This window comes from Streptomyces albireticuli (genome assembly GCF_002192455.1).
GTDB lineage: Bacteria > Actinomycetota > Actinomycetes > Streptomycetales > Streptomycetaceae > Streptomyces > Streptomyces albireticuli_B.
In genome coordinates this window covers 1,484,739-1,598,676 of sequence record NZ_CP021744.1, presented here as the reverse complement: position 1 = coordinate 1,598,676, position 113,938 = coordinate 1,484,739, and the positions used below count along the sequence as shown (strand labels likewise).

The window sequence follows — 113,938 nt, the reverse complement described above, 5'->3', positions numbered from 1 at the left end:
GCCGGTGCCCTTCTACCACTGCTTCGGCATGGTCATGGGCAACCTCGCCATCACCTCGCACGGCGCCTGCGCCGTCATCCCGGCCCCGTCCTTCGACCCCGCCGCCACGCTGCGCGCCGTGCAGAGCGAGCGCTGTACGTCGCTCTACGGCGTCCCCACCATGTTCATCGCCATGCTGGGCCTCCCCGGCTTCGCCGCCCACGACCTCTCCTCGCTGCGCACCGGGATCATGGCCGGCTCGCCGTGCCCGGAGGAGGTGATGAAGCGGGTGGTCACCGAGATGCACATGGCCGAGGTGGCCATCTGCTACGGGATGACGGAGACCTCGCCGGTGTCCACGCAGACCCGCCGCGACGACGACCTGGCACGCCGCACCGGCACCGTCGGCCGGGTCCTGCCGCACATCGAGGTGAAGGTCGTGGACCCGGGCACCGGGGACACCGTCGCCCGCGGCGAGCCGGGTGAGCTGTGCACCCGCGGCTACTCGGTGATGCTCGGCTACTGGGAGGAGCCCGAACGCACCGCCGAGGCCGTCGACGAGGACCGCTGGATGCACACCGGCGACCTCGCGGTGATGGACGAGGACGGCTACGTCCGGATCGTCGGCCGCATCAAGGACATGATCATCAGGGGCGGGGAGAACGTCTACCCCCGGGAGATCGAGGAGTTCCTGCACACCCACCCCAAGATCGCCGACGTGCAGGTGATCGGCGTCCCCGACGAGAAGTACGGCGAGGAGATCATGGCCTGTGTGATACTCCGCGACCCCGCCGGCACCCTGACCCGCGACGAGCTCGCCCGGTACTGCCGCGGCCGGCTCGCCCACTACAAGGTCCCGCGCCATCTGCGGGTGCTCCAGGAGTTCCCGATGACGGTCAGCGGCAAGGTCCGCAAGGTGGAGCTGCGCGAGCAGGCCACCGAGGTCCTGGAATCGGCCGCCACGGCCGCGACGCCCTAGGACCTGCCCGGCGGGACTTCCCCTTGACCCGCCGGACAGACCTGGCGTGGAGGGCCCGCGATCCCCCGTACGTTTCGCGGGCCCACAGAGAGTTTCCGCCCGCCGGCCCCCAACTCGCCATCGAACGGCGCCGGTTCAGAGGAAGAATTGAGGTTCGCGGTTCCGGCGATCAGTTCGGGCCCTGTTCGAGCAGCTCGTCGGCGGGGCCGTTGAGCGGCTGCGGTGTGCCGGTCAGGTCCATCACGAAGAGGGGCATGCCCAGCTCGTCCGCGCGGGCGCGCCCCTCGCGCTCGTAGCCCGCCAGGGAGAAGAAGACGCCGGACGCGGAATCGATCAGACCGTGCAGCCAGAGGCACTCCACGGCGCGCAGGGACGTGGGCAGGGTCGTCGGGTCGACCCGGGCGACCAGGCCCACCCCGCGCAGGTCAACACCGGAGTCGGGGGCCGCACCCGGACGGGTGACGCCCGTGAAGCCGAGCCAGGTGAGGTAGCGCTCGGCGGCCAGCACCGCGTCCTCCGCGGTGCGGATGGCGACCGGCCGGAATTCGGGCCGCAGCGCCGCGGGCGCCGGCGGGCCCGCGTCCGCCGACGGCTCGCGCACGGGCTGCACCGGCAGCCGCACCACGGTGCCGCACGAGCAGCCGAACTCCGGCCGCGGCCACTGGTCCTGACGGTCGCAGGAGGGACAGCGGACGGCCACCCAGGAGTCCCGCCACGTGCGGTGGGCCAGTAACTCCGGTGTGGCGTCGGGGAGGACGGGCAGGGTGAGGGGCGCGCCGCACGCGCAAGGGAAGGTGGGCGGGGTGAAGGAGTGCTCCCGACGACACGTCGGGCAGTGGACCGGCACGCTCTTGGCCATTCTCGGCTCCAGCAACGTTGTCCGCAGGGGATGAGTACGGGCCCATCGTCCACGATGCGGGCGCGCTGGGGGAGCGAATCAGGAAGCGGACGGGCGCGCCCCCGGCGCCCGCCGGGGGAGTGCCGGACGGCGGTGGCGCACGGGCGCGGAGGGGCGCGGGCCCCACCGCCGGGCCGGTGCCGGAGGCCGCCCGCCCGGCGCCGGGTTCAGCCGGAGGGCGGGGGCTCGAACTCGCGCACGGCGTCGATGTCCGGGCCGTGCGGGGTGTTCGCCTCCCGCTCGATGAGGATCTCGACGAGCGCCGGCCGCGAGGTGGCCGCCGCCCGCTCCCGGGCCCACTCGACGGCCGGCCGGATGTCCGCCGGGTCCACCACCCGCCGTCCTGAACAGCCGTACGCCTCCATCAGTTTGACGTGATCGGTGCCGGTCTCGTCGTAGTGCACGTCGACCTGGTAGTTCATGCCGTAGCCGATCGAGGCCTGGCGGATGAGGCCGAGGTAGGCGTTGTTCAGCATGATCAGGACGCACGGGACGTCGTACTGCGCGGCGACCGCCAGCTCCTCGACCGTGTACTGGAAGCCGTAGTCGCCCACGATGCCCACGACCTCGGTGTCGCCCCGGCCCATCCCCTGGAGGGCTTTCTTCACCCCGATCGCGGCCGGGACCTCCCAGCCGAGCGGCCCGGCCTGGCCGCAGACCTGGTAGTGGCGGGGGCGGTGGGCCTTCTGATGCTGGCCGCCCCAGATCTGGTAGAGGCCGATGGCGGTGACGAAGTAGGTGTCCTCACCGAAGATCTCGTTGATCTCCTTGTAGACGCGGGGCGCCTTGACCGGGACGGTGTCGAAGTCCTCGCGGCGGGTGAGGGTGCGCTTGAGCGTCCGGCAGCGCGCGGCCCACGGCTCCCAGGAGGTGAGGGGCGCCCGGCGGGCCCGGGCCCGCGCGGCGGCGAGCAGGGCGGCGAGGAACAGCCGGGCGTCGGAGACGACGCCGAGGTCCGGTTCGATGACCTTGCCCAGCTGGGAGGGCTCGATGTCGACGTGGACGAACGTGCGCGCGCCCCGGTAGACGGAGAGGTCGCCGCCCGTGTGCCGGTCGCCGAAGCGGGCGCCGACCGCGAGCACGAAGTCCGACTCCAGGAACGAGGCGTTGGCGTACCGCTGGGAGGTCTGGATGCCGGTGGTGCCCATGTTGAGCTCGTGGTCGTCCTCGATGACGCCCTTGCCCATGAGGGTGACCTGGAACGGCACCCTCAGGAACTCGACCAGCGCGCGCAGTTCGGCCGCCGCCTCGGCGAGGATCACCCCGCCGCCGGCCAGCACCAGGGGCCGCTCGGCGGCCAGCAGCAGATCGAGGGCGGCCTCGACGCGCGGCGGGTGCGGCGCGACGGTCGCGACCGGCAGCCGGGCGTCGAGGGCGGGGTCGTAGCGGATCTCGCGCCGGGCGAGGTCGACCGGGATGTCGATCAGCACCGGGCCCGGGCGCCCCTCGCGGGCGACGCGGAACGCCTCCCGGAAGGCCCAGGGGATCTGCGCGGCCTCCTTGATCTGCGTGGCCCATTTGGTGACCGGGCGGACGATCTCCACGATGTCGACCGCCTGGAAGGCCTCCTGGTGCAGCTTGGTGGAGACGGCCTGCCCGGTGACGCACACCATCGGCACGGAGTCGGCGAACGCGGTGTAGAGCCCGGTGACCAGATTGGTGCCGCCCGGCCCGGAGGTGGCGAGGGCGACGCCGACGCGGCCGTTGGTGCGGGCCCACCCGTCGGCCATGTGCGTCGCGCCCTCCTCGTGCCGGACGATGAGGTGCTCGATGCCGCCCACGGTCTCCATCGCCTTGTACAGCGGCAGGATCGCGGCCCCGGGGCAGCCGAAGGCGATGTCGACGCCCTCGTCCTTCATGATCCGCACGGCTGCCTCCATGGCGGGCATCCGGGCGGCGGGCGCGCGCCCGGTGGCCGTACGGGGCGCGGCGGTACGGGCGGTGGTCATGACGCCGTCCCCGACAGGAGCTCGACGCCGCGCAGCAGCGCGGAGTGGTCCAGGCCGCCGTCGCCGCGCGCGCGGGCCGAGGCCACCAGGGTCGCGGCGGCGCTCCCGAGCGGGAGGGCGGCGCCGACGGCGCGGGCGGCGTCGAGGACGATGCCCATGTCCTTGTGGTGCAGGTCGAGGCGGAAGCCGGGGGCGTACTCGCGGGTGAGGAAGTTGTGCCGCTTGCGGCTGAGGACGGCCGAGCCGGCCAGGCCGCCGCCCAGCACGTCCAGCGCGGTGGCGAGGTCGGCGCCGGACTTCTCCAGGAGGACGACGGCCTCCGCGCATGCCTGGAGGGTGACGGCGACGATCAGCTGGTTGGCGGCCTTCACGGTCTGGCCGGCGCCGTGGCCGCCGCACCGCGCGACCGTCGTGCCGAAGGTGCCGAGGAGCGGCTCCGCGGCGGCGAAGTCCGCCTCCGCGCCGCCCACCATGACGGACAGCACTCCCTCCACGGCCCCGGCCTCGCCGCCGGAGACGGGGGCGTCGAGGACGCGTACGCCCTTGCCGCCGGCCTGGGCGGCCTCGGCGAGGGCGATGGAGGTGCGAGGGGCCACGGTCGACATGTCGATCAGCAGGGCGCCCGGCCGGGCGTGCGCGAGGACGCCGTCGTCCCCGTAGGAGACCGCCTCGACGTGCGGGTCGGCCGGGAGCATGGTGACGATCACGTCGGCGCCGCGGACCGCCTCGGCGACCGTGGCCGCGGGTGTGCCGCCGGCCGCGGCGAGCCGGTCGAGCTTGTGCGCCTCCAGGGTGTGCCCGGTGACGGGGTACCCGGCCTTGATCAGATGCTCGGACATGGGCGAGCCCATGACGCCGAGGCCTATCCAGGCGACGCGGGGGAGTGCGGTGGGCATGCGGGAGGGCCTTTCTCGTGGGTTCCGGTGGAGGGCCGGCGGAGACCGGCCGGGGGCGCGCGGCCCGGGCGGGTCCGGGGTCAGCCCGCGCGGCGGCCGAGGGCGTCCAGCCAGCCGAAGCTGTCGGCGCTCGCCCCGGAGGGCCGGTACTCCAGGCCCACCCAGCCGTCGTAACCGGCCTTGTCCAGGTGGCCGAGGAGCGCGCCGAAGTCCAGCGCCCCGGAGCCCGGCGCCCCGCGCCCGGGGTCGTCGGCGATCTGGACATGGCCGGTCACACCGGCGTGGCGCTCGATGACGGCGGGCAGGTCCTCGCCGCCCACGGAGAGGTGGTAAAGGTCCATCAGGAAGCGGGCGTTGCCGAGTCCGCTCGCCGCGTTCACCTCCTCGACCAGCTCGACCGCCCGCGCCGAGGTGACGACGGGGTAGTCGGGCGACTCGGCGGCGTTGAGCGCCTCGATCAGCAGGACGGCGCCCACCCGGTCCGCGGCGCGGGCGGCGCGCACCAGGTTCTCCAGGGCCAGGGCGTCCTGTGCCGCGTGGTCGAGCCCGGGGAGGCGGTTGCCGTACAGGGCGTTGATCGCGGTGCATCCGGTGCGCGCCGCGAAGTCGGCGGCCACGTCGAGGTTGGCGCGGAAGTCGTCCGAGCCGGCACCGGGCAGCGAGAGCACGCCCCGGTCCGGGCCCGGGAGCCGTCCCGCGTAGAAGTTCAGCCCGACGAGGCGGGTGCCCGCGTCGTCCAGCGCGCGCCGCAGGGCGTCGAGTTCGGCGGGAGCGGGTACCGGCACACCGGGCCAGGGCCACCACAGCTCCACGGCCGTGAAGCCCGCCGCCGCAGCGGCAGCCGGACGTTCCAGAAGAGGAAGTTCGGTGAAGAGGATGGAGAGGTTCACGTTGAAGCGCGGCTCATGAGGGCTCACGGGAACACATTTCCTTCCGTATTGCGGAAGTTGGATTCTGCTCAGTGGAAGGTTGCCTGCCGAGCTGAAGGGGTGTCAAGGGTGAGAGGGGTGTCGGCGCCTTCTTCTGATGTGGGGTCAGGTGAGCTCTTGCGATATTCGGTGAACATCGAATATTGTCGAGGAGTGGGAGCGCGCAGGGGCGGCCGACAGGCCGCGGCGCGCTGTACGGGACGGCGGACGGCATCCGAACCCCCGCGGATGCCGTCCGCGCCGTCCGTCCACGCTCCTTCTCCGCCCCGGCGCCTCGGCCGCCGTGTGGGTGATGCCTCGTGAGTGACCGCTTCCGCTACGATGCCTCAAGTTCGCAAGATGTCGAACTTGAGTAGCGGGGGCAGGGCGCCGCGGTCCGGATGTGGTGGCGGCGGCCGGTTGCGGACACCGAAACGAGCAACATCGACGAGGAGGCCGGCCGTGCGTGCTGAACTGTTCCACCCTGACCGGGGGGAGATCTCCCTGAACAAGGTCCTGCATGCCCTGAGCGACCCCATCCGCCGCGACATCGCCCGCACCCTGTACGAGGGCGGCCCGATGGTCTGCGGGCGGCTCAGCTACCCGATCGCCAAGTCCACGCTCTCGCACCACCTGAAGGTACTGAGGGAGTCGGGGCTGATGGCGACCGAGATCCGGGGCACCTCCCGGGTGATCTCGCTCCGCCGCACGGACATCGACCTCCGCTTCCCCGGCCTGCTCGACGCCGTCCAGGTCACCGCGCCCGCGCCCGAGGCCGCGCCCATGGCGGGACCCCGGCGCGAAATGGCCTCGGCCAGAGGCTGAACGCGCAGGTCAACCACCCCGCTACGGTGGGGGCATGGTGCGATTGAGAGTGGAGTTCACTACCGAGCCGTTCGACCTCGACGAGCCGCCACCGCACGCGGTGGCGGCTCGCGACGCGGTGCGGGCCGCCGAGCTGGACGCCGTGGACGTCGGCCCGTTCGGCACCAGCGCCGAGGGCGGGCAGGACGCGGTGCTGGCCGCCGTCGGCGACCTGCTGCGCGAGTCCCTCCGGGCGGGTGCCACCCGGGTCTCCCTCCAGCTCAACGTCGTGCCGGGGGAGGAGGCGTGACGGGGGCTGCCGAACACCCCTTCCGGGCGGCGGTCAGACCGCTCGTCGACGCCATGGGCGGCGAGCTGGTCGAGCCCGGCGAGGCCCGCCCCGACGATGTGGTGCTGTCCTGGGAGGGGCGCGAGGTCGTGGCCGTGAGGCTGCCGCACCTGTCCGACTCGCTCGACCACATCCTGGCCGAGCTGGAGCGCCGGCACGGGGTGCCGCTCGCCGAACTGGACCGCCGGGACAAGCAGTCGGTCGTACGGACCCTGGAGGCGCGCGGCGCGTTCTCCGTGCGGCACGGCGTGGAGACCGTCGCCGCGGCGCTGGGCGTCAGCCGCTTCACCGTCTACAACTACCTCAACCGGGACGCCGGGCGGGAGAACACCACCCGGAGCGGTGAGTAATTTCAACAAAGTGTTGACGCGGTGTTTCCGAGGGCGTTAGCTATGCGCAGCCCGTTCACGCCCGGCGGCTGTGCGCGGTCCGTACTCGCCCACGCTCATCGGCAGCGGCCACGGAGGCTCCCGTGACTTCGAGTTCGACGCCGGGGCTCACCCGGTTCAACACCGCGGAGGACGACGAGGCCCGTACCGCGCTGCGCGCGGTCTGCGCCTCGGGCGCCTGGGCCGAGGCGGTCCTCGCCCGGCGCCCCTACCCCGACCCGGCCGCCCTGCTCGCGGCCAACGACGCGGCCGTGGCCGCCCTCACCCCGGCCGACCTCGCCGAGGCGGCGGCCGCGCACCCGCCGATCGGCCGCCCCACCCCCGGCGACCCGGCATCGGCCCGCGAACAGCGCGGCATGGCGGACGCCCCCGCCCGGCTCAAGGCCGAGACGCTCGAACTCGGCCTGGCCTACCAGGAGAGGTTCGGGCACGTCTTCCTCGTCTGCGCCACCGGCCTCACCGCCGTACAGCTGCGGGACGCCGTCCGTAACCGGATCGACAACACGCCGGAACGCGAGCGCGAGATCGTCAGGGCGGAACTCGGGAAGATCAATCGCATCAGGTTGGCCGGGCTCGTGGAAGCGCCCGGCGACACCGCCGACAGACCCCCGACCGACGGGAGCCCGCCATGAGCGCCGAGAAGCCGGCCACCTCGGTGTCCACCCACGTCCTGGACACCGCCCTCGGCCGGCCCGCCGGGGGAGTCGCCGTCGCGCTCGCCGTGCGCGGCGCCGGCGGCCCGCGCGGGGAGAGCCGGGCCTGGACCCGGCTCGGCGGCTCCACCACCGACGCGGACGGACGCTGCGAGGACCTCCCGGCACTGCCGGCGGACGCCACCCGCGTACTGCTCCGCTTCGAGGTCGGGCCCTACCTCTCCGGCCGGCCCGGCGGAGGCCCGGCCTTCTTCCCGGAGGTGACGGTCGACTTCGCCGTCGCACCCGGCGAGCACCACCACGTACCGCTCCTGCTCAGCCCGTACGGCTACTCCGTATACCGAGGGAGCTAGCATGCCCGTCCTTGGCCAGAACCAGTACGGCAAAGCCGAGAACCGCGTCCTGAAGGTCACCCGGGACGGACCCGTCCATCACCTCAAGGACCTCAGCGTCTCCGTCTCGCTCTCCGGCGACATGGACGCCGTCCACCTCACCGGCTCCAACGCCCACGTCCTGACCACCGACGCCACCAAGAACACCGTGTTCGCCTTCGCCAAGGAACACGGCATCGACTCCGCCGAGCAGTTCGGCATCCAGCTCGCCCGCCACTTCGTCGGCAGCCAGGGCGCGGTCACCTCCGCCCGGATCCGCGTCGAGGAGTACGCCTGGGAGCGGATCGCCTGCGACGGCCCGGGCGAGCACTCCTTCGTCCGCACCGGCCAGGAGACCCGCACCGCGCAGATCACCTTCGACGGCACCGCCCTGGAGGTCGTCTCCGGGCTCAAGGACCTCGTGCTGCTCAACACCACCGACTCCGAGTTCCGCGGCTACGTCAAGGACCGCTACACCACGCTCCCGGAGACCGACGACCGCATCCTCGCCACCCAGGTGCACGCCCGCTGGCGGTACTCCTGGACCGGCGGCGGTGAGGCCGCGCCCGACTGGGACGCCGGCTACGCCGCCACGCGCGGGCACCTGCTGCGCGCCTTCGCCGACACCTACTCCCGCTCGCTCCAGCAGACCCTCTACGCCATGGGCGCGCGCGTCGTCGACCACCGCCCGGAGATCGACGAGATCCGGCTCTCGCTCCCCAACCGGCACCACTTCCTGGTGGACCTCTCGCCGTTCGGCCTCAAGAACGCCAACGAGGTGTACTACGCCGCCGACCGGCCGTACGGGCTCATCGAGGCCACCGTCCTGCGCGAGGGCGCCGAGGCCGCCATCCCGGTGGACCTGACGAACCTTCCGTGAACCACGAACCCTCCGTGAACCGAGATCGAGGAATCGCCGTGGCAGCACCCCCGTCAGCCCCCGCAGGCCCCCCGTCCGCCCCCGTGGAGCGGATCGTCATCGAGAACTGCGCCGTCGCCACCGTCGACGGCCAGGACACCGAGTACGCCTCGGGCCACGTCGTCGTCGCCGGCAACCGCATCGAATCGGTGGGCCCGGGAGCGGCCCCCGAGGGCCTGGAGGGGGTCGTCCGCCGCGTCGACGGCACCGGCCACCTGGTCACCCCCGGCCTGGTCAACACCCACCACCACTTCTACCAGTGGCTCACCCGCGGCCTCGCCCAGGAGTCCGCCCTCTTCGACTGGCTGGTGGCCCTCTACCCCACCTGGTCGCGCATCGACGAACAGATGGTCCACGCCGCCGCCCGGGGCTCCCTCGCGATGATGGTCCGGGGCGGCGTCACCACCGCCATGGACCACCACTACGTCTTCCCGAAGGGCGCCGGCGACCTCCTCGGCGCCGAGATCAGGGCCGCCCGGGAGATGGGCGTCCGCTTCAGCCCCACCCGGGGCTCGATGGACCGCGGCGAGTCGGCCGGCGGGCTGCCGCCCGACTTCGCGGTCGAGACCACCGAGGCGGCGCTGATCGCCACCGAGGAGGCGATCGACGCCTACCACGACCCGGGCTTCGACTCGATGCTGCGGGTCGGGGTGGCCCCCTGCTCGCCCTTCTCCGTCTCCACCGAGCTGCTCCGCGAGGCCGCGGAGCTCGCCCGCCGCAAGGGCGTGCGCCTGCACACCCACGGCTCGGAGACCGTCGAGGAGGAGCGATTCTGCGAGGAGCTCTTCGGGATGGGCCCCACGGACTACCTCGCGTCCACGGGCTGGCTGGGCGACGACGTGTGGATGGCCCACTGCATCCACATGGGCGACGCCGACATCGCGGCCTTCGCCCGCACCGGCACCGGGGTGGCCCACTGCCCCTCCTCCAACGCCCGCATAGCGGCCGGCACCGCGCCCGTGCCCGCCCTGCTCGCGGCCGGCGTGCCCGTCGGCCTCGGCGTGGACGGCACGGCCTCCAACGAGACCGGCGAGCTCCACACCGAGCTGCGCAACGCCCTGCTCGTCCACCGGCTCGCCGGCGGCGCCGACGCCCTGAGCGTCCGTCAGGCCCTGCGGCTGGGCACGTACGGCGGCGCCCAGGTCCTCGGGCGGGCCGCCGAGACCGGCTCACTGGAGGCGGGCAAGCTCGCCGACCTCGTGCTGTGGAGGATCGACGGCCTCGGCCACTCCTCCATCGCGGACCCGGTCGCCGCCCTCGTCCTCGGCGCCGCCGCGCCCGTCACCCTGTCCCTCGTCGACGGCCGGGCCGTCGTGGAGGACGGGCGGCTGGTGACGGTGGACGAGGAGGCGGTGGCGCGGGAGGCGCGGGACGAGGCGCGGCGGCTGGCGCGGATCGCGGCGGGGGACTGAGGGTTCGTCCGTCCGCCTTTCCGCTCACGCATCCGTCCGTCCGGACTCGGTCGAGGGGGACGGCCCTCGGCCGGGCCCGTGGGTCTTCGGGCCCACGGGCGGCGGGCCGGGGTGCGGCCGGCTGCGGCCGGTCGGCGCTCCGGCCCGCACCTTGCGCGCCTCCGGCGGTTCTTTCCCCAGCCCCGCCCCTTCCCGATACCGGGGCTTCGCCCCCGGGCCCCCTTTTCCGCGCTGACGCGCGGTGTCCTCAAGCGCCGGACGGGCTGATTTCAGCCCGTCCGGGGGCACCTCCCAGCGGTAGCTGGGGGAGTTCGAGGACCGGGGTCCGGGGCGGAGCCCCGGTATCGGGAAGGGGCGGGCAGGGGAAAGTCCCCCGCCCGGGGGCGGGCACCCATCGGTCACCGACAAGAGGACCCCGCCATGGCCACCGTGCCCGGTTCCACCGAGCGAACCCCCGACCCGGCCCCGGAACGTCCCGTCCCGCACCCCGTCGACCACCTCCCACCCCTCACCAAGCTGCTCGCCGGCGGCTTCCAGCACGTCGCCGCCAGCTACGCCGGAGTCGTCGCCCCGCCCCTCGTCGTCGGCGCCGCCGTCGGCCTGCCGCCGAAGGAGATCACCTTCCTGGTGGGCGCGGCGCTCTTCACCGCGGGGATCGCCACCCTGCTCCAGACGCTCGGCTTCTGGAAGGTCGGCGCGCGGCTGCCGTTCGTCAACGGCGTGTCCTTCGCCGGCGTCGCCCCGATGCTCGCCGTCGCCGACGCCCAGACCGACCGGCGGGACGCCCTGCCGGTCATCTACGGCGCGGTCATGGTGGCGGGCGCGCTCGGCTTCCTCCTCGCCCCCTACTTCTGCCGCCTCGTCCGCTTCTTCCCGCCCGTCGTCAGCGGCACCGTCATCACCCTGATCGGCATCACGCTGCTGCCCGTCTCCTTCGGCTGGATCCAGGGCGGCCGCCCGGACCGGCCCGCGTCCCTGACCGACCTCGGCCTGGCCGGTGCCACGCTGGTGATCGTGCTGCTGCTGCGGCGGCTGCTCCGCGGCTTCCTCCAGCAGATCGCCATCCTGCTCGGCCTGGTCGCCGGCACCCTGATCGCCGTCCCGGCCGGAGCCGTCGACCTCTCGCCCGCCGCCCACGCCCCTCTCGTCGGGTTCCCCGCACCCTTCCACTTCGGCGCGCCCCAGTTCGCGGTCCCGGCGATCGTGTCCATGTGCGTGCTGATGCTCGTCTGTATGACGGAGAGCACCGCCGACATGCTCGCGCTCGGCGAGATCGTGGGCCGGGAGGCGGACGAGGAGGTCATCGCGCGCGGGCTGCGCGCGGACACCCTCGGCACCGCCGTCGGCCCCTTCTTCAACGGCTTCGCGAACAGCGCCTTCGCCCAGAACATCGGCCTGGTCGCGCTCACCCGGGTGCGCAGCCGCTTCGTCGTCGCCGGCTGCGGGCTGATGTTCCTCCTGCTGGGCCTGAGCCCGGCCTTCGCCTCGCTCATCGCCGTCGTGCCCCGCCCGGTGCTGGGCGGCGCGGGCATCGTGCTCTTCGGCACGGTCGCCGCCAGCGGCGTCGGCGTCCTGCTCAAGGCGGGTCTCGACAAGGGCGACAACATCCTGATCGCCGCCACCTCGCTCGGCATCGGCCTGATCCCCGTGGTCTCCCGCACCTTCTACGACAACGCGGCCATCCCCGAGACCCTGAAGATCATCCTGGACTCGGGCGTCAGCGCCGGCTGTCTGACGGCCGTCGTCCTCAACCTCGCGTTCAACCACCTCGGAGCGGGCCGGTCCGTGCGTGGCGGCTAGGGAGATACCCCTTTATTGCGCCACAATCGGCGCAAAACGACCGCCAGTGGTGCGGAGGGGTGTTCCGTCGTGGACCAGCAAGCCGGGGACGGCCCGTCCGACCGGGAGAACGACGCGGGCGGGCAGGGGGAGGGAGTCGCCGGCAACAGGCGCTTCACCTTCCCCAGCGCGCTGACCGTCCTCGCGGTCGTCACCCTCGCCGTCTGGATCCTCACCTTCGTCATTCCCTCCGGCACCTACCGGCGCGACGACGACGGCAACCCCGTCCAGGGCACGTACCACCGCGAGGCCGCGCCCGGCGGGTTCGTCCACCGCCTGGGCGACCTCTTCCTCTCGCCCGTCAACGGCCTCTACGGCATCCGTGACGCCCGTACCGGCGAGGTCGCCCCGGACGCGGTGGGCGCGCTCTACGGCAGCGCCGGCGTCTTCCTCTTCGTGCTCGCCATCGGCGCGTTCATCACCGTCGTCTTCGCCACCGGCGCCCTCGACCGCGGCATCGAGCGGCTGGCCCACCGGCTGCGCACCCGCGGCGCCCTGCTGATCGCCGCCGTCATGGCCGTCTTCTCGCTGCTGGGCACGGTCGAGGGCTTCGCGGAGGAGACGCTCGGCTTCTACGGGCTGATCGTGCCGCTGATGCTGGCCCTCGGCTACGACCGGATGGTCGCCACCGGCACGATCATCCTCGGCGCGGGCGTCGGGGTGCTCGCCTCGACCGTCAACCCCTTCGCCACGGGGGTGGCCTCCTCGGCCGCCGGGGTCTCCCTGGGCGACGGCATCGCGCTGCGCTTCGCGATGTGGGTCGTCCTGACGGGCGTCGCCATCGGCTACGTCCAGCGGTACGCGCGGAGGGTGCGGGCCGACCCCGGCCGTTCGCTGGTGGGCTTCCTGCCCGGCGACCGGGAGCTGGCGGCGGAGGCCGCGGAGCCCCCGGAGCTGACCGGGCTCCAGAAGGCCGTGCTCGTGATCGTCACCGTGGTCTTCGCCTTCATGATCTTCTCGGTGATCCCCTGGGCGAGCGCGCTCACGGGCAAGGCGGACGCGACGCCCTACGGCTGGGAGCTGGGCTGGTCCTTCGCCCAGCTGGCGGCGCTCTTCCTGGTCGCGTCGGTGCTCGTCGGCGTCGTCGCGCGCATGGGCGAGCAGCGGCTGAGCGCGGTCATCGTCAAGGGCGCGGGCGACTTCATGTCGCCCGCGCTGACGATCGTCCTGGCGCGGGGCGTCACGGTCCTCATGAACAACGCCCGCATCACCGACACGGTGCTGCACTCCATCGAGGGCGCCGTCTCCGGCACGCCCGGCGCGTTCTTCGGCGTGATGGTCTTCCTCGTCAACCTCCCGCTCGCCTTCCTGATCCCCTCGACCTCGGGCCACGCGACGCTCGCGATGCCGATCCTGGCGCCGCTGGCGGACTTCGCGGACGTGGGGCGGACGGTGGTGGTGACGGCCTGGCAGTCGGCGAGCGGCCTGATGAACCTGTGGGTGCCGACCACCGCGGTGATCATGGGCGGGGTGGCGCTGGCGAAGGTGGGGTACGACAAGTATTTGCGGTTCGTGTGGCCGTTGCTGGTGATTCTGGCGGTGCTGATCTGCGGGTTCGTGGCGCTGGGGGTGGTGGCGTGATCCCCGGCCCCACCCCTTCGCGGAACCGGGGGCAAGCCCCCGGGCCCCCGGCCGCGCCGGCGCGCGGTGTCCTCAAACGCCGGACGGGCTGAAATCAGCCCGCCCGGGGGCACCTCGCAGCGGTAGCCGGGGGAGTTCGAGGACCGGGGTCCGTGGCGGAGCCCCGCACGCGGCGGAGCCGCACATCGGATGCGGCGGGAAGGGACGGGGCCGGGGAAAAGGCCTCAGCCCCGCAGCAGGCCGTACGCCGGCAGCGTCAGGAACTCCGCGTAGTCCTCGTCCAGAGCCACCCGCAGAAGCAGGTCGTGCGCCTCCTCCCAGCGTCCCGACGCGTACGCCTCCTCCCCCGTCTCCGCCCGCACCGCGGCCAGTTCCTCCGCGGCCACCCGGCGGGCGAGCTCCGCGGTGACCTTCTCGCCGGTGTCGAGGACGACCCCCGCGTCGATCCACTGCCAGATCTGCGAGCGGGAGATCTCCGCGGTGGCGGCGTCCTCCATCAGGTTGAAGATGGCGACGGCGCCCAGGCCGCGCAGCCACGCCTCGATGTAGCGGATGCCGACCGCGACGGCGTTGCGCAGCCCCTCGTGGGTGGGCCTCGCCTCCAGGGAGTCGACGGCGAGGAGCTGATCCGCCGTCACCCGGACGTCCTCGCGCAGCCGGTCCTTCTGGTGCGGGCGGTCGCCGAGCACCGCGTCGAAGGAGGCGCGGGCCACGGGCACCAGGTCCGGGTGGGCGACCCAGGAGCCGTCGAAGCCGTCGCGCGCCTCGCGGTCCTTGTCCGCCTTGACCTTCTCGAAGGCCACCCGGTTGACCTCGGGGTCCTTGCGGGAGGGGATGAAGGCCGCCATCCCGCCGATCGCGTGCGCCCCGCGCTTGTGGCACGTGCGCACCAGGAGTTCGGTGTACGCGCGCATGAACGGCGCCGTCATCGTCACGGAGTTGCGGTCGGGCAGCACGAACCGCTCCCCGGCGTCACGGAAGTTCTTGATGATCGAGAAGATGTAGTCCCAGCGGCCCGCGTTCAGCCCGGAGGCGTGCTCGCGCAGCTCGTAGAGGATCTCCTCCATCTCATAGGCGGCGGTGATCGTCTCGATCAGGACGGTCGCCCGGACGCTGCCGCGCGGGATGCCGAGGTACTCCTGGGCGAAGACGAAGACGTCGTTCCACAGCCGGGCCTCCAGGTGGGACTCGGTCTTGGGGAGGTAGAAGTACGGGCCCTTGCCGAGGCCGATCAGCCGCCGGGCGTTGTGGAAGAAGTAGAGACCGAAGTCGACGAGCGCGCCGGGCACGGCCCGTTCGCCGTCGGTGAGGTGGCGCTCGTCGAGGTGCCAGCCGCGCGGCCGGACGACGACGGTGGCCAGCTGCTCGGCCGGCCGCAGGGCGTAGGACCTGCCGCGCTCGTCGGTGAAGTCGATGCGCCGTTCGAAGGCGTCCGTCAGGCTGAGCTGACCCCGCACCACGTTCTCCCAGGTGGGGGAGGAGGCGTCCTCGAAGTCGGCGAGCCAGACGCGGGCGCCGGAGTTGAGGGCGTTGACGGTCATCTTCCGGTCGGTCGGGCCGGTGATCTCCACCCGCCGGTCCGCCAGCGCGGCGGGGGCGGGGGCGACGCGCCAGTCGGGGTCCTCGCGGATGTGGGCGGTCTCCGGGAGGAAGTCCAGCGTGCCGGTGCGGGCGAGGGCGTCCCGGCGCCCGGCCCGGAGGGCGAGCAGCTCGTCGCGGCGGGGGGTGAACCGGCGGTGCAGCTCACCGACGAAGGCGAGCGCCCCGTCCGTCAGGACCTCCGACTGCCGTGCGACGGGCGGGGCGTCGACGAGGGCCAGCGGGGACGGCGCTGGTGCGGACATGGGCTGTCACTCCTTCAGCGGTGATCGGGGACGACGGCACGGAGTGCCGCCCGGCTGATCGTCAGTGGAGAATAGTTTTCTCATGGTGGAACATCAATGGGGTGTTGACGTCGGGGAACGGTTTCCGGCGCCCCGTGCCACCCGTGGACGCCCGCCGGGCCCCGGCGGCCCGGCCGAAGCCCCGTCAGCCGAGCAGCCGCAGATCGTCCGGTGTGTCGATGTCGCCGGGGTCCGCGACGTCCCCGCACTCCACGAGCGTCAGTTCCGCGGCGTGCTCCCGCAGATAGTCACGGGCGCCGCGGTCGCCGGTGGCCGCGCGGGCGACGCCCGCCCAGTGCCGCCGCGCGAGGAGCACCGGGTGGCCGCGCTCCCCGTCGTACGAGGCCGCCGCCAGGTCCGCGCCGGCCCGGTGCGCGGCCAGGAGGCGGGCCACCGCCGCCGCGCCGACCCGCGGCTGGTCGACGAGCGTCACCAGCACCGCCGGCGCGTCCCCCGGGGTGAGCGCGGCGAGCCCCGCGCGCAGCGAGGAGCCCATCCCCTCGCCCCAGGCGGGGTTGTCCAGCAGCACGCAGCCGGGGAGCCGGGCGCGGGCCCGGACCTCCTCGGAGGCCGCGCCGAGCACGACGTACCTCGGTGCGCAGCCCCCCTCGGCCAGGATCCGGGCCGCGTGCTCCACCAGCGGCCGCCCCCGGTGCCCCAGCAGCGCCTTCGGCCGCCCGCCGAGCCGCCTGCCCCCGCCCGCCGCGAGCAGCAGTCCGGCGACGGACGCCGCCCCGGCGGGGCCTTCGTGTGTCGTGGCCGTGGTGCGCGTCATGGCCCCTGCATACCGCATCGGTCGGCGGGGCGGGGCCGGGGCCGCCACATCACCCGTGCGTGCGGAGTACGGACTTGATTTCGCTGTGCGTGTAGCGCGAGGTACGGAAAGTGCGTTAACTGATCCGCGCTAGCGCGTGGGAGGGGGAGTGTCGTGGCGGAGGGCGCCGGAGTGGCGGAAGAGGAGCGTGTGGAAGGCGTCGGCGATGACCCGAGGGTGAACGACCTGTGCGACGCGGTGTCCCGGCTGCGCCGGGCGCTCGCGGGACACCCCGCCCTGTTACCCGACCGCGACGCCGCCGAGGACGAACTGGCCGCCCTCGACGCGATGGCGCGCGCCGGGGAGCCCGAGGTGCCGCGGCTGCGCCGGGCGCTGCTCCTGGTCGCGGGCGCGGTGGGCTCGGTGAGCGCCCTGGCCCCCGCCCTCGGCGAGGTCAGGGCCGCGGTCGACCGCTTCGGCGGGACGCCGGGGGAGGAGCTGTACCGGGTGCCGGGCCCCCGCGAAGGGGGCTGAGCCGGAACCGGGCGGGAGGCCCGGCGTCAGGCGGACGCGCTGGCCAGCGTCACCGACAGCTCGGCCGCCACCTGCTGGAGCAGCGGCACGATCCGCTCGGTGGCCGCGTCCGTGACCCGGCCCGCCGGGCCCGAGATGGAGATGGCCGCGGCCGTCGGGGCGTTCGGCACCGGGACCGCGAGGCAGCGGACGCCGATCTCCTGCTCGTTGTCGTCCACGGCGTAGCCGCTCTCGCGCACCCGGGTCAGGGCGTCCAGGAAGCCCTCCGGCGTGGTGATCGTCTTCTCGGTCGCGGCGGGCATGCCCGTACGGGCGAGCAGCGCGCGGACCTCGTCGTCGGGGCTCTGCGCCAGCAGCGCCTTGCCCACGCCGGTGGTGTGCGGCAGCACCCGCAGACCGACCTCGGTGAACATCCGCACCGAGTGGCGCGAGGGCACCTGCGCCACATAGACGACCTCGTCGCCGTCGAGCAGCGCCATGTTCGCGGTCTCACCGGTCTCCTCGACCAGCCGCGCGAGGTGCGGGCGGGCCCAGGTGCCGAGCAGCCGGGAGGCGCTCTCGCCGAGCCGGATCAGACGGGGGCCCAGCGCGTACCGGCGGTTGGGGTGCTGGCGGACGTAGCCGCAGGCCACCAGCGTGCGCATCAGCCGGTGGATGGTCGGCAGCGGCAGGCCGCTGGTCGCGGAGAGCTCGCTCAGCCCCACTTCGCCGCCCGCGTCCGCCATCCGCTCCAGGAGGTCGAAAGCGCGCTCCAGGGACTGGACACCGCCCGTGGGTGAGGCGGTTCGGGGCTCGGTGGGCGAGGGCACGTTCGGGGTCCTTCCGGGACGGGTGGCAGAAGCCTACCGGCCCGTCGCCCCTCCCGTTCGCCACCTTCCGTCAGAAGAAATCCCTTTTCTGTCTCCCGGAAAGCCGCAGGAGGGAGCGGGGGCGGTGCGGAGGTCTTGACGGGTGCGGGGCCCCGCTGAAGACTGCCTCCACCGCCGTTCAACAGAACGTTGAAAGACATCTCGCTCGTCATCACCGGCACCCCCGGAAGGCACGGGGGCCGCCGGAGCCGCTGGGAGAGGAGAAGGCGTGTCCCCAGAACCGGTGGAGCTGATGCTGCGCTCCACACGCGTCGTCACCCCGGAGGGGACCCGCCCCGCCGCCGTCACCGTGGCCGCCGGCCGGATAGCGGCCGTGCTGCCCCACGGCACCGCCCCGCCGCCCGGCGCCGCGACCGAGGACCTCGGGGACGACGCCCTGCTCCCCGGCCTCGTCGACACCCACGTCCACATCAACGACCCGGGCCGCACCGAGTGGGAGGGATTCCGCACCGCGACCCGCGCGGCCGCCGCGGGGGGCGTCACCACCCTCGTCGACATGCCGCTCAACAGCCTCCCGCCGACCACCACCGTCGAGCACCTCAGGGTCAAGCGGGACGTGGCACGCGGCGCGGTCCACGTGGACGTCGGCTTCTGGGGCGGCGCCCTGCCCACCAACCTCGCGGACCTGCGCCCCCTGCACGACGCCGGCGTCCTCGGCTTCAAGTCCTTCCTCTCGCCCTCCGGCGTCGAGGAGTTCCCGGCCCTCGGCCCCGACGACCTGGAGGCCGTCGCGGCGGAGACCGCGTCCTTCGGCGGCCTGCTGATCGTGCACGCCGAGGACCCCGCCCACCTCGACCGCGCCCCACGGCCCCACGGCCGGCGCTACGCCGGCTTCCTCGCCTCCCGGCCGCGCGCCGCCGAGAACGACGCCGTCGCCGGACTGATATCCGTCTCCCGGCGGCGCGGCACCCGCGTGCACGTCCTGCACCTGTCGTCGTCCGACGCCCTGCCGCTGATCGCCGCCGCCCGGGCGGAGGGCGTGCGTGTCACCGCCGAGACCTGCCCCCACTTCCTGACCCTGACCGCCGAGGAGGTCCCGGACGGGGCCACCGAGTTCAAGTGCTGCCCGCCCATCCGCGAGGCCGCCAACCAGGACGCCCTCTGGGAGGGGCTCGCCGCAGGCACCCTCGACTGCGTCGTCTCCGACCACTCGCCCTGCACCACCGACCTCAAGGTCCCCGACTTCGGCACCGCCTGGGGCGGCATCTCCTCCCTCCAGCTCGGCCTCCCCGCCGTCTGGACCGCGGCCCGGCGCCGCGGCCACACCCTCCGGGACGTGGCCCACTGGATGGCCACCGCACCCGCCGCCCTCGCCGGGCTCCACCACAAGGGCGCCATCGCCCCGGGCCGCGACGCCGACTTCGCGGTCCTCGCCCCCGACGAGCCCTTCACCGTCGACCCGGCCGAGCTCCACCACCGCAACCCCGGCACCGCCTACGCCGGCAAGGAACTCCTCGGCGTCGTCAGGTCCACCTGGCTGCGCGGCCGCCGCGTCGCGGGCCCCGGCGCCACCGCCGAACCCACCGGCCTCCTCCTCGAAAGGCAGCGCGGCTCATGACCGGCATACGCCCCTCCGGCAGCCCCTCCGACCCGCCCTTCACCGGCAACGCGGACCCGTACACGGGCGGCGACCCGTACGCCGACTACCGCTCCGCCCCCGTCCCCTTCGGGCACCTGCCCGACCTCGCCGACCGGGACCTCGGCGCCGCCGTCGTCGTCGCCAGCGACGAGTTCTTCGCCGAGCGCGAGAACCTGATCGTGCCCGCCGCCCCCCGCTTCGACCCGCACGCCTTCGGCCACAAGGGCAAGGTCATGGACGGCTGGGAGACCCGCCGCCGGCGCGGCACCGCGGCCGCCGCCCCGCACCCCGGCCCCGACGACCACGACTGGGCGCTGATCCGGCTCGGCGTCCCCGGCCGCGTCCACGGCCTCGTCGTCGACACCGCCCACTTCCGCGGCAACCACCCCGAGGCCGTCTCCGTCGAGGCCACCACGCTGCCCGGCACCCCCGCCCCCGGCGACCTGCTCGCCGAGGACGTGAAGTGGACCGTCCTCGTGCCGCGCACCCCCGTCGGCGGGCACGCCGCCAACGCCTTCGCCGTCCACGCCCGGGAGCGCTTCACCCACCTGCGGCTGCGCCAGTACCCCGACGGCGGCGTCGCCCGGCTGCGGGTCCACGGCGAGGCGGTCCCCGACCCCGCCTGGCTCGCCGCCCTCGGCGTCTTCGACCTCGCCGCGCTGGAGAACGGCGGCCATGTCGAGGACGCCTCCGACCGCTTCTACAGCTCGCCCTTCAACAGCATCCGGCCCGGCCGCTCCCGCGAGATGGGCGACGGCTGGGAGACCCGCCGCCGCCGCGACACCGGCCACGACTGGGTCCGCTACCGCCTCACCGGCCGGGCCCTGCTGCGGGCCGCCGAGATCGACACCGGCTGCTACAAGGGCAATTCCCCCGGCTGGGCGGCCCTCTCCGTCCTCGACGCCGGCACCGGCGCGGACCCGGCCGACCCCGGCGCCGCCTGGACCGAGGTCCTGCCGCGCACCCGCCTCCAGCCCGACACCGTCCACCGCTTCCCGCTGGCCGGCCGGCCCGTCGCCACGCACGTACGGCTCGACGTCCTCCCCGACGGCGGCGTCGCCCGGCTGCGCGTGCACGGCTCGCTGACGGACCCGCCGGCCGGCGAGGACGCGCGGCTCCTCACAGAGGGCGGCTCATGAACAGGGCGATCTCACCCTCCGACGCCGTCCCCGTGTAGAGCGTGGTGTCCAGACCGCACAGCGCGAAGCCCATCCGCCGGTACGCGCGCACGGCCGGGGCGTTGACGTTGGTGACCTCCAACCAGGCGGTGCGCGCCCCCAGTTCCCGGCCCTGGCCGAGGGCGCGCTCCATCAGGGCGGATCCGACGCCCTGGCCACGCCGGTGCGGCGCCACCCGGACGTCGGAGATCAGCAGCCGGCGGTTCCAGGCGGAGTGGGCGAACGTGACGGCGCCGCACAGGCCCCCGGCGTCGTACGCGACGACCGCCCGGGCCTCGTCGTCCCCGCCGAGCCCCTCCACCCCCTCGTCCTCGGCCGGGTAGACCTTCCGCAGCGGAGGGTCGACCGGCACGGCGCGGAGGCGGAAGCCCTCCTCCGTGGCCGTCACTTCGAGGACGGAGTCGGTCGTGAAGGAGTTGTCGAGGGCCTCGATGTCCTCGAAGTCCCGGGGAAGCGCGGGTCGGTAGGCCATTTCGGGCCGGTCGCTGTACGACATGCCTTCACCGTACAGCGAGCGAATCCCAGAACATCGACTCGTAGTCCTGGAGCAGCCGCCCGTAGCGCCGCGCCGACGGCTCGGACAGCCGGCCCGCCGCCAGCCCCGCCGACACCGCGGCCAGGACCGCGTCCGACGCGCCCGGCTTCTGCTCGGCGAAGAGGTCGAAGAACGCGCACGCCGCGTCGTCGAAGCCGTACTTCTCGCGCAGCGCCCGGCCGACCGTGGCGCAATAGGACGACCACGCCGCGAAGTTGGCCGACAGGGCGACCACCACGTCCACGGGCTCGGCGCCGAGCGCGAGCCAGGCCACGTACGACGGATAGGCCTGGCAGCCGGCCCGCGGCTCGTACTCCCGCACGGCCGCCTCGTCCAGCCCGCAGGCGCGGGCCAGCGCGCCGAGGTGGCCCAGGGCCGAGTCCTCGCCCCGCGCGAGGGTCTCGAAGAACGCGGCGACGGCCGGGACGGGCGCGGCCCGCCCGGCGAGGTGGGCGAAGCTGCGGCGGTCGCCGACGATGACGTGGTGCTGTTCCAGCGCGAGGGCCGCGAGGACCTCCACGGGCGCCTCTCCCGCCGCGATCCGCTCGACGGTCATGTTCTTCGCGGGCGCGAGCTCCCGTGCCGCTTCCGTCAGTACGTCCTGGGCCGTGCGCGTCATCGATCCGCCTTCCGGTGTCCGGGCCGGGGGCCGTTCCCCCCCGGCTCAGCCTTTCAGAACCGCGCGCCGGGCGCTCACCCCCCGGCGAGAAAGAAGCTCACCCTCCGGCGAGAAAGAAGAGGAGGAAGAGGAAGGCCGCGAAGAAGTGCACGGCCACGAGGTAGATGATCACGCGGACCGTCATGCCCATCGGGGCCCGGTCCTCCTCGTTCATGTGCCGGACGGCCGGCTCCGCGGTGTGTCCGTCCAGGTGTCCGTCGGCCGGTGTCATGGCATTCCCCTCCGGGTCGGCGTCGCGCCCCCGAGACACAGCTCGGTCGCGGCGCTCTGCATCAGCGTGTGCATGAACAGCAGGTCCGCCCCGCCGGGCGAGGCGGCCGCGATGCGGTGCGGGGTCAGCGAGTCGAAGTGCGCGGCGTCGCCCTCGTCCAGCAGGTGCGTGGACTCGCCGAGCGTCAGCCGCAGCCGGCCGGAGGTGACGTAGAGCCACTCCTCGCCGGGGTGCACGCGCACCAGCTCCGCCTGGCCGCCCCCGCCCGGCGGCACATGCAGCCGCAGGGCCTGCATGGCGCGCCCGGAGCCGCCCGCCCGCCAGTAGGTCCAGCCGCCCGCCTGCTGCGGCTCCATCCGGTCGCGCCGCACGATCGGGTCCCGCTCCGGGATCGCCTCGCCCAGGAGGTCGGATACCGTCGTTCCGTACGTACGCGCCAGCGCCAGCAGCATCGGCAGCGACGGGGTGCGGCGGCCGGTCTCCAGCCGCGACAGGTGGGCGGGCGACAGGCCCACCCGCCCGGCCGCGGCCTCCAGGGTCAGGCCGCTGCGTCGGCGCAGGTCGCGCAGGCGGGGCGCGACGGTCGGCAGGTCCTCTCCGGGGCCGTCGTCCGGTGGGGCCGGGGTGCTCTGGCTCATGGTTCCGGTATAGACCCGCCGTACCTCAGAGGCAAAAGTTTTGCCTCTGAGGCAAAACCGCCCCGGCCGGTCCCCGTCACGTCCCGGGCGAATGGTCGATTCCGGGTGAACGGCTGCCCGGCCCCGGTGAATCTCCCGGAAACATCGCCTGTTCGATCTTGACTCACCGGTAGCTACGCGCGTCATGCTGTTGTGCATGAACATGACACCCCCCTCCCGCCGTTTCGCCCGGACCGGCGCGCTGGCCGCCGCCCTCGTCTCCGCCCTGCTCCTCGGCGGACCCGCGCTGGCCGCCACCCCGCAGGCCCCGGCCGCCGTCACGGCCGCACCGGTCACCATGAAGATCGTCGGCGACATCTGTTACTCGGACCTGCCCTCGCAGGCCCACGACACCATCCGGCTGATCGACGCCGGCGGCCCCTTCCCGTACCCGAAGGACGGCACCGTCTTCTCCAACCGCGAGGGCGTCCTGCCGAAGCAGACCTCCGGCTACTACCACGAGTACACGGTCAAGACCCCGGGCTCGCCGGACCGCGGCGCCCGGCGGATCGTCACCGGGAAGCAGACCCACGAGGACTACTACACCGGCGACCACTACGAGACCTTCGACCTGGTCGACTTCACCTGCTGAACCGCCCGTTCCCGCCCGGCTGAACCATCCGCCGGGCGATCCGCACACCGACGGGTGAAGGTCCCGCCGCCGTCCACCACGGCGGCGGGACCTTCCGCTTCCATGGCCGGGTGAGACTCACCGCCGCCCTGCTGGCCGCAGCCGCCTGCCTCGCCCTGGCCCAGACGCCCGCCGCGCCGCGCGCGGGCGCCCCCGGCGGCGCCCGCGACCTCGGCCCGAACGTGCACGTCTTCGACCCGTCGATGCCGAAGGCGGCGGTGCAGCGCGAGGTGGACGCGGTCTTCCGGCGGCAGGAGCGCGCCCAGTTCGGCCCCGGCCGCCACGCGCTGCTGTTCAAGCCCGGCACCTACGACGTCGACGTCAACACCGGCTTCGCCACCCAGGTCGCCGGGCTGGGGCGGTCGCCCGACGACGTGACCGTCCGGGGCGCGGTGCGCGCCGAGGCCGACTGGTTCCAGGGCAACGCCACCCAGAACTTCTGGCGTTCGGCCGAGAACCTCTCCGTCCTCCCGGACTCCGGTGCGAACCGCTGGGCCGTCTCGCAGGCCGCTCCGCTCCGCCGCGTGCACATCCGCGGCGACCTGCTCCTGGACGACGGCGGCTGGTCCAGCGGCGGCTTCCTCGCCGACTCGCTGATCGACGGCCGGGTCCGGTCGGGCACCCAGCAGCAATGGCTCTCCCGCGACAGCGAGTTCGCCGGCTGGACCGGCGCCACCTGGAACATGGTCTTCGTCGGCGTCCGGAACGCCCCCTCGGACCGCGGCTACCCCACGCCGCCCACACCCGCGTCGACCGCACCCCGGCCGTGCGCGAGAAGCCCTTCCTGTACGTCGACGGGGCCGGCGCGTACCGCGTCCGGGTGCCCGCCCTGCGCACCGGGGGACTGGGCACCACCTGGGCCCACGGCGCCCGCCCGGCGGGGGAGTCGCGCCCGCTGGGCCGGTTCCACATCGTGCGGCCCGGGGCCGGCGCCGCCGGGATCCAGGCGGCCCTCGACCGCGGCCGGGACCTGCTGCTCACCCCCGGCGTCCATCACCTCGACCGCACCCTGCGGGTCACCCGCCCCGGCACCGTCGTCCTGGGCCTCGGCCTCGCCACGCTCGTGCCCGACCACGGTGGCACCGCGCTGTCCGTCGCCGACGTCGACGGGGTGCGGCTCGCGGGACTGCTGGTCGACGCGGGGCCCGTCGCCTCGCCCACCCTGATGGAGATCGGGCCGCCGGGCGCGCGGCGGCGGCACGCGGCCGACCCTGTATCGCTGCACGACGTCTTCTTCCGGATCGGCGGCGCCGGCCCCGGCCGGGCCGTCCGCAGCCTGGTCGTCAACAGCTCGGACGTGATCGGCGACAACCTCTGGCTGTGGCGCGCCGACCACGGCGACGGCGTCGGCTGGACCGTCAACACCGCCGGCCACGGGCTGATCGTCAACGGCGACGACGTCACGATGTACGGGCTGTTCGTCGAGCACTACCAGCGCCACCAGACGCTCTGGCGCGGCGAGCGCGGCCGGACGTACTTCTTCCAGAACGAGCTGCCCTACGACCCGCCGCGGCAGGCCGCCTGGCGCGAGGGGCGCCACCGGGGCTACCCCGCCTACGAGGTCGCGGCCGGTGTCACCCGACACGAGGCCTGGGGGCTCGGCAGCTACTGCTACTTCACGGCGGACCCGCGCGTCGTCGCCGACCGCGCGTTCGCGGTACCCCGCCGGCCCGGGGTGCGCCTCCATCACCTCGTCACCGTCTCCCTCGGTGGCAAGGGCGTGATCCGGCACGTCGTCAACGGCACCGGCGGCCCGTCGGACGCGCGGCGCAACGTGGCCCACGTCGCGGAGTACCCGTAGGGGAGCGGCGACCGCACCGGGCGGCAATCGGACAGGTGTCCTGAAATCGCTCTTGAGGGCGCCCGCCCCGCCGGGGACGATCTTCCGGAGCGAGGGGGAGCCATGGGGGCGCACACGAGCGGAACCGTCGATCTGGCCGCGTTGGGGGACGCGTTCGCCAGGGATCCGCACCCGGTCTACGCCGGGCTGCGGGAGCGCGGGCCGGTGCACCACGTACGGATGCCGGAGGGCTCCGTCGCCTGGCTCGTCGTCGGCTACGAGGAGGCGCGGGCCGCGCTGAGCGACCCCCGCCTGTCGAAGGACTGGCGGAGCGTGTCACCGTCGCTCGGGCTGAGGACCGTGGCCTCGGGCCCGCACATGCTCACCCTCGACCCGCCGGACCACACCCGGCTGCGCAAGCTCGTCGCCAAGGAGTTCACCCCGAAGCGGGTCGACGCCCTGGCGCCCCGGGTCCAGGAGCTGACCGACGGCCTGCTGGACGCCATGCTGGCCGCGCCGGACCGCCGCGCCGACCTCGTCGACGCGCTGTCCTTCCCGCTGCCCATGGGCGTCATCTGCGAGCTGCTCGGCGTGCCGTCCCTGGACCGCGAGTCCTTCCGCGACTGGTCGAACACCGCCGTCGGATCCGCGCCGGCCGCCGAGAAGGCCGTGGCCGCCGGCGCGATGCACGCCTATCTGGAGGAACTGGTCGCGGCCAAGCGGGCGCACCCCGGCGACGACCTGCTGAGCGACCTGGTCCGGGCCACGGACGAGGACGGCGACCGGCTCTCGCCCGAGGAGCTCCTCGGCACGGCCTGGATCCTGCTCGTCGCGGGCCATGAGACGACGGGCAACCTCATCACCAACGCCGTCCTCACCCTGCTCACGCACCCCGAGCAGCTGGCGGCCCTGCGCGCCGACCCGGGGCTGCTGGACGGCGCCGTGGAGGAGACGCTGCGCTACGAGGGCCCGCTGGAGACCCCGACGTACCGCTTCACCACGGAGCCCGTCGAGATCGGCGGCACGGTGATACCAGGCGGCGGCGAGCTCGTCCTGCCCGTCATCTCCGACGCCAACCGCGACCCCGCCCGCTTCGGCGACCCCGGTCGCTTCGACATCCGCCGCGACGCGCGCGGGCACGTCACCTTCGGCCACGGCATCCACTACTGCCTGGGCGCGCCGCTGGCCCGCCTGGAGGCCAGGACCGCGCTCCGGACCGTCCTGGAGCGCTGCCCGGACCTCGCCCTGGACGCCCACCCGGACGCCCTGCCCTGGCGCGACGGCCTGTTCATCCGCGGCCCGCACCGGCTGCCGATCCGCTTCTGACCCCGTGGGCCGGGCCGCCCGCTCAGTCCGGCGGCGGGGGCTCGGGCCGCCCCAGCTCCGTGCGGGCCCGGGCGAGCTCCTCCCGGGCGCGGGCCCTGGTGTCCGGGTTCGCCGACCGCTGGTGCTCCAGGAAGGACTCCACGAAGCCGGCGCGCCGGGCCGGCGGATAGCGGCGCTCGGTGAGGAACGGCAGGTCGTTGGTGACCATGCTGCGCGCGACGAGCAGCGGGGTGTCGCAGTGCAGCGGCCGGAAATCGGGGTTGTGCAGGCCCGGCCCGGGGTGCCCGGGGAAGAACTCGCCGAGCATCATCCCGTCGGCCACGAACTCGGGCTTCGCCCGGTCGTGCACCCGGACGACGGTCTCCGCCGCCGCCCCCGGCAGGACGAGGACGATCGTCTTGTCGATGGTGTGCTGGCCGCCGCGCGGCTCCATGGCCAGCCAGTGCGCCTTGAGCGCGGCGACCGCCGCGTCCATCCCGGCCTCGTCGGTCACGGCGGGCTCGGCCAGGGCGTAGCGGATCAGGCCCAGGCGCTGGGAGAGCGGCACGAAGGGGCAGACGGCGCCCTTGCGGCCGAGGTCCGGGTGGGGCCGGGCGACGTGGTCGCGGACCCAGTCGCGCACGGGGCGGAGACGGTCGTGGGAGGTGGCGTCCGGCTCGTCGTACAGCCGGATGCGGGAGAGGTCGGCCGCGGGGCGGCCGCTCGCGGGGTCGTGGTGTCCGTATCCGTGGCTCATGGCTCGGGTCCCCCAGTCACTGTGTCTGGTAAACACAAAAACGAGCCAGACCGGGACCGAGGTTGAGCTTTACGGTCAAAGTCGCTCGATCGTGTCGGTACCGGACAGGCATCGGGACCAGGAGAACTACGCCGTCAGCGCGGAGCCGAATTCCACCAGCAGTACCCCGGAGGCCGCCAGCAGCAGTACCCCCGAGCCGCCGAGCAGCAGGCGGTAGCCCCGGGTGCCGATCCGGTGGCGGGCGCGGGCCACCATCACGGCGAGCGCGGCCTTGCTGCCGACCAGCAGGGCGTAGAAGCCGAAGAGGAAGCCGCCGGCCCCGGGCGGGCCGTGCCGCCAGGCCGCCACCAGCAGCGGTGCCCCGGTCGTGAGCCAGAACATCCACGGGTGCGGGCTGAGCAGATTCACCAGGGCGCCCTGCCACAGCGTCCGCCGCCCCGCCGCCCGCACCTCCCCGGCGTCCCGCGCCGCCGGCACCTCGGCCGTCCGCGCCTCGCGCAGCGTCGCCACGGCCAGCCAGGCCAGGAAGAGGCCGCCCAGCACCCCGCCGACGGCGATCGCCCACTCCGGCAGCACGGCCAGCACGGTCACCGCGAGGACGATCACCGGCAGGTCGGTGAGCAGCGGCACCGCGGCCACCCGCAGCCCGACGCCGAGCCCGCCGCGCAGCGTCCCGGACAGCACCAGCGCGAGCAGGGGACCCGGGCTGATCCCCGCGCTGAAGCCCAGTGCCACTCCCAGAGCCAGCTCCTCCACGGCCTCGCCCTTCCCCCCGGCCCTTCCCGCACGGCACCCGTGGTGCCCGGAACTCATCTGACATGGGCGGGTACGTAAACGATCGAGAAGATTCCGTAGGAATGATCGGGATTCTGTAGGACTTCGCCACTGTCATCTGTATTGCACAAGACGCGGCCACAAGGCGCGGAGTTGACGGCTTCGTCACCCGTATCGGTCAGCCCGTCGCCGGGAAGTACGCATGTCCGGACAACCTGACCTCCGAACTTCCCGTCATCCGGTCCCGCGGTTACGCTCCCACCGTGTCGACGCACCGATCCCTCCAGTTCAGCCTGGACCGCAGCAGCCCCGTACCGCTCTATTACCAGCTGTCGCAGCAGCTCGAGGCGGCGATCGAGCAGGGCGGGCTCGCCCCCGGCAGCCTGCTCGGCAACGAGATCGACCTCGCCGCGCGGCTCGGGCTGTCCCGGCCCACCGTCCGGCAGGCCATCCAGTCGCTGGTGGACAAAGGGCTGCTCGTGCGCCGCCGTGGCGTCGGTACCCAGGTACTGCACAGCCAGGTGAGGCGCCCGCTGGAGCTGAGCAGCCTCTACGACGACCTGGAGGCGGCCGGCCAGCAGCCCGCCACCCGGGTCCTGCTGCACACCACCGAGCCCGCCACCGCGCGCGTCGCCGCGGCCCTCGGCGTGCCCGAGGGCACCGAGGTGGTGCTCGTCGAGCGGCTGCGGCTCGCCCATGGCGAACCCATGGCCCACCTGCGCAACCACCTCCCCGCCGGCCTCCTCGGCCTCGACGACGACGGACTGGCCGCGACCGGTCTCTACCGGCTGATCCGCGCGGCCGGCATCACGCTGCACAGCGCCCGGCAGACGGTCGGGGCGCGGGCCGCGACCGCCGCGGAGAGCGGGCTGCTGGCCGAGCCGGAAGGCGCGCCGCTGCTCACCATGGAACGGACGACGTACGACGACACCGGGCGCGCCGTGGAGTTCGGCTCCCACGTCTACCGTGCCTCGCGCTACTCCTTCGACTTCCAGCTGCTGGTCCGCCCGTAGCCGCCCCGGGCGGGCCCCGCCCGGCCTCCACGGGCCCGGCGGGCCTCCGTGGCGGGGCATGGATCGTCAGAATGTTCGGACAAAGCCTTGACCCGGTGTGGTGTACGCCGCTAAAAATCCACCCACATACAGCAGCCCTGAGAGGTACCCCCGGAAGCCCCCGCGGTCAGCGGTGACGGATGGTGACGGATACTTGGGCGGCTGGGCCCGCAGGACCGGGGTCCGGCCGCACCGTGACAGACAGTGAGAAGGGCAACTCCTCGTGGCAAGGCTTCGGACAGGCGTACGTGCGGTGAGCGCCGTGCTGGCAGCGGTGCTCGGCGCCTCCTTGGCGGGGTGCAGCGCGACGGGCGGCAAGCGCGCGGAGGAGCGGGCCGCCAAGGCGGCCCAGGGGCGCGCCGCGGTGGACACGCCCCGCTGGACCTTCGCGATGGTCACCCACTCGGGCGATGGCGACACCTTCTGGGACATCGTCCAGAGCGGTGCCAAGCAGGCGGCCGCCAAGGACAACATCAAGTTCCTCTACGCCCATGACGTGGAGGGCAACAAGCAGGCCCAGAACGTCCAGGCCATGATCGACCAGAAGGTCGACGGCCTGATCGTCACCCTCGCCAAGCCCGACGCCATGAAGGACGTCATCGCGAAGGCGAAGAAGGCCGGCATCCCGGTGATCACCGTGAACTCGGGCTCCGAGAAGTCCAAGGAGTTCGGCGCGCTCACCCACATCGGCCAGGACGAGGTGATCGCGGGCGAGGCCGTCGGCGAGCAGCTCAACGAACGCGGGCGGAAGAAGGCCGTCTGCGTCCTGCACGAGCAGGGCAACGTCGGTCACGAGCAGCGCTGCGAGGGCGTGAAGAAGTCCTTCAAGGGCGAGCTCCAGAACCTGTACGTCGAGGGCACCAACATGCCCAACGTGCAGTCGTCCATCGAGGCGAAGCTCCAGTCCGACAAGGACATCGACGCCGTCGTCACCCTCGGCGCCCCCTTCGCGCCGACCGCCGTGAAGGCCGCCGAGCAGGCCGGCAGCAAGGCCGAGGTCGACACCTTCGACCTCAACGCCAAGGTCGCCGAAGCCCTCCAGTCCGGCAAGCTCGGCTTCGCCGTCGACCAGGACCCGTACCTCCAGGGCTACGAGGCCGTCGACCTGCTGTGGCTCTACCGCTACAACCGCGACATGCTCGGCGGCGGCCGCCCGGTGCTCACCGGCCCGCAGATCGTCACCAAGGACGACGCCAAGATCCTGGCCGACTTCACCAAGCGGGGTACGCGATGAGCGCGCCCGCCACCGCACCCGCCCGGGACACGGCCGACGAACGGCTGGCGCACCGCTCGCACCTGCGCCGGCTGCTCGGCCGCCCCGAGCTCGGCGCGGTCGTCGGCGCCGTGGCCGTCTTCGTCTTCTTCTCGACCGTCGCCGACAGCTTCCTCCAGGCATCCAGCCTGTCGACGGTGCTCTACGCCTCCTCGACCATCGGCATCATGGCCGTCCCCGTGGCGCTGCTGATGATCGGCGGCGAGTTCGACCTGTCGGCCGGTGTGATGGTGACCAGCGCCGCGCTGGTCTCCTCGATGTTCAGCTACCAGATGACGGCCAACGTCTGGGTCGGTGCCGGGGTCTCGCTGCTCACCATGCTGGCTATCGGCTTCTTCAACGGCTTCGTGCTCACCCGCACCAAGCTGCCCAGCTTCATCATCACGCTGGCCACGTTCCTGATGCTGACCGGCCTCAACCTGGGCTTCACCAAGCTCATCAGCGGCACGGTCTCCACCAAGACCATCGGTGACATGGAGGGCTTCGAGTCCGCCCGCGCGGTCTTCGCCTCGCACCTGACGATCGGCGGCGTCGACCTCCAGGTCACCATCCTGTGGTGGCTCGGCCTGGTGGCCCTCGCCACCTGGGTCCTGCTGCGCACCCGCGCCGGCAACTGGATCTTCGCGGTCGGCGGCAACTCCGACGCGGCCCGCGCCGTGGGCGTCCCCGTCAAGGGCACCAAGATCGGCCTGTACATGGCGGTCGCCTTCTGCGCCTGGGTCTCCGGACAGCACCTGCTGATGTCCTACGACGTGGTCCAGTCCGGCGAGGGCGTCGGCAACGAGCTCCTCTACATCATCGCGGCCGTCATCGGCGGCTGCCTGATGACCGGCGGCTACGGCTCGGCCATCGGCTCCGCGGTCGGCGCGTTCATCTTCGGCATGACCAGCAAGGGCATCGTCTACGCCCAGTGGGACCCGGACTGGTTCAAGTTCTTCCTGGGCGCGATGCTGCTGCTGGCCACGCTGCTGAACGCGTGGGTCCGTAAGCGGGCGGAGGCGACGAAGTGAGCGACACACGGAACGCGCTGGTCGAGCTGACGGACGTCAGCAAGTTCTACGGGAACATCCGGGCCCTCGAAGGGGTCTCCCTGGAGGTGCACGCGGGCGAGATCACCTGCGTGCTCGGCGACAACGGCGCCGGCAAGTCCACCCTCATCAAGATCATCGCGGGGCTGCACCAGCACGACGCGGGCACCTTCGAGATCGAGGGCGAGGAGACCCGCCTCGGCTCGCCCCGCGAGGCCCTCGACCGCGGCATCGCCACGGTCTACCAGGACCTCGCGGTCGTCCCGCTGATGCCCGTCTGGCGGAACTTCTTCCTCGGCTCCGAGCCGACGAAGGGCGTCGGCCCCTTCAAGCGCCTCGACGCCGCGCGGATGCGCGAGATCACCCGCGCGGAGCTGCTCCGCATGGGCATCGACCTGCGCGACGTCGACCAGCCCATCGGGACGCTGTCCGGCGGTGAGCGGCAGTGCGTGGCGATCGCCCGCGCCGTCTACTTCGGCGCCAAGGTCCTCGTCCTCGACGAGCCGACCGCGGCGCTCGGCGTCAAGCAGTCGGGCGTGGTCCTGAAGTACGTGGCCGCGGCCCGGGACGCCGGCCTCGGCGTGGTGCTGATCACCCACAACCCGCACCACGCGTACCTGGTCGGCGACCGCTTCGTGCTCCTCAAGCGCGGCGGGATGGCCGGCAGCCACGCCAAGTCGGAGATCGCCCTCGACGAGCTCACCCGCCAGATGGCGGGCGGCAGCGAGCTCGACCAGCTCAGCCATGAGCTGGCGCGGGCGACGGGCCCGGACGTGATCGGCGGCAAACCGGTCACGACCGACGAGGGCTGACCACCCTTGTCCCCTTTTTTCTTGATCGCCGGACGGGCTGGATTTTCCAGCCCGTCCGGCGTTTGCGCGACCGGGGGCCCTGGGGAGAGGGCCACCGCGATGCGGTACCAACCGCGTCCGTGAGGCACAATCGCACCGACCGTAACCATCGAGGGACCCCCTCCAGAGACCACCGCAGGGACGACGACAACGTGCGAGCACGCACCCGTACCGCCAGGCCCCACGCAGTGGAGGCGTCATGAGCATGTACCGCGAGCTCCACCGAGGCGCGGCCAGAGCCACCGTGCTCCGCACCGTCGGAACCCGCGAGCGCCGCTCGCACCTGACCGCCCCCCGGGTCCCCACCGTCGGCATCGACATCGGCGGCACCAAGGTCATGGCGGGCGTCGTCGACGCCGACGGCAACATCCTGGAGAAGCTCCGCACGGAGACCCCGGACAAGTCCAAGAGCCCCAAGGTCGTCGAGGACACCATCACCGAGCTGGTCCTCGACCTCTCCGACCGGCACGACGTGCACGCCGTCGGCATCGGCGCGGCCGGCTGGGTCGACGCCGACCGTAACCGCGTCCTGTTCGCCCCGCACCTGTCCTGGCGCAACGAGCCCCTGCGCGACCGCCTCGCCGGCCGGCTCGCCGTCCCCGTCATGGTCGACAACGACGCCAACACCGCCGCCTGGGCCGAGTGGCGCTTCGGCGCCGGCCGGGGCGAGGACCACCTGGTGATGATCACCCTCGGTACCGGCATCGGCGGGGCGATCCTGGAGGACGGCCAGGTCAAGCGCGGCAAGTACGGGGTCGCGGGCGAGTTCGGCCATATGCAGGTCGTCCCCGGCGGACACCGCTGCCCGTGCGGCAACCGCGGCTGCTGGGAGCAGTACAGCTCCGGCAACGCCCTCGTCCGCGAGGCCCGCGAGCTGGCCGCCGCCGAGTCCCCCGTCGCGTACGGCATCATCGACCGCGTCGGCGGCAACATCCCCGAGATCACCGGCCCGCTCATCACCGAGCTGGCCCGCTCCGGCGACGCCATGTGCGTGGAACTGCTCCAGGACATCGGCCAGTGGCTCGGCGTCGGCATCGCCAACCTCGCCGCTGCCCTGGACCCCTCCTGCTTCGTCATCGGCGGTGGCGTCAGCGCCGCCGACGACCTGCTGATCGGCCCCGCCCGGGACGCCTTCCGCCGCCACCTCACCGGCCGCGGCTACCGCCCGGAGGCCCGCATCGTCAAGGCGCAGCTCGGCCCCGAGGCCGGCATGGTCGGCGCCGCGGACCTGGCCCGGCTGGTCGCCCGCCGCTTCCGCCGCGCCAACCGCCGGCGGGTGGAGCGCTACGAGCGCTACGCGCGCGCGGGCCGCGGGTGACGGTCACCATGGACCACCCCGACCGCACCGACGTGCCCGGCCAGGCCGACGGGGGAGAGGGCCGGAAGCCTCCGGCCGCCCCCCGCCGGCACCGCTGGGTCAAGCCGCTCGTCGTCTTCCTGCTCATCGCCATCCCCGCCGGCTACCTCTACATCTCCGCGATGCAGAGCCGGGGCGGCAGCGAGTCCAAGAAGGAGCAGGCCAAGGCCGTCGGCCTGGAGGAGGGCTGGCCCTCCCGGCTCCAGCGCCGCATCTACGAGGTGTGGATCCCGCCGTACTCCGCGGACGTCGCCACCTACGAGACCAACTCGTGGAAGGCCAGCTCGCTGTACGTGCAGTTCACCACCACCCGCGACGGCCTGGAGAACTTCCTCGCCAAGTCCGGGCGGAACCTCGGCGACCTGGAGGAGGGCGAGGTCACCGTCGACTCCGAGGAGGCGGCGGAGGTCGGCTGGGACTTCGGCGCCGGACACCACTGGTCGGGCACCGTGCTGGAGCAGGACAAGCCCAAGCCGTCCCTGGAGATCACGGTCAATCTGGACAACCCGCAGTACCCGAAGGTCTATCTGGTCTCCACGACCACTCCTTGAGGGTTCCGGGGGCTCTGAGGGCCCTGGGGGCTCTGGGGCGTACGGAGGCCCTCCCGTGGGACGGGCCGCCGCCACGGGAGTCGCCCCGGCGGCGGCGCGGCGGTAAAGGATGGATTGTCCGCCTGTAGGATCCAGCTCAGCGCACGCCGGGGGAACGACGTGCCGAGCTCCCGGGGGGAAGTCGGGGCCGGCCCGCCGTACGGCCTGCGCGCCTGAAGGCGTCAACGGGGTGGGGCGGAAGATGGTCACCGGGGATACCGGGCTGCGGTTCGCGCTGCTCGGGCGGCTGCGCGCGTGGCGCGGCGACAGGGAGCTGGAGCTCGGCTCCCCGCAGCAACAGGCGTTCCTCGCGGTGCTGCTGCTGCGCCAGGAGCGGGCCGCCTCGGTGGCCGACGTCGTGGAGGCCCTGTGGGGCGGCAACCCGCCGCCCCGCGCCGTGGGCGCCCTGCGGACGTACGCCTCGCGGCTGCGCAAGCTGCTGGAGCCGGAGCGGGCCGCGGGCGAGTCCCCCCGGGTCCTGGTGTCCGTCCCCGACGGCTACGCGCTGCACGTGCCCCGCGAGGCCGTGGACCTCGCCCTGTTCGAGGACCACGTCGCCTCGGCCGGCCGGGCCCGGGCGGCCGGACAGCTCGCGGAGGCCCGCGCCCGGCTGCGCCTCGCGCTGGAGCCCTGGCAGGACGACCCCCTCCCGGGCATCCCCGGCGCGGCCATGGGCGCCCACCGCGCCCGGCTCGCCGACCAGCGCCTGACGGCCCTGGAAGCCCGGCTGGAGCTCGACCTGGAACTGGACGGCCCGCGGCCGGTCCTCGCCGAACTCGCCGGCCTGGCCGCCCACCACCCCCTGCGCGAACGGCTGCGCGCCCTCCAGATGCGGGCGCTGCACCGTGACGGCCGGTCCGCCGAGGCGCTCGCCGTCTACGACGAGGCCCGCCTGCTGCTGGGCGAGCAGCTCGGGCTCGAACCCGGCCGGGACCTCGCCGAGGCACGGGACCTGATCACGGCGCCGGACGCCACCGGCGGCACCGGGCTCCCGGAACCGGCCGCGCCGCCGCTGCCCGCCCAGCTCCCGGGCGACCTCGCCGACTTCACCGGCCGCGCCACGCTCGTGGCGGACCTGTGCGCGCTGCTGACGTCCGAGCGCCCCGGGGCCGCCGCCACGGTGGCGGTCTCCGGCGCCGGCGGGGTGGGCAAGAGCGCCCTCGCCGTGCACGTCGCGCACCGGGTGCGGGAGTCCTTCCCGCACGGACAGCTGTACATGGACCTCCAGGGCGTCGGCGGTCACCCGGCCGACCCGGCCACCGTGCTGGGCTCGTTCCTGCGGGCGCTGGGCGTGGCCGACGCCGCGATACCCGAGGGCCTGGCGGAACGCTCCGCGCTCTTCCGCGCCCGGCTGGACGGGCGCCGCGTGCTCATCCTCCTCGACAACGCCCACGGCCCCGAGCAGGTGCGGCCCTTCCTGCCCGGGCCGCCCTCGTGCGCCGTCCTGGTCACCAGCCGTGCCAAGCTCGCGGGACCGGCGGCCGCGCGCCTGGTCGACCTCGACGTCATGACCCCGGCCGAGGCACTCGAACTCCTGGGCAGGGTCATGGGCCGGGCCCGCGTCGCCGCCGAGACGGACGACGCCGCCCGGCTGGTGTCGGCCTGCGGCCACCTGCCGCTGGCCGTACGGATCGTGGCGGCCCGGCTGGCCACGCGCCCCGCCTGGCCGCTCCGCGCGCTGTACGGCCGGCTCGCCGACGAGCGGCACCGCCTGGCGGAACTGCGCGTCGCCGATCTGACCGTCGAGGCCGCCTTCGCGCTCGGCCACGCCCAGCTCCGGCCGGCCCAGCAGCGCGCCTTCCGGCTGCTCGCCCTGCCCGACGGCCCGCACATCTCCGCCGCCGCCGCGGCCGCCGTCCTCGGCCTGCCGGAGCCGGAGGCCGAGGCGCTGTGCGAGTCCCTGGTCGACGTCAGCCTGCTGGAGTCGCCCACCCCCGGCCGCTACCGCTACCACGACCTGCTGCGCCTCTACGCGCGTGGCCGCGCGGGCGCGGAGGAGCCCCCGGAGGGGCGGGCCGCCTCCCTGCGCCGCCTGCTGGAGTTCCTGGTGTCCACGGTGCGGGCCTCGTACCCCGGCGCCCTCGACAGGGCCGAGCGCCTGGGGATGACCGCGACGGTGCCCGGACTGTCGTTCGCCACGGCCGAGGACGCCGGCGCCTGGCTGGCCGAGGAGGCGCCGTGCCTGTTCGCGGCGGTGCGCCAGGCGGCCAAGTCCCCCGACGGCGCCCTCGCCCCGGCGGCCGACCTGCTGCTCATGACGGAGGAGCTGCTGGAACGCGGGCGCCCCGGGCCGGAGTTCGAGCAGGCGGCCGAGGAAGTGGTCGCCGCGGCGCTCCGCCTGGGCGACCGGCGCAGCGCGGGCCGTGCCTACCTGGCCCTCGGCCACGGCCACTACTACGCGGCCCGCCTCCGCGAACTGGTCGTGGTCTACCGCCAGGCGGTGGCGGCGAGCCGCGCGGCCGGCGACGCGCTCGTCATGGCCGACGCCCTGGTGCTGCTGGCCCGCTGCCTGTACCACCTGCGCCGGCACGACGAGACCCACGCCCTCCTCACCGAGGCCCTGGCGGTCTTCCGGGAGCACGCCGACCGGCTCGGCGAGGCGAACGCCCTCGGCGCGCGCTGCCGGGTGCGCCAGGCCGCGGGCGAGACGGCCCCGGCGGTCGCGGACGCGGAGGAGGCCCTGGTGCTCCATCAAGGTCTGGGCAACGGCCGCCGGACGGGGTTCGCCCTGTACGAACTGGGCGTCGTCCTCGGCGCCGCCGGACGGACCGCCGAGTCCGCCGCACGCCTCACCGACGCGCTGGCCTTCTTCGGCGCTCGCCGTAACCGGCTGTGGGAAGGGCTCACCCTCTCCCGGCTCGCGGAGAACCGGCTCGCCACCGGCCGCCCCGACGAGGCCGCCCAGCTGGCCCGGGCCGCGGTGACGGCGCTGGAGGAGGTCAGGAACGACCGCGGCCGCGCCCACGCCCTGGCCGCGCTCGGCTCCGCCCTCGGCCGGCTCGGGGACCACGACGGCGCCCGGACGCACCGGCGCACCGCGCACGGGATCTGCGCCCGCCTGGGCATGCCGGAGGCCGACGACCTCCTCGCCCTGCTCGGCGACGGGCCCGTACGCCCGGACGGGCCCGGACCGGCACCGGTCCCCTGACGGGAGCGCTCCGCTCCGGTCGCGCGCCGGATCCGTGACGCCGGACCCGTGACGCCGGACCCGTGACGCCGGACCCGTGACGCCTGGCCCGTCACGGCGGACCCGTCACGCCTGGCCCGTCACGGCGGAACCGCTGTCACGGGCGATCCGTCTTCCTGTGGCCTCCCGTCAAAAGGCCCTCACGCACCGCAGGCCCTCACGTCATCCGGAGACCCCCCATGCCCCCCACTGCCCCTCCCGGCCGCTCCTCCGGTGACGGCTCCGGGCGGACCGCCGCCCACCGGTTCACCGTTCTCGGCCCCCTCCGCGTGCACGACGGGCCGGCCGAGGTGCCCGTCGGCGCGCCCCGGCTCCAGGCGGTGCTCGCGGTCCTGCTGCTGCGGGCGCGGACCTCCGTGTCCGCCCGGGAACTGGTCGCCGCGGTCTGGGGCGACGAGGCCCCGGCCGGTGTGCGGGCGTCGCTGCGCACCCACGTCTTCACCCTGCGGCGGCTGCTGGAGCCCGGCCGGGCACCCCGCGCCGCCGCGCGCACACTGGTGACGACGGGCGACGGCTACACCCTGCGCGTCGCCCCGGAGGACATCGACGCGACGGTCTTCGAGCTCCGTACGGCCGAGGCGCTGCGGGCCCGGGCCGCCGGCCGGCCCGAACGGGCACGGTTACTGCTCGTCTCCGCGCTGGACCTGTGGCGCGGCAGGCCGCTCGCCGGCGTGCCCGGCCCGTACGCCGAGACCCAGCGCACCCGGCTGGAGGAGCTGCGCCTGTCAGCCGTCGAGGCCCGCTGGGAGGCCGAGATCGCGCTGGGCGGGCACGACAACGCGCTCGGCCCGCTGCGCGCGCTGGCCGCCGAGCACCCGTGGCGCGAGCGGGTCCACGAACTGCTGATGACCGCGCTGCACCAGGCCGGGCGGCAGGCGGACGCGCTCGACGTCCACGCGCGCGTCCGCCGCGCGCTCGCCGAGGAGCTGGGCACCCGCCCGGGTCCCGGCCTGGACCGGCTCCAGCGGAAGATCCTCACCGCCGGACCCGGGCGGCGGGCGGACGACGCCGCCGGGCCCCGGGCGCCTGACCGGTCCTACGGCCCGGCCCGGCTGCCCCAGGACACCGCCGACTTCACGGGCCGGCATGACGAGGCCGACCGGCTGTGCGCCGCGCTGGAGAACGACCGGACCGTCGCCCTCAGCGCCATCAGCGGCATGGGCGGCATCGGCAAGACCGCCCTGGCCGTCCGCGTGGCCCACCGGACGCGCCACCGCTTCCCGGACGGGCAGCTCTACGCGGACCTGAGGGGAACCGACCCCCGGCCGGCGGAGCCCATGGAGGTGCTGGGCCGCTTCCTGCGCGTCCTCGGCGTCCGCACCGGTCACCTCCCGGCGCTGCCCGGGGAGCGGGCCGCCCTCTACCGCTCCCTGCTCGCCACCCGGCGGGTGCTCGTCCTGCTGGACAACGTCCGCGACCTGGCCCAGGTGCGCGACCTGCTGCCCGGCGCGCCCGGCAGCGCGGTGCTGCTCACCGGCCGCTCCCGGCTCGCCGGCCTGACCGGGGCCACCCTGGTGGACCTGCGGCCCATGGCGCGGGCGGAGGCCCTGGAGCTGCTGACCCGGATCGTCGGCGGACGGAGCGTGTCCGCCGAGCCGGAGGCCGCCGCCGAGGTGCTCGACGCCTGCGGCCATCTGCCGCTCGCCATCCGCATCGTGGCCGCCCGGCCGGACCGCACGCTCGCGGAGACCGCCGCGCTGCTGGCGGACGAGCGGCGCCGCCTCGGCGCGTTCAGGGCGGAGGACACCGCCGTGGAGACGACCTTCCGGCTCGGCATGGACCTGCTGGACGCCGAGCAGGTCCGCGCCTTCCGGCTGCTGGCCCTGCCGGAGGTGCCCGAACTCAGTGTGCCCACCGCCGCGGCGCTGCTCGCCCGGCCGGAGCGGGAGGCGGAGGAGCTGTGCGAGTCGCTGGTCGACCTGAGCCTGCTGGAGTCGGTCGCCCCCGGCCGCTACCGCTACCACGACCTGCTCCGGCTCTTCGCCCGTCAGACCGCGGTCGCCGAGGTGCCCGACCACGAGCGGACCGCCGCGCTCACCCGCCTGCTGGAGTTCTGCCTCGCCACCGCCCTCGACGCCCACCGGGCCGCGCAGCCCGACGACGTGTTCCCCGGGACCGCGGCCCCGCCGCGCTCCGCGGACCTGGTCTTCACCGGCCCGCAGGAGGCCACCGCCTGGCTGCTCGACGAGCAGACGTCGCTCCTGGGACTCGTCGAGCAGGCGGCCGGCGACACCTCCCTGTCGCTGACCGTCTGCGCGGACCTGCTGCTGGCCGCGGACCCGCTCGGCCGCCTCGGCGCGCGGCCCTACGGCATCGAGCGCGCCGCCCGGACCCTGGCCGAGGCCGCGCGCGCCGCCGGCCACCGCACCGCGGAGGCACGCGCCCTGTACATGCTGGGCAGCTCCGTGCAGCACCGCTTCGCCATGCGGCTCGGCGCCCCCGACCTGGACCGGGCCGTCGAGCTGTGCCGGGCGACCGGGGACCGGACGCTGCTCGCCCACGTCCTGATCACACGGGGCGGAGGCGCGCTGGCCCTGCGCGACTTCACCGCCGCGCACACCATGCTGACCGAGGCGCTGGCCCACGGCAGGGACCTGGGCAGCCGCGGCATCGAGGCGTACGCGCTCGGCTTCCTCGGCCTGGCCCTGCTGGCCACCGGCCGGGCCGAGGAGGGGCTGGCGCGCTGCCGCGAGGCCGTCGCCGTCACCCGGGCGACCGGGGACGTCGCGGGCCAGGCCAACGCGCTGCACAACCTCGGTCAGGTCTGCCTGCGGACCGGGCGGACGCCCGAGGCCTTCGACAGCCTGCACGAGAGCCTGCGCCTGTGGCGTGCGACGGGCTCCCGCTTCCGCGAGGGCCTCCTGCTCGGCGCGATCGCCGAGGCCCACAACCTCTCGGGACGGCCCGTGGAGGCCGCCGAACACGCCGCGCGGGCACGGGACATCGCCGAGGCGCGCGGCGACGCGGGCATCCTCGCCCGCGCCCTCGCCCAGCTCGGCCACGCCCACCGGGCCCAGGGCGACGCCGACCGGGCCCGGGAGCACTACCGCCGTGCGGAGAGCGTCTTCCGCGAGCTCGGCCTGCCCGACGCGGACGACATCGCGGCACACCTCCGGGAACTCTGACGACGGCGGCCGACGACGAAGGCCGCGCCCCCGGCCGGGGGAGCCGGGGGACGCGGCGGCCCGGCGGGACGGGGAAGTCGTCCCGCCGGGGAGGCTCAGCGCTTGGGGATCTCGTCCCACAGCTGCTGAGCGGTCCTGCCCGTGCGGGCGCGCCACCACTGGTCGTCGCCGTCGTACGAGCCGTCGTGCCCGGCCACGTTCAGCTTGCGCACGATGTCGCCGTCGTAGTGCTTGGCCACGTGGTCGAGGAAGTACGCCGTCGTCTTGTACGCGTCGGTGTACTTGTCGGAGGACCGGACGAAGGGGAGCCCGCCGTTCTCGAAGTGGTAGTTGCGCACCCAGTCGGCCACGCCCTCCACGAAGTGCCCGGGCGCGCTGCGGTTCTGCTGGATGATGTGGACCTGCTCGTGGATGAGGAAGCCCGCGTCACCGGGGTTGCGGCGCACGTAGTCGGGGTTGACGCTCACCATGCCGCCGGAGGCGTAGGCGACACCGGTGTTGGACCGGTCGAGCACGATCCGGTACTCGGCGGGCGCCGCGTAGGCGTCGCCTATGATCAGCGCGACCGTCTTGGGGAACCAGGTCTCCAGCACCGGCTTCTGCGCCTCGAGCCAGCCGGCCAGGTCGGGGGCCTGCCCGGCGTCCAGCGTGATCCGCACGCTCCCGCCGCCCGGCTGCTCCGGCCGGGAACCGACGGGCAGCAGCTCCCACCGCTGGCCGGGGTCGCCCCGGTCCGGGCTCCGCAGCGCCAGCGCGACGCTCTCGCCGACGGCCGTCAGGTAGCGGTCGCCCTCGTCCCCGCGCACCGTCTTGATCCGGTACCAGCCGGGACCCGCGTCCTCGAACAGCCAGCGCTGGTTGGCGTCACCGTGCTCGGGGAACAGGTGGGTGACCCCGGCGTTGAAGTCGTAGTCGGCGACCATGGCCCCGCCGGGGCCGTGGGTGCCGTGGGTCAGCGCCGTCTCCAGCAGCCATGAACCGTTGTCCTTGGCCCAGAAGACCCACTGCTGCGCCTGCGACCCGTTGGGCTTCCAGCCCTGGATCCGGTTGCCCGTCGTCGTCCGGCTGGAACTGACGTCGGCGGTCAGGCCGTTGGCGGACCGGAGGGTGAACAACTGGCCGTTCTGCGGTGCGACAGACATGCCGCGACACCTTTCGTAGAGGTGGGGAGGGGTCAGGGGGTCAGCCGGCGACGCGGAAGCCGTGCTCCGCGCCCAGCTTCTCGAGGCTGGTGCGGCCCGGGACGCCGTCGGCGTCGTCGCCCTCGTAGCCGCAGCGGCTCTGCCACTCGGCGTAGGCGTCCTGGGTGCTGGTGCCGAAGGAGCCGTCGACCCACTCGGCGGACAGCAGGCCCTCGGCCTGGAGGGCCCGCTCCACGACGAGCACGTCGTCGCGGTGGGAGGTCGCGCCCTGCGGGGCGTCCGGGTCGCTCCCGGCCGCGGCCACGACGTTCGCGAGGCTGACCTCGGCGGCCCCGGACGAGGCGCCGGGCTCGTCGTCCGCGGCGGCCGGGGCGTCGCCCGGGCCCGCGGCGAGGATCGCCGAGCGGTCGACGGCACCCGGGTCCCAGTGGTCGTTTCCGGGGACGTTGGCGTGCCCGTAGTGGCCGCCCTCGGAGTGCCAGGTGTCGCTGTCCCGGCTGGTGTAGCCGGCGCCGTCGGCGGCGAGGTCGCCCGCCGGCCAGGCGTCCGGGACGCCCCAGGAGCGGGCGGCGTCCAGCAGCGCGGCGAAGTTCGGCCCCGGCCGCCAGTAGTCGGTGAAGGGCTCGCTCGCCCGGGCGAGCACCTCGACCTGGATGCAGACCCTGCCGGTGCGGTTGGTGCGGTCGTCGCCGTCGTTGCGCAGGGCGCGGGCGCTCTCGTCCAGCGGACCGAACTGGCCGATGCGGTCGGTCGTGGGGTCGTAGAGCACGTGCGGCTCGGCGCCGATCTCGATCAGGTAGTCGGCGGTGGAGTCGAACTCCGCGTCACCGGCGCCGCCCTCGGTGGTGTGCCAGACGATGCGGGGCGGCTCCTCGGGGGTGTCCATGCCGCCGCCGATGTCTCCGTCGCCCAGGCGCTCGGCACCGGGGATCCATGTGATGCCCATGGGGGGTGTGCTCCTCGTGTTCGCGGGCGTGTCAGTTGGCGAAGGCCTGGGTCCAGCGCCCGCCGTTGCCGGGAGCGAAGCCGGCGCCGAAGCGGCCGTACTGCGGCGACAGGATGTTGACGCGGTGGCCGGCGCTCTTCATCAGCATGTCCATGGCCTGGCGTACGTCCGTCACGGGCGCCGCGTTCTCGGCTCCGGCGGAGAGGTTCTGGACGCCCGCCTCGCGGAAGCGGTCGAAGAACTCACTGCCGTTGGAGCCCTTGTGCCCGAGGAAGTTGTTGCGGGCCTGGTCCTCCGAGTGCCGCTGAGCGGCCAAGGACAGCCGGTCGTCGAGGCGCAGCGGCGGCACCCCCGCCTTCGCCCGCTCCTGGTTGACCAGGCTGAGCATCAGGTCGACCGCGGAGCCGCCACCGCCCGGCTGGGGCTGGGGCTGCGGCTGCTGACCGGGCTGTCCGCCCTGGCCGGGGGAGGAGACGCCCTCCAGCCGCCACCGCTGGGCGTCGCTGCCCGGGTCGGACTTCCACACGCCCAGGGAGCGGCCGCCGCCGTCGGCGGTCAGGTAGGCGTCGCCGCCTTCCGTGCGCAGGCTCTTGAGGCGCACGTGGCCGTCGCCGGCGTCCTCCAGCCGCCACAGCTGGTTGGCCTGCCCGTGCTCCTTGAACAGGTGGGCCCGCCAGTTGGTGAAGTCGTAGTCGAGGACCATGGCCTGGCCGGGGCCGTGGGTGCCGCGGGTCAGCCCCGTCTCCAGCAGCCACGCGCCGTCGTCCTTGGCCCAGAAGACCCACTGCTGCGCCTGCGACCCGTTGGGCGACCAGCCCTGGATCTTCGTGCCCGGTGCCGTGCTGCTGTGGTCGACGTCGGCGACCACACCGGTCGCCGAGCGAAGGACGTATACCTGGCCGTTCTGCGGGGACATTTCTCTCTGCCAACCGTTCTGGAGCGCTGCGCATTTCTTCCGCACAGCGACGCGAATTGCTCTGGGAGCAGTCGAACCTTTTCGACATCCACCATGTTGCCGGGCCTTTGTCTGTGGTGGATCAACGCGAAATCAATGGCGGTCAACGCGGGCCGGCGGGCCGGTCAACGGCTCCCGGAGAAAGCGCTCAACAGGAGCCCGGCAGGGCAATTCCGGCCTCGATGTGGCATGGTGATCGGCAGCTCGCATCCCACGTCGGAGGCGGTGCACGCCATCGCCGTGCCCGCTGCGCGCCATCGCGCGAGCGCTCATTCCACTGCGATCACCGTCGCCACGGAATTGTTCATTCTCAGAATCCAGGAGGGGTAAACCATGTCCGGAGCCAAAGAATTCATCGACGTCGCCCGCGAGGAGATCGGGTACCAGGAGGGCTTTTCCGACGGGCACTGGGACAACGACAACAAGTTCGGCCGCTGGTACGGCATGAACGAAGAGGCGTGGTGCGGCATGTTCGTGAGCTGGGCCGCGGACCGCAGCGGGAACGGCGACATCGTGCCGCGCTACGCGTGGTGCCCGGCGGGTGTGGAGTGGTTCCAGGAGCGCGACCGCTGGAGCGCCTACCCGGCCATCGGCGGCGTGGTCTTCTTCGGCCCCGGCGGCGGGTCGCACACGGGCATCTGCATCGCGTACACGGACGACGAGATCACCACCATCGAGGGCAACACCAACGACGGGGGCTCGGCCGAGGGCGACGGCGTCTACCTCAAGACCCGGCCGCGCAAGTCCTCCTACGTCTACGGGTACGGCGTCCCGGACTTCCCGGAGGGCGCCGTGGTGGCCGACCCCGACTGGAAGGGGCGCCCCGGAGTCGTCCACTTCGGCGAGCAGGCCGACGAGTCCGACATCCCGGCCGGCGGCGACACCTCCTCCCGGCCCGTCGTCCGGGAGGAGGAGGACCGGAAGGAAGAGGCCGGTGACTCCTCCCGACAGGTCGTGATCGACGGTCTGGCCTACGGGCCCGGGAGCAGCGGCGAGCACATCACCCGCCTGGGAGAGATGCTGGTACGGGCCGGCTGCGGCGCCTACAAGGAGGGCCCCGGCCCCGAATGGACGGAGGCCGACACCGAGTCGGTGCGCCGGTACCAGGAGAAGCTGGGCGACACGGGTGCCGACGCGGACGGCATACCGGGCCCCAAGCAGCTGGCGCGGCTGACGGCGGAGTACGGACAGACCCGCACCGTCACGGTGCGGGAGGGTGACACGCTCTCGTCCATCGCGGCGGCGAACGGTGTCCCGCTGTCCGAGCTGACGGCGGCGAACCCGCGGATCGCGGACCCCGACGCGATCGCCCCGGGAGACGTGGTCACGCTCCCGTAGCCACCGGCCGCCCGGGAACTGCCCGGGCGGCCCCGCGGGGCCGGGCAGCGGATCTGCCCGACGTCGGGGACTCGAATGTACTGATTCGCACCAACGGGGCCTCGGTTCAGGCGTGTTGACGGAAGCAGACAGTCCACATGCCGGAACCAGGCCCCGTCGCCATGCCGTGGTCTTCCCTCTCCTCGACGTCAGGCCCCCTGTCCCTCCAGATTGGACGCTCACTCTCCGGATTCGTGAGGGGCTCCAGCGGCGGACAACTCTTGATCGTGTGTCAGTAATGTGTCTAGAGTGTGTCTGCGTTTGGATCAATGCCAGTGACATATGCCGCGTTGACCTTCTTGGGGGCCGTCAAGCATGAAGCTGACCAGGGGCGGCTTCCCGTGCCCACCAGTCACCGCCGGCTGAAGCTCCTCCAGTTGGCCGCGCAGGCCCTCCATCCGGGCCGGCGCCAACCGCCCGCGCTTCTCCGGCATCCCCAGCGCCGACGGCAGCCGCCGCCTCCACGCATCCCGTAGCCGAACCGACGGAGACCCGACCACATGGATACGAATCGCTCATACGTTCTTCTCTTAGGTCTCGGGACGAGCTACTTCTTACGTGAGCGCTCCTTCTCGGGTGCCAAGGACGCAAGTTCCATGCCTGTGTGGATGACAGCGCTCGATCCGCTGCGTAGCCCGCAGCGCTTCTTCGACCGAGTGATAGCGGCGGATGACGGCTACGCCGATTCCGTGCTCGCGGCGGTGGACGAGTGGAAGGAACGCGGCTGGGACCTTGCGGCGGTTGTGCCGGTCAACGACTGGGGTGTGCCGTCGGCGAGTGCCGTCGCGAAGAAGTACGGGTTGCCCGGACTCTCGGCCGATTCGGCACATGTCACACGCGACAAGTACGCGATGAAGGCGCGTTTCGAGGCGGCGGGTCTGCCGACTCCGCGCTCCATTTCCGTCACCTCCGAGGCGGAGATGCTCGCGGCGGCCGAGGAGATCGGGTTCCCGGTCGTGCTGAAGCCCGCCGACTTCAGCGGCAGCGGCGGGGTCAGCCTCGCCCATACACGTGCTGAGGCGATTGCCGCGTTCGCGGCCTCGGTGGAGCACATCGAGCGCTACCGCGACGCTTTCCCCATCGACGGTTCCCGCTACATGGTCGAGCAGTACGTGGACTCCCAGGAGGAGATCTCCGTCGAGGTGCTGTGCCACGGCGATCGGCGCATGACGCTCGCGGTCACCGAAAAATATCTTTCGGCACCTCCTTTCTTCGCCGAGGTCGGGCACCTCGTGCCCAGTCACCGTACGGGCGATACGACGTTGACGACCTTGGCGGAGAAGGCGTGCGAGGCCCTCGGCATCGATCACGGGATCGCGCACGTCGAGATCAAATTCGACAGCAAGGGTGCTCCGTGGCTCATCGAGGCGGCGGCTCGTCCCGGCGGTGACGGCATCATGGACCAGGTGGAGCGTGCCTACGGGTACAACCCGTACACCCTGCATGTGTCCTCCTACTTGGGGATCGACCCTTTTCCGCTGGTGCAGAGCGAACCCGTCCGCAGCAGTGCCGTGGCATTCCTCAAGGCACAGCCAGGGGAGATCACCTCGGTAAGGATTCCGGAGGAACTTCCCGAGAGCGTGGTCTCTGTCTTCGTGTCCAAGAAGCCTGGTGACGTCGTGCAGCCTGTCGCGGACTGGAGCACCCGGGACGGCGTGGTCGAAATGGTGTGGAGCGAAATCTTCACCGAGTACACCACGATGCCTGTCGAGATCGCGGATGCACTCTCCGACGAAATCTTCGGGTGACCGGGAACTGAGGGCGTGAGGAAGGTCTCGTCGAGGCACCTATGATCCGCTATACCATTGTTTCAACCCTGTACCGCTTCTTTGCCGGCACTTTCCTCGTGGTGGTCAACTGGCAGATCGCGACATCGGAAAGCGGCGGCTACTGGCGGCTGGTCATTTCGACGCTGCTGTCGTATGTGCCGGCGCTGGCGGTGCCGCTCGTGATCCGCCGCATAACGATGTCGGGGCAGCGCCTCACTGTGCTGTCGCTGCTTTATGTGGCCGTGGTCTCGCTCGTGGTCAGTTTTCTCGTGGAGAACGCCACCGCGCTGGTCGTCGCGAACTTCTTCATGTGGGTCGGCTTCTTCTCCCTGGAGGCGAGTTGGGAAAGCTGGTTCAATGAGGAGAAGCGGCGGCAGGATGTGTCGTGGGCCAGCTCCGTCACCATGTCGGGTAATCAGGCGGCCCTGATGATCGGGCCGCTGTTCGCCCCCGCGATCATCGACGTGGTGGGTACCCGCGGCATCGTGCTGGCGTTGACGGCAGGTTTTGTGCTGGTTGCCGCGCTCAGCTGGGCGGGTGTGCAGGCCGCTGTGGTCGCCGGCACGGATGACGAGACCGAGGCCGCTCCCTCGGCGAAGCCTGCGGCTCCGCTGCGTCTGATCGCCACGTTCGCGCTCGTCTGGCCGGTGCTCGGCACGTTCAATCTGATGCTGCCGCTCCAGGTCAGTGACCGCGGTGCGGGCCTTGTCACGGTCGGCATCGTCGACGCCTGCCTGGGAATCGGCGTCATCGTCGCGGGTGTGGTGTTGGCCCGCGCGAAGCTGCCTTCCGCGATGCTCTCGACGCTGGTGGTCGCCTGCACCCTGGTGGGTGGGGTGTTGTGGGCGCTGCCGGCGGGTGGCGCCGCCGTGGTCACGATGGCGCTCTCCACCTTCGCGCTGGGGGCCGGCTTCGGCGCGCTGCGCATCGCGCTGCGGGAGTACACCGCTACCCACTACGACTCTGCCGTCACCAGCCAGGCGGTCGCCCTCGGCAATGCCGCGGCGATTCCCACCTTGGCTGTCGTCTTTCTCGTATCCGGCGCGACGCAACCGCTGGTGTGGGTTGCGCCGTTCCTCCTTGTCATCGTTATGTCCTACTCGTTCCGAGGAATCCGGACATGGAAAACATCGTTGAAGACTTAGTAGCCCTCCGCCTCGACCTCGGCACCATTCGGAACACCGATCCGTTCCACGGCCTCGTCGTCGCCGCCGAAGGCGTCACCAATATGGAGGCAGCGCGATCACGCGAAGCCACCGAAATTCTTGAAGCCATTGCGCCCAGCGCCCTCGACCCTGAGTTCCGTACCACTCGCGAGGCGGTGCTGAGCTGGGCGCGGGGGGACTTGCTGAGCGCTCGCGAGATGCTGGCGAGCAGCCTGCAAAAATCCAGTGGCGAGCATGCGTTGCTCACCGGGTTCCTCGCCCATATGGCCGACTTCTCCCTGGGCGACAACGAGGGGCTTCTCGAGACGGGCCGCGCCCTCATCGAGCTGCGCCCCACGATGACCCGCCGCGCCGCCGGCCTCACCGATGGACTTTTCGCCTTCGCCCTGGAGGAATGCGGGCACTATTCCGCCGCGATCTCCTCCGCGGAGCGTGCGATGAGCATCAATCACGATGATGTCTACGCACTGCATGCCAAGGTCCACGTGTTGCAGAGGCTGCGCGAATACGAGGCGGCGAAAGAATCCATCTCCCGCTACTCCAACGGGTGGGGAGAGGCCGAGCCCATGCGCATCCACATGTGGTGGCACTTCGCCATGGGGCTGCTCGGTGAGGGCGAATTGGACGAGGCCCTGCGCTGCTACCAGCTGGAGGTGCGCCGCAAGACGAGGGCGGGAGCCCGGGAAGACCTCGATGCGGTCGCACTGCTGTGGCGGCTGGAGATGCTGGGAGGGCAGGAGCTCTCCGAGATGCTGGTGCCCCATTGGTCGACGCTCGCGGAGGCCTGGGCTGCCTATGCGGCGGACCCCAATTACATCTTCAACGATCTGCACGCCGCGATGGCGTTCGCGAAGGCTGAGGACTACCGCCTTTTCGACAGGATCGTGACTTCCTGCCGCGCCCGGGAGTCGCCGGAGTTCTTCCACTCGGTGTGCCGGCCGCTCTTCGACGGCATCGCGGCCTTCGCCCGGCGCGACTACGCGACCTCCGCGCGGGTGATGAGCTTCGCCCTGGAACGGCAGCAGTTGCGTATCGGCGGCAGCAAGGTACAGCAAAAAATCTTCCACTGGACCCGGGATGCGGCCGATGCCCATCTCCGCGGCAGCAACCCCCGCGACCTCCTCAGTTCTCACACCCATGCACGAACGAACGGAGTAATGAACAATGACTCAGAAGGTCACCGTCCTCATGGACGCGAGGGAAGTGGTACAGCTCGACTATCCGGAGTCGGCATCGCTGACAGTTAAGCGGGGCAGGCTCGGTTTCTACCGTCTGCCCGATGACGGTTATTCCGAGGAGGAGCTGCGCGAAGGCGTAGAGGTCATCGGCGTCGGCGAAAAGATCAGTATCGCGGCGGGGGAGAAGCTCTTGCTGACGGCTGCGCAGCCGCAGACGGAGTACATCAGCGACGGTGCGGTGGAGCCGCAGCAGCGCACGATCCCGGCGGACTACCCGATTGTCTCCGCGATGCAGAAGTACGTTGCCGAGAAGGGCTACTACTTCGGCTATGAAGACCGCTATGCAAAGGTCTACGAGCGCGGCGCGATATCTTGGGAGGCACTCTCCGAGAACGCGAGCCTGCGCGAGATCCTTGCGCAGCACCCGGAGATATTCGAAGGTGACATCCTGGACCTGGGCACAGGCGAAGGGCGCGACAGCCTCTTTCTTCTGCGCAGCCGAATCGGTCGCAGCGTGACCTCCTTCGACGTTTCGCACAGCGCCCTGGAAAACGCGCGCGGGCGGGCACGGGAAGAGGGGCTTCCCACCGATGGGTTCATCGAGAAGGACATCATCTTCCTGCGTGACGTGGCGGCGGAGTCCTTCGATCTGGCCCTCAACATGGGTGCACTGCACATGCTCGACCGGGCGGAGGACCGGGCGCGTCACATCGCCCGTGTCTTCGACGTGCTGCGCCCTGGTGGCCACTTCGTCGTCGACCACTGTGCCTCGGAATGGGGCCGTGGCTTCCACACCATCAAGAACTACGACGACATCGCTGCCGACCTGGTGCCGGGGCGCACCATCACGCGCTACGTCGAGATCGACGGCGAGCGTAAGTCCATCGACCTCGAGGTGTTGCACTACTCCGAGCGTTCCCCGGAATCGCTGCTCTCCGAGTTGACCGCTGCGGGCTTTGAGGAGTTCGCACGCCTCGACACCGACACGGAAGCCTTCGGCAACTCGACATTGCAGGTAGTGCGGAAACCCCGGAAGGACGCCAGGTAGATGACACCCGAGAACCCGGGCACCGCATCGGCCAAGGCGAGTGTGCTGGCGGTGGTGAAGAACCTGGCCGACGGCGCGATTGCGCGTGATCTTACCCGGGAGCTGCCGCGGGAGCAGGTGCGTGCTGTAGTCGAAGCAGGCTTCAGCCGGCTGCGTATACCGAAGGAACTGGGCGGTGACGGACTCACGATTCCCGAGTGGGGAGACGTCCTCATCGAGCTGGCCGCGGCCGATTCCAACATTCCGCAGATCTTTCGGGGCCACATCGCGTTCGTCGAGGACATCGTGCACCGGCCCGACGACGACTATCGCAAGCTGTGGCTGGGCCGGCTCCTTGACGGGGAGATGGTGGGCAACGCCTGGGCAGAGGCGGGTCCGACCGCGATGGGGCAGAAGAACACGCTCTTCACCTGGAAGGACGATGAGCTGACGGTCTCCGGTCAGAAGCATTACACGACCGGCTCCATCTTCGCGGACTGGGCGGATGTGTCAGGAATCCACCAGGAGCAGAGTGTGGCTGGATTCGTCTCGATACATCAGACGGGCGTCACGGTTCAGGACAACTGGGACGGGTTCGGCCAGCGCACCACGGGCACGGGCACGTTGTTCCTTGACGAGGCGCGTGTCGACCCCCGCGATGTCGCGCCCCTCGGGGATCGCATCCGCTATCAAGCGGCGCTCTACCAGTGGATATTGCTCGTCGTGCAGGCGGGCATCGCGGTTGCCGTTGAGCGGGACATCACAGAAGCGGTGCGGACTCGCAGTCGTAACTATTCGCACAGCTCCGCTGATCTCGCCAAGGACGACCCGAACATCCAGTCGATCGTGGGGGAGATCTCCTCCATAGCCTATACGGCGCGAGCTCTGACCCGAGGCGTGGCGGAGGCCTTGCAGCGGGCCTCGGAGACGGGCGTTGCCGGGCGCGATTCGGAGGAGGACCGCGAGGCGAATCTCGTGGCCGAGATCCGCTCCGAGCAGGCGCAGGTGATGCTTTCCGAGTTGGTACCGCGCTCGGCGACCTTGCTGTTCAACGCGCTCGGTGCCTCGGCGGCGAGTGTCGGTCGCGGTCTCGACCGGCACTGGCGCAACTCAAGGACGGTCGCCAGCCACAACCCTGTGATATTCAAGCAGCGGGCCATCGGGGACTGGCTTCTCAACGGTACTCCGCCGCCCGTCGACTGGAATGTGGGAACCCCGCCCACGACGAAGACGGCGACCACTGATCCGGAACGCCCGTGATTCCGGGTTGTTGAGCCGGGTGTGAGCGATCTGGTGGGGGACGCGCGGCATCTGCCGCCGGCGGCACGTCGGTGTTCGGGGTGTCGCTGAAAGCCGTGGACAACTGGTGGGCGAAGTGGCAGGCCGCGATCCGGGCCAAGGCGAAAGCTCAGGGCAGCGAGATCCGCTTCGCCGATCAGGTCGGCATCCGCTCCGACCAGATCGCCGGCCGGACCCGGGGCGCCGAGGTCACGGCGTTCCAAGGTGTCGCGGGACGCCGCAGGGATGCTCCCGGTCGTCGACAAGCCGGCCATTCAGCACGTGGTCGAGGAGGCCGTCGCGGTGGGCCCGACCCACGCCCTGATAGAGCCCGGGGCCGCCCGCCGGCCTTCCCCTCCCCGGACACCCCCGGAAAGCGAGAGAACCGATGCCCTTCGCACCCGCAGAGTTCACCCGGGCCATGGCGCGTGTCCCCGGTCCGGTCACGGTGGCCACCACGGTCGACGCCGCCGGACAGCGCTGGGGCTTCACGGCGAGCTCGTTCAGCTCACTGTCCCTGAGCCCGCCTCTGGTGCTGATCTGCCTGGACAAGGCGGCCAGTACCCATGAGGCCTTCGCCACCACCGACCGCTTCATGATCAACATTCTGCGCGGGGAACAGTCGGAAATCGCCCTGCGCTTCGCCAAGTCAGGAGTGGACCGGTTCGCCGACGGCGACGCCGTTCCGCTGGAACTCGGACTGCCCGGCATACCCGAGGCCCTGGTCCGGGTGGCCTGTTCACTGCAACAGGTCGTCGACGGCGGCGACCACTCCATCCTCATCGGACGCGTCGAGGCGACGTACACCGGCGACGGCGCACCGCTCATCTACTGCGACCGCGGCTTCCAACGCCTGGCCGAGTGACGCGGTGCGCCACCCGCGCATACCCGGTCATGGACCGAAGCGGTCTCCGCCGCGTAGGCCCGTACGATGCCCGCGCCGCGGGCCTCACGTACTCGGCGGACAACGCCGCTACCCCCGTCGGTGAGATTTTGTGAGATGTGGGAGCGTAAGCGGGTGAGTGAGCCTACGCCGAACACCCTCCAATACCGCTTCGACGGGCCGGAAGACGCCCCGGTCCTGATCCTGGGCCCGGCCCTCGGTACCACCTGGCACATGTGGGACCGGCAGATACCGGAGCTCACCCGCCACTGGCGCGTGCTCCGCTTCGACCTCCCCGGTCACGGCGGCGCGCCCGCCGAGCCCGCCCCGGCGGTCGGGGAGCTGACCGACCGGCTCCTCGCCACCCTCGACGGACTCGGCGTCGAGCGCTTCGGCTACGCGGGCTGCTCACTCGGCGGCGCGGTCGGCGCCGACCTCGCCCTGCGCCACCCGCACCGGCTCGCCTCGCTGGCGCTCGTCGCCACCTCCGCACGGTTCGGCACCCCGGAGTCCTGGCGGCAGCGCGGCGCCGGGGTCCGTGCCGACGGCCTCGACCCCGTCGCCCGGGCCACGCCCGAGCAGTGGTTCACCCAGAACTTCGCGGGCGCCCAGCCGGCCATCGTCGACTGGGCCGTGCAGATGGTCAGCACCACCGACCCGGGCTGCTACGTCGCCGCGTGCGACGCCCTCGCCGCCTTCGACGCCCGGGAAGGGCTGGCCCGGATCGGCGTGCCCACGCTCGTGCTCGTCGGCGCCGAGGACCAGGTGACACCGCCCGCCGACGCCCGTGTCCTGGTCGCCTCGATCCACGACGCGCGGCTCGCCGTCGTCCCCGGGGCCTCGCACCTCGCGCCGGTCGAGCAGCCCGGCGCCGTCACCGACCTGCTCGTACGCCACTTCACCTCGGCCTGGCAGCTCGCCACCCCGCAGGCGGCGCCGGCGGGCGGCGCGGCCGATGCCCGCCCGGCGCCCGCGGCCCCGCCCGCCGCCTCGGGCCCGGCGGCCCCCTTCGTCCCCGGCGGTCCCGGCGTTCCCGGGGGGATGTTCACCCAGCCCTCGCCGCCCGCCGGCCCCAGCCCGTACGCGACGGGCCCGGCCGGCCCGCAGGCGCAGGCACCCGCCCCGGCCCCCGCCGCCACTCCCGCCACCCCCCTGTCGTTCCCCGGCTTCGGCCCGCCTCCCACCGTCGACCTCGAACCCGCGCCCACCACCGACGCCTACGACGAGGGCGCGCGCGTCCGCCGCGAGGTGCTCGGCGACGGCCCCGCGGCGACCGCCGACGCCGCCACCGGCGACTTCCACGACGTCGTCACCCGCTACGCCTGGGGTGGTGTCTGGGCGCGCCCCGGCCTCGACCGCCGCAGCCGCTCGCTCGTCACCCTGACCGCCCTCACCGCCGGCGGCCACCTCGACGACCTGGCCGCGCACACCCGTGCCGCGCTGCGCAACGGCCTCACCCCCGAGGAGATCGAGGAAACGTTGCTGCACACCGCCGTCTACTGCGGTGTCCCGGCCGCCAGCGCCGCCTTCTCGGTCGCGCGGCGCGTCATCTCCGAGGAGAGCGGACCGGGCGCGGCCGGCGCGTAGCAGTATGGGGATCATGAAGCTGACCAAGCAGAGCCACGCGTGCGTCCGCCTGGAGAAGGACGGCCGTACGCTCGTCATCGACCCCGGCGCCTTCAGCGAGGAGGACGCCGCCCTCGGCGCGGACGCCGTGCTGGTCACCCATGAACACCCCGACCACTTCGACATCGGCCGGCTGCGGGCGGCCCTGGACGCGAATCCGGCCGCCGAGCTGTGGACCCTGCGCAGCGTCGCGGAACAGGTGTCCGCGGCCTTCCCCGGCCGGGTGCACACCGTGGGCGAGGGCGACACCTTCACCGCCGCCGGCTTCGACGTCCAGGTGCACGGCCAGCTGCACGCCGTGATCCACCCGGACATCCCGCGGATCACCAACGTCGGCTATCTCGTGGACGGCACCGTCTTCCACCCCGGCGACGCGCTGACCCTCCCCGGGCAGCCCGTGGACACGCTGATGGTGCCGGTCATGGCCCCGTGGAACAAGGTCGGCGAGATCATCGACTATCTGCGGGAGGTCCGCCCCCGGCGGGCGATCGACATCCACGACGCGCTGCTCACCGACCTCGCCCGGCCGGTCTACGACCGGATGCTGGGCCCGGCCGGACCGGGCGTCGGCACCGACCACGCCCGGCTGGCGCCGGGGGAGACCGTCGAGCTCTGAATGTCGGACCCGGCCGTTAGGGTTGCCCCATGCGCATCGCCACCTGGAACGTGAACTCGATCACCGCACGCCTCCCGAGGCTGCTGGCCTGGCTGGAGAGCAGCGGCACCGACGTGCTGTGCATACAGGAGACGAAGTGCGCCGAGGACGCCTTCCCGTTCGAGGCCCTGCGTGAGCTCGGCTACGAGTCGGCGGTCAACGCCACCGGCCGGTGGAACGGCGTCGCGCTGGTCTCCCGCGTCGGCCTGGACGACGTGGTCAAGGGCCTGCCCGGCGGGCCCGACTACGAGGACGGCCAGGAGCCCCGCGCGATCTCGGCCACGTGCGGCGGCGTCCGCCTCTGGTCGGTCTACGTGCCCAACGGCCGGGAGGTCGGCCACGACCACTACACCTACAAGCTCCGCTGGCTGGAGGCGCTGCGCGACGCCGTCGGCGCCGACGCCGAGGGGGAGCGGCCCTTCGCCGTCCTGGGTGACTACAACATCGCCCCGACCGACGAGGACGTCTTCGACCCGGCCGTCTTCGAGGGCGCCACGCACGTCACCCCGGCCGAGCGCGCCGCCCTCGCGGCCCTGCGCGACATCGGCCTGTCCGACGTCGTGCCCCGCCCCCTGAAGTACGACCGCCCGTACACCTACTGGGACTACCGCCAGCTGTGCTTCCCGAAGAACAAGGGCATGCGCATCGACCTGGTCTACGGCAACACCCCCTTCGCCAAGGCGAAGCGGGACGCCTTCGTGGACCGTGAGGAGCGCAAGGGCAAGGGCGCCTCGGACCACGCCCCGGTCGTCGTCGACCTGGACGTCTGAGCCCGGGGTGCCCTTACCCCCGCCGTTCACGTCCGGGCGGGACCGGACAGGGCGGGACCGGCCCGGTCCCGCCCTTCGGGCCGGGCCCGGTCAGACGAGGTCGCGCAGGACGACCGAGTCGCTGAAGGCGCGCATGCCCGCGTCGTTCGGGTGCAGGTGGTCGCCGCCGTCGTAGGCCGGGAGCATCCGCTCGGGGTGCTCCGGGTCGCGGATGGCGGCGTCGAAGTCGAACACCGCGTCGTACGTCCCCGCGTTCTGCCGGATGTGCGTGTTGATGGCGGTGCGGTGGGCCTCCGCCGTCTCCGTGCAGTCGTAGAACCCGCCGCACGGCGCGATGGTCGCGGCGACCACCCGCATGCCGCGCTCGTGCGCCCGCGCCGCGATCGACCGCAGCTCGGCGATCACCTGCGCGGCCGTGGTCCCGGACCGGATGTCGTTGACCCCCTCGAAGACGATGACCGTGCGGGCCGACGTCTGCGCCAGCACGTCCCGCTCCAGCCGGTGGCCCGCGCTGACGCCGCTCATGATGGTGCTGGTCCCGTTGCCCGGGTAGCGGTCGGTCACCACCCGGTTCCCGGAGATCCCGTGGTTGAGCACCCCGAACCGGGGCACCTCGTGCTGCCCGCGCAGCCGCCGCGCCAGCAGGTCCGGCCAGCGCCCGTTGGCCCCCGGCGTGGACCGTTCGCCGTCCGTGATCGAGTCGCCGAGCGTCACCACGGAGCCCGGCCCGCCGGTGACGTCCACGCCGGTCAGCAGCGGCCAGCGGTCGAGCGTCGCGGTGTACGCGCCGCCGCCCCGCTCGGCCGTGCGGTCACCGCCGCCGTCGGCCGTCAGATAGGACACCTGGGCGGTGTAGCTGTGCACGGGCACCGCCTTCACGGTCCCCGGCAGATGGATGCTCACCAGCAGATTGGCGTCCTCCGGCACCCGGAACCCCAGCGGGTCGCTGAACATCTGCGCCCCCGCCGGGATGTCCGTACCCGCCCCGCCGCCGAAGGTCAGCGCCCTGGGCCGGCCGGCCGCCGCGGCGCCCTTGCCCTGGACGGCCACCGTGGCGTGCCCGATCCTGACCGGACGCTGCGCGAAGGTGTTCTCGAACCGGAGCCTGGTCACCGGGCCGCCCACGCTGCTGTGCACCACGAGCCGCAGCGTCCGGTCGGTCCAGGCCACCGCCGCGTAACCCGAAGGGGACGCCGCCCAGCTCCCGGTCCACCCGTACGTGGGACCCCGCAGCGCCATGGAGAACACGTGCAGGTCGGTGTCCGGCCCCGGGTCCTCCGGCAGCGTCACCGACGCCACCTCCCGGCCCGGCGCGACAGGCACGGTCACCGCGTAGAGCCGGGTGGTCTCCGCGCGCGGCCCGCCGGGGGTGCGCAGCCGGGGCAGGCCGACCGCCTTCGTCGTCAGCGGCCCGCGCCGCCAGTCCGGGGCGCTCAGCCGGTACGTGGCGCGGGAGCCGTCGCGGTAATGGATCACGCCGGTGCCGGTGACGTCCGGGCCCGGCGCGCCCTTGGTGCTCCCCGCGACGAGGAAGGAGAGGGCCTCGCCGCGGCCGGTGAGCCGCACCGCCTGGCCGGCCGCCCGGACGTTGTCGGGGCGGCCGGGCGCCGGGCGCGGCCAGGTCAGCCGGGTCCGGTCGACGGTCAGCACCCGGCCGGGGGTCCAGCCCGCGGCCGCGAGGTCCTGGGCGGACAGGGAGTTGCCCGCCCCGTCGAAGTCCCCCTCGCCGGGGCGGGCGTCGTCGCCGGCCGCCGCATTGTCGAAGAGCCGCTCCAGGGGGAGCGGCTCTCTGCCGGGTCGTGGTGGCGCGGCGAGCGCCGGGGTGGTCGCGGCGACCACGGCACACGCCGCGCCCGCCGCGACGGCGCCCGCCACCGTCCACCGTCTGTGCCGTCCGTGAGGTCTGCCGCCGAGCTGCGTTCTCAGGAGCATGTGTCTCATGCCTCCCAGCCTTCCCCGCTGCGAATGTGGCGGGATGAAGCTAGGGAGACGTCAGGGCAACGTCAAGGAGGCCATCCGGTCACGCCGGGCGCCGCGCGCCTGTGGTGGGGCCATCCGTGTCGGTGCGATCCTGGCCGGTATGAACATTCCCTTCTTGGACAGTTGGCGCAAGCGGCACGGCCCTGCGCACGGGGTGGCGCTGGCGGACGGGGCCGACCGGGATCCGGAGGGGCTGGCCGAGCTGCTCTCGGAGTGCGAACTGCTGCGCGACCAGGCGCAGTCGGCGGGCGTAGCGCTCGACGACACGCCGGCGTCCCTGGAGGCCCTCGACCAGCTCCAGCCCCGCTGGCGGGAGGACCCCGAGCTGCTGCCCTGGCTCGGCAACGACGCGGGCCTGTACCTGGGCACGGTCGTGGTCCGTACGGTCGCGGGCGCGGGCTGGTGGATCTGGCCCAACGGCCAGCCGGTGGTGCGGCTCGCCAACGGGCGGGAGATCGACGTGGTCGAATCGGGGCAGGCCTGGGCGGCCGACGGCGCGCCGGAGCTCTCCCAGCTGTACGCGGAGCTCGCGGAGAGCTGAGACCCGGGACGGGGGACCCGGAGGCACGGGACCCAGGGGCCCGGGGAAGAGCCGGGGGACGGGGCAGGAAAGGAACGAGGAAGGACCGGGGGAAGGAACGGGAAGGACGGACGCGGGGCAGGGGAGGCCCGGCGGGTCAGCTGGTGAAGGGGATGTCGTACTCCAGCCGCCAGCGGTCGGCCCGTACGACGATGTCGGAGGTCTCCACCGCCCGGCCGTCGCCGTCGAAGTGGGTGCGCTCGACGACCGTGACGCACTGCCCGGCCGCGCAGCCGAGCGCCTCGGCCTCCGGGGTGGTCGCCGGCCGTGAGCCGACCAGCTCCTGCGCCCGGACGACCCGGATGCCGATGGCCGCCAGCCGCCCGCGCACCCCGCGCCTGGCGTAGGGCCCGCGCTCGGGCAGGACCACGTCCGTGCCCTCGGTGATGGCCAGCGGCTCCCAGCTGGTGGCGAGCTGGACGGGGTGGCGGTTGGCCAGGTACTCGTACTGGGTGCAGAGCACCCGCTCGCCCGGGCCGATCCGCAGCCGGTCGGCGATCCGCTCCGGGACGCAGACCTCGCTGGAGGACGCCTCCCACGTCAGCACCGTGTCCCGGGCCGTCATCCGGGCGGCGAAGGGGGAGTCGACCGCGCCGGTGGAGCGCAGCAGGCTGCCGAGGGGCACCCGGTCGGTGACGAACACGCCCCGCCCGAACTGGCCTTCCGCGTATCCGGCGGCCTTCAGGACGCGCACCGCCCGGTCCACGGTCTGGTCGCTGGCCGCGTAGGCGCGCTTGAGCTCCGACCGGGACGGGATGCGGTCCCCCACGGCGAGTCCGCCCTCGTCGATGCGGCGGCGCAGATCGTCCGCGATGCGCTGGTAGACGGGCCTGCTGTCGCCCACCCCGGCTCCTTCCCCCGAGCTCCCCGGTTCGACCCCCACAGGCTAGGTACCCAGGCCGGGTCTGTGTACCTAGGGCAAATGGAGGGGAATATACAACGAATGCCCCTATGTGAGCGTGTCACCGGCGAAGTCCCCCATTGGGCCGATAGTTTGCGCCGACAGCAGGCGTCGACCGCGAGAGCGCTGAGAGTGGGTTGGGCTGGGTATGGCCGTCGATCCTCTGATCGAACTGCGTGATGTCAATAAGCACTACGGAAAGCTGCATGTCCTCCAGGACATCGACCTGACCGTCGGCCGCGGGGAAGTCGTGGTGGTCATCGGCCCTTCGGGCTCCGGGAAGTCCACCCTGTGCCGGGCCATCAACCGGCTCGAACCCGTGGAGTCGGGCACCATCACCCTCGACGGCCAGCCGCTGCCCGAGGAGGGCAAGGCGCTGGCCAGGCTGCGGGCCGAGGTGGGCATGGTCTTCCAGTCCTTCAACCTCTTCGCCCACAAGACCGTGCTGGCCAATGTCTCGCTGGCGCAGGTCAAGGTCCGCAAGCGCGGCCGGGAGGAGGCCGACAAGCGCTCGCGGGAACTCCTCGAACGGGTGGGTCTGCTGGCCCAGGCGGAGAAGTACCCGGCGCAGTTGTCGGGTGGTCAGCAGCAGCGGGTGGCGATCGCGCGGGCGCTGGCCATGGATCCGAAGGTGATGCTGTTCGACGAGCCGACGTCGGCGCTGGACCCGGAGATGATCAATGAGGTGCTGGAGGTCATGCAGCAGCTCGCCCGGGACGGGATGACGATGGTCGTCGTCACCCATGAGATGGGCTTCGCGCGCTCCGCCGCGAACCGGGTGGTCTTCATGGCCGACGGTCGCATCGTCGAGGACCGCCCTCCGGAGGAGTTCTTCACCGCTCCCGAGAGCGACCGCGCCAAGGACTTCCTCTCCAAGATCCTCAAGCACTGAGCGGGGTGACTGCGCAGATGAGGCGGACCGATCCCTTCCGCACCCTCCGGCCGCGCCGTGCCCCCGGGGCCCCGGTGCTCCCGCGCGCCGCCCGGCCGCGCCGCGTCCACCGCCGTGCCGCCGCCCTGGCCCTGACCGGCCTCACCGTGCTCGCCGCCGCCTGCGGCAGGGCGGGCAGCCCGCCCGTCAAGGGTCCCCAGCCCGACCAACTGCCCGTCTACCGGGTCGCCACCGACTTCCGGCTGACCGACTCGCCCACCTGGCGGGCGGCCAAGAGCCGCGGCCACCTCGTCGTGGGCGCCAAGGAGGACCAGCCCTACCTCGGCGAGAAGGACCCCGCCAGCGGCGTCTACTCCGGCTTCGACATCGAGATCGCCCGGATGATGTCCGCCTCCCTCGGCTTCGCCCCCAAGACGATCGCCTTCCGCACCATCGCCTCGGCCAACCGCGAGACCGCCCTCCAGAACGGCCAGATCGACTACTACGTCGGCACCTACACCATCAACGACCTCCGCAAGCGGCAGGTCGGCTTCGCCGGCCCCTACTACATCGCCGGCCAGTCCCTGCTCGTCCGCACCGACGAGACGGACATCCACGGCCCCCAGGACCTGGCCGGCAAGAAGGTCTGCTCCGCGGCCGGCTCCACCCCGCTCCAGCGCATCCAGCGCGACTACCCCAAGGCGATCGCCGTCGCCTACGACACGTACTCCATCTGCGTGGACAACCTCCTCAGCTTCCAGGTGGACGCCGTCACCACCGACGACACCATCCTCATGGGCTTCGCCGCCAAGGCGCCCGACGAGCTGAGGATCGCCGGAAAGCCCTTCTCCAAGGAGCCCTACGGCATCGGCGTCCCCCGCGGCGACAACGCCCTGCGCTTCGCCCTCGACGACGCCGTCGAGGCGCACGAGAAGAACGGCGACTGGAAGAAGGCCTACGACGCCACCCTCGGCCTGTCCGGGGTGCCCGCGCCCCAGCCGCCGCCCGTCGACCGCTACCCGGCCAGCTGAGGTTCCCCGTGAACGTACTCACCGACAACTTCTCCCTGTACGGCGAAGGGCTGCTCGGCACCGTCGAACTCACCGTCTACGCCTCGCTGCTGGCGCTCGTCGTCGGCTTCCTCATGGCCTCCTTCCGGGTCGCCCCGGTCGGCTCGCTGCGCGTCTTCGGCACGGTGTGGGTGACGGTGCTCCGCAACACCCCGCTCACCCTGCTGTTCTTCGCCGTCCTGCTGGGCCTGCCGCGCTTCGGCGTGGTGCTGCCCTTCCAGCTCTTCGCGGTCCTCGCCCTCGGCTGCTACACCTCGGCCTTCATCTGCGAGGCCGTCCGCTCCGGCATCAACACCGTGCCCACCGGCCAGGGCGAGGCGGCCCGCAGCCTCGGCATGACCTTCGGGCAGACGCTGGGCGACATCATCCTGCCGCAGGCCTTCCGCTCCGTGATCCCGCCGGTCGGCTCCACGCTGATCGCGCTCGCCAAGAACTCGGCGATCGCCGGGTCGTTCAGCGTCACCGAGCTCCTCGGCACCTACAAGACCCTCAACGAGCTGGGCTACAGCATCATCTGGACCTTCATCTGGATCGCCGTCGGCTATCTGATCGTGACCCTGACCATCAGCGCGGTCTTCAACGTGCTGGAGAAGCGCTGGGGAGTGCCCCGGTGAGCGAACGCGGCGAGGAGGCGGCATGAGTGACACCGCGCTGTACGACATCCCCGGCCCGCTGGCCCGGCGCCGGCACCGCCTCTACGGAGTCGTCTCGACGGTCGTGATCCTCGGCCTCGTCGCCTGGGTGGTCTATCTGCTCTTCGACACCCACCAGTTCACGGCCGAGAAGTGGCGGCCCTTCACCTACGTGGGCATCCAGGAGCTGCTGCTGCGCGGCCTCGGCAACACCCTCAAGGCCTTCGCGTACGCCGCCGTGCTCTCGCTCGCCCTCGGCGGCGTGCTCGCCACGGGCCGGCTCTCCGCGCACCGGCCGGTGCGCTGGCTGGCCACGCTGCTGGTGGAGTTCTTCCGCGCCATGCCGGTGCTGGTCATGATCTTCTTCGTGTTCGTGGCGCTCAAGGTGCAGCCGATGCCCGCCCTGATCACCGGTCTGACCCTCTACAACGGCTCGGTGCTCGCGGAGGTCTTCCGTACCGGCGTGAACTCCGTCGAGCGCGGTCAGCGCGAGGCGGCGTACTCCCTGGGCATGCGCAAGACACAGGTGATGACCTATGTCCTGGTGCCCCAGGCGCTGCGCGCGATGCTGCCGACGATCATCAGCCAGCTGGTGGTGGCCCTGAAGGACACCTCGCTCGGCTTCCTGATCACCTACGAGGAGTTCCTGCACGCGGGCAAGCTGATCGCCAGCAACCTCGACTACGGGCTGCCGTTCATCCCCGTCGTCATGATCATCTCGCCGATCTACATCGGGATGTGCATGATCCTGTCGTGGCTGGCCAACTTCGCCGCCCGGCGCCAGCGCCGCAGCCCCAAGACGGAGGCCGTGGAGGTCGCCGCCGCCGAGCCGGGAACGCTGCTGCCCGGCGCCGGAACGCACTGAGAAAGGGCCCCCGGCGAATTCCGCATTCATCGGATCATGGGCGAAGTCCATTGCTAGCGTGGGCACATGGATTTCCGTCACCTTGGCCGCAGCGGATTGATCGTCAGCCGGATCGCCTACGGGAACTGGCTGACCCGGAGTTCATCGAGAAGTGAGGAGACGGAGACCGCCCTGGTGCGTGCCGCGCTCGACGCGGGAATCACCACCTTCGACACCGCGGACGTCTACGCGGACACCCAGGCGGAGGAATCCCTCGGCCGGGCGCTGAAGGGCGAGCGCCGGGAGGGCCTGGAGATCTTCACCAAGGTCTTCGCCCCGACCGGGCCCGGCCGCAACGACATGGGGCTCTCGCGGAAGCACATACGCGAGTCGATCGAGGGCTCCCTGCGACGGCTGGGCACCGACCACGTGGATCTCTACCAGGCCCACCGCTTCGACCCCTCCACCCCGCTGGAGGAGACCATGGAGGCCTTCGCCGACCTCGTCCACGCGGGCAAGGCGCACTACATCGGCGTCTCCGAGTGGACCGCGGACCAGATCCGCCGCGGCCACGCCCTCGCCCGCGAGCTGCGGATCCCGCTGGTCTCCAACCAGCCGCAGTACAGCGCCCTGTGGCGGGTGCCCGAGGCCGAGGTGATGCCGGTCTGCGAGGAGCTCGGGATGTCCCAGATCGTCTGGTCGCCGCTGGCCCAGGGCGTTCTGACCGGCAAGTACCTGCCCGGCGGCGAGTGGCCGGCGGACTCCCGGGCCACGGCCTCCAACGACGGCTCGCCCGTGCTGGCCGACTGGCTGAACGACGACGTGCTGGGCCGGGTGCAGCGCCTGCGGCCGGTCGCCGACGGCCTCGGCCTGACGCTCGCCCAGCTCTCCCTGGCCTGGGTGCTCCAGCACCCCAACGTGGCGACGGCCGTGATCGGCGCCTCCCGCCCCGAGCAGATCGCCGGCAACGCCGAGGCGGCCGGCGTCCGGCTGGACGAGGAGACCATGGCCGCGATCGACGCCGCCCTCGCGCCGGTGGCGAACCGCGATCCCTCCGTCACGGCCGACAGCAGCCCGGCGGACCCCGGCTGGCGCCTCGCCTGAACCCGCCCGGCACCCGGACGGCACGAAGGAGAGGGCCTCCCCGCACCCGCGGGGAGGCCCCTTTCGCTCTACCGGCGCCTACGGCTCACCGGCCGCTCACCACTCGACCGGCAGATTCAGCAGACTGCGCACCTGCATTCCGTCCTTCCATTCCAGCGATTCCACCGGAACCGCGCACCGGACGTCCGGCAGCCGGGTCAGCAGGGAATCCAGCGCCACCTGCATTTCCAGCCGGGCGAGCGGAGCGCCCAGGCAGCGGTGGATGCCGTAACCGAATCCCAGGTGCGGATTGTGCTCCCGCGTCAGATCGAAACGGTCCGCGTTCTCGAAGACCGATTCATCGCGGTTGGCCGACGGAATGGCGGGCAGTACGGACTCGCCCGCCCGGACCAGGGTGCCGCTCAGCTCGACGTCCTCCGTGGCGTAGCGCGCGAAGGTGACGTGCGAGATGAGCGGCACGTAGCGCATCAGCTCCTCGACGGTGCGCGGCATCAGCTCCGGCCGGCGCTTGAGCTCCGCCAGCTGTTCGGGATGGGTGAACAGCACGTGCAGCGAGTCGATGAGCTGCGAGGACACCGTCTCGTGGCCGGCGATCAGCAGCACGCTCGCCAGCTCGACGAGCTCCTTCTCGGAGAGCTTGTCCTCCTCGTCGCTGGCCTTGACCATGGCGCTGATCAGGTCGTCCTGCGGCTCGGCCCGCCGGCTGACCATCAGCTTCGCGATGTAGCCGTGCAGCCGCTCGGTGTCCGCCTCGATCTCCTCCTCCGACATCACCGTCGTGGCGGAGAAGGCGTCCAGCCAGCCGCGGAACTGCTCACGGTCCTCGAAGGGCACCCCGAGCAGATCGCAGACCACGGTGCCGGCGAACGGCACGGCGAAGCCCTCCATCAGGTCGCCGGGCGCGCCCGCGGCGACCAGGCCGTCGATCAGCCGGTGGGCCTCCTGCTCGATGCGGGGGCGCAGCAGCTCGACGCGGCGCATGGTGAAGACCCGGGACAGCAGTCGGCGCAGCCGGGTGTGGTCGGGGGAGTCCATCCCCAGGATGCTGGTGTGGATGGGCAGCGGCGTCAGCCGGGACTCGTCGTGCTCGGCCGCCAGTGCCCGGCTGAACCGGGGGTCCCCGAGGATGGTCTTCATGTCCGCGTGCTTGGTGACCAGCCAGGCGTCTTCGCCGAAAGGGCAGCTGACCCGTACGACGGGCTCCTCCACGCGCAGCTTCGCGTAGAGCGGGTCGACGTCGAGCGCGACCGCCTCGTTGAAGGGGTAGGCGGGGGGCGCCGGCCGCTCGTCCACGGTCGCGTCCGGGGTGCTGCGGGTGTTCTCGCTCATGCCGACCGTGCCTCCGAGAAACGGTTGTGGTGTTCGACGAGACTCTTGGGCCGCATGTCGGTCCAGTTCTCCTCGACGTAGCCGAGGCACTCCTCACGGGTGGCGGGGCCCCGGACGGCCGTCCAGCCGGCGGGGACCGCGGTGAAGGACGGCCATAAGGAGTGCTGCCCCTCGTCGTTGACGAGCACCAGGAAGGTGCCCTCGGTGTCGTCCCACGGATTGCTCATGCTGTGTGCCCTTTCGTGGAGGGTGACGCGCGTGCCGGGGCCCCTCGCCCCGGCACGGTGGAAACGGCCCGCGCGGTGCCCGCTCAGCGCGGGCCGGCGGGCGGGAAGAAGCCCGAGGCGACGAAGTGGTCGGCGTAGGCGCGGATCAGTCCGCCGTCCAGCTGCGGGAACTCCACGCCCGAACCGGCCAGCCCGGCCACCGTGTTGGTCCGGTCGAGCCGGAGCCGGCCCAGCCGGGCGAGCGCGGGCAGCGTGTCGGTGAGCAGCACGGCCGCGTCCAGCAGTCCGGCGCCGGCCGACGGGTCCGCCTCCGCCTCCGCGTCCGCGCGCTGCCGCAGGGCGCGGGTCCAGTCGTCGAGCTCCATGGTGTCCAGGTGGTAGCCGTACTCCCGCAGATGGCCGAGGACCGCGTCGAAGGCCACCGGGGCCGGGCAGGTGAGGTGGTGCGCCAGACCGCGGCTGCCGGGGCGGCGGGAGAGGTGGACGACCGCGGCGGCCACGTAGTCCACGGGGACCAGGTCGACCACGGGCGCCAGGTCCTCGGCGGCCGGCGGGCGCGGTGCCGCGCCGATCACGAGCATGGCGCGGACGAGCTGCCAGAACACGTCCCGGCTGGAGCCCGCCCCGCTGACGGTGTGTCCGCTGACCCGCCCGCACCGGTGCACGGTGACCGGGATCCCGCGGTCCGCGGCCGCCCAGACGAGCTGCTCGGCGACCCACTTGCTGGTCGTGTAGCCGCCCGGCATGACCGCCTCCGGGCGCACCCGGTGCGACTCGGGCACGGTGGTGAGCGCCTCGTCGGTGCCGACCGACACGGCGGCCGTGGAGATGTAGTGCACCGGGGCGCCGCCGGACCGGGCCGCCAGCCGCAGCACCTCCTGGGTGCCCGCCACGTTCGCCGCCCGCAGCCGGGCGTAGCCGTCGACCGCGGACACCCGGGCCCCGTTGTGGTAGACCGCGTCGACCAGGCCCGCCAGCTCCTCGAACCGCTCGGGGGCCAGGCCCAGCAGCGGCTTCTCCAGGTCGCCGGGTACGGGCACGATGCGGCCGCGCGAGAACTCGTTCCACAGCCCGTACTGCGTCAGGCTCCGGCGGATCCGCAGCTCGGCCTGCGCGACGTCGGAGGCCCGTACCAGGCAGTGGACGTCCGCGCTGGTCCGGTCCAGCAGCTCCCGCAGCAGGAAGGAGCCGAGGAAGCCCGTCGCGCCCGTCAGCAGGATGTGCTCCCGGCCCGGGGCGCCGGGGCGGCGCGGGCGGCGGGGCGCGAGGGCGATCCGCGGGTCCAGGACCGCCTCCGCCGCGAGCGCGGCCGGCGTCGGCCCGTACGCGGTGTCCGCGTCCGCGTTTTGCTCGTCCTCCGGCGCGGTCCGGCCGTCGACGGCGTCCAGCAGCGCGGCCACCGACTGCCGCTCGAAGAGCGTCCGTACGGGCACCTCCACGCCGAGCCGCCGGCGCACCCCGCTGATCACCCGGGTCACCAGCAGGGAGTGCCCGCCCAGGTCGAAGAAGCTGTCGTCGATGGTCACCTGCGGCACGCCCAGCACCTCGGCGAACAGCTCGCACAGGATGCGCTCGCGCGGATTGCGCGGTGCCCGGCCCGTCGACATCGCCCCGAAGTCCGGCTCCGGCAGTGCGGCCCGGTCGACCTTGCCCGTCGCGGCGACCGGCAGAGCGTCCAGCACCAGCACCGCGGACGGCACCATGTACTCCGGCAGCAGCCCGGCCAGATGGGCGCGCAACTCCGGCCCGTCCGGCACCGGGGCGCCGGCGGCCGGCACGGCGTACGCGGCCAGGTAGGTGCCGCCGCGCGGGTCCTCGCGGGGCACCACCACCGCCTGGGCCACGCCCGGGTGGGTGCTCAGGGCGGCCTCGACCTCGCCCGGCTCGATCCGGAAGCCCCGGATCTTGACCTGGCCGTCGGCCCGGCCGATGAACTCCAGCTGGCCGTCAGGGGTCCAGCGCACGGTGTCCCCGGTGCGGTACATCCGGGTGCCGGGCTCACCGAACGGGTCGGCGACGAACCGCTCGGCGGTCAGCTCCGGCCGGCGCAGATAGCCGCGCGCCAGCCCGGCGCCGGAGACGTGCAGCTCCCCGGGGACGCCCGGCGGCACCAGGCACAGGTCGCGGTCGAGGACGTAGGCGCGGGCGCCCACGGTGGGCCGGCCGATCGGCGGGGTGCCGGCACCGGTCAGCGGGGCGCTGAGGGTCGCGCACACGGTCGTCTCCGTCGGCCCGTAGCCGTTGACGAACCGGCGCCCGGCCGACCAGCGGCGCACGGTCTCCCCGGACGAGGCCTCACCCGAGACGATCATCGAGGTCAGGGAGGGCAGCTGCTCCGGCTCCAGCACCGTCAGCGCGGCCGGCGGCAGCGTCGCGTGGCTGATCCGCTGCCGGCGGATCAGCGCCGCCAGGTCCGGGCCCGGGGCCGTGACGTCCGGCGGGGCCAGCACCAGCGTGGCCCCGGTCAGCAGCCCGCCGCACAGCTCCCACACCGCTCCGTCGAAGCTGTGCGAGGCGAACTGGAGGATGCGGCTCGACGCGCTCACCCCGAACCGCCGCACATTGGCCTCGGCCACCCCGGCGATACCGGAGTGGGTCACGACCACGCCCTTGGGGCGGCCGGTGGACCCGGAGGTGTAGATGGCGTACGCGGGGTGCCCGGTCAGCAGCGGCCGTTCCCGCTCGTTGTCGGTGACGTCCACGTCCCAGCACAGGGCGACGGCGCGCCGGGTCTCGTCCCGGTCCAGGACGATCCGGCGCGGGCTGAAGCCCCCCGGGCCCTCCGCCTGCGGCAGCGCCGTGGTGGTGTCCGTCAGCAGCAGGGCCGGGCGGGCGTCGTCCAGCATCAGCCGCAGGCGCGCGGCCGGGTAGTGGGCGTCCAGCGGCAGATAGGCGCCGCCCGCCTTCAGCACCGCGAGGGTCGCGACGACCGATTCGACGGTGCGGGGCAGCGCGATCGCCACGAACCGCTCCGGACCCACGCCGCAGGCGATCAGGTACCGGGCAAGCCGGTTCGCCTCGGCGTTCACCTCCCGGAAGGTCAGCGTCCGGGTGGGCCCGGTGCCGTCGTCGTGGAGCAGCGCGACCGCGTCCGGCGTCCGCCTCACCTGGGCCTCGAACAGGGCGGGCAGCGGCAGCCGGGGGACCTCGTGGGCCCCGTCGCCGCTCCGCTCCAGCAGCGTCTCGCGCTCCCCGGGCAGCAGCACGTCGAGCCCGCCGAGCCGGCGCCCGGGGTCGGCCGTGACCGCGTCGAGCAGCCGCAGGAACCGGTGGACGAGCCGCTCGGCGCCGTCGCGGTCGAACAGGTCGGTGCCGTACTCCACGACGCCGTCCATGCCCTCCGGCCGCCGGTCGGCGCCGCGCCGCTCCCGCAGGCTCAGCGAGAGGTCGAACCGGCAGGCCCCCGTGCTCACCGCGCGCTCCGCGACGGTCAGACCGGGCAGCTCCGCCGCGCCCTCGGGGGCGTTCTGGAGGGCCAGCATCACCTGGAACAGCGGGTGGTGGGCGAGACCGCGGGCCGGGGCGAGCGCGTCGACCAGCCGCTCGAACGGCACGTCCTGATGGGCGTACGCCGCCAGGTCGGTCTCCCGCACCCGTGCCAGCAGATCGCGGAACGCCGGGTTCCCGGAGGTGTCGGTGCGCAGCACCAGCGTGTTGACGAAGAAGCCGACGAGGCCGTCGAGCGCGTGGTCGGTGCGGCCCGCGACCGGGGTGCCGATCGCGAGGTCGGTGCCCGCGCCCAGCTTCGTCAGCAGGGTGGCGAGCGCGGCGTGCAGCACCATGAACGGGCTCGCGCCGCAGCGCTCGGCCAGCTCCGCGATCCGCCGGTGCAGATCGGCGTCGACGGTGAAGTGGAGGGTGTCGCCGCGGTGCGAGGCGACCTGCGGCCGGGGCCGGTCGCCGGGCAGCTCGGTGCACTCCGGCAGCCCGGCCAGGGCCTCGGTCCAGTAGGCGATCTGACGGGCGCCCAGGCTGTCGGGGTCGTCCGCGTCGCCCAGCAGGGCGCGCTGCCACAGGGTGTAGTCGGCGTACTGCACCGGGAGCGGTTCGGCCGCGGGCGCGTGGCCGGCCCGGCGGGCGGCGTAGGCGTCGGCGAGGTCCCGCCACAGCGGGGCCAGCGACCAGCCGTCGCACGCGATGTGGTGGACGACCAGGGCCAGGACGTGGACGCCGGGCCCGGTCGTGAACAGCCGGGCCCGCACCGGTATCTCGGTGGCGAGGTCGAACGGCTGCCGGACGGCGGCGGCCACCGCCGCGTCCAGCTCCCCGGGGGCCACGGCGGCCGCAGTCAGCTCCGGCCGGGCGACGGCGCCGTCCAGGACGCGCTGCCGGGGCACCCCGCGCGTCTCCGGGAAGACCGTCCGCAGGCTCTCGTGGCGCTCCAGCACATCGGCGAGCGCGGCCCGCAGGGCCTCCTCGTCCAGCTCGCCGCGCAGGTCCAGGACGAGTGGCACGTTGTAGGCGGCGCCCGGGCCCTGGAGGCGGTCGAGGAACCACAGGCGGCGCTGGGCGAAGGACAGCGGCACCCGCTCGGGGCGCCCGGCCGGCACCAGCGCGGGCCGGTCACCCGCCGACGCCCGGCGCACGGCCTCGGCCAGCCCGGCGACGGTCGGGGTCTCGAAGACGCTGCGCACCGGCAGCTCCAGGCCGAGCGTGGACCGCAGGCGGGTGCTGAGCCGGGTGGCGGAGAGGGAGTGCCCGCCGAGGGCGAAGAAGCTGTCGTCGATGGTGACCCGGGAGACGCCCAGGATGTCCGCGAACAGCCCGCACAGCAGCTCTTCCATGGGGTCGCGCGGGGCCCGCCCGTCCTCGGCGGAGGCGGTGTCCGGGGCCGGCAGGCGGCGCCGGTCCACCTTGCCGTTGCGCGTCAGCGGCAGGGTCTCCAGGACCACCGTCGCGGCCGGCAGCAGGTACTCGGGCAGCCGCTCGCGCAGATAGGCGCGGACCGAGGAGACCAGGGCGCCGGTGTCCCGGGCCGTCGCGGGGGCGTTGACCAGCGAGGCGAGCGGCAGCCCGGCCGGCCGGGGCGCCCCGGCGCTGCGGGTGCCGGGCCGGGCGGAGGTGAGGACGACGTCGAGGGTGCCCCCGTGCCCGAGGTCCCCGGGCTCCCCGGCCGCCCAGCTCGCGGAGGCCCGCAGGCCCACGGTGGCGGCCAGCTCGTGGAAGCCCTCCAGGAGCGGGGCCTCGGCGTCGGCGCGGGCGTCGAGGGCCCGTACGCCCGCCGCGTCCGGCCGGTCCTCCAGGGCGCGCAGCCCCTCGGCCACCGGCGCCACGCGGTCGTCGGGCACCCCGGTGACCCGGATGTCGACGGGCTCCCGCGCGTCGAGCCGGGCGGCCAGCGCCGCCAGGTCCGCCACGTCCCGGCCCCACCGCAGCTCCCGTACGGGCGGCGCGGTGCGGTCCGGGAGGCCGGACGCCTTGCGCAGGACGGCGTCGTAGCGGTAGCGCGTCAGCTCGTTGACGTACCGGCCGCGCTTGACCCGCACCTCGCTGCCCTCGGCACCGGGCACGACGTGCGCCAGCTCGGCGAAGAACGCGGGGTCGACCAGCAGCTCCTTCTCCCGGACCACGCCGTGCTCCACGGCCGCGCGGACGGCGGCGGGGTCGTCCGGCAGGTCGGGGCGGCGCAGCTGGACGTCGGTGTGGAAGGCGCGCAGCAGCCGGAGGTTGCGGACGTCGCCGACGAAGACCGCGCCCCCGGGCACGACCAGGCCGAGGGCCCGGGTCAGGACGTCCGTCAGGTAGGCGGCGTCGGGGAAGTACTGGGTGACCGAATTGATGACGACGGTGTCGAAATAGCTGGTGGGCAGGCCCTCGAAGTCGTCGGCGGCGCGGGTGCGCAGCTCGACCCGGCCGGCCAGCTCGGGGTCCCGGCGGACCAGCCCGCCGAGCGCCTCGATGACCTGGCCGGAGAGGTCCGTGCCCCAGTAGGAGTCGCAGCCGGGTGCCAGCCGGGACATCAGCAGACCGGTGCCGACGCCTATCTCCAGGATCCGGCGCGGCCGCAGCTCGCGTATCCGCTCGACCGTCGCCTCGCGCCACTCGCGCATCTGCTCCAGGGGCAGCGGACGGCCGTCGTAGCTGCTGTTCCAGCCGGAGAAGTCCTCGCCGAAGCGGGCGCGGGCGGTGCCGCTGTAGAGCGAGTCGTAGATCTCCCGCCACTCGCCCACCGAGTCCGGCGCCGCCGCGGCCCGGTCCGGCCCGCCCTCCTCGGCGGGCACCACGTAGCCGACGAGCCGCTTCTGGCCCGGCCGGTCCTCGCGGACCACGACCGCGGCCTGGCCGACGCCCGGGTGGCCCGCGAGCACGGCCTCGACCTCGCCGGGCTCCACCCGGAAGCCGCGGATCTTCACCTGGTCGTCGCTGCGGCCGACGAACTCCAGGAGCCCGTCCGGCCCGTGGCGCACGAGGTCGCCGGTGCGGAAGAGGCGGGCGCCGGGCTCGCCCAGCGGGTCGGCGACAAAGCGCTCGGCCGTCAGGCCGGGGCGGTTCCAGTAGCCGCGCGCCAGGCCCGAGCCGCCGATGTACAGCTCGCCGACCTCGCCCGGGGCACCGGCCGCAGCCGGGGGTCGAGCACCTCCGTGCGCATCCCGGCCATGGCCGCGCCGATGGGCACCACCGTGCCGAGCACCCCGGCGTCGTCGACCCGGTGGCAGGTGGCGAAGGTGGTCGTCTCGGTCGGTCCGTAGCCGTTGACGACTGCGGTGTCGGGGCAGGCGCGCAGCACCCGGCGCACGGCGGCGGGGGAGACGGCGTCCCCGCCGGTCCACACCTCGCGCACGCCGAGGAAGCAGCGCGGGTCCTCCTCGGCCAGCACCGAGAACAGCCCGGCCGTCACCCACAGCCCGGTGATGCCCGCGTCCGTGACCGCGGCCGCGACGGCGCGCGCGTCGAGCTCGCCGGGCGGGGCGACGACGACGGCGCCGCCCGACAGCAGGGGCACCCACAGCTCGTAGGTGGAGGCGTCGAAGGCGTGCGGGGAGTGCAGCAGGACGCGCCCGTGGGCGCCGCCGCGCCAGGCCTGGTCCCGGGCCAGCCCGACGACGTTCTCATGGGTGACGGCCACGCCCTTGGGCGTGCCCGTGGAGCCGGACGTGAACATCACGTACGCCAGCTGGCGGGGCTCGGCGGGGAAGAGGGGGACGCCGGGCGGCTCCTCGCCGGGAGCCTCGTCGAGGGTCACCGGGAGGGTGCGCAGGCCCGCGCCGATCGTCGCGTCGGGCCGGCGAGGGCCGGCCGCCGCCGCGCCGCCCGTCAGGAGCACCCGGGCACCGGTCTGTTCCAGGATCCACCGCAACCGGGCGGCCGGCTGTCGTGGGTCCAGTGGCACATAGCAGCCACCGGACTTGACGATCGCGAGGAGTGCGACGACGAGCTCGGCCGAGCGTTCCATGAGGACGGCCACGGTGCCGCCCGGGCGGATGCCCTCCGTCGCGAGCCGCCGCGCCAGGCGGTCCGCGCGGAGGTCGAGCTCACGGTAGGTCAGAGTGGTGTCCCCGCACACCAGGGCGGTCGCGCCGGGGGTGCGGCGGGCCTGCCCGGCGAAGGCCTCCGGAAGCGTCGCGGGCGGTGCGGCCCCTTCGGCGGGGCCGGTGGGACCGGTGGGGGAAGGCGGCGCGGTGAGTGGTGCTGTGCGGACACGCGTCAACAACTCCTCTGCGCAGGCTTCCCGGAGCACGGCGGCGCCGACGCTCCGGTTGGCCGCATGTGGACAGGGCACAGCGTCCGCCGGAGGGCCCCGGCGAACGTTGTGTAGCGATCATGTCGCAGAACGTCGCGATGCGGACCACCGCCGTGGAGGATTTCGGCCGTTCTTGTGCACTGCCTGATCGCTTTCCGGGTACGGCGGGTAAGGCCCAGGTACGAACTCCGTGCGGCGCCGGGCGCCGGGCGCCCCCGGACCACCGGGCGGCCGGGCGCCGGCGCGCGGTTGAGCGGTCGCCGGCGGGCGCCGGGCCCGGCATATTGGCCGGAACATATGCCCGATAAAGGGCTCCCGGGCAATTGTCGGGCAAAGCGTGGACGCGGCCCGCCGGGCGGTGGGAGGATCACGCTCGTTTTTGCCTTCGGTACGCCCTTGTCCGCACCGCGTTACGCACAGGGAGACACCATGGAAACCGCAGACCTCGGAGCCGTGCCCCAGCGCCCGCTCCCCACGGCGGAGTTCACCCCCGACTCGGGCGTCATCGCCGAGATGATCGGCCGCCCGATGCGCTTCGAGTCCTCGCGGTACCGCCCGACGGACACCTACGCGGAGGTCGCCTGCGACCGTGTGTGGCGCGCCTACGAGTGCCTCGGTCTCACCGGCGAGACCCGCGAGTCGATCCTCGCCCTCCTCCAGGACCTCACCGGCGCCTGGGGCCGGCTCCCGGTCGGCACGCCTCCGAAGCGCGCCGGCTGGGTCGCCATCGACGGCATGCCCTTCGAGCCCTCCGTCGCCTGGGGCGACGGCAAGGCGGGCGTCCGGATCTCCCTGGAGTCACCGGGCGACGGCACCGCCCTCTCCCGGATGCGGGACGGCATGGACTTCAGCCGCCGGCTGGCCGGCCGCCCCGGCGTCTCCCTCGACGGCCTGCTGGAGGTCGAGGACCTCTTCACCGACGACGACCCCCAGGGGTTCTTCACCATGGCCCACGCGGTGGCCTGGCGCCCCGGCCGGCACCCCGTGTACAAGATCTTCCTCAACCCCGCGGTCGCCGGCCGCGAACACTCCGCCGCCCGCACCACGGAGGCCATGACCCGGCTGGGCCTGGAACGCCCCTGGCGCGCCCTCGCCGACCACCTCGGTGCCTTCGGCCCGGAGCACGAGCCCGCGGCGGTGGCCCTGGACCTCGTCGGCGGCGACGCCTTCCGCGCGCAGGTGTACGTGGCGCACTCCGGGGTGACCGCCGAGGGGATCGACGCGAAGTCCGCCGCCGCCCGCGACCACGTCCCCGGCCTGTTCGCCCGCGCCCTCCGGCAGATCAACGGCCCCGAGGACGCCCCGGCGTGGCGGCGCAAGCCCCCGGTGACCACCTTCACCCTCGACCGCCGGCACGACCGCCCGAGCGCGGCCCTGTACGTCCCGATGATCCCCGTCCACGACCACGACGCGGCCGCCCGCGACCGGGTGCTGGCCTTCCTCCGGGCCGAGGGCGTGGCCGAGGCGGAGGCGTACGCGGCGGTCCTGGACGCGCTCGCGGACCGCCCGCTGACGGAGTCCCTGACACAGAACTTCGTCTCGTACCGGGGCGGGGCCTCGCCGAGGTTCTCGGTGTACCTGGCGCCGGGCACGTACCGGGCGGCGGACGAGGGCTGACCGAGGCCACCGGCGCCCCGGGCGGGCCGGATTCCGGCCCGCCCGGCGCCCGCCCGTCAGTCGCGCACCGGCACCGACAGCGTCGACGGATCCCCCGCCGGTGACGAGAACGTCAGCCGCCCGCCCGAGTTGTGCGCGATGTACAGCGGATCGACGGAATCCACCACCACCGCCAGCCGGTGCCCGGCGGGCACGTCGTACGCCGTCGCGAACAACGACAGGTCCACCCCGAACGCCCGCCCCGGCGCCTTCCCGCGGAAGGTGTACGGGGCGTGGCTGACCAGCTTGCCGAGCCCGAGCGGCCCCACGTCGTAGAGGTACGCGACCGCCGTGCCGCTCTCCTTCTCGCTCGTCAGCGTGGTGTGCAGCCGCACGCTCCCGCGGACGCGCTGCGCGCTCGCGTACGGCCCGGACTGCCACACCGCCGCGTAGCTCCGCGGCAGCAGCGGCACCGACACCATCGGCGGCAGCTTCAGGAACTGGTCGAGGGTGTTGGAGAGCAGGGCCGTGCCGCCGTTCGCGCCCGAGTCGACGCCGGTGCGGATGGTCCGGGTGCCCTCCAGCGGCAGGGTGCGCCGCGTCCGGCCCACGGACGCCCAGTCGGGGTAGGACTCGTAGCCGCCGTCCGTACGGGACTTCAGCTGGACGGGCCGCTCGCGGTCGATGCCGTTGTCGGTGCCCTTGAGGTGCCGGTCGAACCAGCGCTGCCCGTTGGCCCAGACGTCGTTGGGCAGGCCGAGCAGGCCGGTGCCCTCGGCGGTGGCGTGGTCGCCGGGCCGCAGCTCCAGCCGCTTGGGGCCGGTGAGCCGCTCGTAGAACTTCGCGTACTGGTCGGGCGGGAAGAGGCTGTCGCCCCACGCGTTGCCCAGCATGATCGCCGCGCCGTTGGCGTTGATGTCGTCCAGGTAGGTGGCGGGGGAGCGGCGGGCCCCCCACTCCAGCATCTCCTGCTCCTTGGACAGGTCCGAGGAGAGGAAGTTCCCCAGGATCCGCTGGAGTTCCTCGCTCGGCCGTCCGGTCAGCTTGCCCAGCCCGCCGAGGAGTTCGGCCGCCTGGCGGTGCTGGGTGCGCTCGCCGTAGATCGACTCGATGAGGTCGGCCCAGCCGCTCATCGCGACCACCGCCTTGATCCGCTTGTCGTGCCCGGCGGACAGCAGGCTGATGCCGGCCCCGTACGAGACCCCGGCCATGCCGATGCGCGCCGGGTCGGCGGGGGTGCGGGCGAGCGCCCAGTCGATGACCGCGGCGGAGTCGGCGACGTCCGCGGGGCCCGCCGTCTCGATCTTCCCGCCGGAGAGCCAGAAGCCGCGCGAGGTGTAACTGACCACCACGTAACCGGCGTCGGCGAGCTTGCGGGCCTGGGCGACGTACTCCAGCCGGGGCATGGCCCAGCTGGTGGGGAGCACGATCAGGGGGTAGCGGCGCGAGCCGTCGGCGCCCTTGGGGGTGAAGACGTTGCCCTTGAGCGTGATGCCCCCGGAGCCGGGGATGTCGGTGAACTCCACGCCGCCCGCCCGCGCCGCCACGGTCCGCTGCCCGGGTGCGGCCTGCGCGGCGGGCGCCGCTCCCAGGGCGGCGCCCGCCAGCAGTGCGGCACAGGCGGCTCCGACGGCGGAGGCGCGCAGCGCCTTACGAGGGTGTCGCACGGTCACTCCTGACGTCGGTGCCGCGGAAGTGACGGGGGTGCGGCACGCCGGTGAAAGTGACCCGACGGTAACCTCGCTGCCTTACCGGAGGTAATGGTCCGGCAAGTTACGCATGGGTAACGATTGATCGTCCGGTGCCCCGAAGGGCCCGGGTGGCTGAGGATCCGTCAGGAGGCGGCGCCCAGCCACAGGTCGGGGCCGAAGACCTCGTAGTGGATGTCGGCCGCCGGGACGCCGGCCGCGAGGAGCTGGGCGCGGACCGCGCGCATGAAGGGGAGCGGGCCGCAGAGGTAGGCGACGGTGCCGGCCGGGATCTCGACGCCGGTGAGGTCGGCGAGGCCGGTGCGGTCGGCGGGCCAGTCGGCGGCCTCGGGGCGCTCGTACCAGATGTGCGCGGCGGCGTCCGGCAGCTTGCCGATCAGCTGGGTGAGGTCCGTGCGGAAGGCGTGCGTGGACTCGCTGCGGTCCGCGTGCACGGCGACGACCCGGCGGGCCGAGCCGGTGGCCGCGAGGTGCGCGAGCATCCCGATCATCGGGGTGCAGCCGATGCCGGCCGAGGCGAGCAGCACGGGCGCGTCGCCCCCGTCCAGGGCGACATCGCCGAACGGCGCGCTGACCAGCAGGGTGTCGCCGATGCCCAGGTGGTCGTGCAGGTGGTGGGAGACCTCGCCGGCCGGGTCGCCGGCGAGGCGCTTGACGGAGAACTGGAGGGCGTCGTCCGGGTGGCCGGAGAGGCTGTACTGGCGGATCTGCCGGGCGCCGTCGGGCAGTTCCACCTGGACCGAGACGTACTGGCCGGGCCGGCCGGCGGGCAGCGGGCGGCCGTCCAGGGGCTGGACGAGGAAGGTGGTCACGTCCGCGGTCTCGCGCAGCCGGCCGGTGATCCGGCAGGGCCGCAGGGTGTCGCCGTCCGGGGCGCCGGCCTCCTCGTAGAGCCGCGCCTCCAGGGCCATGAGGGCGTTGGCCATCAGCCAGTAGACCTCGTCCCAGGCGGCGGCGACCTCCGGGGTGACGGCCTCGCCCAGGACCTCGGCGATGGCGGCGAAGAGGTGCCGCTGGACCAGCGGGTACTGCTCGGGGGCGATGCCGAGCGACGCGTGCTTGTGGGCGATGCGCGCGAGCATCGCGTCGGGGCGGGTGTCCGGGTGCTCGACCAGCGCGGTGGCGAAGGCGGCTATGGAGCCCGCGAGGGCCTGCTGCTGGCTGCCGTTGGCCTGGTTGCCGCGGTTGAACAGGTCGCGGAGCAGCTCCGGCCGGTCGGCGAAGAGCTTGTCGTAGAAGAGCGGCGTGATCTCGCCGATGGCGCCGCCGACCGCCGGGAGGGTGGCGCGGACGATCTCGGTCGACTGGGGGGACAGCATCGGCGACTCCTGACGTTCAGGCTGAAATATTCATCTAAGACTCTTGTTTAAGGGTGTGCGACGCGGCAACCGGACGGTGGGTGATCCGTCATGTCGCCGGCGCGCCGAAGAGGTGCGGGCGGCGCGCCGGCTTCCTCAGGGGGTCGTCATGACGGGGGTCCGGATCCCAGGCTCAGCAGCACGGGGCCGGTCGGCTGGGCGACCAGGTCCTCGACGGTGAACGGGTCGAGCGCGGCGTAGAACGCCTCCTGGGCCGCGCGGAGCGCGCCCCGCAGGCGGCAGGCACCCGCCAGCGGGCACGGCGGGTCGTCCTCGCAGCCGACGACGTCGCCCGTGCCCTCCAGTGCGCGCACCAGGCGGCCGACCGAGCCCGTGCGGCCCGCGGTGGTGAGCGTGAGCCCGCCGCCCCGGCCCCGGCGGGCCTCGACGATCCCCAGGTGCTGGAGTCTGCTGACCACCTTGGCCGCGTGGGTGTACGGCACGCCGACGGCGCCGGCCACCTCGCGGGTGGTCGGCGCGTCGTTCGGGCCCGTGACCGCGAGGCGCATGGCCATGCGCAGCGCGATGTCGGTGCTCTTGGTCAGTCGCACACACGTACTCTATCTAATTGGATTTTGAGACTCCAAATTTAGTGGGCGGGTGTCGGGACGGGTGCCGGGTCGTAGGTGAAGGTGAGGGAGGGGCCGGGCGCGCTCTCACCTCCGGGCGCGTCCACGGTGACGTCGACGGTTCCGGTGCCCGCGGGGGACTGCCCGGTGCAGAACTCCGGGCCGCACGAGCTGTGGACGGCGGGCTTGCCGCCGACCATCAGGACGCCGCGGTCGAGGTGCTTCCCGGCGACCTGGAGGCCCGTGCCACCGGCCGCCGGACCGCCGCGCGTGGACAGCCGGCTGAGCTCGGGCTCCGGCGGGGGCGTCGGCTCCGGCTCGCCGTAGGTGAAGTCGCCCGCGGAGGCGCCGCCGCCCGGCGTGGCGACGTCCACCGACGTGACGCCCCAGCCCGGCGGGGTGGTCACCACGCAGCTGGTGCTGGTGCAGGACCCCGGCGCCCTGTCGTGGCCGAAGTCCACGAATGCGTCGTCGAGGTTCCGGCCCGTGATCGTCACGACTGTGCCGCCGGTGCCCGGGCCGCTCCGGGTGTCCATCCCCGTCACCACCGGCTCCGGCGGGATCACCGGCGGCCCGCCGGTGCCGCCCAGCGTGACGGTCGAGACGTTGTTCCGCGCGTCGAGGTCGCTGACGTTGGCGACGGTCGCCCTGATCTCCCCGGACGGCTTGCCGGCGGCGGTCACCTTCACCTTCATGAAGTGGCTGCGGCCCGGCACCATCGTGCCGTAGTACCAGGCCGTGAGGCGGCGGCCGTCCGGCGAGACCGTCTCGGTGAACGTGTAGTCGTAGGGCATCGAGTACATCAGGGCGCCCTGCGTGGTGACCCCGGGCGGCAGCTCGACCGTGAGCCGGGTCAGCCCCGTGATGTCATAGGCGCCCTCCGATCTCCAGGTGACCGAGAAGGAGCCGTCACGGTTCGACTCTGTCGGATAGTTGCCCCCCTGGGCCACCGAGAGATCCGTCGGAACGGTGGGCGCCGCGGCGGCGGACGGCGCCGTGACGAGCGCGATCAGGGCCAGGGCCGCCGTCGCACAGGATGCCGCTAATCGAATCCTCATGTGACGTGTCATCGTCCCGCCGCCGGAGACCGTTACGCCGCCCCCGCCACAACCGCCGCCACCAGCCACATTGACAGACGGTCACGACGCGGCGAGTCTTGCGACGCATCGTCCGCGGCAGACATGAGCGGACGTTCCCGCGCGGCCGGCCGCGCGGGAAGCACGTGGGGCCACGGGGGCGCGCGCCGACGCGCGGGCCCGCCCACGGCACACGCACGACACGCACGACAAACGGAGGAATCAGTGGCACAGGTGAACGGACGCGGCGGGCAGTACGGAAAGGTCCTGGCGGCGCTCGGCGCGGCCACGGCCCTGGCGGCCGCGGCCGCCGCCCCCGCGACGGCCGCCCAGGCGTCGGAAGGGACCCCCACCACGGGCCAGCGCTACGTCGCCCTCGGCGACTCCTACACCTCCGCCCCCGGCGTTCCCGAGCAGAGCGGCGGCGACTGCGCCCGCTCCAGCGTCAACTACCCCGCGCTCACCGCCAAGGCCATGGGCATCGGCTCGTTCAAGGACGTCAGCTGCAGCGGCGCCAAGACCGACGACATGTGGCGCGCCCAGGGCGACAACCCGCCCCAGCTCAACACCCTCGGCCGGAGCACCCGCCTGGTCACCGTCGGCATCGGCGGCAACGACATCGGCTTCGGCGACATCATCGGCACCTGCGCCCAGCTGTCCGCCACCGACCCGGCCGGCGACCCCTGCCGCAAGAAGTTCACCGCCGGCGGCACCGACGAGCTCACCAAGCGCATCGCCGACACCGCACCCAAGATCGCCAAGGTGCTGAAGGACGTGCACCAGCGCGCCCCGTACGCCCGCGTCGTGCTGGTCGGCTACCCGGCGATCATGCCGGACAACGGTGTCGGCTGCTTCCCGTCCGTGCCGATCGCCGCCGGCGACGTCCCGTACCTGCGCGACACCGAGAAGCAGCTCAACACCATGCTCAGGACGGAGGCCCGCAAGGCCGGCGTCCGCTACGCCGACACCTACGCCCCGACCGTCGGCCACGACGTGTGCAAGCCCACCGCCGACCGCTGGATCGAGGGGGCGCAGCCCGAGAACCCGGCCGCCCCCTTCCACCCCAATGCCAAGGGCGAGTCCGCCATGGCCACCGCGGTGCTCGGCGCCCTCGGCCACAAGCGCTGAGTCACCCGCCCGGCCGCCCTCCGCACGGCCGGTGAGCACGAGTCCCGGAGCCTTTCGCGCGGCACCCTGTCCTCCCCCTCGGGCGCCGAGTAGGCTCCGGGCCCCGCTCGCCCGCTTGGAGGTAGGGATGGCTCCCGCGAGAACGAAACCCGACCGACGTCTTCCCGTGCTCGCCGCGACGGCCACCCTGGTCGTCGGGCTGGGCGTCGTCCCGGCCGCCGCCACCGGCGGCGGCCCGGACGCGACGGGCGGCCCGTCCGCCGCGGCACCCGCCAAGTCCCCCGTCGCCGTGGGATACGGCGGCGCGGTCGCCAGCGTCGACCCCGACGCCTCGGCCGTTGGCGTCGAGGTGCTGCGCAAGGGCGGCAACGCCGTGGACGCCGCCGTCGCCACCGCCGCCGCGCTCGGCGTCACCGAGCCGTACTCGGCCGGCGTCGGCGGTGGCGGCTACTTCGTCCACTACGACGCGAAGCGGCACCGCGTCTCGACCATCGACGGCCGGGAGCGCGCCCCGCTCAGCGCCGGCAAGGACCTGTTCCTGGAGAACGGCAAGCCCCTGCCGCCCGCCGACGCCTACACCAGCGGACTCGCCGTCGGCACCCCCGGCACCCCGGCCACCTGGGACAGCGCCCTGCGCGCCTGGGGCACCCGGTCCCTCGCCCAGGTCCTGAAGCCCGCCGAGCGCCTGGCCCGCTCGGGCTTCACCGTCGACGAGACCTTCCGGCAGCAGACGGCCGACAACCAGTCCCGCTTCAAGGACTTCCCCGCGACCGCCGCGCTCTACCTGCCGGGCGGCAGACCCCCGGCCGTCGGCAGCACCCTGAAGAACCCCGACCTGGCCCGCACCTACGAGCGACTCGGCAGGAGCGGCATCGGCGCCTTCTACCAGGGCGACATCGGGCGCGACGTCGTACGGACCGTGCGTAAGCCGCCCGTCGCCCCCGGGTCCGGCAGGGTGGCCCGCCCCGGTGACCTGACGGAGCGCGACCTGCGCGCGTACCGGGCGAAGGCCCAGGCCCCGACCCGCACGTCCTACCGCGGCCTCGACCTCTACGGCATGGCCCCCTCCTCCTCCGGCGGCACCTCGGTCGCCGAGGCCGTCAACATCCTGGAGCGCGGGAACCTCGGCGAGCTGAGCGAGAAGACCTACCTGCACCGCTACATCGAGGCGTCCCGCGTCGCCTTCGCCGACCGCAACCGCTGGGTGGGCGACGCCGCCCACGAGAACGTGCCGACCGCGGCGCTCACTTCCCAGCGGTTCGCCGACGCCCGCGCCTGCCTGATCACCGACACCAAGGCCCTCACCAGCCCGCTCGCCCCCGGCGACCCGCGCCACCCGGTGCCCTGCGGCGAGCGCGGCAGGCCCGCCCCCACCCCCTACGAGGGGGAGAGCACCACCCACCTGACCGTCGCCGACAAGTGGGGCAACGTCGTCGCCTACACCCTCACCATCGAACAGACCGGCGGCAGCGGCATCACCGTCCCCGGGCGCGGCTTCCTGCTCAACAACGAGCTGACCGACTTCAACTTCGTCCCGGTGACCCCCGGGGTCCACGACCCCAACCTGCCCGGTCCGGGCAAGCGGCCCCGCTCGTCGATGTCGCCGACGATCGTCCTCGACCACGGCCGGCCCGCCTTCGCGCTCGGCTCGCCCGGCGGCGCCACGATCATCACCACCGTGCTCCAGACCCTGCTCAACCACGTCGACCGCGGCATGCCGCTCGTCGAGGCGATCGCCGCACCGCGCGCCAGCCAGCGCAACGCCGCGGCGACCGAACTGGAACCGGCCCTGTGGAACAGCCCGTTGCGGGGGAAGCTGGAGGCCCTCGGACACGTCTTCAAGGAGAACCGCGAGATCGGCGCGGCGACCGGTGTGCAGCGGCTGCCCGACGGCCGGTGGGTCGCCGCCGCGGAGAAGTCACGGCGCGGTGGCGGCTCGGCGATGGTGGTACGCCCCAGCGGGCAGCCCCCGACGCGCTGAGGTACCGAGGCGCGCCCGAGCGCAACGAGGCGCGCCGAGGACGCCCGTCACTCACATGGGTGTATCGGGGTGCGGGCCCGGTTCGACGGCCCCGGGCCGGGCCACGCTCCCTGACATATGGCTGGGGAGCGTGGGGGACGGGCGGTACGGCCCGGCCGGTCCGGGCGGCGCGGGGCCGGTGCCGCCCTCGTGGCGGTGGTGGCCTGCGTGTGCGCGGTGTGGCTGCTCCAGGGCGCGGGCGGCGGCGCGGGCGGTGATCCCGTCGCGTACGCGTCGCCGCCGCCGGCCGTGCGGGCGCCGGTGCCGAGCTGCGAACTCGGCGCGTATCTCAGTGATCTGTACGACCTGGACCCCGCGAAGCACGTCTTCTCCGCGCGGATGTTCCTGTGGTCCGTCTGCCCGGACCGGAAGCTGGACCCGCTGCCCACGGTCTCGTTCAGCAACGCCAACGACCCGGAGAAGGGCGATCCCATCCTGAGCGCCGAAGGCAGCGGGTTCCGGGACCTGATGCGGCTCCAGGGCACCTTCCGGCAGAACTGGGACGTCCGCGCCTTCCCCTTCGACCGGCAGCGGATCGCGGTGCTGGTCACGGCGGCGCCGGAGAGCAAGGACTTCCGGCTGCTGCCGGACAACGCCAACTCCGCCTACAACAAGGACATCCAGCCGCCCGGCTGGCGCATCACCGGCTTCCGGCTCGCGCCCGCGCAGCGGCTCTACCCCACGAACTTCGGCGATTCCAGGCTGCCCCGGGGCACGACCACCACCTACAGCAGGATCCGGGTGGAGGTCGATCTGGCGCGGGACGACCCCACGGTCTTCTGGAAGCTGACGGGCCCGCTGTACCTCATGGTGCTCATGGCCACCGCGACGTTCCTGCTGCCCTCGCACGCCGAGGAACTGGGGATGGGGGAGCGGCTGGACTCGCTCCAGAGCCGGCTGGGGATGCTGGGCGGTGGCCTGTTCGTGGTGATGCTGAACATGCAGCAGGTCACGGCGGTGGTGAACAGCACCGTGGGGCTCACGCTCATCGACTGGCTCCATCTGCTCACCCTCGGCTTCGTGCTGGCGGCCGTGATGGCCACGGTGGCCTCCTGGCGCTGGACGGTGCACGGCGGCTGCCCGGCGCGGGCGGAGCGCTGGCACCACGTGGGGGCGGTGGCGGGGCTGGTGGGGTACACCGCGATCGCCGTGGTGGTCGTGGGGTGTTTCGCGGCGGGGGAGGGGTAGCGGCCGGCCGGGCCGGGAGGCCGGCCCGGCCGGCGTCCGGAGATCAGGGTCCGGACGCGGCGCCCGTGGGGAGGCCCCAGCCCCGGTCACCGGTCCAGCAGCGCGATCACCTCGTCCGTCGTGCCGGTCTCCGCGAGCCGCGGCAGCACCCGCTCGACGGCGATCCGGTGCACCTCCGCGTCGGGGTCCGTCATCGCGTCCGTCACCGCCGTCACGTGGTACCCGTGCTCATGAGCCGCCCGCGCCGTGGACTCCACACCGGCACCCGTGGCGATGCCGGCCAGCACGATCTGCGTCACGCCCCGGCGGCGCAGCTGGAGGTCGAGGTCGGTGGCGTGGAAGGCGCCCCAGGTGTGCTTGGTGACGACGATGTCGCCGTCCTGGCGGTCGAGTTCGGGCACCAGGTCGGCGAAGCCGGCCGGGGGCTTCCCGCCCCGCAGGGGGGCCTCGGCGCGGCCGGGGGCGGCGCCGACGACCCGGACCAGGACGACGGGCAGTCCGTGCGCGCGGAACGCGGCCGCCAGGCGGGCGCCGCGCGCGACGACCTCGTCGGCGGGGTGGGCGGTGGGCAGGGCGACGATGCCCTTCTGGAGGTCGATGAGGACGAGCGCGGTCCGCTCGTCGAGGGTGGTGGCGGGCATGAGGTTCTCCTCGGGTCGTTCCATGGGTGGACGGGGTGGACGGGCCCCCGGCTCAGGGCCGGGACGGGTCGCGCGTACGGGCCCGCAGCGCGCGGTCCGTCGCGGTGAGGACGAGCAGGAGCGCGCCCAGCGCCACGCCGGCCGTGGCGAGTTCGCGCAGGCCCCGGTCGGTGGCGGCCGGCCCGTAGCAGAGGCCGATGAGACCGGCGGCGATCATCGCGCCGAGGTACTGGGAGGTGCGCTGGAGTCCGGCCGCCGCGCCGACGCCCCCGGCCGGGGCCTGGGCGTAGACGGCGGCCTGGTTGCCGGTCGAGGTGAGGCCCTGCGGGACGCCGAAGAGCACCGCGACGGTCAGCAGCACGGCGAGCGGTGTGCCGCGTCCGGTGAAGAGCAGGGCTGCGCCGCCCGCGGTGAGCAGGGCGGCCGCGGTGACGAGCGGGGCGCGGAGCCCCTTCGTCCGGGCGCCGAGCAGGGCGAAGGCGGCGGCAGCGGCCGACATCGGCAGCATGATCAGCCCGACCTGGAGGACGGAGTAGCCGTGCGCGTCCTCCAGCCACTGGGTGAAGCCGTAGAGCACGCAGTAGATCGTGAGGTAGGCGAGGCCGTGGCGGAGGTAGGTGCGGGCGAGGGCCCGGTTGCCGCGCAGCGCCCGCAGGTCGAGGAAGGGCCGCCGGTGGCGTGCCTCCCACCGGACGAGTACGGCCGTCACCACCGCGATCACCGGCAGCAGCGGCCGGCGGGGGTGCGCGAGATCCGTGAGGAAGAGGGCGGTCGCGGTCAGCGCGACGGCGAAGAGGGCGAGGCCGAGCGGGTCGGCGAAGCGTTCCCGCCGCCCTTCGGCGCCGGCCGGGCGTACGGGGTCGGCGGGCAGCCACCGCAGCGCGAGGACGATGCCGGCGAGCGCGAGCGGCACGTTGAAGGCGAAGATGCCGCGCCAGCCCGTGGTGGCGGTGAGGAGCCCACCGAGCGCGGGGCCGACGGCGGCGCTGCCCAGCGAGGCGAGGGAGAGCCTGCCGAGGACCGGGCGCGGGGCCTCGCGGCCGACGCGCGCGGACTCCGCGCGCAGCATCGCCATGGCGGACGGGTAGGCGGCGGAGGTGCCGAGGCCCAGCAGGGCGCGGGCGGCGATCAGCCAGCCGAAGGCGGGGGCCAGGGCGCCCAGGAGACCTGCCGCGCAGACGAGCGCGAGCCCGGCGAGGAAGACGCGGCGCGGGCCGAGCGTGTCGGCCAGCCGCCCCATGGCGGGCTGGCCGACGGCGCTGGCGACGTAGAGGGCGGAGACGAGCCAGGCGGTGCCGGCTGCTCCGGTGCCGAAGGCATGGCCGATGGTGACCAGGCCGGTGGCGATGGCGGTGGAGTTGAGGGGGTTGAGGGCCGAGCCGAGCAGCAGCGGCGCCATCAGGCGGCCGCCGAAGCCCGGGCCGGTGGCGCCAAGTCCCTCACCCGTGCGGGTGAGCGGGGGTGCCGCGGCTGTGGGAGGTTCCGTCGCTCCGGTCACGTCCGTCACTCCTCGGTGAGTTTCCTGAGCAGCTTCAGGGCCTCGGCGAGCCGGTCCCGTTCGTCGGCGTCGAGCCGCCGGTCGAGGGCGTCGGCGAGCCAGCCGCGCTTGGACCGGCGCACCGAGGCGAGGGCCTCCTCGCCGGCCGGGGTGAGGGAGAAGAGCACCTGGCGGCCGTCGGTGGGGTGCGGGGCGCGGGCGACCAGGTCCAGGTCGTCCAGCACGCCGAGGATCACCCGCATGGACTGGGGGCGGACGAGCTCGGCGCGGGCGAGGTCCGCGGTGGTGGCCGGGCCCTCGGTGCCCAGCCGGCTGAGGACGGCGCGCTGGGACGGGGTGAGCGAGCCCTGCGGCGAGGCGGCGCGCAGGCGCCGCATGAGCTGGGAGGCCGTGGCGGCCAGATCGGCGGCGAGCCGCTCCCGGTCCGCCGCCTGGTCCTTCCCGGGTTCCTGATCCTTCTCGGGCATGCCTCCACCGTAAAAGAAAGACAGGCAAACTTGCAAGTTTTCCTGTCTGGTTATCCACAGGGCAGGCGATGGTCTTGCCGCGCGGCGTGCCGGGTCATACGGTCGCAACCACACGTGGATCTACGCGTGTCAGCCTGGCTGACGCCCCGGCGAAGGAGCAGCTCATGGCCAATGTCGTTCGCGCCGCACTGGTTCAGGCGACCTGGACGGGTGACACCGAGTCGATGATCGCCAAGCATGAGGAGCACGCCCGCGCGGCCGCCGCGCAGGGCGCGAAGGTGATCGGCTTCCAGGAAGTCTTCAACGCCCCCTACTTCTGCCAGGTGCAGGAGAGCGAGCACTACCGCTGGGCCGAGCCCGTCCCCGACGGCCCCACGGTCCGGCGGATGCGGGACCTGGCCCGCGAGACGGGCATGGTGATCGTCGTGCCCGTCTTCGAGGTCGAGGGCTCCGGTTTCTACTACAACACCGCCGCCGTCATCGACGCCGACGGCAGCTATCTCGGCAAGTACCGCAAGCACCACATCCCCCAGGTCAAGGGCTTCTGGGAGAAGTACTACTTCAAGCCGGGCAACCTCGGCTGGCCCGTCTTCGACACGGCCGTCGGCAAGGTCGGCGTCTACATCTGCTACGACCGCCACTTCCCCGAAGGCTGGCGCCAACTCGGCCTGAACGGCGCCCAGATCGTCTACAACCCCTCCGCCACCTCGCGCGGCCTCTCCGCCTACCTCTGGAAGCTGGAGCAGCCCGCGGCCGCCGTGGCCAACGAGTACTTCGTCGCCGCGATCAACCGCGTGGGCCAGGAGGAGTACGGCGACAACGACTTCTACGGCACGTCCTACTTCGTGGACCCGCGCGGGCAGTTCGTCGACGGCACCGCGAGCGACACCAAGGAGGAGTTGCTCGTCCGCGACCTGGACCTCGGCCTCATCGACGAGGTCCGGCAGCAGTGGGCGTTCTACCGCGACCGCAGGCCCGACGCGTACGAGGGGCTGGTCCGGCCATGAGCCCCGGGAGCGAGCCGCCACCGCCCGGCGGCGCCCCCGCGACGCACCTCCACGCCCGGCACCGTGCCGTCATGCCCGACTGGCTCGCCCTCTACTACCGCGAGCCCCTGGAGCTCACCCACGGCGAGGGCCGGCACGTCTGGGACTCCGCCGGCCGCCGCTACCTCGACTTCTTCGGCGGCATCCTCACCACCATGACCGCCCACGCCCTCCCCGAGGTCACCAAGGCCGTCACCGAGCAGGCCGCGCGCATCCTGCACACCTCCACCCTTTACCTCGACCGGCACATGGTGGAGTTCGCCGAGCGGATCGCCGCCCTCTCCGGCATCCCGGACGCCCGCGTCTTCTTCACCTCCTCCGGTACCGAGGCCACCGACGCCGCCCTGCTGCTCGCCACCGCCCACCGCCGCTCCAACCAGATCCTGGCGATGCGCAACAGCTACCACGGCCGCTCCTTCTCCGCGGTCGGCGTCACGGGCAACTCCGCCTGGTCGCCCACCAGCCTCTCCCCGCTCCAGACGCTCTACGTCCACGGCGCCGTCCGCACCCGCGGCCCGTACGCCGCCCTGAGCGACGCGGAGTTCACCGCGGCCTGCGTCGCCGACCTGGAGGACGTCCTCGGCCAGGCGCACGGCAACGTCGCCGCGCTCATCGCCGAACCCGTCCAGGGCGTCGGCGGGTTCACCTCCCCGCCCGACGGGCTCTACGCCGCCTTCCGCGAGGTCCTCGCGCGGCGCGGCATCCTCTGGATCTCCGACGAGGTGCAGACCGGCTGGGGCCGCACCGGCGACCACTTCTGGGGCTGGCAGGCCCACGCCGCGAGCGGCCCGCCCGACCTGCTCACCTTCGCCAAGGGCATCGGGAACGGCATGTCGATCGGCGGCGTCGTCGCCCGCGCCGAGGTGATGAACTCCCTGGGCGCCAACTCCATCTCCACCTTCGGCGGCAGCCCCGTCACCATGGCCGCCGGACTCGCCAACCTCACCCACCTCCTGGAGCACGACCTCCAGGGCAACGCCCGCCGCGTCGGCGGCCTCCTCATCGAGCGGCTCCGCGCCGTCGCCGCCGGCCTGCCCCTCGTCCGCGAGGTGCGCGGCCGGGGCCTGATGATCGGCGTCGAGCTGGCCGGCCCCGACGGCTCGCCCTCGCCCGAGGCCGCCGCCCTCACCCTCGAACACGCCCGTGAGGGCGGCCTGCTGATCGGCAAGGGCGGCCGCGAGGCCGGCACCCTGCGGATCGCCCCGCCGCTGTCCCTCACCGTCGCCGAGGCCGAGGAGGGCGCGGCCGTCCTCGAAACCGCCCTGCACCGCACGCACAGCGCCCTCGCCGGAGAGGAACGGGCATGACCACCACGGCCATTCGCGGCGGCCTCGTCGTCACCGCCACCGAGGAGATCCTGGCGGACGTCCTCGTCGAGGGCGAGCGGATCGCCGCCCTCGCCGCCCCCGACAGCGCCTGCGCCCAGGGCTGGATCCCCGACCGCACCCTCGACGCCACCGGGAAGTACGTCGTCCCCGGCGGCGTCGACGCCCACACCCACTTCGAGTTCCCCTTCGGCGGCACCGCCTCCTCCGACACCTTCGAGACGGGCACCCGCGCCGCCGCCTGGGGCGGCACCACCACCGTCGTCGACTTCGCGGTCCAGTCCCGCGGTTCCTCGCTGCGCGAGGGGCTCGACACCTGGCACGCCAAGGCCGAGGGCACCTGCGCCGTCGACTACGCCTTCCACATGATCCTCTCCGATGTGCGGGAGAGCTCGCTCAAGGAGATGGACCTGCTGGTGGGGGAGGGCGTCACCTCCTTCAAGCTGTTCATGGCCTACCCCGGCGTCTTCTACAGCGACGACGGGCAGATCCTGCGGGCCATGCAGCGCGCCGCCGGCAACGGCGGCCTGATCATGATGCACGCCGAGAACGGCATCGCCATCGACGTCCTCGTCGAACAGGCCCTGGCCGCCGGCCGCACCGACCCCCGCTACCACGGCGAGGTCCGCAAGGCCCTGCTGGAGGCGGAGGCCACCCACCGCGCCATCGCCCTGGCCCGCGTCGCCGGCAGCCCGCTCTACGTCGTGCACGTCTCGGCCGAGGAGGCCGTCGCCGAGCTGACCCGGGCCCGTGACAAGGGCCTCCCGGTCTTCGGCGAGACCTGCCCGCAGTACCTCTTCCTGTCCACCGACAATCTCGCCGAACCCGGCTTCGAGGGCGCGAAGTACGTCTGCTCCACGCCCCTGCGGCCCCGCGAGCACCAGGCCGCCCTCTGGCGGGCCCTGCGCACGGACGACCTCCAGGTCGTCTCCACCGACCACTGCCCCTTCTGCTTCTCCGGGCAGAAGGAGCTCGGCCGCGGCGACTTCTCGAAGATCCCCAACGGCCTGCCCGGCGTGGAGAACCGCATGGACCTCCTCCACCAGGCCGTCGTCGACGGCCACATCTCCCGCCGCCGCTGGATCGACATCGCCTGCACCGCCCCCGCCCGGATGTTCGGCCTCGCCCCGCGCAAGGGCACCCTCGCCCCCGGATCCGACGCCGACATCGTCATCTACGACCCGCACGCCCGGCAGACCCTCTCCGCCACGACCCACCACATGAACGTCGACTACTCGGCGTACGAGGGCAAGGAGATCACCGGCCGGGTCGAGACCGTCCTCTCCCGCGGCGAGACCGTCATCGACCGGCGCCGGTACACCGGCCGGGCCGGGCACGGCCGCTTCGTCCCCCGCGCCACCTGTCAGCACCTCGCGTAAGGAGCACCACCGTGGACTTCGGCCTCGTCCTCCAGACCGACCCGCCCGCCACCGCCGTGGTGGACCTGATGCGCCGAGCCGAGGGCGCCGGCTTCCGCTACGGCTGGACCTTCGACTCCGCCGTGCTCTGGCAGGAGCCCTTCGTCATCCACAGCCGGATCCTCGACCACACCGAGCGGCTCGTCGTCGGCCCCATGGTCACCAACCCCACCACGCGCACCCCCGAGGTCACCGCGTCCACCTTCGCCACGCTCAACGACATGTACGGCAACCGCACGGTGTGCGGCATCGGCCGCGGCGACTCGGCGATGCGGGTGGCCGGCCGCAAGCCCAACACCCTCGCCACCCTGCGCGAGGCCATGCGCGTCATCCGCGACCTCGCCGAGGGCCGCGAGGCCGACGTGGGCGGCACCACCCTCAAGCTGCCCTGGGTGAAGGACGGCAGGCTGCCCGTCTGGATGGCCGCCTACGGCCCCAAGGCGCTCGCCCTCGCCGGGCAGGAGGCCGACGGCTTCATCCTCCAGCTCGCCGACCCCTTCCTGACCGAATGGATGGTCAAGGCCGTCCGCACCGCCGCCGCCGAGGCGGGCCGCGACCCCGACGCCCTCACCATCTGCGTCGCCGCCCCCGCCTATGTGGGCGACGACCTCGACCACGCCCGTGACCAGTGCCGCTGGTTCGGCGGCATGGTCGGCAACCACGTCGCCGACCTCGTCCAGCGCTACGGCGCCCACTCCGGCCTGGTGCCGGAGGCCCTCACGGCCTACATCGAGCAGCGCCACGGCTACGACTACAGCCACCACGGCCGCGCCGGGAACCCCTCCACGGACTTCGTCCCCGACGAGATCGTCGACCGCTTCTGCCTGCTGGGCCCGGTGGCGGCCCACCGGGAGCGGCTGGAGGAACTGCGGGCGCTGGGCGTGGACCAGTTCGCGCTGTACGCGATGCACGACGCGAGGGAAGCGACGATCGACGCGTACGGGAAGGATGTGATCCCCGTGCTGGGCGGGGGAGCGTAGGAGGCCCGGACACCCCCGGGCGCGCCGGACGCCGAGGTCCGTGGGGACGAAGGCGTCGGGGTCGCCGAGGGCCCGCACGCGCCGGGCGGCCGGAAGCGCCGGCCTGTCCGGCGACCGGGAGGCCGGGCACGGACCCGGCTTGAACCTCACGTCGCGTCAGGACGCATCGTTGTCCCATGACCGCCCTCACCATGAAAGTAGGCCCGCTCGCCCAGGCCGGCGGCCTGACCGTGCGCACGCTCCACCACTGGGACACCATCGGTCTGCTCAGCCCGTCGCGGCGCACGGCGGGCGGGCACCGTGAGTACACCGAGGACGACCTCGTCCGCCTCTACCAGGTGCTGGCCCTGCGCGGCCTGGGGCTGGGCCTGGAGACCATCGCCGCCTGCCTCGACGCCGGGGTCGACCCGTCCCGCCTGATCCGCGACCACCTGGACGGCGTGGAGGCGTCCCTCGCCGCCCTCGCCGTGCCGCTCTGCTGCCTCCTGGCCGCGGCGGGCGCGGTTCCGTGGGATGTCCTCCTCGCCCTGCCGTTCGCGCTCGCGGCGCTCGCGGCCGTCACCTTCGTCCGGCTGTGGCCGGGGCGGGCGCGCCCCGGACGCGTGGCCGCCGCCGGGGACCGAGCGCCGGTCAGGGGACGCGGGCCGTCCACTCCTCCGAGGAGAACTTCGTCGCGGCCAGTTCCCGGGCCCGGGCCATCTCCTCGGGGGTGACCGAGCCCTCCGCCAGCCCGTAGCGGCCGCGGAAGGACTCGATCATCTTCTCGATGACCGCGGCGCGCGGCAGGCCCGTCTGCCGGCGGAGCGGGTCCACCCGCTTCTTGGCGCTCTTCGTGCCCTTGTCGGACAGCTTCTCCTTGCCGATGCGCAGCACGTCGAGCATCTTGTCCGCGTCGATGTCGTACGCCATCGTCACGTGGTGCAGCACCGCGCCGGCCGGGCCCACCAGCCGCTTCTGGGCCGCGCCCGCGATCTTCCCGGAGTCGGTGGCGATGTCGTTGAGCGGCTGGTACCACGCCTTGACGCCCATGCCCTCCAGCGCGCCCAGCACCCAGTCGTCCAGATAGGCGTAACTGTCGGCGAAGGACAGCCCCTGGACCAGGGAGTCGGGCACGCACAGGGAGTAGGTGATGGTGTTGCCGGGCTCCACGAACATGGCGCCGCCACCGCTGATCCGGCGGACCACCGTCATCCCGTGGCGCTCGGCGCCCTCCGGGTCCACCTCGTTGCGCAGCGACTGGAAGCTGCCGATGATGACGGCCGGGGCGCCCCACTCCCACACCCGCAGCGTCGGGGGCCGCCGCCCGGCCGCGACCTCGGCCGTCAGCACCTCGTCCAGGGCCATGTGCAGCGCGGGCGGCTGCGGCCCGTCGTGGATGAGCTGCCACTCGAAGTCGGTCCAGTCGGTGGCGTGCGCCAGCGCCCGGCGGACGGCGACGCCCACGGCCTCGGAGCTGAAGCCGAACATCACCGTGCCCTCCGGCAGGGCCGCGTCGATCCGCGCCGCGAGCTGCGGGGCGAGGGTGTCGGCGGGCGCGCCCTCCAGGGCGCGGTTGATGTCCAGGAGCGCCTCGTCCGGTTCGAGGAAGAAGTCCCCGGCCACCCGTACGTCGCGCAGCAGCCCGTCCTCGACCTCCAGGTCCACGACGACGAGCTTGCCGCCCGGAACTTTGTATTCGCCGTGCACGGCTGCGACCTCCCGCTGGTTCTCCGGCCGGCCACCCGGCCGACAGCGGAATCAACGGTAACTCCGTGGTTCCGGTCCCCCTCGCGGGTGGTCCGCGTACACTCTGTGCACCCCACAAGTATCACAGGCGTCACAAGCACCACAGGCTTCTTCGTTCCCCCCACTCCCGCGCCCCCGGCCCGCCGGGCGCCGGTTCACGACCGGGTGCGGAGCCATGCGCGGAATCGTTCCGCGCAGCCGCTGTTTCAGGGGGGAACCTGAACATGAACGCGTACACCTCGCGCAGGGTGAGACGGGCCGGCGCGGCCCTGGCCGTCGCGCTGACCCTGGGTTTCGGCGCCGTCGCCTGCGACGACGCCGACACGCCGGCCGGTGACAAGCCGTCGGCGTCCGTCTCCTCGGCCCCGGCCGAACCCTCCGGGTCACCCGAGCCCGAGCCCAGCCGGACGGAGTCGCCGTCCCCCTCGCCGACCAGCGCGTCACCCACCCCGGCCACGACGCCGGACGTGCCCGCCCCCGCCCCCAAGGCGGAGGTGCCCGCCTCCGACGGTGGCGTCAAGGGCTCCGGCTCCACGTCGGGCGGCGGTTCTTCCACGGGCGGCGGCTCGTCGTCCTCGGGCTCGACGTCGGCCGGCTCGTCCTCCACCGGCGGTTCCCACGCCGGCGCCTCGGCGGTCTGCAACGACGGCTCGTACTCCTACTCCGCGCACCGCAGGGGCACCTGCTCCCACCACGGCGGTGTTGCGCAGTGGCTGAAGGATCTGCCTTCCTAGACGCCATGTTCACGACACGGCCCACGCTCCAGGGCACCTTCGGCATGGTGGCCTCCACCCACTGGCTCGCCTCGCAGTCGGCCATGGCCGTCCTGGAGAGCGGCGGCAACGCCTTCGACGCCGCCGTGGCCGCGGGGTTCGTCCTGCACGTGGTCGAACCGCACATGAACGGACCCGCCGGCGAGGTGCCCGCGATCCTCGCACCCGCCGGCGGCCCGGTGCGGGTCCTGTGCGGCCAGGGACCCGCGCCCGCCGGGGCGAGCGTCGCGCACTACACCTCGCTCGGCCTCACCCTCGTCCCCGGCACCGGGCCCCTCGCCGCCGCCGTGCCGGGCGCCTTCGACGCCTGGCTGCTCCTGCTGCGCGACCACGGCACCCGGACGCTCGCGGACGTCCTCTCCTACGCCATCGGGTACGCCGAGCGCGGCCACGCACCCCTCCCCGACATCGGCGCGACCGTGCACACCGTGCGCGAGCTCTTCGCCACCGAGTGGCCGGACTCCGCCGCCCTGTACCTCCCCGACGGCCGCCCGCCCGCGCCCGGCAGGCTCTTCCGCAACCCCGCGCTCGCGGCCACCTGGCGGCGCCTGCTGGCCGAGGCCGACGCCGCCGGCGGCAGCCGCGAGAAACGCATCGACGCCGCCCGCCGCGTCTGGCGCGAGGGCTTCATCGCGGACGCCCTGCTGCGCGCCGCCGCCCGCCCCACCCTGGACACCTCCGGTGCCCGCCACACAGGCACCCTCACCGGCGACGACCTCGCGGGCTACCGGGCCGGTTACGAGGAGCCCGTCACCCACGACTGGGGCGGCTGGACCGTCTGCAAGCCCGGGCCCTGGTCCCAGGGCCCGGTCCTGCTCCAGCAGCTCGCCCTGCTCCCGGAGCGGCCCGGCGCCCTGGAGTACGGCACGCCCGGCTACCTCCACACCCTCATCGAGGGCGGCAAGCTCGCGATGGCCGACCGCGAGGCCTGGTACGGCGACGCCGCGCACGGGGACGCCGGCGTCCCGCTGCGCGCCCTGCTCTCGCCGGAGTACAACGCCGCGCGCCGCGCCCTGATCGGCGACACCGCCTCCCGCACCCTGCGCCCCGGCAGCCCCGGCGGCCGTACGCCCCGGCTGCCCCGCTACGTCACCGTCGCCGCGACGGACCCGGCGACCCCCACCGGCCTGGGCGCGGGAGAGCCCACCGTCACCACCGACGGCGCCACCCGTGGCGACACCTGCCACCTCGACGTCGTCGACCGCTGGGGCAACATGATCTCCGCGACGCCCAGCGGCGGCTGGCTCCAGTCCAACCCCGTCGTCCCCGAGCTCGGCTTCCCCCTCGGCACCCGCCTCCAGATGGCCTGGCTGGAGGAGGGGCTGCCCAACTCGCTCACCCCCGGCCGCCGGCCGCGCACCACCCTCACCCCGTCCCTGGCCCTGCGCGACGGAGAGCCCGTGCTCGCCTTCGGCACCCCGGGCGGCGACCAGCAGGACCAGTGGCAGCTGCACTTCTTCCTCGCCGCCGCCCTGCGCCCGCCCGTGCGCGGCGGCCTCGACCTCCAGGGCGCCATCGACGCGCCCAACTGGCACCAGGAGTCCTTCCCCAGCTCCTTCCACCCGCGTGCCATGCGGCCCGGTGCCGTGACGGTCGAGGCCCGGGTCGGCGAGGCGGCCGTCGCGGAGCTGCGGCGCAGAGGACACGACGTGACCGTGGGACCGTCGTGGTCGGAGGGACGGCTGTGTGCGGTGGCGCGCGACCCCGGCACCGGCGTCCTGTCGGCCGCCGCCAACCCCCGGGGGATGCAGGGCTACGCGGTGGGGCGCTGACGGGAACCCTGAGGGTCCCGAGAGGGCCGGGCGGCGCGCGGGGCGAGCCGTTCACCTCCGGGACACGGTGAGGCCACCGCCGCGCCCCCGATTGTCGGTGGGGCGTGGTTCGATGGACGTATGATCGATGAATTTCTCGCAGGTGGACTGAACGACGTCGAGGAGGCGGTCCGCAAGGCGGCCGCCGCCGAGATCGTGCCGCGTTTCCGGCAGCTCGCCGCGCACGAGATCGTCGAGAAGAACGGCCCGCACGACCTGGTGACCGTCGCCGACCGGCTCGCCGAGGAGCACCTCACGGCCTCCCTCACGACGCTCCTGCCCGGCTCGGTGGTGGTGGGCGAGGAGGCCGTGCACGCCGATCCGGGCGTGCTCGACGCCCTGCGCGGCGACGACCCGGTCTGGATCGTCGACCCGGTCGACGGCACCCGGCAGTTCGTCCACGGCGACCCCGGCTTCGCGACCCTGGTCTGCCTGGCCCACCGCGGCGAGCTCCTCGCCTCCTGGACGTACGCCCCCGCCCTGGACCTGATGGCGACGGCCCGCCGGGGCGGCGGCGCCTGGCTGGGCGGCGAGCGGCTGCGCTCCGGCTCGCCCGAGCCCGGCGCGCCGCTGGAAGTGGCGATATCGCACTACGACTTCACCGACGACGAGCAGAAGCGCGTCCTGGGCGCCCTGAGCACCGAAGGCATCGCCCCGCGCCCCTGCGGCTCCGCCGGCCTGGAGTACCTGAACGTGGCCCGCGGCACCCTCGCGGGACTCGCCTTCTCGTGGGAGAACGCCTGGGACCACGCCGCCGGGCTGCTGCTCGTCGCCGAGGCGGGCGGGGCGAGCGCCACGGTCGCGGGCGAGCCGTTCCGGATCGCCGGGGGCAACGCCCTGCCCTTCGCGGCCGCCCGGGACGAGCTGACGCTCCGGCATATCCTGGGGCTGCTGGCGTCCGCCGGCTGACCCCGCCAGGGACGAGGGGAGTGCGTCCGGTGCCCACCATGCTCGACGCGGTCGTCGTAGGCGCCGGACCGAACGGTCTGACCGCCGCAGTGGAACTGGCCCGCCGTGGTCTGTCCGTCGAGGTGTTCGAGGCCGCGGCGGCGGTCGGCGGCGGGGCACGGACCGAGGAGCTCACGCTCCCCGGCTTCCGCCACGACCCGTGCTCCGCCGTGCACCCGCTCGGCGCCGGCTCGCCCGCCTTCACGGGGATGCCCCTGGCCCGCCACGGCCTGCGCTGGCTGCACCCCGGGCTGCCCATGGCCCACCCCTTCCCCGACGGGACGGCCGCGGTCCTCGCCCGGGGCGTGGGGGAGACGGCGCTCTCCCTCGGCCCGCGCGACGCCGGGGCGTACCGCCGCCTGGTCGCGCCCTTCCACGGCCGCTGGGAGACGGTGGCGACCGACTTCCTGCGCCCGGCCTGGGCGGGCCTGCCGGCCGACCCCGTGCTGTACGCCCGCTTCGGGCTGTCCGCCGCCCAGCCCGCGGCCCTGCTCACCCGCCGCTTCCGCGACCCCAAGGCGCGCGCGATGTTCGCGGGCCTCGCCGCGCACGGCATCGGGCCGCTCACCGGCATCGGCACCGGCGGCATGGCCCTGCTCTTCGCGCTCGCCGCGCACGCGGGCGGCTGGCCGGTGCCGCGCGGCGGGGCGCAGGCGGTGGCCGACGCCCTCGCCTCGTACCTGCGCGAGGAGGGCGGCACCGTCCACACCTGCTTCGAGGTCAAGCGCCTGGACGACCTGCCGCCCGCCCGCGCCTACGTCTTCGACACCTCGCCCACGGCCCTCGCCCGGATCGCCGGGCTCGGCGACGCCTACCGCCGCTTCCGCTACGGCCCCAGCGTCTTCAAGATCGATTACGCGCTGAGCGGGCCCGTGCCGTGGACCTCGGAGCAGGCCCGCCGGGCCGGCACGGTGCACGTCGGCCCGACGTACGAGGAGATCGACGCGTCCCTCGGCGCCGCCCTGCGCGGCCGCGACCCCGAGGTCCCCTTCCTCATCACCGCGCAGCCCAGCCTCGTCGACCCCAGCCGCGCGCCGGAGGGCAAGCACACCTTCTGGGTCTACGGCCATGTGCCGCACGGCTGGGAGGGCGACGCCACCGAGGTGATCGAGCGTCAGATCGAGCGCTTCGCCCCCGGTTTCCGCGACCTGGTCCTGGCCCGCGCCACGGCGGGGCCGCCGGAGCTGGCGGCCCGCAACGCGAACTATGTGGGCGGGGACATCAACACGGGCTCGACGGCGGGGCTGCGGCTGGTGATCCGGCCCCGGTTGGCGCGGGTGCCGTACGCGACGGCGCATCCGGCGGTGTTCCTGTGCTCTTCGGCCACGCCGCCGGGGCCGGGGGTGCACGGGATGTGTGGGCGGCATGCTGCTCGGGCGGTCTGGCGGTGGTTGTGCCGGGGGCAGTGAGGTGCGGGGTGCGCCTGCGGCGGGCCTTTTCCCCTACCCGCCCCTTCCCGTAACCGGGGGCTTCGCCCCCAGGCCCCCTTTTCCGCGCTGACGCGCGGTGTCCTCAAACGCCGGACGGGCTGAAGTCAGGACCGGGGTCCGGGGCGGAGCCCCGGTTACGGGAAGGGGCGGGGTGGGGAAAAGGCCCGCCGCAGGCGCACCCGCACCCCACCACGCCCCGCTACCGCCGCACCCGGTACCGGCACACATTCACACCCGCCCCACTCGTCACCACAGACACCAGCTCCAGCCCCCGCAACCCCCCGTCCCCCGGAAAGACCGACTTCCCCCCGCCCAGCAACACCGGCATCACCACCAGCCGCAGCTCGTCCACCAGCCCCTCCACCAGCAGCGTCCGCACCAGCATCGCGCTGCCCATGACCAGCAGGTCGGCCCCGGCGTCCGCGCGCAGTCCGCGGATCCGGGCGACCGCCTCGTCGCCCGGGACGCGCGTCGTGTGGTCCCACGTCAGCTCGGCGTCGCTGAGGGTCCGGGAGACGACGTACTTCGGGAGGGCGTTCATCCGGTCGGCGAACGGGTCGCCGGCCCGCTCGGGCCACGCGGCCGCCATCGTCTGCCAGGTGCGGCGGCCGAACAGCAGCGCGCCGGCCCTGGACAGCGCGTCGTCGAACGCGCCGCCCACCACCTCCGGATCGAAGAACGGGTGCGACCAGCCGCCGTGGGCGAAGCCCCCGTCGGTGTCCTCGCCGGGGCCGCCCGGCGCCTGCACGACGCCGTCCAGGCTCATGAACTCGCTGACGACGACGCGCACGGGACCGCTCCTCCGCCTCGCTCCGGAACGGGGGCCGCCCCGGAGTCACCACGCCCCACGAGCGCGATCCTCCACGAGCGGTTCCCCTCCCGCAACGGGCCTTAGGCCACCTGCCCCAGGTCGGCGAGGATCGCCGCGCGGACCGGCTCGATGTCCGTCCCCACCCGCTGGAGGGTCCGCGAGAGCAGTTCGTCCCCGGGGGTGAGGAGGCCCAGCGCGACGTGCGCGAGCGTGATGCGGTCGTCGACCTGCTCCAGCATCACCTTGGAGGCGCTGTCCAGCGCCCGCTGGCCGTGCGGGGTGAAGGGGAGGTGGGCGTCGGGCGCGAGGCCCGGGACCACGACCGACGCGGTCACGGGGCCGGGCGCCTGCTGCGCGGCGGCCTTGCGGCGCCCGAACGGCAGCCACCGGCGCGCCGGCTCCGGGGCGGCGGCCGGGGCGGTGGCCTGAGCGGGGGCGGCGGCCGCGTGGGTCCGCAGGAAGTGCTCGCGCACGGCGGCCAGGTCGATGCCGGCGCCGGTCAGGGACTCCCGGTCCTCCTCGGCCAGCCCGAGGCCCCCGTCCGCGGCGGCGAGCACCGCCGGCCGGTACGCCTCGTACGTGACGCCGAGCCGTGCCAGGGCGAGGAGCGGAGCCTCCTTCTCCGCGACCAGCCCGAGCATCAGGTGCTCGCTGCCGATCCACGGGTGCCCCAGCTCGCGGGCCTCCTGCTGCGCCCGGATTATCGTCATCCGCGCGTTCAGGGTGAACCGTTCGAACATTCCCTACCTCCTGGAGTGCTTCTTGTGGGCGGCCTGCCTGCTGACGCCGAGCGCGGCCCCGATCTCTTCCCAGGACCAGCCCTGCCGCCGGGCACTGTCGACCTGGAGCACCTCCAGGCGCTCCACCAGCCGCCGCAGTGCGGCGACGGCGCGGAGCCCGACGCGGGGATCGCTGTTCATGGCGGCCTCGGTGGTGGCGACCGCGTCGTTCGCATCCGTTCCGGCCATGGCGTCAACCTAGGGTGACGGCGAGGCGGGTGTCAATCTGGATTGACGAGGCGGGTGGCGGAATCCGTGGCCGCCGGAGGTGCGTGTCGGAATTCCGCGAGCCAGGAGCGCCCGAACGGCCGATCCTGGAGTCATGTCAGCCACGTCAGCGGCGCCCGCCACGCCCGGAGCCGCCCGCAGGCCCGGTCCCGGAGCCGCGCCCGCCGCTTCCGGCCGTGCCCCTGGGTCCCGTCCCGGCGCCGTGCCCGCCGCACCGGCGGCGACCCGCGCCACGCCCGGGGCCGCCCGTACGCCCGGCCCCGAAGCCCGGACCGCCCGTACGCCCGGCCCCGGTGCGGCACCCGCCGCCTCCGGCCGCGCCCGTACGCCCCGTACCGGAACCGTGCCCGCCGCACCGGCGGCGTCCGCCACCGCCGCCCGGCCCTTGCCCATGTACACCGACTTCGACCGCTGCGTCAGGGCGGTGCGCTCCCGCGACGCGCGCTTCGACGGATGGTTCTTCACCGCCGTCCTCACCACCCGCATCTACTGCCGCCCCAGCTGCCCGGCGGTGCCGCCGAAGGACCGGAACATGTCCTTCTACCCCAGCGCTGCCGCCGCCCAGCAGGCCGGCTTCCGGGCCTGCAAGCGCTGCCGGCCCGACGCCAGCCCCGGCTCGCCGCAGTGGAACGAGCGGGCCGACCTCGTCGCCCGCGCCATGCGGCTCATCGGCGACGGCACCGTCGACCGCGAGGGCGTCCCCGGCCTCGCCGCCCGCCTCGGCTACAGCACCCGCCAGATCGAGCGGCAGCTGCGCGCCGAACTCGGCGCCGGCCCGCTCGCCCTCGCCCGCGCCCAGCGCGCCCAGACCGCCCGCCTCCTCGTCGAGACCAGCGACCTGCCCATGGCCGACGCCGCCTTCGCGGCCGGCTTCTCCTCCATCCGCGCCTTCAACGAGACGGTCCGCGAGGTCTTCGCCCTCACCCCGACCGAGCTCCGCGCCCGCGCCGCCCACGGCCGCCCGCCCGCCGCGCCCGGCGTGCTCACCCTCCGGCTGCCCTTCCGGGCACCGCTGTGTCCCGACAACCTCTTCGGCCACCTCGCCGCCACGGCCGTCCCCGGCGTGGAGGAGTGGCGCGACGGCGCGTACCGCCGCACCCTGCGCCTCCCGTACGGGCACGGGGCCGTCGCCCTGGCCCCCCGCCCCGACCACATCGCCTGCCGCCTCGCCCTCACCGACCAGCGCGACCTCGCGGGCGCCATCAGCCGCTGCCGGAGCCTCCTCGACCTCGACGCCGACCCCGAGGCCGTCGACGAACTCCTCGGCGCGGACGAACGGCTGGCACCGCTCGTCGCCAAGGCTCCCGGCCGGCGGGTGCCGCGCACCGTCGACCCGGCGGAGTTCGCCGTCCGGGCCGTGCTCGGCCAGCAGGTCTCGACCGCCGCGGCCCGCACCCTGGCCGCCCGGCTCGTCACCGCGCACGGACAGCCCGTACGCGACCCCCTGGGCGGCACGCTCACGCACCTCTTCCCCTCCGCCGGGGAGCTCTCCGGCCTCGACCCCGCCGCCCTCGCCATGCCCGCCGGACGCCGCGCCACCGTCGTCGGCCTGGTGCGCGCCCTCGCCACCGGCGGGCTCGACCTCGGCGTCGGCAGCGACCGGGCCGAGGCCCGCGCCCGGCTCGCGGAGCTCCCCGGCATGGGCCCCTGGACCACCGGGATCATCGCCATGCGGGCCCTCGGCGACCCCGACGCCTTCGTCCCCACGGACCTCGGCGTCCGGCGCGCAGCGGCCTCCCGCGGCCTGCCCTCGACACCGGGCGCGCTGACCCGGCACGCCGCCGCCTGGCGGCCCTGGCGCTCCTACGCCGTCCAGTACCTCTGGTCCGCCGACGACCACGCCGTCAACCACATGCCGGCCCACTGACCCGCCCCGACCCACCGCCCCGACCCCACCGGTCCGGCCGCCCGCCGAGCGAGCCGCCCCGCAGAGAGGATCGCCCCCGATGTCCGACACGACGGCATCCCGCGTCCACACCGTCATCGACAGCCCCTACGGCCCCCTCACGCTCGTCGCGACCGACGGCGTCCTCAGCGGCCTGTACATGACCGACCAGCGCCACCGCCCGGCCGAGGAGACCTTCGGCCCGCGCGACGAAACACCGTTCACGCGGACGCTGCGCCAGCTCGCGGCCTACTTCGCCGGCGAGTCGACCCGCTTCGACCTCCCGCTGCGCCTGGACGGCACGCCCTTCCAGCGCCGTGTCTGGGCCGGCCTCCAGGAGATCCCGTACGGCGCGACCGTCTCGTACGGCGAGCTCGCCGACCGGATCGGGGCGCCCGGCGCCTCCCGCGCCGTGGGCCTCGCCAACGGCAAGAACCCCGTCAGCATCATCGTGCCCTGCCACCGCGTCATCGGCGCCGGCGGCGGTCTCACCGGCTACGGCGGCGGGCTGGACCGCAAGCGCAGGCTGCTCGCCTTCGAGCGCGGCGTGGCGGCTCCGGAGCAGGCCGAGCTGTTCTGAACGGGCGCGTCCCCCGGGGCCCGCGGGCCCGCCCGGACCGCCCCTCAGTCCTCCCGCTTCGACGGGCGCTTGTAGTACCGCCAGGGGAACGAGCCGGAGCCGACCTGCGTCCACCCCTCGCTCTCCATCCGGCGGTGCCGGCCGCCCACGGCGAACGGCACCCGGCGGTGCTCCCAGGGGTGGCCGGAGCGCTCCACCACATGGAACAGCGGGCCGTAGTCGACCAGCTGCCAGCCGTCCCGGCCCGCCTCGGCCAGCGCCTGCATCTCGTCGAACGCCGTCAGCGGCGTCAGCACCCGGCGCTCCGCCGCGCCGGAGGTGTCCGGGCCGGGCCCCTTGCCGGAGAACCGCTGCTGGGCGGCCTGCCGGCTCACGCCCAGGACGCGGCCCACGGTGTCCCAGCTGTGCCCCGCGGCCCGTGCGCCCTGCACGGCCTCGCGCAGCAGCCGGCTGGTCTCCTCGGCGCCCGCCCGGGTGGCGGCGACCAGGCGGAGATAGCCCTCGGGGTCGTGCTCCAGCGATTCGGCCAGGCCGTCCGGCGCGCCGAGGACGGCGGCCGCGATGGCCTCCCGGATGCGCGCGGCCTCCTCGGGGCCGAGCAGCTCGCCCTCGCTCATCGGCCCTCACCGGCCGGGGCCTCGGCGCGCAGCGGCTCCAGCGCGTCCAGCGTCCGCCGGTCCCGCTCCGCGCGCTCGGCCTCCGTCACGTCGCCGGCGGCCTCCACCTTCAGCGCGGCGCCGAGGAGGCCGATGGCGGCGACCACGATGAGGTCGGAGGCCAGCAGCACGAAGAAGGTCATGTCGTCGACGCCGTCGGCGCGCGAGATCGCCAGGGCGTTCAGGACGACCGCCAGGGGCAGCATGCCGATGACGGACGTGACGAGGGAGGTCTTACGGGCGGCCACCGGCCGCGACGAAGCGATCATGACGTCAAGATTTCCTTGACGGCGATCGTTTGTCAACCTTCCCTTGACGGGCGTCCTCGTGTCCGGGTGCCGGGGAGTCCGGGCGCCCCTACGCGCCGCCCGCGATCCGCTCCAGCAGCGCCGGGAGCGCCGTGCCGATCGGCTCGCGCATCAGCTCGTCCGCCCGGTCGTCGTACGGGGTCGGCTCGGCGTTCACGATGACCAGCCGGGCGCCGTGATCGGCGGCCAGCCCCGCGAGCGACGCGGCGGGGTGCACCTGGAGGCTCGTACCGACCGCGATGAAGACGTCGCACGCCTTCGTCACGGCCACGGCCTCGCCCAGCACCCTCGGGTCCAGGCCCTCGCCGAACATCACCGTCGCGGACTTCAGGATCCCGCCGCACGCCTCGCACGCCGGGTCCGGATCGCCGGCGGCGACCCGCTCCAGGGCCTCCGCCATCCCGGACCGCGCCTTGCAGCGGGTGCACTGCACGGACCGCGCCGACCCGTGCAGTTCGAGGACCTTCCGCCCGGGCATGCCCGCGAGCTGGTGCAGCCCGTCGACGTTCTGCGTGATCACGCGTACGGGCGTGCCGGACCGCTCCAGCCGCACCACGGCCTCGTGCGCGGCGTTCGGCCGCGCGCGCAGCGCGGGCCCGTCGCGCCGCATCCGCCAGGCCCGCCGCCGGATCTCCGGATCGGCCATGTAGTACGCGTAGGTGACGAGCTTCTCGGCCTCCGGGTCGCGCCGCCACAGGCCGTTCGGCCCGCGGTAGTCGGGGATGCCGGAGTCCGTGGAGATCCCGGCGCCGCTGAGGATCGCCACCAGCGGGCGCGCCGCGTCCTGCCGTGCCGTCCCGGTCGTCTCGCTGCTGCTCATGGCGGCGAGGGTAGGCGGGCGGGGCCGGGGCGGGCGAGGGGATTTGCGGGCATGCGCGTCGCGCCGGGCCCGCCGGCCGGCTCCCCGGGCGCGCTCCAGAAGTAATTGACCTATAGGTCAAGAACCCTGCTAGGGTGCTGTTCATGGGCAGACCCAAGCAGTTCGACCCGGACGTGGCGATCGACAAGGCCATGGGCGTCTTCTGGCGCAAGGGCTACGCCGCGACCACCCCGCAGGACCTCGTCGACGAGCTCGGCATCGGCAAGGGCAGCCTTTACCACGCCTTCGGCAGCAAGCACGCGCTCTTCGAGCGGGCGCTGACCCGCTACCGGGACACCCAGGCCGCCGCGCTGGTCGAACTGCTCGACCGGCCGGGGCCGGTGCGCCCGTTGCTGCGGGAAGCGCTGGAGCTGCTCATCGAGATGGACCTGGCCGACCCCGACCGGCGCGGCTGCTTCGCGGTGAACACGGCCACCGAACTGGCGGGCGTGGACGCCGGGTCCACCGAGCTCGTACGCCGCATGTTCGCCCGTACCGAGTCCGCACTCCGGGCGACCGTCGAGCGCGGGCAGCGTGCGGGGGAGATCGATCCGGGGCGGGACGCCCAGGCGGTCGCGAGTCTGCTGCTCGCGACCGTGATCGGCATGCGGGTCATCGCGAAGACGGCCGAGGGGCCGGAGCGGCTGCGGCGCGTCGCCGAGGCGGCGCTGACCCTCGTCTGACCGGTCGGCAGTCGCCCGTTCCCGGGGTCGCGGGGCCCTGAACGGCCCGGGCATGCCCGCCCGTACCCAGTTTTTGTACCTACAGGTAAAGAAAAAGGACGTGCCATGGACCTCCACCTCACCGGCAAGACCGCCCTCGTCACCGGCGCCAGCCGGGGCATCGGCCTCGCCACCGTCCGCCGCCTCGTCGCGGAAGGCGTCCGGGTCGTCGGCGCCGCCCGTACGATCACGCCGGAGCTGACGGACACCGGCGCCGCCACCGTCGCCGTGGACCTCAGCACCCCGGAGGGAGCCGCCACGCTCGTCGAGCGCGCCACGGCCGAGCTGGGCGGACTGGACCTGCTGGTCAACAACGTCGGCGGCGGCGACGTCGTGGAGCTCGGCGGGTTCCTCGCCACCGACGACGACCAGTGGCGGGCCAACTTCGACCTCAACTTCCTCAGCGCCGCCCGGACCAGCCGGGCCGCGCTGCCCGGCCTGCTGGAGCGGCGCGGGTCGATCGTGAACGTCTCCTCGATCAACTCCCGGCTGCCCGCGGCCGGACCGGTCGCCTACAGCGTCGCGAAGGCCGCGCTCACCGCGCTCGGCAAGTCCCTCGCCGAGGAGTTCGGACCCCGGGGCGTCCGCGTCAACACGGTCTCGCCGGGCGTGGTCCGCACCGCGATCTGGGAGGCCCCGGACGGCTTCGGCAGCAAGGTGGCGGCGGCCGCGGGCGTCGGCCACGAGGAGTTCCTCGGGCAGGTGCCGGAGCTCTTCGGGATGGCGAGCGGGCGGATCACGGAGGCGGACGAGGTGGCGGCGCTGATCGTGTTCCTGCTGTCGGAGGTGGCGGGGAACATCACGGGGGCGGACTACGTGATCGACGGCGGCACGGTGAAGACGGTCTGAGCGGGCGCCTGCGGCGGGCCGGCTTTCCTCGCTGCCCGTTCCCGTGACCGGGACCCCCTTTTCCGCGCTGACGCGCGGTGTCCTCAAACGCCGGACGGGCTGACATCAGCCCGTCCGGCCCTTGAGGACCGGGGCCCGGAGCGGGGAACAACCCCCGCGCGGCGCCCTACTTGCCGTCGTCGTCCCGGTCCCGCGCGCTCTCCGCCACCCGCCGCAGCCTCGGATGCCGCACCGGCCCCTGCTCCGTGATCGCCTCGCCGATCATCGTCCGCATCGCGCTCCGCAGCCCGTGCAGCGCGTGGTGGCGGGCCGGCCCCGCCCCCGGGTCCTCGCGGAGCTCCTTCATCAGGGACCAGCACAGGGCCAGCATCACCAGGACGAACGGCAGGGCCACCAGGATCGTCGCGGACTGGAGCGACTTCAGGCCGCCCGCCACCAGCAGCACCGCCGCGACCGCCGCCATCAGCACGCCCCAGGTGACGACCAGCCAGGTGCGCGGGTGCAGCGCGCCCCGGCTGGACAGCGAGCCCATCACCAGGGACGCGGAGTCGGCGCTGGTGATGAAGTACGTCATGACCAGCGCCATCGCGATCCAGGAGGTCAGCGTCTCCAGGGGCAGCGTCTCCAGCAGCGCGAACAGCGAGGCCTCCGCGCCGTCCTGCACCGTGCCCGCCATGTCCGCCTCGCCCGACATGTCGAGGCGCAGCGCGCTGCCGCCCATCACGCAGAACCACACCACCGTCGCCCCGCTGGGCACCAGCAGCACCCCGATCAGGAACTCCCGGATCGTCCGGCCGTGCGAGATGCGGGCGATGAACGTTCCCACGAAGGGGGCCCAGGACAGCCACCACGCCCAGTAGAAGATGGTCCACGCGCCGAGCCACTTGGAGTCCGTGAAGGCCCCCGTGCGGGTCGCCAGGGTCAGCAGGTCGTGCAGATAGCCGCCGGCGGCGGCCGGGATGGTGTTGAGGACGAACACCGTGGGGCCGAGCACGAAGACGAAGAGCATCAGGCAGGCGGCGAGCGCGATGTTGAGCGTGCTGAGCCACTTGACGCCCTTGTGCAGGCCGGAGAAGGCCGACAGGACGAACGCCGCCGACAGCGAGGCGATGATGATCAGCTCCAGGGAGGTGGAGTCCTCGGCGCCGGTCGTGATGTTGAGCCCCTTCGACACCTGGAGCGCGCCCAGGCCCAGGCTGGTGGCCGTGCCGAAGACCGTCGCGAAGACCGCGAGCAGGTCGATGACCCGGCCCGGCCAGCCGGCCGCCCGCTCCTCTCCGAGCAGCGGGACGAACGCCGAGCTGAGCCGGTTGCCGCGGCCCTTGCGGAAACCGGCGTAGGCGAGCGCGAGCCCCGACATCCCGTAGATCGCCCAGGGGTGCAGCGTCCAGTGGAAGAACGAGTACTCCAGCGCGGTACGGGCCGCGGCCGGCGTCTCCGCGCTGATGCCGCTGCCCGGGGGCGGCGCGACGAAGTGCTGGAGCGGCTCGCCCACCCCGTAGAACATCAGGCCGATGCCCATGCCCGCGCTGAACATCATCGCGATCCAGACGAGGTTGCTGAACTCCGGCTGGTCGTCGTCCCGGCCGAGCCGGATCCGGCCGAAGCGGCTGAAGGCGATGACGACGCACAGGGCGAGGAAGACGTCGGCCGCGATGACGAACAGCCAGGCGAAGTTGGACAGCACCCAGTTCAGGGCGGCCGACGACACGCGGTCGAAGGAGTGCTTGCCCAGCGCGGCCCAGGCGACCACCGCCAGCACCGCGGCGGCGCCGATCGCGACGAGGGTCATGTCCGGCGGCTCGTCCGGCGGCGGGCCGGCCGGGACGGCGGGGTCGGGCGACTCGGATGCGTCGGTGCTCATGTCACCCCACTATGGCCGGGAAGTACCGGAATGGGTGGCCTGGCACGCCGCGCACGGGCATGGGCAACCGCGCATACGTCCGGGTAGGGTCGCTGCGGCGCGACCGCCGGTGCGAGCCGCACGGCCCGGAAGCGAGGGGATGACGAGTTGTCGGACGCAGCGCGGGCGAGGCGGGTCCTGATCGCCGCGGACAAGTTCAAGGGCTCGCTGACGGCCGCGCAGGTCGCCGAGCACCTCACGGCGGGCCTGCGGGCGGCCGCCGGACCCGGGCTCCACGTCACGGCCCTGCCGGTCGCCGACGGCGGCGACGGCACGGTGGACGCGGCGCTGGCCGCCGGCTTCGAGCGCCGCGAGGCACGGGTGACGGGGCCGCTGGGCGAGCCGGTCACCGCCGCGTACGCGCTCCGCGCGGGTACCGCGGTCGTGGAGATGGCCGAGGCCTCGGGCCTGCGCCACACGCGGGGCGCCCTCGCGCCGCTGACCGCGACGACGTACGGCACCGGGGAGCTGCTGCGGGCCGCGCTCGACGCGGGCGCCCGCACGGTGGTGCTCGGCGTCGGCGGCAGCGCCACCACGGACGGCGGCGCGGGGGCGCTGAGCGCGCTGGGCGCGCGGCTCCTCGACGCGGCCGGGGATCCCGTCGGTCCGGGCGGCGCGGCGCTGGCCGGCCTCGTCACGGCCGATCTCACCGGCCTCGACCCCCGGCTCCGGTCCACCCGCCTCGTGCTCGCCTCCGACGTCGACAACCCGCTCACGGGCCCGCACGGCGCCGCGGCCGTCTACGGGCCCCAGAAGGGCGCGAGCGCGGACGACGTGGCCGTCCTGGACGCCGCCCTGGGCCGCTACGCGGCCGTCCTGGACGGTGGGGCGCTCGCGGGCGCCCCGGGCGCGGGAGCCGCCGGCGGGCTCGGCTACGGCGCCCTGGCGGGGCTCGGCGCGGCCTTCCGCCCCGGCATCGAGGTGATGCTCGACGTCCTGGGCTTCCCGGCCGCCCTGGAGTCGGCCGACCTCGTGATCACGGGGGAGGGCTCCCTGGACGCCCAGACCCTCCACGGCAAGGCCCCCGCCGGGGTGGCCGCCGCGGCCCGCGCGCGGGGCGTCCCGGTGGTCGCGGTCTGCGGCCGGGTCTCCCTGCCGGAGGAGACCCTCCGGTCGGCGGGCTTCCGCCGCGTCTACGCCCTGACGGACCTGGAACCGGACCCGTCCCGCTGCATGACCCTCGCCGGCCCCCTGCTGGAACGCCTGGCCGGACGGATCGCGACGGACGGCCTGGACGTGTCGGCGTAGCCGCTGTCCGCGCGGCCCCGCGGCTCCCGCGGCCCCTCGGTCTCCGCCGGGCTGCGCGCGATGGGCTAGCGGAGCCGTTGTCCGGGTCCTGAGGTCCGGTGGGTCTCGTGGTTCTGCCGGGGCGCGCGGCGGGTGGCCTGGACGCGTCCCCGTGGCGGAGCCACCGCCCGGCCCCTCGGCTCCCGCGCGCCCCGTGGCCTCTGCCGGAAATCCCGGCCTCCCGGCCTCCCGGCCTCCCGGCCTCCCGGCCTCCCGGCCTCCCGGCCTCCCGGCCTCCCGGCCTCCCGGCCAGGCGTACACCCAGCCCGTCCGGCGCCTGAGGACAAAAACGGGAAGGGGCGGGGCGGGGAGGAAAACCGCCCCACCACGCCCCCACCCACAAACCCCCCGAAACCCTGAGGGCCCCCGAACGAAACGTTCGGGGGCCCTCAGGGTCGTACAGGAAACCGCTACGGCAGCTGCGCCGCCCGCGCCTCCCGCCGGTTGTCACGGAACGTGTTCACCCGGCGCGCCGTCGCGAACAGCGGGATCACCGCCCCCAGGACGACCTGGAGCGCGCAGCCCGTCTGGAGCAGGAGCTCGCCGCCGGGGGCGTCGAAGGCCCAGGCCGCCAGCAGGCCCATGCTCAGCACGATCCAGCTCAGCATCGCCACCGCGAGGCGACCCCGCGGCTTCGGGTACTCGACCCGGCTGACCATCAGCCACGCCACACCCACGATCGCCAGCAGCGTCGGGATGAACGGCAGCTCCAGCAGCACGATCGAGACGACCGTCAGCGCGCCGAAGGGGCTCGGCATCCCCTGGAAGATGCCGTCGCGCAGCTGGACGCACGAGAAGCGCGCCAGCCGCAGCACCACCGCCAGCAGCACCACGACCGCGGCCACGGCCGAGACCCGCTGGTGCGCGTCGTCGGCCACCATGCCCCAGACGACCACGAAGTACGCCGGCGCCAGACCGAAGCTGATGAGGTCCGAGAGGTTGTCGAGCTCCGCGCCCATCGCCGAGCTGCGCAGCTTGCGCGCCACGAGCCCGTCGAAGAGGTCGAAGATCGACGCGAGCAGCATCAGTATCACGGCGGTGGCCGCGCTGTGGCGGGCCATGCCGCCGTCCTCGTTGCCCGTCAGGTGCGGGATGAGGACGCCGGTGGTGGTGAAGTACACCGCCATGAAGCCGCAGATCGCGTTGCCCAGGGTGAGGGTGTCCGCTATCGACAGCCGGGTGGACAGCGGAATGTCCTCCCCGTCCTCGGCCTCGGGCACCCAGGAGGCCTGTGTGTCCTGATCAATCACGGTCAAGGCGTGTCACCCCTGCCATGGTGGGCTGGCCGACCTCGACGGCGACCTCGACCCCGGCCGGGAGGTAGACGTCGACGCGCGAACCGAAGCGGATCAGACCGATCCGCTCGCCCTGCTCCACCTTCGTGCCCTGCGGCACGTAAGGAACGATGCGGCGGGCGACGGCGCCGGCGATCTGCACCATCTCGATGTCACCGAGCTCGGTGTCGAAGTGCCAGACGACGCGCTCGTTGTTCTCGCTCTCCTTGTTGAACGCCGGGACGAACCCACCGGGGATGTGCTCGACCGAGGTCACCGTGCCGGCCAGGGGCGCGCGGTTGACGTGGACGTTCAGCGGGCTCATGAAGATCGCGACGCGGGTGCGCCCGTCCTTCCACGGCATGATGCTCTGCACCACACCGTCGGCGGGGGAGATGACCCGGCCCTGGGTGATCTCACGATCGGGGTCGCGGAAAAACCACAGCATGCCCGCCGCGAGCGCGGTGGTGGGCACGGCCAGCGCCGCCCAGCGACCGGAGCGCCGGGCGCGGGTGAGGCTGACCGCCGCCGTGGCGACGGTCGGCAGGAGCCACGGCGATGCTCCGCGCGCGAGGCGGACGCGGCCGCGAGGTGCAGAGGAAGAGCTGTGGGGCATGGGTGACCTTCGTAGCGGAGGGTGCCGCGTAACGATTGGGGGACGGCGGCTTTCCGGGGATGGTATCGGTTGCGGGCGGCAACTGGCCAAGCGCCAGGGCCAGTAGATGGCCGAAGTCCGATGACTGGGTGTGATCTTCTTCTCGGTCAAATCACCCCTAATCCGATCAATTAACCCGGGAGTCGGTACTCCTCGAGTAGCCGACGCCCGATGATCATTTTCTGGATCTCGGCCGTACCCTCCCCGATGAGCAGCATCGGCGCCTCCCGGTAGAGGCGCTCGATCTCGTACTCCTTGGAGAAGCCGTAGCCACCATGGATACGGAAGGCGTCCTCCACCACTTCCTTGCAGTACTCGGACGCCAGGTACTTGGCCATTCCGGCCTCGAGGTCGTTGCGCTGCCCCGAGTCCTTCTTGCGTGCTGCGTTCACCATCATCGCATGCGCCGCTTCGACCTTTGTCCCCATTTCGGCCAGTTTGAATTGAATGGCCTGATGTTGAGCGATGGGTTTTCCGAAGGTCTGCCGCTGCTGCGCGTAGGAAACACCGAGTTCGAACGCACGCTGTGCGACACCGCAACCACGTGCGGCGACATTGACGCGGCCGACCTCGACGCCGTCCATCATCTGGTAAAAGCCCCGGCCGGTGGCGCCGCCGAGCACCCGGTCCGCCGGCACCCGCAGCCCATCCATGATCAATTCGGTGGTGTCGACGCCCTTGTAACCCATTTTGTCGATCTTCCCCGGGATGGTCAGACCCGGTTTGACCTGGCCGAAGCCCGGCTCCTTCTCGACGAGGAAGGTGGTCATCGACTTGTGCGGGGCGGTCCCCTCGGGGTGCCCCTCGTCCGTCCGGCAGAGCACGGCCACGAGGTTGGACGAGCCGCCGTTGGTCAGCCACATCTTCTGGCCGTTCAGGACGTACTCCTCGCCGTCCCGCACGCCCTTCGATGTGATAGCCGACACATCCGAGCCCAGCCCCGGCTCGGACATCGAGAACGCGCCCCGGACCTCGCCGGTCGCCATCCTCGGCAGGAAGTGGTCCCGCTGCTCCTGGGTGCCGTGCTGCTTGAGCATGTACGCGACGATGAAGTGCGTATTGACGATTCCCGACACGCTCATCCAGCCGCGGGCTATCTCCTCCACACAGAGCGCGTATGTGAGAAGGGACTCACCCAGCCCGCCGTACTCCTCCGGGATCATCAGCCCGAAAAGCCCGAGTTCCTTCAGGCCCTCGACGATCCGGGTGGGGTACTCGTCGCGGTGCTCCAGCTCCGTGGCGACCGGGATGATCTCTTTGTCGACGAATTCGCGGACCGTCGCGAGGATTTCCCGCTGGATGTCCGTCAGGCCCTCGGTCTGCGCCAGGCGTCCCATCTCACTTCTCCCGGATGATCGGCTCGGGGCGGCCGGGCTGCTCTCCGCCGCGCTCCTCGATGTACGTGGCGGTGGGCACCATCACCTTGCGCCGGAAGACGCAGACGACCGTGCCGTCCTGCTTGTAGCCCTTGGTCTCGACGTACACGACCCCGCGGTCGCTCTTCGACCGGGACGGGGTCTTGCCCAGCACCGTCGTCTCGCCGTAGATCGTGTCGCCGTGGAAGGTCGGCGCGATGTGCTTGAGCGACTCGACCTCCAGATTCGCTATCGCCTTGCCCGAGACGTCCGGTACCGACATTCCCAGCAGCAGCGAGTAGACGTAGTTCCCCACCACGACGTTCCTGCCGAAATCGGTGGTCTTCTCCGCGTAGTTGCCGTCCAGGTGCAACGGGTGGTGATTCATGGTGAGCAGGCAGAAAAGGTGGTCGTCGTACTCGGTGACCGTCTTTCCGGGCCAGTGCTTGTACACGTCGCCCACGGTGAACTCTTCGTAGGTGCGGCCGAACTGCATGGTGCTCAGGCCTCCGGGATCTCGAAGACGGACTTGCGTACCATGCCCGCCGCCCGGCCCTTGCCGGCGATGACCAGGGCCATCTTCCGGCTCGCCTCGTCGATCATCTCGTCGCCGAGCATCGCCGAGCCCTTCCTGCCGCCGGCCTCGGAGGTGCACCAGTCGTACGCGTCCAGGATCAGCTCGGCGTGGTCGTAGTCCTCCTGCGAGGGCGAGAAGACCTCGTTGGCCGCCTCGACCTGGCCGGGGTGCAGCACCCACTTGCCGTCGAAGCCCAGCGCGGCGGCCCGGCCCGCGACCTCGCGGTAGCCGTCCACGTTCCTGATCTGGAGGTACGGACCGTCGATCGCCTGGAGGTCGTTGGCCCGCGCCGCCATCAGGATGCGCATCAGGATGTAGTGGTAGGCGTCCGCCGGGTAGCCGGGCGGCTGCTCGCCGACGACCAGGGACTTCATGTTGATCGACGCCATGAAGTCGGCCGGCCCGAAGATGATCGTCTCCAGCCGGGGCGACGCGGTGGCGATGTCGTCCACGTTGATCAGGCCCTTGGCGTTCTCGATCTGCGCCTCGATGCCGATCCGCCCGACCTCGAAGCCCATGGCCTTCTCGATCTGCGTGAGCAGCAGGTCCAGGGCGACGACCTGCTGGGCGTCCTGCACCTTCGGCAGCATGATGCAGTCCAGGTTCTGGCCCGCGCCCTCCACGACCGTGATGACGTCCTGGTACGTCCAGTGCGTCGTCCAGTCGTTGACCCGCACGACCCGGGTCTTGCCCGTCCAGTCGCCGGTGTTCAGCGCCTCGACGACGGTGTGCCGGGCGCCTTCCTTGGCCAGCGGCGCGCACGCGTCCTCCAGGTCGAGGAAGACCTGGTCGGCGGGGAGGCCCTGGGCCTTCTCCAGGAAGCGGGGGTTGCTGCCGGGGACGGCGAGGCAGGAGCGGCGCGGCCGCAGACGGTTGACAGGCGAAGTCATGCGGGGACCTCCAGTGGGTCGAGGTGGTTCGCTTTCCGGATCTCGTCGACGATACGGCCGATGATCTCCGTGATACCGAAGTCCTTGGGGGTGAAAACGGCCGCGACGCCGGCCGACCGCAGAGCGGCGGCGTCCGCGGACGGGATGATGCCACCGACGATCACGGGCACCTCCTCCGCCCCGGTGCTCCGCAGCCGGGTCAGGACGTCCGGCACCAGCTCGGCGTGCGAGCCGGAGAGGATGGACAGGCCGACGCAGTGCACGTCCTCGGCGACGGCCGCGGAGACGATCTGCTCGGGGGTCAGCCGGATGCCCTGGTAGACGACCTCGAAGCCGGCGTCCCGGGCGCGTACGGCGATCTGCTCGGCGCCGTTGGAGTGGCCGTCCAGGCCCGGCTTGCCGACCAGCAGGCGGAGCCTGCCGCCGCCCAGGTCCCGCGCGGTCCGGGCGACCTTCGCGCGGACGGCCGCGAGCGGGGTGCCCGCCTCCGCCGTGACGGCCACGGGGGCGCTGCTGACGCCCGTGGGGGCGCGGAACTCGCCGAAGACGTCCCGCAGCGCCCATGACCACTCGCCGGTCGTCACACCGGCGCGTACGCACTCCAGGGTGGCGGCCATCAGGTTGTCCGAGCCGGCGGCCGTCTTCTTGAGCACCGACAGGGCCTCCTGGGCGCGGCCCTCGTCGCGGTCGTCGCGCCAGCGGTGCAGCGCCGCGACCACCCGGGCCTCGTTGGCCGGGTCCACCGTCATGATCGCGGTGTCGAGGTCGGCGGTGAGCGGACTGGTCTCGGTCGACTCGTAGCAGTTGACCCCGACGATCTTCTCCTCGCCGCTCTCGATCCGGGCCCGCCGCTCGGCGTGCGAGGAGACCAGCTGCGACTTGAGGTAGCCGGACTCGACGGCCGCCATCGCGCCGCCCATCGCCTGGATCCGCTCGATCTCGGCGAGGCACTCGTCGACCAGCGCGCCCACCTTGCCCTCGATCACGTGCGACCCGGCGAAGATGTCCTCGTACTCCAGCAGGTCGCTCTCGTGGGCGAGGACCTGCTGGATGCGCAGTGACCACTGCTGGTCCCAGGGCCGGGGCAG

The 113,938-nt window shown here is 73.2% G+C and carries 100 protein-coding genes and 1 pseudogene (2 of these 101 only partly in view); 58 read left to right on the top strand and 43 right to left on the bottom strand.

The genetic code is table 11. The features are described 5' to 3' along the window. Positions 1 to 958 carry the 3' portion of an AMP-binding protein gene (locus tag SMD11_RS06995; protein ID WP_087925610.1) on the top strand. 683 nt of this gene lie to the left of the window's left edge, so 958 of the gene's 1,641 nt are visible here — the last part of the coding sequence; the start codon falls outside the window, past its left edge; its stop codon occupies positions 956 to 958. Positions 959 to 1,127: 169 nt separating this feature from the next. Here SMD11_RS06995 and SMD11_RS06990 read toward each other — a convergent pair whose 3' ends face one another. The 4 genes from SMD11_RS06990 to SMD11_RS06975 all read right to left on the bottom strand — a co-directional run bounded on the left by SMD11_RS06990 (position 1,128) and on the right by SMD11_RS06975 (position 5,618). Beyond that, positions 1,128 to 1,817: a hypothetical protein gene (locus tag SMD11_RS06990; protein WP_087925609.1), complete on the bottom strand. Its 690-nt coding sequence runs from the start codon at positions 1,815 to 1,817 to the stop codon at positions 1,128 to 1,130. 206 nt (positions 1,818 to 2,023) lie between these two features. Next, positions 2,024 to 3,805, bottom strand: a complete 1,782-nt coding sequence (gene gcl, locus SMD11_RS06985; protein WP_234365936.1) for a glyoxylate carboligase — start codon at positions 3,803 to 3,805, stop codon at positions 2,024 to 2,026. Next, entirely contained in the window at positions 3,802 to 4,701 is a 900-nt protein-coding gene (locus tag SMD11_RS06980; protein ID WP_087925608.1) for a 2-hydroxy-3-oxopropionate reductase, read from the bottom strand. Before SMD11_RS06980 ends, gcl begins: the two co-directional genes overlap by 4 nt. 80 nt (positions 4,702 to 4,781) lie before the next feature. After that, entirely contained in the window at positions 4,782 to 5,618 is an 837-nt protein-coding gene (locus SMD11_RS06975) for a TIM barrel protein (protein ID WP_087925607.1), read from the bottom strand. 453 nt (positions 5,619 to 6,071) lie between these two features. Here SMD11_RS06975 and SMD11_RS06970 point away from each other — a divergent pair, with 453 nt between their 5' ends. From SMD11_RS06970 to SMD11_RS06930, 9 genes are all read left to right on the top strand, one after another. Then, entirely contained in the window at positions 6,072 to 6,434 is a 363-nt protein-coding gene (locus SMD11_RS06970) for an ArsR/SmtB family transcription factor (RefSeq protein WP_234365935.1), read from the top strand. A 37-nt stretch (positions 6,435 to 6,471) separates the two neighbouring features. Next, positions 6,472 to 6,723: a hypothetical protein gene (locus SMD11_RS06965; protein ID WP_087930328.1), complete on the top strand. Its 252-nt coding sequence runs from the start codon at positions 6,472 to 6,474 to the stop codon at positions 6,721 to 6,723. Then, positions 6,720 to 7,112, top strand: coding sequence for a helix-turn-helix domain-containing protein (locus SMD11_RS06960; RefSeq protein WP_087925605.1), 393 nt, complete (start codon positions 6,720 to 6,722; stop codon positions 7,110 to 7,112). The genes SMD11_RS06965 and SMD11_RS06960 overlap by 4 nt, the downstream gene beginning before the upstream one ends. Before the next feature lie 122 nt (positions 7,113 to 7,234). After that, positions 7,235 to 7,783, top strand: coding sequence for a 2-oxo-4-hydroxy-4-carboxy-5-ureidoimidazoline decarboxylase (gene uraD / locus SMD11_RS06955; RefSeq protein WP_087925604.1), 549 nt, complete (start codon positions 7,235 to 7,237; stop codon positions 7,781 to 7,783). After that, entirely contained in the window at positions 7,780 to 8,157 is a 378-nt protein-coding gene (gene uraH, locus SMD11_RS06950; protein WP_087925603.1) for a hydroxyisourate hydrolase, read from the top strand. Before uraD ends, uraH begins: the two co-directional genes overlap by 4 nt. 1 nt (position 8,158) lies before the next feature. Further along, positions 8,159 to 9,055 (top strand): factor-independent urate hydroxylase, encoded by an 897-nt coding sequence (pucL, locus tag SMD11_RS06945; protein WP_087925602.1) that lies wholly within the window; start codon positions 8,159 to 8,161, stop codon positions 9,053 to 9,055. Between the two features lie 83 nt (positions 9,056 to 9,138). Then, positions 9,139 to 10,506, top strand: coding sequence for an 8-oxoguanine deaminase (locus SMD11_RS06940; RefSeq protein ID WP_087925601.1), 1,368 nt, complete (start codon positions 9,139 to 9,141; stop codon positions 10,504 to 10,506). A gap of 420 nt (positions 10,507 to 10,926) precedes the next feature. Continuing rightward, positions 10,927 to 12,306: a nucleobase:cation symporter-2 family protein gene (locus SMD11_RS06935; RefSeq protein ID WP_087925600.1), complete on the top strand. Its 1,380-nt coding sequence runs from the start codon at positions 10,927 to 10,929 to the stop codon at positions 12,304 to 12,306. Positions 12,307 to 12,477: 171 nt separating this feature from the next. Then, a complete protein-coding gene (locus tag SMD11_RS06930) occupies positions 12,478 to 13,926 on the top strand; it encodes a YfcC family protein (RefSeq protein WP_234366360.1) in 1,449 nt (482 codons plus the stop codon). Positions 13,927 to 14,150: 224 nt separating this feature from the next. Here SMD11_RS06930 and aceB read toward each other — a convergent pair whose 3' ends face one another. Then, positions 14,151 to 15,770 (bottom strand): malate synthase A, encoded by a 1,620-nt coding sequence (gene aceB, locus SMD11_RS06925; RefSeq protein ID WP_087925598.1) that lies wholly within the window; start codon positions 15,768 to 15,770, stop codon positions 14,151 to 14,153. A 184-nt stretch (positions 15,771 to 15,954) separates the two neighbouring features. Continuing rightward, the gene (locus tag SMD11_RS06920) at positions 15,955 to 16,584 is read right to left on the bottom strand and encodes a nucleotidyltransferase family protein (protein ID WP_087925597.1); all 630 of its coding nucleotides are present in this window, start codon (positions 16,582 to 16,584) and stop codon (positions 15,955 to 15,957) included. A 153-nt stretch (positions 16,585 to 16,737) separates the two neighbouring features. Between SMD11_RS06920 and SMD11_RS06915 the strand changes: the two genes are divergently transcribed. Continuing rightward, complete coding sequence (locus SMD11_RS06915) at positions 16,738 to 17,097, top strand: DUF5955 family protein (RefSeq protein WP_087925596.1); 360 nt, start codon at positions 16,738 to 16,740, stop codon at positions 17,095 to 17,097. Between the two features lie 26 nt (positions 17,098 to 17,123). On the opposite strand, the gene SMD11_RS06910 is transcribed toward SMD11_RS06915, so the two are convergent. Then, positions 17,124 to 17,906 (bottom strand): IclR family transcriptional regulator, encoded by a 783-nt coding sequence (locus tag SMD11_RS06910; protein WP_087925595.1) that lies wholly within the window; start codon positions 17,904 to 17,906, stop codon positions 17,124 to 17,126. A gap of 292 nt (positions 17,907 to 18,198) precedes the next feature. Here SMD11_RS06910 and allB point away from each other — a divergent pair, with 292 nt between their 5' ends. Both allB and alc read left to right on the top strand, forming a co-directional pair. After that, positions 18,199 to 19,524, top strand: coding sequence for an allantoinase AllB (gene allB / locus SMD11_RS06905; RefSeq protein WP_199844042.1), 1,326 nt, complete (start codon positions 18,199 to 18,201; stop codon positions 19,522 to 19,524). Next, positions 19,521 to 20,684: an allantoicase gene (gene alc / locus SMD11_RS06900; protein WP_087925593.1), complete on the top strand. Its 1,164-nt coding sequence runs from the start codon at positions 19,521 to 19,523 to the stop codon at positions 20,682 to 20,684. The genes allB and alc overlap by 4 nt, the downstream gene beginning before the upstream one ends. Here alc and SMD11_RS06895 read toward each other — a convergent pair. From SMD11_RS06895 to SMD11_RS06885, 4 genes are all read right to left on the bottom strand, one after another. Further along, on the bottom strand, positions 20,665 to 21,219 hold the full coding sequence (locus tag SMD11_RS06895; protein ID WP_087925592.1) for a GNAT family N-acetyltransferase: 555 nt from the start codon (positions 21,217 to 21,219) through the stop codon (positions 20,665 to 20,667). The two genes, alc and SMD11_RS06895, sit on opposite strands and share 20 nt — an antisense overlap. A 4-nt stretch (positions 21,220 to 21,223) precedes the next feature. Continuing rightward, positions 21,224 to 21,877, bottom strand: coding sequence for a transcriptional regulator (locus tag SMD11_RS06890; protein ID WP_087925591.1), 654 nt, complete (start codon positions 21,875 to 21,877; stop codon positions 21,224 to 21,226). Between the two features lie 97 nt (positions 21,878 to 21,974). Further along, complete coding sequence (locus tag SMD11_RS35350; protein ID WP_159395252.1) at positions 21,975 to 22,148, bottom strand: DUF6126 family protein; 174 nt, start codon at positions 22,146 to 22,148, stop codon at positions 21,975 to 21,977. Then, positions 22,145 to 22,786, bottom strand: coding sequence for a helix-turn-helix domain-containing protein (locus SMD11_RS06885; protein ID WP_087925590.1), 642 nt, complete (start codon positions 22,784 to 22,786; stop codon positions 22,145 to 22,147). The genes SMD11_RS35350 and SMD11_RS06885 overlap by 4 nt, the downstream gene beginning before the upstream one ends. Positions 22,787 to 22,982: 196 nt before the next feature. On the opposite strand from SMD11_RS06885, the gene SMD11_RS06880 reads away from it, so the two are divergent. The 3 genes and pseudogenes from SMD11_RS06880 (at position 22,983) to SMD11_RS06870 (ending at position 26,562) form a co-directional block, all read left to right on the top strand. After that, positions 22,983 to 23,417: a ribonuclease domain-containing protein gene (locus tag SMD11_RS06880; protein WP_418952415.1), complete on the top strand. Its 435-nt coding sequence runs from the start codon at positions 22,983 to 22,985 to the stop codon at positions 23,415 to 23,417. Positions 23,418 to 23,527: 110 nt separating this feature from the next. Further along, positions 23,528 to 25,257: pseudogene (locus tag SMD11_RS36245) on the top strand (coagulation factor 5/8 type domain-containing protein). Between the two features lie 102 nt (positions 25,258 to 25,359). After that, a complete protein-coding gene (locus SMD11_RS06870; RefSeq protein WP_087925588.1) occupies positions 25,360 to 26,562 on the top strand; it encodes a cytochrome P450 family protein in 1,203 nt (400 codons plus the stop codon). A 22-nt stretch (positions 26,563 to 26,584) separates the two neighbouring features. On the opposite strand, the gene SMD11_RS06865 is transcribed toward SMD11_RS06870, so the two are convergent. Together SMD11_RS06865 and SMD11_RS06860 are read right to left on the bottom strand one after the other, a co-directional pair. Next, complete coding sequence (locus tag SMD11_RS06865) at positions 26,585 to 27,298, bottom strand: DUF6875 domain-containing protein (protein ID WP_087925587.1); 714 nt, start codon at positions 27,296 to 27,298, stop codon at positions 26,585 to 26,587. 126 nt (positions 27,299 to 27,424) lie between these two features. Then, complete coding sequence (locus SMD11_RS06860) at positions 27,425 to 28,054, bottom strand: LysE family translocator (RefSeq protein ID WP_159395251.1); 630 nt, start codon at positions 28,052 to 28,054, stop codon at positions 27,425 to 27,427. Positions 28,055 to 28,365: 311 nt separating this feature from the next. Here SMD11_RS06860 and SMD11_RS06855 point away from each other — a divergent pair, with 311 nt between their 5' ends. The 8 genes from SMD11_RS06855 to SMD11_RS06820 all read left to right on the top strand — a co-directional run bounded on the left by SMD11_RS06855 (position 28,366) and on the right by SMD11_RS06820 (position 40,535). After that, positions 28,366 to 29,085, top strand: coding sequence for a GntR family transcriptional regulator (locus SMD11_RS06855; protein ID WP_087930327.1), 720 nt, complete (start codon positions 28,366 to 28,368; stop codon positions 29,083 to 29,085). Positions 29,086 to 29,377: 292 nt separating this feature from the next. Further along, on the top strand, positions 29,378 to 30,358 hold the full coding sequence (locus SMD11_RS06850) for a sugar ABC transporter substrate-binding protein (protein WP_199843812.1): 981 nt from the start codon (positions 29,378 to 29,380) through the stop codon (positions 30,356 to 30,358). After that, complete coding sequence (locus SMD11_RS06845; protein ID WP_087925584.1) at positions 30,355 to 31,407, top strand: ABC transporter permease; 1,053 nt, start codon at positions 30,355 to 30,357, stop codon at positions 31,405 to 31,407. Before SMD11_RS06850 ends, SMD11_RS06845 begins: the two co-directional genes overlap by 4 nt. Beyond that, a complete protein-coding gene (locus SMD11_RS06840) occupies positions 31,404 to 32,237 on the top strand; it encodes an ATP-binding cassette domain-containing protein (protein ID WP_087925583.1) in 834 nt (277 codons plus the stop codon). Before SMD11_RS06845 ends, SMD11_RS06840 begins: the two co-directional genes overlap by 4 nt. Positions 32,238 to 32,475: 238 nt before the next feature. Further along, on the top strand, positions 32,476 to 33,594 hold the full coding sequence (locus tag SMD11_RS06835; protein WP_087925582.1) for an ROK family glucokinase: 1,119 nt from the start codon (positions 32,476 to 32,478) through the stop codon (positions 33,592 to 33,594). Positions 33,595 to 33,602: 8 nt separating this feature from the next. Beyond that, positions 33,603 to 34,184, top strand: coding sequence for a hypothetical protein (locus SMD11_RS06830; RefSeq protein ID WP_234365933.1), 582 nt, complete (start codon positions 33,603 to 33,605; stop codon positions 34,182 to 34,184). Positions 34,185 to 34,425: 241 nt separating this feature from the next. Beyond that, entirely contained in the window at positions 34,426 to 37,371 is a 2,946-nt protein-coding gene (locus SMD11_RS06825; protein WP_159395250.1) for an AfsR/SARP family transcriptional regulator, read from the top strand. A 218-nt stretch (positions 37,372 to 37,589) separates the two neighbouring features. Then, entirely contained in the window at positions 37,590 to 40,535 is a 2,946-nt protein-coding gene (locus tag SMD11_RS06820; protein ID WP_087925580.1) for an AfsR/SARP family transcriptional regulator, read from the top strand. A gap of 95 nt (positions 40,536 to 40,630) precedes the next feature. Here SMD11_RS06820 and SMD11_RS06815 read toward each other — a convergent pair whose 3' ends face one another. The 3 genes from SMD11_RS06815 to SMD11_RS06805 are packed head-to-tail and all read right to left on the bottom strand — an operon-like array spanning position 40,631 to position 43,539. Continuing rightward, a complete protein-coding gene (locus SMD11_RS06815) occupies positions 40,631 to 41,677 on the bottom strand; it encodes a basic secretory protein-like protein (protein WP_087925579.1) in 1,047 nt (348 codons plus the stop codon). Between the two features lie 40 nt (positions 41,678 to 41,717). Further along, positions 41,718 to 42,623, bottom strand: a complete 906-nt coding sequence (locus tag SMD11_RS06810) for a peptidoglycan-binding domain-containing protein (RefSeq protein WP_087925578.1) — start codon at positions 42,621 to 42,623, stop codon at positions 41,718 to 41,720. A 31-nt stretch (positions 42,624 to 42,654) separates the two neighbouring features. Further along, the gene (locus SMD11_RS06805) at positions 42,655 to 43,539 is read right to left on the bottom strand and encodes a CAP domain-containing protein (protein ID WP_087925577.1); all 885 of its coding nucleotides are present in this window, start codon (positions 43,537 to 43,539) and stop codon (positions 42,655 to 42,657) included. 372 nt (positions 43,540 to 43,911) lie between these two features. Between SMD11_RS06805 and SMD11_RS06800 the strand changes: the two genes are divergently transcribed. The 10 genes from SMD11_RS06800 to SMD11_RS06755 all read left to right on the top strand — a co-directional run bounded on the left by SMD11_RS06800 (position 43,912) and on the right by SMD11_RS06755 (position 55,307). Next, complete coding sequence (locus SMD11_RS06800) at positions 43,912 to 44,916, top strand: peptidoglycan-binding protein (protein WP_087925576.1); 1,005 nt, start codon at positions 43,912 to 43,914, stop codon at positions 44,914 to 44,916. 647 nt (positions 44,917 to 45,563) lie between these two features. Then, positions 45,564 to 46,703 (top strand): ATP-grasp domain-containing protein, encoded by a 1,140-nt coding sequence (locus SMD11_RS06795; RefSeq protein WP_234365932.1) that lies wholly within the window; start codon positions 45,564 to 45,566, stop codon positions 46,701 to 46,703. 41 nt (positions 46,704 to 46,744) lie between these two features. Then, the gene (locus tag SMD11_RS06790; protein WP_087925574.1) at positions 46,745 to 47,869 is read left to right on the top strand and encodes a hypothetical protein; all 1,125 of its coding nucleotides are present in this window, start codon (positions 46,745 to 46,747) and stop codon (positions 47,867 to 47,869) included. Beyond that, positions 47,845 to 49,137, top strand: a complete 1,293-nt coding sequence (locus tag SMD11_RS06785; RefSeq protein WP_087925573.1) for a hypothetical protein — start codon at positions 47,845 to 47,847, stop codon at positions 49,135 to 49,137. The genes SMD11_RS06790 and SMD11_RS06785 overlap by 25 nt, the downstream gene beginning before the upstream one ends. Beyond that, the gene (locus tag SMD11_RS06780; protein ID WP_234365931.1) at positions 49,055 to 50,116 is read left to right on the top strand and encodes a class I SAM-dependent methyltransferase; all 1,062 of its coding nucleotides are present in this window, start codon (positions 49,055 to 49,057) and stop codon (positions 50,114 to 50,116) included. Before SMD11_RS06785 ends, SMD11_RS06780 begins: the two co-directional genes overlap by 83 nt. Continuing rightward, positions 50,117 to 51,355, top strand: a complete 1,239-nt coding sequence (locus SMD11_RS06775) for an acyl-CoA dehydrogenase family protein (RefSeq protein ID WP_087925572.1) — start codon at positions 50,117 to 50,119, stop codon at positions 51,353 to 51,355. A gap of 406 nt (positions 51,356 to 51,761) precedes the next feature. Next, positions 51,762 to 52,238, top strand: coding sequence for a flavin reductase family protein (locus tag SMD11_RS06770; protein WP_087925571.1), 477 nt, complete (start codon positions 51,762 to 51,764; stop codon positions 52,236 to 52,238). A gap of 153 nt (positions 52,239 to 52,391) precedes the next feature. Next, positions 52,392 to 53,843 carry an alpha/beta fold hydrolase gene (locus SMD11_RS06765; protein ID WP_234365930.1) on the top strand — a complete coding sequence of 484 codons (1,452 nt, stop codon included), beginning with the start codon at positions 52,392 to 52,394 and terminating at the stop codon, positions 53,841 to 53,843. A 13-nt stretch (positions 53,844 to 53,856) separates the two neighbouring features. Beyond that, the gene (locus SMD11_RS06760; protein ID WP_087930324.1) at positions 53,857 to 54,498 is read left to right on the top strand and encodes an MBL fold metallo-hydrolase; all 642 of its coding nucleotides are present in this window, start codon (positions 53,857 to 53,859) and stop codon (positions 54,496 to 54,498) included. Between the two features lie 29 nt (positions 54,499 to 54,527). After that, a complete protein-coding gene (locus SMD11_RS06755; RefSeq protein ID WP_087925569.1) occupies positions 54,528 to 55,307 on the top strand; it encodes an exodeoxyribonuclease III in 780 nt (259 codons plus the stop codon). Positions 55,308 to 55,397: 90 nt separating this feature from the next. Here SMD11_RS06755 and SMD11_RS06750 read toward each other — a convergent pair whose 3' ends face one another. Further along, a complete protein-coding gene (locus SMD11_RS06750) occupies positions 55,398 to 57,239 on the bottom strand; it encodes an SGNH/GDSL hydrolase family protein (protein WP_087925568.1) in 1,842 nt (613 codons plus the stop codon). 148 nt (positions 57,240 to 57,387) lie between these two features. Between SMD11_RS06750 and SMD11_RS06745 the strand changes: the two genes are divergently transcribed. Continuing rightward, positions 57,388 to 57,828, top strand: a complete 441-nt coding sequence (locus SMD11_RS06745; protein ID WP_087925567.1) for a DUF6278 family protein — start codon at positions 57,388 to 57,390, stop codon at positions 57,826 to 57,828. A gap of 136 nt (positions 57,829 to 57,964) precedes the next feature. Here the strand turns inward: SMD11_RS06745 and SMD11_RS06740 are convergent, their stop codons facing one another. Then, positions 57,965 to 58,711 (bottom strand): GntR family transcriptional regulator, encoded by a 747-nt coding sequence (locus SMD11_RS06740; RefSeq protein WP_087925566.1) that lies wholly within the window; start codon positions 58,709 to 58,711, stop codon positions 57,965 to 57,967. A gap of 205 nt (positions 58,712 to 58,916) precedes the next feature. Between SMD11_RS06740 and SMD11_RS06735 the strand changes: the two genes are divergently transcribed. The 5 genes from SMD11_RS06735 (at position 58,917) to SMD11_RS06715 (ending at position 63,289) form a co-directional block, all read left to right on the top strand. Beyond that, positions 58,917 to 59,660, top strand: a complete 744-nt coding sequence (locus SMD11_RS06735; protein WP_087925565.1) for an amino acid ABC transporter ATP-binding protein — start codon at positions 58,917 to 58,919, stop codon at positions 59,658 to 59,660. A gap of 17 nt (positions 59,661 to 59,677) precedes the next feature. After that, the gene (locus tag SMD11_RS06730) at positions 59,678 to 60,670 is read left to right on the top strand and encodes a glutamate ABC transporter substrate-binding protein (RefSeq protein ID WP_087925564.1); all 993 of its coding nucleotides are present in this window, start codon (positions 59,678 to 59,680) and stop codon (positions 60,668 to 60,670) included. Between the two features lie 8 nt (positions 60,671 to 60,678). Then, a complete protein-coding gene (locus tag SMD11_RS06725; protein ID WP_087925563.1) occupies positions 60,679 to 61,323 on the top strand; it encodes an amino acid ABC transporter permease in 645 nt (214 codons plus the stop codon). A gap of 22 nt (positions 61,324 to 61,345) precedes the next feature. Beyond that, positions 61,346 to 62,206 carry an amino acid ABC transporter permease gene (locus tag SMD11_RS06720; RefSeq protein ID WP_087925562.1) on the top strand — a complete coding sequence of 287 codons (861 nt, stop codon included), beginning with the start codon at positions 61,346 to 61,348 and terminating at the stop codon, positions 62,204 to 62,206. A 66-nt stretch (positions 62,207 to 62,272) separates the two neighbouring features. Then, a complete protein-coding gene (locus SMD11_RS06715; RefSeq protein ID WP_087925561.1) occupies positions 62,273 to 63,289 on the top strand; it encodes an aldo/keto reductase family protein in 1,017 nt (338 codons plus the stop codon). A 96-nt stretch (positions 63,290 to 63,385) separates the two neighbouring features. On the opposite strand, the gene SMD11_RS06710 is transcribed toward SMD11_RS06715, so the two are convergent. From SMD11_RS06710 to SMD11_RS37000, 4 genes are all read right to left on the bottom strand, one after another. Next, the gene (locus SMD11_RS06710) at positions 63,386 to 64,618 is read right to left on the bottom strand and encodes a cytochrome P450 (RefSeq protein WP_087925560.1); all 1,233 of its coding nucleotides are present in this window, start codon (positions 64,616 to 64,618) and stop codon (positions 63,386 to 63,388) included. Further along, positions 64,615 to 64,845, bottom strand: coding sequence for an MbtH family protein (locus tag SMD11_RS06705; RefSeq protein ID WP_087925559.1), 231 nt, complete (start codon positions 64,843 to 64,845; stop codon positions 64,615 to 64,617). Before SMD11_RS06705 ends, SMD11_RS06710 begins: the two co-directional genes overlap by 4 nt. A gap of 83 nt (positions 64,846 to 64,928) precedes the next feature. Further along, entirely contained in the window at positions 64,929 to 71,252 is a 6,324-nt protein-coding gene (locus SMD11_RS37005) for a non-ribosomal peptide synthetase (RefSeq protein WP_324614702.1), read from the bottom strand. 68 nt (positions 71,253 to 71,320) lie between these two features. Then, positions 71,321 to 72,493, bottom strand: a complete 1,173-nt coding sequence (locus SMD11_RS37000) for an AMP-binding protein (RefSeq protein ID WP_324614701.1) — start codon at positions 72,491 to 72,493, stop codon at positions 71,321 to 71,323. A gap of 462 nt (positions 72,494 to 72,955) precedes the next feature. Between SMD11_RS37000 and SMD11_RS06690 the strand changes: the two genes are divergently transcribed. Continuing rightward, positions 72,956 to 74,143 (top strand): tryptophan dimethylallyltransferase family protein, encoded by a 1,188-nt coding sequence (locus SMD11_RS06690; RefSeq protein WP_087925556.1) that lies wholly within the window; start codon positions 72,956 to 72,958, stop codon positions 74,141 to 74,143. 56 nt (positions 74,144 to 74,199) lie between these two features. Here the strand turns inward: SMD11_RS06690 and SMD11_RS06685 are convergent, their stop codons facing one another. The 4 genes from SMD11_RS06685 to SMD11_RS06670 form a co-directional block, all read right to left on the bottom strand. Next, the gene (locus tag SMD11_RS06685) at positions 74,200 to 75,789 is read right to left on the bottom strand and encodes a CocE/NonD family hydrolase (protein ID WP_087925555.1); all 1,590 of its coding nucleotides are present in this window, start codon (positions 75,787 to 75,789) and stop codon (positions 74,200 to 74,202) included. 167 nt (positions 75,790 to 75,956) lie between these two features. Further along, positions 75,957 to 77,150 (bottom strand): globin domain-containing protein, encoded by a 1,194-nt coding sequence (locus SMD11_RS06680; protein ID WP_087925554.1) that lies wholly within the window; start codon positions 77,148 to 77,150, stop codon positions 75,957 to 75,959. 146 nt (positions 77,151 to 77,296) lie between these two features. Beyond that, complete coding sequence (locus tag SMD11_RS06675) at positions 77,297 to 77,740, bottom strand: RrF2 family transcriptional regulator (protein ID WP_087925553.1); 444 nt, start codon at positions 77,738 to 77,740, stop codon at positions 77,297 to 77,299. Between the two features lie 38 nt (positions 77,741 to 77,778). Beyond that, on the bottom strand, positions 77,779 to 78,816 hold the full coding sequence (locus tag SMD11_RS06670) for an IPT/TIG domain-containing protein (protein ID WP_159395249.1): 1,038 nt from the start codon (positions 78,814 to 78,816) through the stop codon (positions 77,779 to 77,781). A 243-nt stretch (positions 78,817 to 79,059) separates the two neighbouring features. On the opposite strand from SMD11_RS06670, the gene SMD11_RS06665 reads away from it, so the two are divergent. The 3 genes from SMD11_RS06665 (at position 79,060) to SMD11_RS06655 (ending at position 83,170) form a co-directional block, all read left to right on the top strand. Next, the gene (locus SMD11_RS06665) at positions 79,060 to 79,962 is read left to right on the top strand and encodes an SGNH/GDSL hydrolase family protein (protein ID WP_234365928.1); all 903 of its coding nucleotides are present in this window, start codon (positions 79,060 to 79,062) and stop codon (positions 79,960 to 79,962) included. A gap of 127 nt (positions 79,963 to 80,089) precedes the next feature. Further along, entirely contained in the window at positions 80,090 to 81,943 is a 1,854-nt protein-coding gene (ggt, locus tag SMD11_RS06660) for a gamma-glutamyltransferase (RefSeq protein ID WP_087925551.1), read from the top strand. A 117-nt stretch (positions 81,944 to 82,060) separates the two neighbouring features. Then, entirely contained in the window at positions 82,061 to 83,170 is a 1,110-nt protein-coding gene (locus SMD11_RS06655; RefSeq protein WP_159395248.1) for a hypothetical protein, read from the top strand. 86 nt (positions 83,171 to 83,256) lie between these two features. Here SMD11_RS06655 and SMD11_RS06650 read toward each other — a convergent pair whose 3' ends face one another. Genes SMD11_RS06650 through SMD11_RS06640 form a run of 3 tightly spaced genes read right to left on the bottom strand, consistent with a single transcriptional unit; the run spans position 83,257 to position 85,776 of the window. After that, a complete protein-coding gene (locus SMD11_RS06650) occupies positions 83,257 to 83,811 on the bottom strand; it encodes an isochorismatase family protein (protein WP_087925549.1) in 555 nt (184 codons plus the stop codon). Positions 83,812 to 83,863: 52 nt separating this feature from the next. Further along, positions 83,864 to 85,318 carry an MFS transporter gene (locus tag SMD11_RS06645; RefSeq protein WP_418952414.1) on the bottom strand — a complete coding sequence of 485 codons (1,455 nt, stop codon included), beginning with the start codon at positions 85,316 to 85,318 and terminating at the stop codon, positions 83,864 to 83,866. Then, on the bottom strand, positions 85,315 to 85,776 hold the full coding sequence (locus SMD11_RS06640; protein WP_087925548.1) for a MarR family winged helix-turn-helix transcriptional regulator: 462 nt from the start codon (positions 85,774 to 85,776) through the stop codon (positions 85,315 to 85,317). Before SMD11_RS06640 ends, SMD11_RS06645 begins: the two co-directional genes overlap by 4 nt. Before the next feature lie 164 nt (positions 85,777 to 85,940). Here SMD11_RS06640 and SMD11_RS06635 point away from each other — a divergent pair, with 164 nt between their 5' ends. The 5 genes from SMD11_RS06635 (at position 85,941) to SMD11_RS36230 (ending at position 91,258) form a co-directional block, all read left to right on the top strand. Continuing rightward, positions 85,941 to 86,783 carry a nitrilase-related carbon-nitrogen hydrolase gene (locus SMD11_RS06635; RefSeq protein WP_087925547.1) on the top strand — a complete coding sequence of 281 codons (843 nt, stop codon included), beginning with the start codon at positions 85,941 to 85,943 and terminating at the stop codon, positions 86,781 to 86,783. After that, the gene (locus SMD11_RS06630; protein WP_087925546.1) at positions 86,780 to 88,129 is read left to right on the top strand and encodes an aspartate aminotransferase family protein; all 1,350 of its coding nucleotides are present in this window, start codon (positions 86,780 to 86,782) and stop codon (positions 88,127 to 88,129) included. Before SMD11_RS06635 ends, SMD11_RS06630 begins: the two co-directional genes overlap by 4 nt. After that, positions 88,126 to 89,526, top strand: a complete 1,401-nt coding sequence (gene hydA / locus SMD11_RS06625) for a dihydropyrimidinase (RefSeq protein WP_087925545.1) — start codon at positions 88,126 to 88,128, stop codon at positions 89,524 to 89,526. Before SMD11_RS06630 ends, hydA begins: the two co-directional genes overlap by 4 nt. An 11-nt stretch (positions 89,527 to 89,537) precedes the next feature. Continuing rightward, positions 89,538 to 90,545 (top strand): TIGR03842 family LLM class F420-dependent oxidoreductase, encoded by a 1,008-nt coding sequence (locus tag SMD11_RS06620; RefSeq protein ID WP_087925544.1) that lies wholly within the window; start codon positions 89,538 to 89,540, stop codon positions 90,543 to 90,545. Positions 90,546 to 90,721: 176 nt separating this feature from the next. Beyond that, positions 90,722 to 91,258: a MerR family transcriptional regulator gene (locus SMD11_RS36230; protein ID WP_234365926.1), complete on the top strand. Its 537-nt coding sequence runs from the start codon at positions 90,722 to 90,724 to the stop codon at positions 91,256 to 91,258. Here the strand turns inward: SMD11_RS36230 and SMD11_RS06610 are convergent. After that, entirely contained in the window at positions 91,176 to 92,231 is a 1,056-nt protein-coding gene (locus tag SMD11_RS06610) for a lipoate--protein ligase family protein (protein ID WP_087925543.1), read from the bottom strand. The two genes, SMD11_RS36230 and SMD11_RS06610, sit on opposite strands and share 83 nt — an antisense overlap. 263 nt (positions 92,232 to 92,494) lie before the next feature. Between SMD11_RS06610 and SMD11_RS06605 the strand changes: the two genes are divergently transcribed. From SMD11_RS06605 to SMD11_RS06590, 4 genes are all read left to right on the top strand, one after another. Then, positions 92,495 to 93,004, top strand: a complete 510-nt coding sequence (locus SMD11_RS06605; protein ID WP_087925542.1) for a DUF3761 domain-containing protein — start codon at positions 92,495 to 92,497, stop codon at positions 93,002 to 93,004. A gap of 5 nt (positions 93,005 to 93,009) precedes the next feature. Further along, on the top strand, positions 93,010 to 94,815 hold the full coding sequence (locus SMD11_RS06600) for a gamma-glutamyltransferase family protein (RefSeq protein ID WP_087925541.1): 1,806 nt from the start codon (positions 93,010 to 93,012) through the stop codon (positions 94,813 to 94,815). Positions 94,816 to 94,935: 120 nt separating this feature from the next. Beyond that, positions 94,936 to 95,763, top strand: coding sequence for an inositol monophosphatase family protein (locus SMD11_RS06595; protein WP_087925540.1), 828 nt, complete (start codon positions 94,936 to 94,938; stop codon positions 95,761 to 95,763). A gap of 38 nt (positions 95,764 to 95,801) precedes the next feature. Further along, a complete protein-coding gene (locus SMD11_RS06590) occupies positions 95,802 to 97,211 on the top strand; it encodes a phytoene desaturase family protein (RefSeq protein ID WP_087930321.1) in 1,410 nt (469 codons plus the stop codon). Positions 97,212 to 97,431: 220 nt separating this feature from the next. Here the strand turns inward: SMD11_RS06590 and SMD11_RS06585 are convergent, their stop codons facing one another. The 3 genes from SMD11_RS06585 to SMD11_RS06575 form a co-directional block, all read right to left on the bottom strand. Beyond that, the gene (locus tag SMD11_RS06585) at positions 97,432 to 98,022 is read right to left on the bottom strand and encodes a dihydrofolate reductase family protein (RefSeq protein WP_087925539.1); all 591 of its coding nucleotides are present in this window, start codon (positions 98,020 to 98,022) and stop codon (positions 97,432 to 97,434) included. Between the two features lie 101 nt (positions 98,023 to 98,123). Then, positions 98,124 to 98,753 (bottom strand): Clp protease N-terminal domain-containing protein, encoded by a 630-nt coding sequence (locus tag SMD11_RS35345; RefSeq protein ID WP_159395247.1) that lies wholly within the window; start codon positions 98,751 to 98,753, stop codon positions 98,124 to 98,126. Between the two features lie 33 nt (positions 98,754 to 98,786). Next, positions 98,787 to 99,011, bottom strand: coding sequence for a hypothetical protein (locus tag SMD11_RS06575; protein ID WP_087925537.1), 225 nt, complete (start codon positions 99,009 to 99,011; stop codon positions 98,787 to 98,789). A gap of 430 nt (positions 99,012 to 99,441) precedes the next feature. Between SMD11_RS06575 and SMD11_RS06565 the strand changes: the two genes are divergently transcribed. Continuing rightward, positions 99,442 to 100,917 carry a DNA-3-methyladenine glycosylase 2 family protein gene (locus SMD11_RS06565; RefSeq protein ID WP_087930320.1) on the top strand — a complete coding sequence of 492 codons (1,476 nt, stop codon included), beginning with the start codon at positions 99,442 to 99,444 and terminating at the stop codon, positions 100,915 to 100,917. 79 nt (positions 100,918 to 100,996) lie between these two features. Next, positions 100,997 to 101,515, top strand: a complete 519-nt coding sequence (locus SMD11_RS06560) for a methylated-DNA--[protein]-cysteine S-methyltransferase (RefSeq protein ID WP_087925536.1) — start codon at positions 100,997 to 100,999, stop codon at positions 101,513 to 101,515. Between the two features lie 44 nt (positions 101,516 to 101,559). Here SMD11_RS06560 and SMD11_RS36815 read toward each other — a convergent pair whose 3' ends face one another. From SMD11_RS36815 to SMD11_RS06545, 3 genes are all read right to left on the bottom strand, one after another. Next, entirely contained in the window at positions 101,560 to 102,132 is a 573-nt protein-coding gene (locus tag SMD11_RS36815) for a hypothetical protein (protein ID WP_087925535.1), read from the bottom strand. Continuing rightward, on the bottom strand, positions 102,129 to 102,440 hold the full coding sequence (locus SMD11_RS06550; protein WP_087925534.1) for a hypothetical protein: 312 nt from the start codon (positions 102,438 to 102,440) through the stop codon (positions 102,129 to 102,131). Before SMD11_RS06550 ends, SMD11_RS36815 begins: the two co-directional genes overlap by 4 nt. An 88-nt stretch (positions 102,441 to 102,528) precedes the next feature. Next, entirely contained in the window at positions 102,529 to 103,299 is a 771-nt protein-coding gene (locus SMD11_RS06545) for an SIR2 family NAD-dependent protein deacylase (protein ID WP_087925533.1), read from the bottom strand. Between the two features lie 143 nt (positions 103,300 to 103,442). Between SMD11_RS06545 and SMD11_RS06540 the strand changes: the two genes are divergently transcribed. Together SMD11_RS06540 and SMD11_RS06535 are read left to right on the top strand one after the other, a co-directional pair. After that, positions 103,443 to 104,021: a TetR/AcrR family transcriptional regulator gene (locus SMD11_RS06540; RefSeq protein ID WP_087930319.1), complete on the top strand. Its 579-nt coding sequence runs from the start codon at positions 103,443 to 103,445 to the stop codon at positions 104,019 to 104,021. Positions 104,022 to 104,126: 105 nt separating this feature from the next. Then, entirely contained in the window at positions 104,127 to 104,909 is a 783-nt protein-coding gene (locus tag SMD11_RS06535) for an oxidoreductase (protein ID WP_087925532.1), read from the top strand. 166 nt (positions 104,910 to 105,075) lie between these two features. Here the strand turns inward: SMD11_RS06535 and SMD11_RS06530 are convergent, their stop codons facing one another. Beyond that, the gene (locus SMD11_RS06530) at positions 105,076 to 106,773 is read right to left on the bottom strand and encodes a BCCT family transporter (protein ID WP_087925531.1); all 1,698 of its coding nucleotides are present in this window, start codon (positions 106,771 to 106,773) and stop codon (positions 105,076 to 105,078) included. A gap of 147 nt (positions 106,774 to 106,920) precedes the next feature. Between SMD11_RS06530 and SMD11_RS06525 the strand changes: the two genes are divergently transcribed. Then, the gene (locus SMD11_RS06525) at positions 106,921 to 108,060 is read left to right on the top strand and encodes a glycerate kinase (RefSeq protein WP_087925530.1); all 1,140 of its coding nucleotides are present in this window, start codon (positions 106,921 to 106,923) and stop codon (positions 108,058 to 108,060) included. A gap of 449 nt (positions 108,061 to 108,509) precedes the next feature. Here SMD11_RS06525 and pssA read toward each other — a convergent pair whose 3' ends face one another. From pssA to SMD11_RS06495, 6 genes are all read right to left on the bottom strand, one after another. Then, on the bottom strand, positions 108,510 to 109,355 hold the full coding sequence (pssA, locus tag SMD11_RS06520; protein ID WP_199843811.1) for a CDP-diacylglycerol--serine O-phosphatidyltransferase: 846 nt from the start codon (positions 109,353 to 109,355) through the stop codon (positions 108,510 to 108,512). Continuing rightward, the gene (locus SMD11_RS06515; RefSeq protein ID WP_087925529.1) at positions 109,342 to 109,989 is read right to left on the bottom strand and encodes a phosphatidylserine decarboxylase; all 648 of its coding nucleotides are present in this window, start codon (positions 109,987 to 109,989) and stop codon (positions 109,342 to 109,344) included. Before SMD11_RS06515 ends, pssA begins: the two co-directional genes overlap by 14 nt. Positions 109,990 to 110,159: 170 nt before the next feature. Then, positions 110,160 to 111,365 (bottom strand): acyl-CoA dehydrogenase family protein, encoded by a 1,206-nt coding sequence (locus SMD11_RS06510; RefSeq protein ID WP_087925528.1) that lies wholly within the window; start codon positions 111,363 to 111,365, stop codon positions 110,160 to 110,162. A gap of 1 nt (position 111,366) precedes the next feature. Further along, positions 111,367 to 111,879 (bottom strand): MaoC family dehydratase, encoded by a 513-nt coding sequence (locus tag SMD11_RS06505; protein WP_087925527.1) that lies wholly within the window; start codon positions 111,877 to 111,879, stop codon positions 111,367 to 111,369. A 5-nt stretch (positions 111,880 to 111,884) separates the two neighbouring features. Then, complete coding sequence (locus SMD11_RS06500; protein WP_087925526.1) at positions 111,885 to 112,850, bottom strand: HpcH/HpaI aldolase/citrate lyase family protein; 966 nt, start codon at positions 112,848 to 112,850, stop codon at positions 111,885 to 111,887. Beyond that, on the bottom strand, positions 112,847 to 113,938 hold the 3' portion of the coding sequence (locus SMD11_RS06495) for a protein meaA (protein WP_087925525.1). 921 nt of this gene lie beyond the right edge of the window; 1,092 of the gene's 2,013 nt are visible here — the last part of the coding sequence; the start codon falls outside the window, past its right edge; the stop codon is at positions 112,847 to 112,849. Before SMD11_RS06495 ends, SMD11_RS06500 begins: the two co-directional genes overlap by 4 nt.

Coding starts and splice junctions, on each gene's coding strand:
- SMD11_RS06735 (WP_087925565.1), top strand. CDS start 58,917: ATGGCCGTCGATCCTCTGATCGAACTGCGTGATGTCAATAAGCACTAC.
- SMD11_RS06790 (WP_087925574.1), top strand. CDS start 46,745: ATGATCCGCTATACCATTGTTTCAACCCTGTACCGCTTCTTTGCCGGC.
- SMD11_RS06810 (WP_087925578.1), bottom strand. CDS start 42,623: ATGGGCATCACATGGATCCCCGGTGCCGAGCGCCTGGGCGACGGAGAC.
- SMD11_RS06655 (WP_159395248.1), top strand. CDS start 82,061: ATGGCTGGGGAGCGTGGGGGACGGGCGGTACGGCCCGGCCGGTCCGGG.
- SMD11_RS06870 (WP_087925588.1), top strand. CDS start 25,360: ATGGGGGCGCACACGAGCGGAACCGTCGATCTGGCCGCGTTGGGGGAC.
- SMD11_RS06560 (WP_087925536.1), top strand. CDS start 100,997: ATGTCCGACACGACGGCATCCCGCGTCCACACCGTCATCGACAGCCCC.
- SMD11_RS06510 (WP_087925528.1), bottom strand. CDS start 111,365: ATGGGACGCCTGGCGCAGACCGAGGGCCTGACGGACATCCAGCGGGAA.
- uraH (WP_087925603.1), top strand. CDS start 7,780: ATGAGCGCCGAGAAGCCGGCCACCTCGGTGTCCACCCACGTCCTGGAC.
- SMD11_RS06745 (WP_087925567.1), top strand. CDS start 57,388: ATGAACATTCCCTTCTTGGACAGTTGGCGCAAGCGGCACGGCCCTGCG.
- SMD11_RS06670 (WP_159395249.1), bottom strand. CDS start 78,816: ATGAGGATTCGATTAGCGGCATCCTGTGCGACGGCGGCCCTGGCCCTG.
- allB (WP_199844042.1), top strand. CDS start 18,199: ATGCTGCGCTCCACACGCGTCGTCACCCCGGAGGGGACCCGCCCCGCC.
- SMD11_RS06865 (WP_087925587.1), bottom strand. CDS start 27,298: ATGAGCCACGGATACGGACACCACGACCCCGCGAGCGGCCGCCCCGCG.
- SMD11_RS06715 (WP_087925561.1), top strand. CDS start 62,273: ATGGATTTCCGTCACCTTGGCCGCAGCGGATTGATCGTCAGCCGGATC.
- SMD11_RS06755 (WP_087925569.1), top strand. CDS start 54,528: ATGCGCATCGCCACCTGGAACGTGAACTCGATCACCGCACGCCTCCCG.
- SMD11_RS06530 (WP_087925531.1), bottom strand. CDS start 106,773: ATGAGCACCGACGCATCCGAGTCGCCCGACCCCGCCGTCCCGGCCGGC.
- SMD11_RS06550 (WP_087925534.1), bottom strand. CDS start 102,440: ATGATCGCTTCGTCGCGGCCGGTGGCCGCCCGTAAGACCTCCCTCGTC.
- SMD11_RS06935 (WP_087925600.1), top strand. CDS start 10,927: ATGGCCACCGTGCCCGGTTCCACCGAGCGAACCCCCGACCCGGCCCCG.
- SMD11_RS06515 (WP_087925529.1), bottom strand. CDS start 109,989: ATGCCCCACAGCTCTTCCTCTGCACCTCGCGGCCGCGTCCGCCTCGCG.
- SMD11_RS06825 (WP_159395250.1), top strand. CDS start 34,426: ATGGTCACCGGGGATACCGGGCTGCGGTTCGCGCTGCTCGGGCGGCTG.
- SMD11_RS06500 (WP_087925526.1), bottom strand. CDS start 112,850: ATGACTTCGCCTGTCAACCGTCTGCGGCCGCGCCGCTCCTGCCTCGCC.
- SMD11_RS06540 (WP_087930319.1), top strand. CDS start 103,443: ATGGGCAGACCCAAGCAGTTCGACCCGGACGTGGCGATCGACAAGGCC.
- SMD11_RS06595 (WP_087925540.1), top strand. CDS start 94,936: ATGATCGATGAATTTCTCGCAGGTGGACTGAACGACGTCGAGGAGGCG.
- SMD11_RS06835 (WP_087925582.1), top strand. CDS start 32,476: ATGAGCATGTACCGCGAGCTCCACCGAGGCGCGGCCAGAGCCACCGTG.
- SMD11_RS06690 (WP_087925556.1), top strand. CDS start 72,956: ATGGAAACCGCAGACCTCGGAGCCGTGCCCCAGCGCCCGCTCCCCACG.
- SMD11_RS06605 (WP_087925542.1), top strand. CDS start 92,495: ATGAACGCGTACACCTCGCGCAGGGTGAGACGGGCCGGCGCGGCCCTG.
- SMD11_RS06705 (WP_087925559.1), bottom strand. CDS start 64,845: ATGAGCAATCCGTGGGACGACACCGAGGGCACCTTCCTGGTGCTCGTC.
- hydA (WP_087925545.1), top strand. CDS start 88,126: ATGACCACCACGGCCATTCGCGGCGGCCTCGTCGTCACCGCCACCGAG.
- SMD11_RS06635 (WP_087925547.1), top strand. CDS start 85,941: ATGGCCAATGTCGTTCGCGCCGCACTGGTTCAGGCGACCTGGACGGGT.
- SMD11_RS06640 (WP_087925548.1), bottom strand. CDS start 85,776: ATGCCCGAGAAGGATCAGGAACCCGGGAAGGACCAGGCGGCGGACCGG.
- SMD11_RS06800 (WP_087925576.1), top strand. CDS start 43,912: ATGTCCGGAGCCAAAGAATTCATCGACGTCGCCCGCGAGGAGATCGGG.
- pucL (WP_087925602.1), top strand. CDS start 8,159: ATGCCCGTCCTTGGCCAGAACCAGTACGGCAAAGCCGAGAACCGCGTC.
- SMD11_RS35350 (WP_159395252.1), bottom strand. CDS start 22,148: ATGACACCGGCCGACGGACACCTGGACGGACACACCGCGGAGCCGGCC.
- SMD11_RS06815 (WP_087925579.1), bottom strand. CDS start 41,677: ATGTCTGTCGCACCGCAGAACGGCCAGTTGTTCACCCTCCGGTCCGCC.
- SMD11_RS06820 (WP_087925580.1), top strand. CDS start 37,590: ATGCCCCCCACTGCCCCTCCCGGCCGCTCCTCCGGTGACGGCTCCGGG.
- SMD11_RS06545 (WP_087925533.1), bottom strand. CDS start 103,299: ATGAGCAGCAGCGAGACGACCGGGACGGCACGGCAGGACGCGGCGCGC.
- SMD11_RS06590 (WP_087930321.1), top strand. CDS start 95,802: ATGCTCGACGCGGTCGTCGTAGGCGCCGGACCGAACGGTCTGACCGCC.
- SMD11_RS06770 (WP_087925571.1), top strand. CDS start 51,762: ATGCCCTTCGCACCCGCAGAGTTCACCCGGGCCATGGCGCGTGTCCCC.
- SMD11_RS06720 (WP_087925562.1), top strand. CDS start 61,346: ATGAGTGACACCGCGCTGTACGACATCCCCGGCCCGCTGGCCCGGCGC.
- SMD11_RS06775 (WP_087925572.1), top strand. CDS start 50,117: ATGACACCCGAGAACCCGGGCACCGCATCGGCCAAGGCGAGTGTGCTG.
- SMD11_RS06630 (WP_087925546.1), top strand. CDS start 86,780: ATGAGCCCCGGGAGCGAGCCGCCACCGCCCGGCGGCGCCCCCGCGACG.
- SMD11_RS06795 (WP_234365932.1), top strand. CDS start 45,564: ATGACAGCGCTCGATCCGCTGCGTAGCCCGCAGCGCTTCTTCGACCGA.
- SMD11_RS06830 (WP_234365933.1), top strand. CDS start 33,603: ATGGACCACCCCGACCGCACCGACGTGCCCGGCCAGGCCGACGGGGGA.
- SMD11_RS06600 (WP_087925541.1), top strand. CDS start 93,010: ATGTTCACGACACGGCCCACGCTCCAGGGCACCTTCGGCATGGTGGCC.
- gcl (WP_234365936.1), bottom strand. CDS start 3,805: ATGACCACCGCCCGTACCGCCGCGCCCCGTACGGCCACCGGGCGCGCG.
- SMD11_RS06760 (WP_087930324.1), top strand. CDS start 53,857: ATGAAGCTGACCAAGCAGAGCCACGCGTGCGTCCGCCTGGAGAAGGAC.
- SMD11_RS06805 (WP_087925577.1), bottom strand. CDS start 43,539: ATGTCCCCGCAGAACGGCCAGGTATACGTCCTTCGCTCGGCGACCGGT.
- ggt (WP_087925551.1), top strand. CDS start 80,090: ATGGCTCCCGCGAGAACGAAACCCGACCGACGTCTTCCCGTGCTCGCC.
- SMD11_RS06650 (WP_087925549.1), bottom strand. CDS start 83,811: ATGCCCGCCACCACCCTCGACGAGCGGACCGCGCTCGTCCTCATCGAC.
- SMD11_RS06680 (WP_087925554.1), bottom strand. CDS start 77,150: ATGCTGTCCCCCCAGTCGACCGAGATCGTCCGCGCCACCCTCCCGGCG.
- SMD11_RS06780 (WP_234365931.1), top strand. CDS start 49,055: ATGACTCAGAAGGTCACCGTCCTCATGGACGCGAGGGAAGTGGTACAG.
- SMD11_RS06895 (WP_087925592.1), bottom strand. CDS start 21,219: ATGTCGTACAGCGACCGGCCCGAAATGGCCTACCGACCCGCGCTTCCC.
- SMD11_RS36230 (WP_234365926.1), top strand. CDS start 90,722: ATGACCGCCCTCACCATGAAAGTAGGCCCGCTCGCCCAGGCCGGCGGC.
- SMD11_RS06730 (WP_087925564.1), top strand. CDS start 59,678: ATGAGGCGGACCGATCCCTTCCGCACCCTCCGGCCGCGCCGTGCCCCC.
- SMD11_RS06575 (WP_087925537.1), bottom strand. CDS start 99,011: ATGGCCGGAACGGATGCGAACGACGCGGTCGCCACCACCGAGGCCGCC.
- SMD11_RS06845 (WP_087925584.1), top strand. CDS start 30,355: ATGAGCGCGCCCGCCACCGCACCCGCCCGGGACACGGCCGACGAACGG.
- SMD11_RS36815 (WP_087925535.1), bottom strand. CDS start 102,132: ATGAGCGAGGGCGAGCTGCTCGGCCCCGAGGAGGCCGCGCGCATCCGG.
- SMD11_RS06535 (WP_087925532.1), top strand. CDS start 104,127: ATGGACCTCCACCTCACCGGCAAGACCGCCCTCGTCACCGGCGCCAGC.
- SMD11_RS35345 (WP_159395247.1), bottom strand. CDS start 98,753: ATGACGATAATCCGGGCGCAGCAGGAGGCCCGCGAGCTGGGGCACCCG.
- SMD11_RS06920 (WP_087925597.1), bottom strand. CDS start 16,584: ATGACGCGCACCACGGCCACGACACACGAAGGCCCCGCCGGGGCGGCG.
- alc (WP_087925593.1), top strand. CDS start 19,521: ATGACCGGCATACGCCCCTCCGGCAGCCCCTCCGACCCGCCCTTCACC.
- SMD11_RS06710 (WP_087925560.1), bottom strand. CDS start 64,618: ATGAGCGAGAACACCCGCAGCACCCCGGACGCGACCGTGGACGAGCGG.
- SMD11_RS06880 (WP_418952415.1), top strand. CDS start 22,983: ATGAACATGACACCCCCCTCCCGCCGTTTCGCCCGGACCGGCGCGCTG.
- SMD11_RS06785 (WP_087925573.1), top strand. CDS start 47,845: ATGGAAAACATCGTTGAAGACTTAGTAGCCCTCCGCCTCGACCTCGGC.
- SMD11_RS06750 (WP_087925568.1), bottom strand. CDS start 57,239: ATGCTCCTGAGAACGCAGCTCGGCGGCAGACCTCACGGACGGCACAGA.
- SMD11_RS06890 (WP_087925591.1), bottom strand. CDS start 21,877: ATGACGCGCACGGCCCAGGACGTACTGACGGAAGCGGCACGGGAGCTC.
- SMD11_RS06565 (WP_087930320.1), top strand. CDS start 99,442: ATGTACACCGACTTCGACCGCTGCGTCAGGGCGGTGCGCTCCCGCGAC.
- SMD11_RS06990 (WP_087925609.1), bottom strand. CDS start 1,817: ATGGCCAAGAGCGTGCCGGTCCACTGCCCGACGTGTCGTCGGGAGCAC.
- aceB (WP_087925598.1), bottom strand. CDS start 15,770: ATGTCCGCACCAGCGCCGTCCCCGCTGGCCCTCGTCGACGCCCCGCCC.
- SMD11_RS06885 (WP_087925590.1), bottom strand. CDS start 22,786: ATGAGCCAGAGCACCCCGGCCCCACCGGACGACGGCCCCGGAGAGGAC.
- SMD11_RS06505 (WP_087925527.1), bottom strand. CDS start 111,879: ATGCAGTTCGGCCGCACCTACGAAGAGTTCACCGTGGGCGACGTGTAC.
- SMD11_RS06980 (WP_087925608.1), bottom strand. CDS start 4,701: ATGCCCACCGCACTCCCCCGCGTCGCCTGGATAGGCCTCGGCGTCATG.